This window comes from Oceanobacillus rekensis (assembly GCF_002153375.1).
GTDB classification, from domain to species: domain Bacteria; phylum Bacillota; class Bacilli; order Bacillales; family Amphibacillaceae; genus Oceanobacillus; species Oceanobacillus rekensis.
This window is the reverse complement of sequence record NZ_MTBQ01000001.1, coordinates 634,386-749,728: the sequence shown is the minus strand read 5'-3', so window position 1 is coordinate 749,728 and position 115,343 is coordinate 634,386. Positions and strand designations below refer to the sequence as shown.

General features: G+C 37.3%; 109 protein-coding genes, 2 pseudogenes and 1 riboswitch (1 of these 112 only partly in view). Of the genes and pseudogenes, 81 read left to right on the top strand and 30 right to left on the bottom strand.

All coding sequences use genetic code 11. From position 1 onward, the window contains the following. The first annotated feature begins 233 nt into the window (after positions 1 to 233). The 5 genes from BV906_RS03765 to BV906_RS03745 all read left to right on the top strand — a co-directional run bounded on the left by BV906_RS03765 (position 234) and on the right by BV906_RS03745 (position 6,235). Positions 234 to 1,562 carry a sigma 54-interacting transcriptional regulator gene (locus tag BV906_RS03765; protein ID WP_087972111.1) on the top strand — a complete coding sequence of 443 codons (1,329 nt, stop codon included), beginning with the start codon at positions 234 to 236 and terminating at the stop codon, positions 1,560 to 1,562. Between the two features lie 13 nt (positions 1,563 to 1,575). Next, positions 1,576 to 2,880, top strand: a complete 1,305-nt coding sequence (locus tag BV906_RS03760) for an aspartate aminotransferase family protein (RefSeq protein WP_087972110.1) — start codon at positions 1,576 to 1,578, stop codon at positions 2,878 to 2,880. 40 nt (positions 2,881 to 2,920) lie between these two features. Continuing rightward, positions 2,921 to 4,285 carry a YjiH family protein gene (locus BV906_RS03755; protein WP_087972175.1) on the top strand — a complete coding sequence of 455 codons (1,365 nt, stop codon included), beginning with the start codon at positions 2,921 to 2,923 and terminating at the stop codon, positions 4,283 to 4,285. Between the two features lie 25 nt (positions 4,286 to 4,310). Then, positions 4,311 to 5,672: an FAD-binding oxidoreductase gene (locus BV906_RS03750; protein ID WP_087972109.1), complete on the top strand. Its 1,362-nt coding sequence runs from the start codon at positions 4,311 to 4,313 to the stop codon at positions 5,670 to 5,672. A gap of 212 nt (positions 5,673 to 5,884) precedes the next feature. Next, positions 5,885 to 6,235, top strand: a complete 351-nt coding sequence (locus BV906_RS03745) for a DUF378 domain-containing protein (RefSeq protein WP_087972108.1) — start codon at positions 5,885 to 5,887, stop codon at positions 6,233 to 6,235. 152 nt (positions 6,236 to 6,387) lie between these two features. Here the strand turns inward: BV906_RS03745 and ltaS are convergent, their stop codons facing one another. Next, a complete protein-coding gene (ltaS, locus tag BV906_RS03740) occupies positions 6,388 to 8,334 on the bottom strand; it encodes a lipoteichoic acid synthase (protein WP_087972107.1) in 1,947 nt (648 codons plus the stop codon). 283 nt (positions 8,335 to 8,617) lie between these two features. Then, on the bottom strand, positions 8,618 to 10,213 hold the full coding sequence (locus BV906_RS03735; RefSeq protein ID WP_087972106.1) for a glucose PTS transporter subunit IIA: 1,596 nt from the start codon (positions 10,211 to 10,213) through the stop codon (positions 8,618 to 8,620). A 235-nt stretch (positions 10,214 to 10,448) separates the two neighbouring features. Between BV906_RS03735 and BV906_RS03725 the strand changes: the two genes are divergently transcribed. Both BV906_RS03725 and BV906_RS03720 read left to right on the top strand, forming a co-directional pair. Further along, complete coding sequence (locus tag BV906_RS03725; protein ID WP_087972104.1) at positions 10,449 to 11,657, top strand: helix-turn-helix domain-containing protein; 1,209 nt, start codon at positions 10,449 to 10,451, stop codon at positions 11,655 to 11,657. A 698-nt stretch (positions 11,658 to 12,355) separates the two neighbouring features. After that, positions 12,356 to 13,786 carry a carbon starvation CstA family protein gene (locus BV906_RS03720; RefSeq protein WP_087972103.1) on the top strand — a complete coding sequence of 477 codons (1,431 nt, stop codon included), beginning with the start codon at positions 12,356 to 12,358 and terminating at the stop codon, positions 13,784 to 13,786. An 86-nt stretch (positions 13,787 to 13,872) separates the two neighbouring features. Here the strand turns inward: BV906_RS03720 and BV906_RS03715 are convergent, their stop codons facing one another. After that, positions 13,873 to 15,324 carry an MDR family MFS transporter gene (locus BV906_RS03715; RefSeq protein ID WP_087972102.1) on the bottom strand — a complete coding sequence of 484 codons (1,452 nt, stop codon included), beginning with the start codon at positions 15,322 to 15,324 and terminating at the stop codon, positions 13,873 to 13,875. 225 nt (positions 15,325 to 15,549) lie between these two features. On the opposite strand from BV906_RS03715, the pseudogene BV906_RS19100 reads away from it, so the two are divergent. The 5 genes and pseudogenes from BV906_RS19100 to BV906_RS03695 all read left to right on the top strand — a co-directional run. Next, positions 15,550 to 15,677 (top strand): annotated as a pseudogene (locus BV906_RS19100) (aldo/keto reductase); the annotation flags it as partial. Positions 15,678 to 15,828: 151 nt separating this feature from the next. Beyond that, positions 15,829 to 16,305 carry a DinB family protein gene (locus tag BV906_RS03710; protein WP_087972101.1) on the top strand — a complete coding sequence of 159 codons (477 nt, stop codon included), beginning with the start codon at positions 15,829 to 15,831 and terminating at the stop codon, positions 16,303 to 16,305. 182 nt (positions 16,306 to 16,487) lie between these two features. Next, the gene (locus tag BV906_RS03705) at positions 16,488 to 18,869 is read left to right on the top strand and encodes a polyprenyl synthetase family protein (protein WP_087972100.1); all 2,382 of its coding nucleotides are present in this window, start codon (positions 16,488 to 16,490) and stop codon (positions 18,867 to 18,869) included. A gap of 247 nt (positions 18,870 to 19,116) precedes the next feature. Then, entirely contained in the window at positions 19,117 to 20,304 is a 1,188-nt protein-coding gene (locus BV906_RS03700; protein WP_087972099.1) for a DHH family phosphoesterase, read from the top strand. 195 nt (positions 20,305 to 20,499) lie between these two features. Further along, positions 20,500 to 21,429 carry a DUF4349 domain-containing protein gene (locus BV906_RS03695; RefSeq protein ID WP_087972098.1) on the top strand — a complete coding sequence of 310 codons (930 nt, stop codon included), beginning with the start codon at positions 20,500 to 20,502 and terminating at the stop codon, positions 21,427 to 21,429. A gap of 377 nt (positions 21,430 to 21,806) precedes the next feature. Here BV906_RS03695 and BV906_RS03690 read toward each other — a convergent pair whose 3' ends face one another. Then, entirely contained in the window at positions 21,807 to 22,253 is a 447-nt protein-coding gene (locus tag BV906_RS03690; RefSeq protein WP_087972097.1) for an SRPBCC family protein, read from the bottom strand. A 190-nt stretch (positions 22,254 to 22,443) separates the two neighbouring features. Between BV906_RS03690 and BV906_RS20005 the strand changes: the two genes are divergently transcribed. Further along, positions 22,444 to 22,578 (top strand): hypothetical protein, encoded by a 135-nt coding sequence (locus tag BV906_RS20005; protein ID WP_281254107.1) that lies wholly within the window; start codon positions 22,444 to 22,446, stop codon positions 22,576 to 22,578. 126 nt (positions 22,579 to 22,704) lie between these two features. Here the strand turns inward: BV906_RS20005 and BV906_RS03685 are convergent, their stop codons facing one another. From BV906_RS03685 to BV906_RS03665, 5 genes are all read right to left on the bottom strand, one after another. Further along, on the bottom strand, positions 22,705 to 23,064 hold the full coding sequence (locus tag BV906_RS03685; RefSeq protein WP_140321951.1) for a tetratricopeptide repeat protein: 360 nt from the start codon (positions 23,062 to 23,064) through the stop codon (positions 22,705 to 22,707). Between the two features lie 119 nt (positions 23,065 to 23,183). Continuing rightward, a complete protein-coding gene (locus tag BV906_RS03680) occupies positions 23,184 to 23,447 on the bottom strand; it encodes a hypothetical protein (protein WP_087972095.1) in 264 nt (87 codons plus the stop codon). A gap of 402 nt (positions 23,448 to 23,849) precedes the next feature. Further along, positions 23,850 to 24,404 carry a 6-phospho-3-hexuloisomerase gene (gene hxlB, locus BV906_RS03675; protein WP_087972094.1) on the bottom strand — a complete coding sequence of 185 codons (555 nt, stop codon included), beginning with the start codon at positions 24,402 to 24,404 and terminating at the stop codon, positions 23,850 to 23,852. 1 nt (position 24,405) lies between these two features. Continuing rightward, positions 24,406 to 25,047 carry a 3-hexulose-6-phosphate synthase gene (hxlA, locus tag BV906_RS03670; protein WP_087972093.1) on the bottom strand — a complete coding sequence of 214 codons (642 nt, stop codon included), beginning with the start codon at positions 25,045 to 25,047 and terminating at the stop codon, positions 24,406 to 24,408. A gap of 169 nt (positions 25,048 to 25,216) precedes the next feature. Next, positions 25,217 to 25,594: a winged helix-turn-helix transcriptional regulator gene (locus BV906_RS03665; protein WP_087972092.1), complete on the bottom strand. Its 378-nt coding sequence runs from the start codon at positions 25,592 to 25,594 to the stop codon at positions 25,217 to 25,219. 187 nt (positions 25,595 to 25,781) lie between these two features. Here BV906_RS03665 and BV906_RS03660 point away from each other — a divergent pair, with 187 nt between their 5' ends. The 7 genes from BV906_RS03660 (at position 25,782) to BV906_RS03640 (ending at position 30,679) form a co-directional block, all read left to right on the top strand. Beyond that, positions 25,782 to 26,459: an alpha/beta hydrolase gene (locus BV906_RS03660; protein ID WP_245843822.1), complete on the top strand. Its 678-nt coding sequence runs from the start codon at positions 25,782 to 25,784 to the stop codon at positions 26,457 to 26,459. Between the two features lie 142 nt (positions 26,460 to 26,601). Next, positions 26,602 to 27,246, top strand: coding sequence for a hypothetical protein (locus BV906_RS03655; RefSeq protein WP_087972091.1), 645 nt, complete (start codon positions 26,602 to 26,604; stop codon positions 27,244 to 27,246). Positions 27,247 to 27,346: 100 nt separating this feature from the next. Then, positions 27,347 to 27,469 carry a hypothetical protein gene (locus tag BV906_RS20000; protein ID WP_281254106.1) on the top strand — a complete coding sequence of 41 codons (123 nt, stop codon included), beginning with the start codon at positions 27,347 to 27,349 and terminating at the stop codon, positions 27,467 to 27,469. A gap of 116 nt (positions 27,470 to 27,585) precedes the next feature. Next, positions 27,586 to 27,735, top strand: a complete 150-nt coding sequence (locus tag BV906_RS19340; RefSeq protein ID WP_176330254.1) for a hypothetical protein — start codon at positions 27,586 to 27,588, stop codon at positions 27,733 to 27,735. Positions 27,736 to 28,132: 397 nt separating this feature from the next. Further along, a complete protein-coding gene (locus BV906_RS03650) occupies positions 28,133 to 28,918 on the top strand; it encodes an ABC transporter ATP-binding protein (RefSeq protein WP_087972090.1) in 786 nt (261 codons plus the stop codon). 35 nt (positions 28,919 to 28,953) lie between these two features. Continuing rightward, positions 28,954 to 29,907, top strand: a complete 954-nt coding sequence (locus tag BV906_RS03645; RefSeq protein WP_087972089.1) for an ABC transporter substrate-binding protein — start codon at positions 28,954 to 28,956, stop codon at positions 29,905 to 29,907. Between the two features lie 4 nt (positions 29,908 to 29,911). Next, positions 29,912 to 30,679, top strand: coding sequence for an ABC transporter permease (locus BV906_RS03640; RefSeq protein ID WP_087972088.1), 768 nt, complete (start codon positions 29,912 to 29,914; stop codon positions 30,677 to 30,679). Positions 30,680 to 30,925: 246 nt separating this feature from the next. On the opposite strand, the gene BV906_RS03635 is transcribed toward BV906_RS03640, so the two are convergent. Continuing rightward, entirely contained in the window at positions 30,926 to 31,354 is a 429-nt protein-coding gene (locus tag BV906_RS03635; protein ID WP_087972087.1) for a winged helix-turn-helix transcriptional regulator, read from the bottom strand. Between the two features lie 184 nt (positions 31,355 to 31,538). Here BV906_RS03635 and BV906_RS03630 point away from each other — a divergent pair, with 184 nt between their 5' ends. Together BV906_RS03630 and BV906_RS03625 are read left to right on the top strand one after the other, a co-directional pair. After that, positions 31,539 to 32,063: a DUF4242 domain-containing protein gene (locus BV906_RS03630; RefSeq protein ID WP_087972086.1), complete on the top strand. Its 525-nt coding sequence runs from the start codon at positions 31,539 to 31,541 to the stop codon at positions 32,061 to 32,063. A 206-nt stretch (positions 32,064 to 32,269) separates the two neighbouring features. Beyond that, on the top strand, positions 32,270 to 33,334 hold the full coding sequence (locus BV906_RS03625; RefSeq protein ID WP_087972085.1) for an acyl-CoA dehydrogenase family protein: 1,065 nt from the start codon (positions 32,270 to 32,272) through the stop codon (positions 33,332 to 33,334). Between the two features lie 380 nt (positions 33,335 to 33,714). On the opposite strand, the gene BV906_RS03620 is transcribed toward BV906_RS03625, so the two are convergent. Continuing rightward, positions 33,715 to 33,984 carry a DUF1292 domain-containing protein gene (locus tag BV906_RS03620; RefSeq protein WP_087972084.1) on the bottom strand — a complete coding sequence of 90 codons (270 nt, stop codon included), beginning with the start codon at positions 33,982 to 33,984 and terminating at the stop codon, positions 33,715 to 33,717. A gap of 570 nt (positions 33,985 to 34,554) precedes the next feature. Next, positions 34,555 to 34,656, top strand: a riboswitch (SAM riboswitch). A gap of 99 nt (positions 34,657 to 34,755) precedes the next feature. Between BV906_RS03620 and BV906_RS03615 the strand changes: the two genes are divergently transcribed. After that, positions 34,756 to 35,079 (top strand): hypothetical protein, encoded by a 324-nt coding sequence (locus tag BV906_RS03615; protein ID WP_087972083.1) that lies wholly within the window; start codon positions 34,756 to 34,758, stop codon positions 35,077 to 35,079. Positions 35,080 to 35,121: 42 nt separating this feature from the next. On the opposite strand, the gene BV906_RS03610 is transcribed toward BV906_RS03615, so the two are convergent. Beyond that, positions 35,122 to 35,418 (bottom strand): DNA-binding protein, encoded by a 297-nt coding sequence (locus BV906_RS03610; RefSeq protein ID WP_087972082.1) that lies wholly within the window; start codon positions 35,416 to 35,418, stop codon positions 35,122 to 35,124. A 520-nt stretch (positions 35,419 to 35,938) separates the two neighbouring features. Between BV906_RS03610 and BV906_RS03605 the strand changes: the two genes are divergently transcribed. Together BV906_RS03605 and BV906_RS03600 are read left to right on the top strand one after the other, a co-directional pair. After that, on the top strand, positions 35,939 to 36,151 hold the full coding sequence (locus tag BV906_RS03605; protein ID WP_087972081.1) for a gamma-type small acid-soluble spore protein: 213 nt from the start codon (positions 35,939 to 35,941) through the stop codon (positions 36,149 to 36,151). A 44-nt stretch (positions 36,152 to 36,195) separates the two neighbouring features. Further along, entirely contained in the window at positions 36,196 to 36,504 is a 309-nt protein-coding gene (locus tag BV906_RS03600) for a DUF3892 domain-containing protein (RefSeq protein WP_087972080.1), read from the top strand. Positions 36,505 to 36,659: 155 nt separating this feature from the next. On the opposite strand, the gene BV906_RS03595 is transcribed toward BV906_RS03600, so the two are convergent. Continuing rightward, positions 36,660 to 37,004, bottom strand: coding sequence for a hypothetical protein (locus BV906_RS03595; protein WP_087972079.1), 345 nt, complete (start codon positions 37,002 to 37,004; stop codon positions 36,660 to 36,662). A 364-nt stretch (positions 37,005 to 37,368) separates the two neighbouring features. Between BV906_RS03595 and BV906_RS03590 the strand changes: the two genes are divergently transcribed. Genes BV906_RS03590 through BV906_RS03550 form a run of 9 tightly spaced genes read left to right on the top strand, consistent with a single transcriptional unit; the run spans position 37,369 to position 45,492 of the window. Beyond that, complete coding sequence (locus BV906_RS03590) at positions 37,369 to 38,523, top strand: betaine/proline/choline family ABC transporter ATP-binding protein (RefSeq protein ID WP_087972078.1); 1,155 nt, start codon at positions 37,369 to 37,371, stop codon at positions 38,521 to 38,523. A gap of 13 nt (positions 38,524 to 38,536) precedes the next feature. Further along, positions 38,537 to 39,181 (top strand): ABC transporter permease, encoded by a 645-nt coding sequence (locus tag BV906_RS03585; RefSeq protein ID WP_087972077.1) that lies wholly within the window; start codon positions 38,537 to 38,539, stop codon positions 39,179 to 39,181. A 36-nt stretch (positions 39,182 to 39,217) separates the two neighbouring features. Then, a complete protein-coding gene (locus tag BV906_RS03580) occupies positions 39,218 to 40,117 on the top strand; it encodes an osmoprotectant ABC transporter substrate-binding protein (protein WP_087972174.1) in 900 nt (299 codons plus the stop codon). A 1-nt stretch (position 40,118) separates the two neighbouring features. Beyond that, entirely contained in the window at positions 40,119 to 40,781 is a 663-nt protein-coding gene (locus BV906_RS03575; RefSeq protein WP_087972076.1) for an ABC transporter permease, read from the top strand. A gap of 32 nt (positions 40,782 to 40,813) precedes the next feature. Further along, positions 40,814 to 42,511, top strand: coding sequence for a CocE/NonD family hydrolase (locus BV906_RS03570; protein ID WP_176330253.1), 1,698 nt, complete (start codon positions 40,814 to 40,816; stop codon positions 42,509 to 42,511). A 49-nt stretch (positions 42,512 to 42,560) separates the two neighbouring features. Next, positions 42,561 to 43,118 (top strand): GbsR/MarR family transcriptional regulator, encoded by a 558-nt coding sequence (locus BV906_RS03565; RefSeq protein WP_087972075.1) that lies wholly within the window; start codon positions 42,561 to 42,563, stop codon positions 43,116 to 43,118. Continuing rightward, a complete protein-coding gene (locus tag BV906_RS03560) occupies positions 43,111 to 44,004 on the top strand; it encodes a beta-keto acid cleavage family enzyme (RefSeq protein WP_087972074.1) in 894 nt (297 codons plus the stop codon). The genes BV906_RS03565 and BV906_RS03560 overlap by 8 nt, the downstream gene beginning before the upstream one ends. A gap of 1 nt (position 44,005) precedes the next feature. After that, entirely contained in the window at positions 44,006 to 44,974 is a 969-nt protein-coding gene (locus tag BV906_RS03555; protein WP_087972073.1) for a 3-hydroxyacyl-CoA dehydrogenase NAD-binding domain-containing protein, read from the top strand. A 41-nt stretch (positions 44,975 to 45,015) separates the two neighbouring features. After that, the gene (locus tag BV906_RS03550; protein WP_087972072.1) at positions 45,016 to 45,492 is read left to right on the top strand and encodes a thioesterase family protein; all 477 of its coding nucleotides are present in this window, start codon (positions 45,016 to 45,018) and stop codon (positions 45,490 to 45,492) included. Between the two features lie 794 nt (positions 45,493 to 46,286). Here the strand turns inward: BV906_RS03550 and BV906_RS03545 are convergent. Continuing rightward, positions 46,287 to 47,435, bottom strand: coding sequence for an ArgE/DapE family deacylase (locus tag BV906_RS03545; RefSeq protein WP_087972071.1), 1,149 nt, complete (start codon positions 47,433 to 47,435; stop codon positions 46,287 to 46,289). 265 nt (positions 47,436 to 47,700) lie between these two features. On the opposite strand from BV906_RS03545, the pseudogene BV906_RS20205 reads away from it, so the two are divergent. Beyond that, positions 47,701 to 47,781 (top strand): annotated as a pseudogene (locus BV906_RS20205) (alpha/beta hydrolase); the annotation flags it as partial. Positions 47,782 to 47,971: 190 nt separating this feature from the next. After that, positions 47,972 to 48,349: an SET domain-containing protein gene (locus tag BV906_RS03540; RefSeq protein WP_087972070.1), complete on the top strand. Its 378-nt coding sequence runs from the start codon at positions 47,972 to 47,974 to the stop codon at positions 48,347 to 48,349. A 102-nt stretch (positions 48,350 to 48,451) separates the two neighbouring features. Here BV906_RS03540 and BV906_RS03535 read toward each other — a convergent pair whose 3' ends face one another. Together BV906_RS03535 and BV906_RS03530 are read right to left on the bottom strand one after the other, a co-directional pair. Beyond that, complete coding sequence (locus BV906_RS03535) at positions 48,452 to 49,090, bottom strand: NAD(P)-dependent oxidoreductase (RefSeq protein ID WP_087972069.1); 639 nt, start codon at positions 49,088 to 49,090, stop codon at positions 48,452 to 48,454. A 425-nt stretch (positions 49,091 to 49,515) separates the two neighbouring features. Then, positions 49,516 to 51,678, bottom strand: coding sequence for an FUSC family protein (locus BV906_RS03530; protein WP_245843820.1), 2,163 nt, complete (start codon positions 51,676 to 51,678; stop codon positions 49,516 to 49,518). A 337-nt stretch (positions 51,679 to 52,015) separates the two neighbouring features. On the opposite strand from BV906_RS03530, the gene BV906_RS03525 reads away from it, so the two are divergent. From BV906_RS03525 to BV906_RS03515, 3 genes are all read left to right on the top strand, one after another. Beyond that, a complete protein-coding gene (locus BV906_RS03525) occupies positions 52,016 to 52,801 on the top strand; it encodes a hypothetical protein (protein ID WP_087972068.1) in 786 nt (261 codons plus the stop codon). Positions 52,802 to 52,931: 130 nt separating this feature from the next. Then, on the top strand, positions 52,932 to 53,282 hold the full coding sequence (locus BV906_RS03520; protein WP_087972067.1) for a PepSY domain-containing protein: 351 nt from the start codon (positions 52,932 to 52,934) through the stop codon (positions 53,280 to 53,282). Between the two features lie 283 nt (positions 53,283 to 53,565). Then, positions 53,566 to 54,024 (top strand): SRPBCC family protein, encoded by a 459-nt coding sequence (locus BV906_RS03515; protein ID WP_087972066.1) that lies wholly within the window; start codon positions 53,566 to 53,568, stop codon positions 54,022 to 54,024. Between the two features lie 116 nt (positions 54,025 to 54,140). On the opposite strand, the gene BV906_RS03510 is transcribed toward BV906_RS03515, so the two are convergent. The 5 genes from BV906_RS03510 to BV906_RS03490 form a co-directional block, all read right to left on the bottom strand. Next, positions 54,141 to 55,235, bottom strand: coding sequence for a plasmid pRiA4b ORF-3 family protein (locus tag BV906_RS03510; protein ID WP_087972065.1), 1,095 nt, complete (start codon positions 55,233 to 55,235; stop codon positions 54,141 to 54,143). Between the two features lie 311 nt (positions 55,236 to 55,546). Next, complete coding sequence (locus BV906_RS03505) at positions 55,547 to 56,752, bottom strand: aminotransferase (protein ID WP_087972064.1); 1,206 nt, start codon at positions 56,750 to 56,752, stop codon at positions 55,547 to 55,549. Then, positions 56,749 to 57,252, bottom strand: a complete 504-nt coding sequence (locus tag BV906_RS03500; RefSeq protein ID WP_087972063.1) for an Lrp/AsnC family transcriptional regulator — start codon at positions 57,250 to 57,252, stop codon at positions 56,749 to 56,751. Before BV906_RS03500 ends, BV906_RS03505 begins: the two co-directional genes overlap by 4 nt. A gap of 176 nt (positions 57,253 to 57,428) precedes the next feature. Beyond that, complete coding sequence (locus BV906_RS03495; protein WP_087972062.1) at positions 57,429 to 57,710, bottom strand: RNA polymerase alpha subunit C-terminal domain-containing protein; 282 nt, start codon at positions 57,708 to 57,710, stop codon at positions 57,429 to 57,431. A gap of 26 nt (positions 57,711 to 57,736) precedes the next feature. Continuing rightward, the gene (locus tag BV906_RS03490) at positions 57,737 to 58,741 is read right to left on the bottom strand and encodes a tetratricopeptide repeat protein (protein ID WP_087972061.1); all 1,005 of its coding nucleotides are present in this window, start codon (positions 58,739 to 58,741) and stop codon (positions 57,737 to 57,739) included. 225 nt (positions 58,742 to 58,966) lie between these two features. Between BV906_RS03490 and BV906_RS03485 the strand changes: the two genes are divergently transcribed. The 4 genes from BV906_RS03485 to BV906_RS03470 all read left to right on the top strand — a co-directional run bounded on the left by BV906_RS03485 (position 58,967) and on the right by BV906_RS03470 (position 64,290). After that, positions 58,967 to 59,521 (top strand): hypothetical protein, encoded by a 555-nt coding sequence (locus BV906_RS03485; RefSeq protein ID WP_176330252.1) that lies wholly within the window; start codon positions 58,967 to 58,969, stop codon positions 59,519 to 59,521. Positions 59,522 to 59,776: 255 nt separating this feature from the next. After that, positions 59,777 to 60,280 (top strand): hypothetical protein, encoded by a 504-nt coding sequence (locus BV906_RS03480; RefSeq protein ID WP_176330251.1) that lies wholly within the window; start codon positions 59,777 to 59,779, stop codon positions 60,278 to 60,280. Positions 60,281 to 60,899: 619 nt separating this feature from the next. Beyond that, complete coding sequence (locus BV906_RS03475) at positions 60,900 to 61,289, top strand: (deoxy)nucleoside triphosphate pyrophosphohydrolase (protein WP_087972058.1); 390 nt, start codon at positions 60,900 to 60,902, stop codon at positions 61,287 to 61,289. Positions 61,290 to 61,404: 115 nt separating this feature from the next. After that, the gene (locus BV906_RS03470; protein WP_087972057.1) at positions 61,405 to 64,290 is read left to right on the top strand and encodes a DEAD/DEAH box helicase; all 2,886 of its coding nucleotides are present in this window, start codon (positions 61,405 to 61,407) and stop codon (positions 64,288 to 64,290) included. Positions 64,291 to 64,976: 686 nt separating this feature from the next. On the opposite strand, the gene BV906_RS03465 is transcribed toward BV906_RS03470, so the two are convergent. After that, positions 64,977 to 65,663, bottom strand: a complete 687-nt coding sequence (locus BV906_RS03465; protein WP_087972056.1) for a response regulator transcription factor — start codon at positions 65,661 to 65,663, stop codon at positions 64,977 to 64,979. 133 nt (positions 65,664 to 65,796) lie between these two features. Between BV906_RS03465 and BV906_RS19740 the strand changes: the two genes are divergently transcribed. The 4 genes from BV906_RS19740 to BV906_RS03450 all read left to right on the top strand — a co-directional run bounded on the left by BV906_RS19740 (position 65,797) and on the right by BV906_RS03450 (position 70,384). Continuing rightward, positions 65,797 to 66,360 carry an alcohol dehydrogenase catalytic domain-containing protein gene (locus BV906_RS19740; RefSeq protein ID WP_245843819.1) on the top strand — a complete coding sequence of 188 codons (564 nt, stop codon included), beginning with the start codon at positions 65,797 to 65,799 and terminating at the stop codon, positions 66,358 to 66,360. Beyond that, positions 66,335 to 66,679, top strand: coding sequence for a zinc-binding dehydrogenase (locus BV906_RS19735; protein ID WP_245843817.1), 345 nt, complete (start codon positions 66,335 to 66,337; stop codon positions 66,677 to 66,679). The genes BV906_RS19740 and BV906_RS19735 overlap by 26 nt, the downstream gene beginning before the upstream one ends. Positions 66,680 to 67,545: 866 nt before the next feature. After that, positions 67,546 to 69,453: a DUF2339 domain-containing protein gene (locus tag BV906_RS03455; protein ID WP_087972055.1), complete on the top strand. Its 1,908-nt coding sequence runs from the start codon at positions 67,546 to 67,548 to the stop codon at positions 69,451 to 69,453. Between the two features lie 292 nt (positions 69,454 to 69,745). Further along, positions 69,746 to 70,384: a restriction endonuclease gene (locus BV906_RS03450; protein WP_176330250.1), complete on the top strand. Its 639-nt coding sequence runs from the start codon at positions 69,746 to 69,748 to the stop codon at positions 70,382 to 70,384. A 114-nt stretch (positions 70,385 to 70,498) separates the two neighbouring features. Here BV906_RS03450 and BV906_RS03445 read toward each other — a convergent pair whose 3' ends face one another. Continuing rightward, positions 70,499 to 70,825 (bottom strand): nucleoside triphosphate pyrophosphohydrolase, encoded by a 327-nt coding sequence (locus tag BV906_RS03445; RefSeq protein WP_087972053.1) that lies wholly within the window; start codon positions 70,823 to 70,825, stop codon positions 70,499 to 70,501. A gap of 365 nt (positions 70,826 to 71,190) precedes the next feature. Between BV906_RS03445 and BV906_RS03440 the strand changes: the two genes are divergently transcribed. Continuing rightward, on the top strand, positions 71,191 to 72,366 hold the full coding sequence (locus BV906_RS03440; RefSeq protein WP_087972052.1) for a glycosyltransferase family 4 protein: 1,176 nt from the start codon (positions 71,191 to 71,193) through the stop codon (positions 72,364 to 72,366). Between the two features lie 121 nt (positions 72,367 to 72,487). Here BV906_RS03440 and BV906_RS03435 read toward each other — a convergent pair whose 3' ends face one another. Then, positions 72,488 to 72,691, bottom strand: coding sequence for a hypothetical protein (locus BV906_RS03435; protein ID WP_087972051.1), 204 nt, complete (start codon positions 72,689 to 72,691; stop codon positions 72,488 to 72,490). A gap of 286 nt (positions 72,692 to 72,977) precedes the next feature. On the opposite strand from BV906_RS03435, the gene BV906_RS03430 reads away from it, so the two are divergent. The 17 genes from BV906_RS03430 (at position 72,978) to BV906_RS19090 (ending at position 93,483) form a co-directional block, all read left to right on the top strand. Further along, positions 72,978 to 73,406, top strand: coding sequence for a hypothetical protein (locus tag BV906_RS03430; protein ID WP_245843816.1), 429 nt, complete (start codon positions 72,978 to 72,980; stop codon positions 73,404 to 73,406). Positions 73,407 to 73,798: 392 nt separating this feature from the next. Then, positions 73,799 to 74,581 carry a DUF2935 domain-containing protein gene (locus BV906_RS03425; RefSeq protein ID WP_425435163.1) on the top strand — a complete coding sequence of 261 codons (783 nt, stop codon included), beginning with the start codon at positions 73,799 to 73,801 and terminating at the stop codon, positions 74,579 to 74,581. A gap of 393 nt (positions 74,582 to 74,974) precedes the next feature. Continuing rightward, positions 74,975 to 76,354, top strand: a complete 1,380-nt coding sequence (locus tag BV906_RS03420; RefSeq protein WP_087972050.1) for an FAD-dependent oxidoreductase — start codon at positions 74,975 to 74,977, stop codon at positions 76,352 to 76,354. A 474-nt stretch (positions 76,355 to 76,828) separates the two neighbouring features. Next, positions 76,829 to 77,944, top strand: coding sequence for a DUF4145 domain-containing protein (locus BV906_RS03415; RefSeq protein WP_087972049.1), 1,116 nt, complete (start codon positions 76,829 to 76,831; stop codon positions 77,942 to 77,944). Between the two features lie 1,104 nt (positions 77,945 to 79,048). Continuing rightward, positions 79,049 to 79,963, top strand: a complete 915-nt coding sequence (locus tag BV906_RS03410; protein ID WP_087972048.1) for an alpha/beta hydrolase — start codon at positions 79,049 to 79,051, stop codon at positions 79,961 to 79,963. A 171-nt stretch (positions 79,964 to 80,134) separates the two neighbouring features. Next, positions 80,135 to 81,763 carry a flavin-containing monooxygenase gene (locus tag BV906_RS03405; protein WP_087972047.1) on the top strand — a complete coding sequence of 543 codons (1,629 nt, stop codon included), beginning with the start codon at positions 80,135 to 80,137 and terminating at the stop codon, positions 81,761 to 81,763. Positions 81,764 to 81,890: 127 nt separating this feature from the next. After that, positions 81,891 to 83,315, top strand: a complete 1,425-nt coding sequence (locus tag BV906_RS03400) for an NAD-dependent succinate-semialdehyde dehydrogenase (RefSeq protein WP_087972046.1) — start codon at positions 81,891 to 81,893, stop codon at positions 83,313 to 83,315. Positions 83,316 to 83,504: 189 nt separating this feature from the next. Continuing rightward, positions 83,505 to 84,233, top strand: coding sequence for a CoA transferase subunit A (locus tag BV906_RS03395; RefSeq protein WP_087972045.1), 729 nt, complete (start codon positions 83,505 to 83,507; stop codon positions 84,231 to 84,233). Then, the gene (locus BV906_RS03390; protein ID WP_217896377.1) at positions 84,187 to 84,828 is read left to right on the top strand and encodes a 3-oxoacid CoA-transferase subunit B; all 642 of its coding nucleotides are present in this window, start codon (positions 84,187 to 84,189) and stop codon (positions 84,826 to 84,828) included. The genes BV906_RS03395 and BV906_RS03390 overlap by 47 nt, the downstream gene beginning before the upstream one ends. A 51-nt stretch (positions 84,829 to 84,879) precedes the next feature. Then, positions 84,880 to 85,638 carry an IclR family transcriptional regulator gene (locus BV906_RS03385; protein ID WP_140321949.1) on the top strand — a complete coding sequence of 253 codons (759 nt, stop codon included), beginning with the start codon at positions 84,880 to 84,882 and terminating at the stop codon, positions 85,636 to 85,638. A gap of 151 nt (positions 85,639 to 85,789) precedes the next feature. Beyond that, complete coding sequence (locus tag BV906_RS03380; protein ID WP_087972043.1) at positions 85,790 to 86,986, top strand: iron-containing alcohol dehydrogenase; 1,197 nt, start codon at positions 85,790 to 85,792, stop codon at positions 86,984 to 86,986. 150 nt (positions 86,987 to 87,136) lie between these two features. Further along, a complete protein-coding gene (locus BV906_RS03375; RefSeq protein ID WP_087972042.1) occupies positions 87,137 to 88,516 on the top strand; it encodes a solute carrier family 23 protein in 1,380 nt (459 codons plus the stop codon). A gap of 208 nt (positions 88,517 to 88,724) precedes the next feature. Beyond that, complete coding sequence (locus tag BV906_RS03370) at positions 88,725 to 89,570, top strand: 3-hydroxyacyl-CoA dehydrogenase family protein (RefSeq protein WP_087972041.1); 846 nt, start codon at positions 88,725 to 88,727, stop codon at positions 89,568 to 89,570. Next, entirely contained in the window at positions 89,563 to 90,360 is a 798-nt protein-coding gene (locus tag BV906_RS03365; RefSeq protein ID WP_281254105.1) for an enoyl-CoA hydratase/isomerase family protein, read from the top strand. The genes BV906_RS03370 and BV906_RS03365 overlap by 8 nt, the downstream gene beginning before the upstream one ends. Before the next feature lie 18 nt (positions 90,361 to 90,378). Continuing rightward, positions 90,379 to 91,533 (top strand): acyl-CoA dehydrogenase family protein, encoded by a 1,155-nt coding sequence (locus tag BV906_RS03360; protein ID WP_087972039.1) that lies wholly within the window; start codon positions 90,379 to 90,381, stop codon positions 91,531 to 91,533. Between the two features lie 23 nt (positions 91,534 to 91,556). Continuing rightward, positions 91,557 to 92,750: a thiolase family protein gene (locus BV906_RS03355; RefSeq protein ID WP_087972038.1), complete on the top strand. Its 1,194-nt coding sequence runs from the start codon at positions 91,557 to 91,559 to the stop codon at positions 92,748 to 92,750. A gap of 532 nt (positions 92,751 to 93,282) precedes the next feature. Then, complete coding sequence (locus tag BV906_RS19090; RefSeq protein WP_140321948.1) at positions 93,283 to 93,483, top strand: hypothetical protein; 201 nt, start codon at positions 93,283 to 93,285, stop codon at positions 93,481 to 93,483. A 172-nt stretch (positions 93,484 to 93,655) separates the two neighbouring features. Here the strand turns inward: BV906_RS19090 and BV906_RS03350 are convergent, their stop codons facing one another. Continuing rightward, positions 93,656 to 93,925 (bottom strand): hypothetical protein, encoded by a 270-nt coding sequence (locus BV906_RS03350; protein WP_087972037.1) that lies wholly within the window; start codon positions 93,923 to 93,925, stop codon positions 93,656 to 93,658. A gap of 295 nt (positions 93,926 to 94,220) precedes the next feature. On the opposite strand from BV906_RS03350, the gene BV906_RS03345 reads away from it, so the two are divergent. The 5 genes from BV906_RS03345 (at position 94,221) to BV906_RS03325 (ending at position 100,117) form a co-directional block, all read left to right on the top strand. Beyond that, entirely contained in the window at positions 94,221 to 95,555 is a 1,335-nt protein-coding gene (locus BV906_RS03345; protein WP_087972036.1) for an N-acetylmuramoyl-L-alanine amidase, read from the top strand. Positions 95,556 to 95,655: 100 nt separating this feature from the next. After that, the gene (locus BV906_RS03340) at positions 95,656 to 96,954 is read left to right on the top strand and encodes a S8 family peptidase (protein WP_087972035.1); all 1,299 of its coding nucleotides are present in this window, start codon (positions 95,656 to 95,658) and stop codon (positions 96,952 to 96,954) included. A 517-nt stretch (positions 96,955 to 97,471) separates the two neighbouring features. Beyond that, the gene (locus BV906_RS03335; protein ID WP_087972034.1) at positions 97,472 to 98,695 is read left to right on the top strand and encodes a dicarboxylate/amino acid:cation symporter; all 1,224 of its coding nucleotides are present in this window, start codon (positions 97,472 to 97,474) and stop codon (positions 98,693 to 98,695) included. Positions 98,696 to 99,005: 310 nt separating this feature from the next. Next, positions 99,006 to 99,203, top strand: a complete 198-nt coding sequence (locus BV906_RS19335; protein WP_087972033.1) for a hypothetical protein — start codon at positions 99,006 to 99,008, stop codon at positions 99,201 to 99,203. Between the two features lie 236 nt (positions 99,204 to 99,439). Next, a complete protein-coding gene (locus tag BV906_RS03325) occupies positions 99,440 to 100,117 on the top strand; it encodes a hypothetical protein (RefSeq protein ID WP_087972032.1) in 678 nt (225 codons plus the stop codon). A gap of 178 nt (positions 100,118 to 100,295) precedes the next feature. On the opposite strand, the gene BV906_RS03320 is transcribed toward BV906_RS03325, so the two are convergent. Further along, complete coding sequence (locus tag BV906_RS03320; protein ID WP_245843814.1) at positions 100,296 to 101,063, bottom strand: class I SAM-dependent methyltransferase; 768 nt, start codon at positions 101,061 to 101,063, stop codon at positions 100,296 to 100,298. Between the two features lie 147 nt (positions 101,064 to 101,210). On the opposite strand from BV906_RS03320, the gene BV906_RS19730 reads away from it, so the two are divergent. From BV906_RS19730 to BV906_RS03295, 7 genes are all read left to right on the top strand, one after another. Next, on the top strand, positions 101,211 to 101,330 hold the full coding sequence (locus BV906_RS19730) for a LysR family transcriptional regulator (protein ID WP_245843812.1): 120 nt from the start codon (positions 101,211 to 101,213) through the stop codon (positions 101,328 to 101,330). A gap of 91 nt (positions 101,331 to 101,421) precedes the next feature. After that, a complete protein-coding gene (locus BV906_RS19725; protein ID WP_342744342.1) occupies positions 101,422 to 101,871 on the top strand; it encodes a LysR substrate-binding domain-containing protein in 450 nt (149 codons plus the stop codon). 378 nt (positions 101,872 to 102,249) lie between these two features. After that, a complete protein-coding gene (locus tag BV906_RS03310; RefSeq protein ID WP_087972167.1) occupies positions 102,250 to 102,576 on the top strand; it encodes a YnfA family protein in 327 nt (108 codons plus the stop codon). A 45-nt stretch (positions 102,577 to 102,621) separates the two neighbouring features. Beyond that, on the top strand, positions 102,622 to 102,783 hold the full coding sequence (locus BV906_RS19330) for a hypothetical protein (RefSeq protein WP_176330249.1): 162 nt from the start codon (positions 102,622 to 102,624) through the stop codon (positions 102,781 to 102,783). 102 nt (positions 102,784 to 102,885) lie between these two features. Then, positions 102,886 to 103,758: an AraC family transcriptional regulator gene (locus BV906_RS03305; RefSeq protein ID WP_087972031.1), complete on the top strand. Its 873-nt coding sequence runs from the start codon at positions 102,886 to 102,888 to the stop codon at positions 103,756 to 103,758. Positions 103,759 to 104,273: 515 nt separating this feature from the next. Then, entirely contained in the window at positions 104,274 to 106,886 is a 2,613-nt protein-coding gene (gene ppsA, locus BV906_RS03300; protein ID WP_087972030.1) for a phosphoenolpyruvate synthase, read from the top strand. 421 nt (positions 106,887 to 107,307) lie between these two features. Further along, on the top strand, positions 107,308 to 107,691 hold the full coding sequence (locus BV906_RS03295; RefSeq protein ID WP_087972029.1) for a VOC family protein: 384 nt from the start codon (positions 107,308 to 107,310) through the stop codon (positions 107,689 to 107,691). Between the two features lie 288 nt (positions 107,692 to 107,979). On the opposite strand, the gene BV906_RS03290 is transcribed toward BV906_RS03295, so the two are convergent. Then, complete coding sequence (locus BV906_RS03290; RefSeq protein WP_245843810.1) at positions 107,980 to 108,162, bottom strand: hypothetical protein; 183 nt, start codon at positions 108,160 to 108,162, stop codon at positions 107,980 to 107,982. A gap of 428 nt (positions 108,163 to 108,590) precedes the next feature. Between BV906_RS03290 and BV906_RS19720 the strand changes: the two genes are divergently transcribed. Further along, positions 108,591 to 108,800 carry a hypothetical protein gene (locus tag BV906_RS19720; RefSeq protein ID WP_087972028.1) on the top strand — a complete coding sequence of 70 codons (210 nt, stop codon included), beginning with the start codon at positions 108,591 to 108,593 and terminating at the stop codon, positions 108,798 to 108,800. A gap of 199 nt (positions 108,801 to 108,999) precedes the next feature. Next, complete coding sequence (locus tag BV906_RS03280; RefSeq protein WP_087972027.1) at positions 109,000 to 109,986, top strand: acrylyl-CoA reductase family protein; 987 nt, start codon at positions 109,000 to 109,002, stop codon at positions 109,984 to 109,986. A 181-nt stretch (positions 109,987 to 110,167) separates the two neighbouring features. On the opposite strand, the gene BV906_RS03275 is transcribed toward BV906_RS03280, so the two are convergent. From BV906_RS03275 to BV906_RS03265, 3 genes are all read right to left on the bottom strand, one after another. Further along, positions 110,168 to 110,539: a VOC family protein gene (locus BV906_RS03275; protein WP_087972026.1), complete on the bottom strand. Its 372-nt coding sequence runs from the start codon at positions 110,537 to 110,539 to the stop codon at positions 110,168 to 110,170. Positions 110,540 to 110,763: 224 nt separating this feature from the next. Continuing rightward, complete coding sequence (locus tag BV906_RS03270) at positions 110,764 to 111,972, bottom strand: PLL family lectin (RefSeq protein ID WP_087972025.1); 1,209 nt, start codon at positions 111,970 to 111,972, stop codon at positions 110,764 to 110,766. Positions 111,973 to 112,470: 498 nt separating this feature from the next. Next, positions 112,471 to 113,199: a YczE/YyaS/YitT family protein gene (locus BV906_RS03265; RefSeq protein WP_087972024.1), complete on the bottom strand. Its 729-nt coding sequence runs from the start codon at positions 113,197 to 113,199 to the stop codon at positions 112,471 to 112,473. A 113-nt stretch (positions 113,200 to 113,312) separates the two neighbouring features. On the opposite strand from BV906_RS03265, the gene BV906_RS03260 reads away from it, so the two are divergent. After that, complete coding sequence (locus BV906_RS03260; protein ID WP_087972023.1) at positions 113,313 to 114,188, top strand: LysR family transcriptional regulator; 876 nt, start codon at positions 113,313 to 113,315, stop codon at positions 114,186 to 114,188. A 242-nt stretch (positions 114,189 to 114,430) separates the two neighbouring features. After that, positions 114,431 to 115,343: the 5' portion of a glycoside hydrolase family 32 protein gene (locus tag BV906_RS03255; RefSeq protein ID WP_087972022.1), read on the top strand. It continues 590 nt past the right edge of the window; 913 of the gene's 1,503 nt are visible here — the first part of the coding sequence; its start codon is at positions 114,431 to 114,433; its stop codon lies beyond the right edge, outside the window.

The following is a 115,343-nucleotide window of genomic DNA, read 5'->3' as shown; positions in this document are numbered from 1 at the left end:
CTTTAAATTTCATCCTTTTTCATTATAGGGGAAAATGGAGGATGTTGCTAGGGGTGAAATCGATTTGTGAGATGCATGACATTGTTTTCGATAAATAGCGACAAATCTCGGGGATCGACAGGCAGTGCTTTGTAAATTTCTGTTGCGTTATGGTATCCAAATATGTATAATTATTATTAATAAATGTATAATTATTCAAAAATGAATAATTCGGTTGGCAAAGGGGCGGTTGAATGGTTAATCTTTATCTTCTTCCAAATGCAAAGGAAGAGGTAATCGATTCGTATGATGAGGATATTATCGTTACGAATCGCGACGGAAAAATCATTAAGGCTACACATATAAGTGGGAAACAGTATGGGCTTTCCGCTGAAGACTTAATCGGTCAGTCTGTATATGAACTGGAGAAACAGGGTGTATTTTCTCCAGCAATTACCCCACTCGTACAGAAACAAAAGAAAAAGGTTGTCCTTATACAAAATAAACAGAATGGCAGGAAAGTACTGATCACTGGTATACCGTTGTTTAACGAAAATCATGACGTTGAATTCGTTGTCAGTTATTCATATGAAGTGTCCGAATTGTTAGTTCTCCAGGACTATTTGAATGAACTTGAAGGGGAGATATCCCGGGTAAAAGGTGAACTGGAAACTTACCGAGAAAAGAGCTTCAACTTTAAGGGATTCGTCGCCGAGAGTAAGTCTATGAAGCAAGTAATGAAGGCCATCAAAAAGGCAGCACCACTCAAAGTTCCTGTACATCTTCAAGGAGAGAATGGTGTTGGAAAATCCACGCTTGCCAAATTCATTCATAAAGAAAGCCCCTGGAAGGATGGACCTTTCATTGAAGTAAATTGTGCAGCCATCCCGGAAGCAATCCTGGAACAAGAGCTAACAGGCAGCCAAGATAAAGAATCTAATAAAACGGGATACTTACAATTGGCAGAATCGGGGACACTGTATTTGGAAGGGGTAGATGAATTATCACACACCTCCCAGAGCATTCTATTAAAAGCATTGCGAAAGCACAAAAATAAATATCGATTGATAAGCTCAACCGAAGCAGATATGTATCGTTTAGTCGAAAAAAACGAGTTCAGGGAAGACCTATTTTACCTGTTGCATGTGGTGCCGATTCAGATTAAGCCATTAAGGGAAAGACCGGAAGACTTGAGTGAAATTATTCTGAAATCTGTCGAACAATACCGTACAGAATATAAGTTGGAACGGACACTATCCAAGGATATTTTCCAGGAATTGCTGCATCTGGAGTGGAAAGGAAATCAGTTGGAAGTGAAAAATCTGATGGAGAGACTCGTTACAGAAAGTGAATCAGCGATTATTACAAAAGATAATCTTCCGATGAATTACCGATCGAGCGAAAAGAGTGAGCTTGACCCACTCGAAATTGAAGGACAAACATTATCACGTATTTTAGAAACTGTCGAAGAAAAAGTTTTAATAAATGCAAAAAAGCACTGCAAAACAACGACAGAAATGGCAAAAATGCTGGGAATCAGCCAGCCATCTGTTGTACGAAAACTGAAAAAATATTCGATATAAAGGAGCATTCTCAATGAATAATGAAAACCAAGATTGGCTTAAATTAGTAGATAATATTGGAAATTACTTAGCACCAAGCATGGCAAAAGATCATCCGAATTTACCGGTAGTAAAAGCGGAAGGCTGCTATTACTACGGGGCAGATGGTAAAAAGTACTTGGATTTTACTTCTGGAATTGCAGTCGAGAATGTTGGCCATCGTCATCCAAAAGTAGTGGAAGCAATTAAAAACAGTACAGATCATTTAATTCACGGGCCATCAGGTGTAATTATATATGAATCTATTTTAAAGCTTGCACAAGAACTTCAAGAAATTCTCCCACCGAAATTGGATAATTTCTTTTTTGGAAACAGTGGTACAGAAGCAATTGAAGGAGCTTTGAAACTAGCAAAATATGTATCAAAGCGTCCATATGTCATTTCATTTACAGGTGGATTCCATGGCCGGACAGTCGGTTCACTCAGTGTTTCCACATCAAAAAGTAAATATCGTAAACATCTTCAGCCATCATGGTTAACCTATCAGCTGCCATATGCCAATCCAGAAGAATGCCCGGCGGATCAGGATCCGGAAGTGTTTTTTGCGGAAAAATTGGAGAAGGAAGCAGCAAAGTTATTCCAACATCAGGTTGATCCCGAAGAAGTTGCCTGCATGATTGTGGAGCCAGTGCTTGGTGAAGGCGGATATATCATTCCACCAACATCATGGTTGAAAAAAATCCGTGAAATCTGTGATCGTCATGGTATTTTATTGATTTTTGATGAAGTACAAACAGGATTTGGTCGTACTGGTAACTGGTTCGCTGCTCAGACCTTTGATGTAACACCTGATATTATGGCTGTAGCTAAAGGTATTGCTGCTGGTATGCCGCTTGGAGTGACGATTGCATCGAAAGAATTAATGGCACAGTGGCCAATGGGGACACATGCAACAACATTTGGTGGAAATCCGATTGCCTGTGCTGCAGCACGAGCATCCATTGCGGTAATCAAAGAAGAAGAATTGCTCGAAAACTCCCGTGAGGTCGGTAAATATGCGCTTCATCGTCTTCATGATTTGAAAAATAAATTTCCAATTATCCAAGATGTACGTGGTGTTGGATTAATGATTGGCTTTGCTTTGCAAAATGTTGAGACAGGAGAGCCTGATGGTGAAGCGGTTATGAAAGTATTGGATGGTTGTCTGGAAAAAGGTGTCCTATTCTACTTATGTGGAAATGCAGGTGAAGTGATTCGCATGATTCCACCATTGACAGTAACGAAAGAACAAATTGATGACGGAATAGAGATACTGGAAGAGGTACTTGAATCGATGTAGAAAGTGACTGTTTACAAAAGAAATAAGGAGGTTAACAATGATGAATGAAGAAAAAGAAGCATATACAGCGGATGAAAAGCACAATAAAAAAGATTTAATGAAATTTTTGCTTCCCTCCTTATTTGGAGTTATTATTTTCCTATTCCCGATTATTGATGGGGGTTCTTTTAATATACCATTAGGAATTATTACCGAATTTTTAATTGAATTTTTATCGGGTTGGTTACCTGCGATTATTACTTATACGATGGTGCTATCAACCGTCCTGACAATTTTTGCAATGATTATGAAACCAAATTTTATTATAAAGTCCGAATTTCTTAAGAATACATTTCATGTTTCCATATTTTGGATGGTTGTTCGGATCCTAGGTGCCATTTTTGCAGTAATGACGTTCCATGAAATAGGTTTTACACTTATCAATTCTGAAATTACTGGACAAGTTATGTTCGGCTTATTAACAAGCCTGATTGTATGGTTCTTTGTGGCATCGTATCTGATGCCGTATTTAATTAATTTCGGTGCAATGGAATTTGTAGGAACCTTACTGCGTGGAACGATTAAGCCGTTGTTCACATTGCCGGGACGCTCGGCAATTGACCTGCTAGCATCATGGGTAGGAAATGTAAATGTCGGTGTTGTCATTACAAGGGAGCAATATCAAGATGGGTATTATACAGGCAGAGAGGCGGCAGCGATTGCGACGTGCTTTTCAACCGTTTCACTTCCGTTCTGTCTCGTAATTGCCAATATGCTTGATGTCGGGCATATGTTTCCGGTCTTTTATTTGACGATAGTTATTGCTGGGGTAGTTAGTGCTATTATCATCCCGAGAATCCCACCGATTTCCAAAATCCCGGATACGTATTATAAACGTAGTCAAATTCATGAAGAAATACCTGAAAATACGTCAGCGTTTAAGTGGGGGCTTCATCAGGCAGTGAAGCGTGCGAAAGGTGCAGGTTCATTTAAAGATCAGTTAAACCAAGGGACAGAAATATTCTTAGGAATTGTCTTTGTTTTACTGCCACAAGTAATGGCGATTGGTACGATTGCATTGATAATTGCCGAATTTACACCAGTTTTCCAATGGATTTCTCAGCCGATGATACCTATTCTAAACTTGTTGCAAATCCCTGAAGCGGCAGAAGCAGCTCCGGCAACAATTATCGGATTCATCGATATGTTCCTGCCAGCCGTTCTGGCATCAGGAATTGAATCAGAGATGACAAGATTTGTAGTAGGTGCACTTTCTTTAGTACAAATCATCTATTTAACAGAAATGGGTACTCTGTTGCTCATCTCAAAAATACCGGTTAAATTTAGCCATTTACTAATCATATTTATCGAACGTACGATAATATCCTTGCCGATCATTGCTTTGATTGCGCATATGATCTATTAATTTTTAATTGCAGGTGGTGCTATCAATGTATATGCAACAACTTATCGATAAACTGGGCAGGGAAAAGATTAGTCAAGATAAAAAGGTATTAATTCAACACAGCAAGGATGAATCTATTCACACTGCAGCCCTGCCTGATGTTGTTTGTTTTCCAGAATCTGCGGAAGATGTAGCTGAGATTCTTAAAATTGCTTCTGAAAGTCTGGTGCCAGTGACGCCATTTGGCGCTGGATCAGGGTTAGAAGGTCAAGCAATTCCAGTTCATAAGGGAATTGTAATGAATTTTGAACGAATGAATAAGGTCATTGATTTTTCTCCTGAGGATATGCGGGTTACCGTTCAAGCTGGAGTTACTCGTTTACAATTAAACGAACAAGTGAACGCAAGCGGACTAATGTTTTCAGTTGATCCTGGAGCAGATGCGATGATTGGCGGAATGGTTGCAACAAATGCAAGCGGAACGACGGCAGTGCGTTACGGAGCGATGCGGGATCAGTTGCTTAATCTCGAAGTGGTGCTTGCTGATGGAAGGATCATAAAGACAGGTACATTGGCAAAGAAATCGTCATCAGGTTACAATTTGACCGGACTGTTTACCGGTTCAGAGGGAACACTTGGCATCATAACTGAAATCACGTTGAAGCTTCATGGTATCCCGGAATACAATATGATGGCGAGATGTACATTTGATTCTTTGGAATGTTGTACGAGGGCAGCTCAAAATATGTTGCAGGCTGGAATTCCAGTATTGCGAATGGAGCTGATTGACGCTGTCAGCATTTCCATGATCAACCGTCATAGTGGTGAAAACTTCCCTGTCAAGCATTCATTATTTTTTGAATTTGCTGGATCGGAAAGAGCTGTTAAGGAAGAGGTCGAGCTTGCATCCGAGTTAATGCATAACCATGGGTGTGAAAATTGGATAGCAGCAAATGATACAGTAAAAATGAAACAGATTTGGAAAGCTAGAAAAGATTTAAACTATGCAATTGCCTGTCAGGAAGGAATTAAAGAAATTGGTGGAGACGTTTGTGTACCGATTTCACTTATTCCCGAACTTGTTTCTTTTGCTAGAACCAGGATGGATGCAAGTGGTCTTAACGGAGCAATCTGGGGGCATGTCGGGGATGGAAACTTTCATACGAGCATCATGTACAATTCGAGTGTGGAAGGTGAATTTGAGACTGCAGAACAAACCAATGATGCTATTGTGTTAAAAGCGATTGAAGCAGGTGGCACATGTACAGGTGAACACGGTGTCGGACTTGGTAAAATGAAGTTCCAGAAAGCAGAACATGGAGCGGCTCTGGAAATCATGAAACAAACAAAGCGAATGTATGATCCTAAAGGGATACTGAACCCAGGGAAAATTTTTATGGATGAATAAACCCAAATAGAGTAAAAACCGAACAGTGCCTGGCACTGTTCGGTTTTTGTTGTATCTGGGTGAATTAAAGTTAGCGTTTGCTCAAATTTTACGTTTGTACGATAACCGATACATCAAGCGGCACATATGTAAAACATATAATTTTTGTATTAAATTTGTATGAATGACAAAAGCTAACAATGAATTGTAAATCCCAAGGAGGTGAGATATACATGAGAATTTTGAAAACAATTGCTTTAACATTGATCATTATTGGTGCTCTTAATTGGGGACTAATAGCTTTTTTTCAATTTGATTTAGTAGCAGCAATTTTCGGTGGGCAAGATGCTTTCTTATCAAGACTCGTTTATGGTCTCGTAGGTTTGAGTGGTCTCTACTATTTAGTATCATTGTTTAACCCCACTGAAGCTGCATTGGACCCGGAAACGGATAAGGACAAACGACGTCCTGGTAAACTTAATTATGGAACAGAGTTCGGAGAAGATACAGAAATTACTAATCGTACTGCAGGCATCAAAGAAGACTCTGAAGTAACGATTGATCCTTCAAAGGACAGGGAATAACTTTACCGGTAATAAGTAAAAATACTTTCAAAAATAATCATCATATATCTTTCGACAAAGCTCTGGGAGTGCCAGACACCATTCGGACATCCATTTTGTACAGGCACACTCATATAAAAAAACCGAACAGTGCTAGGCACTGTTCGGTTTTTTTAGTTCTTCTCATTTAATTCTTCAACGTCGTAATTATAATCATAATTATTTGGATCTACTGGTTCCCAATCCTCATTAGGAGTATAGAAACGCAGGAGGTCACCGTTTAATACTTTATCGGAAAGTTCCAGCTCATGAAGAACGGTCTCTTTCATTGCAAGCATTTCCTCCGTTGGTTCTTCAATGACTTCTTTTGTTGTATTATCATAGAAGATTCCATTGATGGAACTATATTTTTCTGTAACAAAATCACCATTACGGAAAGGAATAAAGTCTTTATGCCCTTCAGAAAACATATCCGTACCGAAAACAATATAATCGCGTGCGTCAATTCCAAGGATGTGCAGCAATGTTGGCATTACATCAACCTGGCTGGAATAGGTATGATTTGTTCCCTGACCATCTACACCAGGAATACGAATCATAAACGGTACACGCTGTAGTTCTGAATTTTTCAATGGTGTAATTTCTTCGCCCATGATTTCTTCCATTGCACGATTATGATTTTGTGAAATACCGTAATGGTCTCCGTAAATCATAATGATAGAGTCCTCATACAATCCTGCGTCTTTCAAATCTGTAAAGAATTCTTCTAATGCCTCATCTAAATATCTTGCGGTCTGGAAGTAACGATCAACCGTACCATCTCCAGTCTCAGCAGGTGCAATACTTTCCTCGCCCTCATCAACAACAAATGGATGGTGGTGTGTTAATGTCATCATATGCGCATAAAATGGTTGGTCCATTTCTTCCAATAACGGGATTGATTCTTCAAAGAATGGTTTATCTTTTAAACCATAGTTAATCACATTCTCTTTGCTCATATCATAGAAAATATCATAATAATAATCGTTAATACCGAGTTGTTTATATACTTCATCACGGTTCCAGAACGATTTACCGTCCCCGTGGAATACGCCACTCGTATAATCTTGTTGTTGTTCAAGTATAGCTGGTAATGCCTGATACGTATTGTTACCCTTTGTCACGAAGGCTGACCCTTGTGGCAATCCGTATAACGACGTATCCATCGTCAATTCTGCATCAGCTGTTTTCCCTTGCTCCGTCGAATGGAAGAAGTTATCAAAATACGTGTAATCCTGTGTTTGATCATGTACCAATGAATTTAGGAATGGAGTAACTTCCTCCCCATGTAGTTCATAATCAATCAAGAAGGACTGGAATGATTCCAAATGGATCTTGATAATATTTTTCCCTTCGCCTGTTCCAAAAATTTCAGCATTTGGTTCAGCATACTTCGATTTTGTATAATTTTCTACTTCTGTAATGTCACTGCTGTCAGCTAAAACACGTTGTTTTGATGTTTCAAAGCTTTGAACCGCATCATAAATCATAAAATTATAGGTTCCAAGGTATTTCACCAAATAATTCCTATCGAAGGTACGTTCTAATAATTGTGGACGATCAATTTCAGCTAAGCTTAGGTTAACGCCAAAAGCAATAGCGCCAGCTGCTAATACGGTAAGTGGTTTGCGCCACTGAATACGTTCCGTTGACCAATTCGATTTAAATTTATTATACAAAACAATTAAAACAACTAAATCTAATACAAAAAGAATGTCATATGGTTTTAGCAACCCTAGAATACTACCACCTAAACTACCAAAATTATCTGTTTGCATCATGGTAGCAAGTGTTATAAAGTCACCATTAAAACGGTAAAACACCACGTTTGCGAACAGGATAAAGCCTAGAATGAATGAAATTCCAATGATACGACGTCCCGCTTTTTTGCCTGTAGCAAATAGTGCGAGTCCAAGGAAGATTAACCCGGAACTAAGTGGATTAAAGAATAATAGAAACTCCTGCATGGCCCCACTAACACCTAAATCAAATTCTGTTTTATAAATTATATATGTTTTTATCCAAAAAAGAACTACAGCAATGGCGAAGAAGCCCATCTTCGTAGATAATAATTTTTTCACATTATTCACCTCATATTTTATTAAGCATTATTAATTTACATAGATTGATATTGATTTGAACTACAAGGTGTAATTATATAGCAAGACCAGTTGTTAAGTCAAAGTAAATTATATGTAAATTTTGTGGTAGTACAAGACAGCAATAATAGTAAGGCTTGATGGATGTACTTTATTCAAGAAATGAACCAACAATAGTAAGTTTAAAATAAAAAAAAAGCCATAACTCATTACAGTTATGACTTGTCATATAAGTAATACACAAAGTCCAGGAAGTGACAGTCACCTATAAGCTTAATCTTAACAGGTCGTCATTCGGGTTTATTTCATTGTTTTCTGTAGCTTTGATATCCAAATATTCTTCTTTGTTTGTGACGACAACAGGTGTGATTGTTCGGTATCCGGCTTCTTGAATTTTATTGATATCGAATTCAATGAGCAAATCACCTTTTGATACTCGATCACCTTGTTTAACATGTGATGTGAAATGTTCTCCTGCCAGTTGAATGGTATTAACGCCAATAAAGATTAATACTTCGGCTCCATTGTCTGAAGTGATTCCTACTGCATGTCCTGTTGGGAACAGGGTAGTAACGACACCATCGACAGGGGCAACTGCTTTACCAATTTCCGGCTCAATCGCAACACCTTTACCAACTGTTTCAGTGGCGAATAATGGATCGTTAGTTTCGGATAAAGCTACAACTTTTCCTTGTAAAGGACTTCCAACTACTTCAGGTTTTACACCAACAACGAGGTGGCTATAGTTATCATCTACTTTTTTACTCTTACTTTCATATCCAAAAACGTAGGTTAAAATGAATCCTAAGACAAATGCAACTCCAATACCAATCATATACAAGCCAATTGGTGAGAAGGCAGGAATTGCTAATACACTTGGGAGTACAAAATCATTCATTACAATACCAAGGCTTCCATTGATTGCACCACCTATTGCCCCTGCAATGACGACATAAATCATCGTCCGCCTGTAACGTAATATAATACCATAGTTAATTGCTTCCGTTGTACCGGCCAAGGCTCCAGGTACAATTCCACTGGCTGCGAGAGCTTTCAAGTCTTTATCACGTGTTTTAAGAAATACTGCAATCCCTATACCAACTTGTGCAAATGGTGCAGCTGCAGCCATGGCAATAATTGGATCAGGTCCTGTTGCAAGGTTTGCGATAGCAAGCGGAATGATGGTCCAGTGTAAACCGGCGATGGTCAAGAACGTCCATGCGCTACCCATTACGGCACCTGCTAAAAGTCCACTAGTATCACTTAGAAAACCAATGAGAGAACCAAGCGCTTCCCCAATTATAGTTCCAAAAGGTCCAAAAAAGAGCATTGTCAATGGAACGAGAATTAATAAGGAAATCATTGGGTTAATAAACAACTGAAGATCTTTTAAAATCACTTTTTTCAATAATTTATCTAATGCTGCATAAACAAACATGGCTATAAAAATTGGAAATACGGTAGAAGAATAGTCTGCCAAAAGGACAGGTATTCCCAAAAACTCAATTGTCTCCACACCGTCTTCTACAAGGTGAACGATTTCTGGTGTTAAAAGAGATGCACCAACAACTCCACCCACATATCCATTCGCACCCAGTTTATTAGCGATTGAAATTCCCAGAAATACAGGAAGGAAATAAAAAACGGCACTCCCAGCAGCTGATAAAACAATATAGGTACCGCTTTCAGGGGAGAGCCAACCTAGCGTAGTTAGAACGGATAACAATGCTTTTAATAACCCAGCCCCCGCCAGTACTCCAATGATAGGTGCAAAGCTTCCGGACAGTACCCCGAGCGCTTTCGTAAGCAACGATTCTTTTTCTTTGTTCTGTTCGACTTTCTCTTGCTGTTGATTGCTCATAACTTTTCTCCTTTGATAAATAGTTGCATGTACAGAACTATGATATTGTAATCATTTAATTCCTCTATGGGTAAAAAGTAAACGTCTTCACAAACGAGCATAGTTCCCAAATTTAGTCTTTCAAACGTTATTATGATACCATGATAATTAATTTTGAAAAATTCTACTAGGACTTTTTTAACAATTAGCGGACAAAAGTGCATATTTTAATCTTTTTATAGATGGAGGTATCAGAATGAAACCATCAAAAATAATCTCTACAGCTATGAAAATAGAGCAGATTACTAATTTGAATACGATCGTATTGGATCAGAATAGAAATCTTATTTATCATCATGAAACGATTTCTATCCCTGATTTTATGCCTGGTTCAGGTTATAAGGATATTTTTAGTTTATATAAATCAATGGACAAAAATAATCATCTATATACATATGTTAATGAATGGGATTTGCACTATTATGGCTATTCTTTCGGTGTGCAGGATGAATCATATACGATTATTATCGGCCCCTATTTTCTTATTACTCCTAATTTGTATAGCTTGTCCAGGAACTATCATTTAAGCAGCATCCAAAGTGAGACATTGAGGGAGAGAAGTGAAAAAATTCATGTATTACCCGTAGAAAAAGCAAATAGTTTCGCCAGCGTACTCCAACAATTTCAAACAATAATGCTTAATGAAGCAACCCCAACAATTATTCAAGCCAAAAAAATCAATGATAACGATACTCAGAAAATAGATAACTCTACGGAAGACGAAGAATTAGAACTTGTAAAGTTACGTTATCAAATTGAAAAGGATTTTATGCATGCAGTTGAGCAAGGAGATAAAATAACAGCATTAACACTGATTAATTCCAAAAATATGCTATTTTCATTTTCTGAGCGTTTTCCAAATCAACCGATTCGCAGACTTAAAAACCTTGCTATCGTAATGAATACACTGCTGCGTACTGCCGCAAGAAACGGTAATGTACCAGCTATATTGATCCATCGTAAATCTGAGGAATATGCATTTGAAATAGAAAACGCCAGTAAATTAGCAATCCTGAATCCGTTGCAAGACCGAATGATAGAGGATTATTGTGATTTAGTTGCAGCGAATTCACTACGTCACTATTCGAAAATGACGCAAATAGTGATTGAACACCTGCAGAGTTTTTATGATAAGCCAATAGATAAAGATAAACTAGCGGAAACATGTAATACACATCCAAGTCATTTATCCCGGAAATTTAAGCAAGATACGAATCTGACAATTACTGCATACCAGAAAATGTTACGAATAAATAAAGCAAAACATCTATTAAGGACGGAGAACCTATCCATCGAAGAGATTGCTTGGATCACCGGATATGAAGATTCTTCCTACTTTGCAAGAATATTTAAGAAAGAAACAGGCTCCACACCATTACAATACCGAGAAGGGAATATGCTATAAATGGAAGCATGGGGACGGTTCTCTTGCTTCCATTCAAAAATTAACAATGGAATAATAAGGAAAGTAAAGAAAAAGAGCGTAAAACTAAGAAAAGAAGTGTTGGATTCGTTTTCATCTCGATTGTTCCCGTTTTCATGGTCATTGTTATCGATTACATTGACTTTGTAAAAATCTCCCTTATATACCATAATTAAAGTATCAAGAAAAGGGAGGAATAAAACATGAAAAAGATGAAGAAAATACTAAAAGATTCATATGAATTGTATGTAGATGCATATGAAAGAATGAACCGCTAATATATAAGTTAAGCATGAGGAAGAAGAAAAGACTGAATGAAACTGGTTTAGTCTCATGATGTAGTATTTTATAATCAAATCTTTGAACAAGATAATCCGGTGAAAAAGTGAGGATATTAACATGTCAATAAATAAATTATATAAAAGTGATCCAAGAACCGGTTCTTGATGGTGAATGAGAATCGGTTTTATTTTGTCTTTATACAAATGACTCAAACACCTCATTGATAATTCCTCAATCTACACTTCATATTGTCTGAACACCCCGCCAAATATTGACGAAATTCAGGGAATGACAGGCACCGCGAGATTCAGCGTAAATTACTTGATTTTTTTCGTTTAAGGATTATAATTAAATTGTAAACGGTTTCATTATCTTGCATAAAGGGGGGTAAAATAATTATGATTACATTCTTCGTATCTATTATTCTATTAGTAATCGGTTACTTTACGTACGGGAAATTTATAGAGAAAATATTCGAACCGACAGATAAACGACAAACACCGGCACTATCGGTAGCTGATGGGGTAGACTTTGTACCGATGCCAAAACAAAAAAATGCGATGATTCAATTGCTGAATATTGCTGGGACAGGCCCGATTTTCGGACCAATTATGGGGGCATTATTCGGTCCAGTAGCATTTTTATGGATCGTTCTCGGTTCCATCTTTGCAGGGGGAGTACATGATTACTTAACCGGAATGATATCCATTCGAAACAAAGGAGCACATATACCGGAACTAGCAGGGAAGTTTCTTGGAAATTTTTCAAGGCATATTGTGAACGCTTTTTCATTATTGCTATTAGTGCTGGTAGGTACTGTTTTTGTTACGACTCCAGCTTCACTTATTGATATCCTACTTGATGGAAAAGTTGCATTCGGCATTATTTTAGGATCTATTTTCGCTTATTACTTTCTATCTACTATTTTGCCCATTGATAAAATTATCGGTAGGGTTTATCCAATATTTGGGGCTATTCTATTATTCGGAACTGTCGCGATTGGAATATCTTTAGTTTTCTCTGATTATAAAATACCGGAATTAGCATTAGGAAACTTACATCCGGATAATATACCGATTTTCCCAATATTGTTCTTTACGATTACTTGTGGTGCATTATCTGGGTTTCATGCAACACAGTCACCAATCATTTCTAGAACTACACAAAAGGAGTCGCAGGGACGTTATATATTTTACGGTATGATGATTGCAGAAGGAATTATTGCAATGATTTGGGCAGCAGCTGCGATGAGTTTATTCGATGGACAAACATTAAGCGAAGTGATTGCGGCTGGTACAGCATCTGCTGCAGTTAATGAAATCGCGATTACATTACTCGGGGCGGTTGCTGGAACAGTTGCTGTGTTGGGTGTAATTGTACTCCCAATCACTTCTGGAGATACTGCATTTCGTGCGGCACGTTCGATTGTTGCAGATTATCTGAATGTCGGGCAGAAAAATGCCGTTAATCGACTGATGATAGCACTACCGCTATTTGTAGTTTCATTTGGATTGACATTTATAGATTTTAATATCTTGTGGAGATACTTCTCCTGGGCAAACCAAGCAACGGCTGTAATCGCTCTATGGATTGCTACTATGTATCTATTCATCAAAGGAAAGAACTATTTCGTTTCCTTAGTCCCTGCAATCTTTATGACTTACATGGTATTCGTATATATTTTAAATGCACAAATAGGGTTTAATTTAAACCTAAACATTTCTTTTGTAATTGGCTTAGTACTAACCATCCTAATGACATTCGTATTCTTCAGGAAAGCAATAAGAAACAAAGAAGATCAAATAGAAGTGGACATGAAAGCAGCATAGGAAAAAATAAAAGCCTTTCTTTTCTCTCATTATAATGAGGATGAAAAGAAAGGCTTTTTTTATTCGAAAAAACACCGTTAGCGGTCCTATAACTCTTGCGGTGTTGCTCGCTTCATGAAGAAGGCCAGCACCAGTGCCGCGACAATGATAATTGAGGAAATAAGGAAGGCATCGTTGATTCCACCAAGCATTGCTTCCATTGCGATTTGCTGTTCTACTTCTACTGTCGGTTGTCCGATTACCTGTGCCGAAAATTTGCTGACATAATTATTTTCACGAATCGACATAATCGTAATAATCACTGCTGTTCCAATAGCACCGGAAACCTGGTTTAACGTATTATTCATCGCAGTTCCATGTGGATAGTATTCAACTGGCAATTGATTTAAACCATTTGTTTGAACTGGCATCATAACCATAGACAACCCAAACATACGGACAGCATGGATAAACATTAAGTAATAATAATCTGTTTCAAATGTTAAATTGCTTAAGAAATAAGTGGTAACCATCATAATGGACAACCCGCTAATAGCTAATATTTTCCCGCCATGTCTGTCAAATAGTTTACCGGTAATCGGTGACATGATGGCATTGACAATGGCACCTGGAAGCAACAATAATCCAGCCTCCATAGGTGATACTCCAAGAATTGTCTGCAAATAAATAGGTAACAGCATAAAACCAGAGAACATTGCCATATTTAAAACCATCATTAGAATCGTTGCTAAAGAGAACATCGGATAGCGGAACACATTGAAATTAAGCATTGGCTGCGTTAAATTCGATTGACGCAGGATAAACCAAACCAGTGAACAAATCCCAGCCACCAATGGCAAATAAACCTGAGGACTGCTCCAACCAATCGATCCAGCCGAGCTAAATCCGTACAGCAATCCACCAAAACCGATACTGGATAATACTACAGAAAAACCATCTAAATGGATAATTACTTTTTCCTTCTTATCTTTTAATAGGAAGAAACCGAGCAATAAAATTAGAATGGCAATTGGTGTAATAAAATGAAACAGCATTCTCCAATCATAATGCTCGATAATCCAGCCTGATAATGTCGGACCAATGGCAGGTGCGAACATTAATATGAGTCCTAACACACCCATTGCCGTCCCTCTTTTTCTAACTGGAAAAGCGATTAGAATGACGTTCATTAATAATGGCATCATAATCGCAGAACCAGACGCCTGAACCATTCGTCCGGCGAGTAAAACTGGAAATGTTGTGGCAAACCCGGCAAGGATGGTTCCCATCAGGAATAATCCAATCGCTGCCAAAAATAAATGACGTACGGAATATTTTTGAATTAAAAAGGCTGACGTCGGAATTAAGATTCCATTTACTAGCATATAGCCTGTACTCAACCACTGAACTGTAGCTGTATCAACATTTAAATCTGCCATAATTGTGGGCAATGCAACATTTAATAATGTATTATTTAAAAAAGAAATAAAGGCGCCAATCAAAAGAATAGCGAGAATACCATACGGTGGACGATTTGTGCTTTCGATGGAATGACCCATTCTGCTTACCTCCTGCACCAATTAAAATATTTTCAATTAGCATAAGATATATCATATACCTCCATTTCAGAGAGTGCAATATTAATAGATGGAAACTTTTAGTAATTATTTTACAAACTAGGTATTCGGTAAATATCCTTCTTAAACTCTCTCTAACCGGAATAATGGTAGTGGTTCCATTAACATGCTAAACTAACAGTATTCCATCTAAGAGGTGATATCCGTGAAACCATTGTCGGTACAATGACACCAGAACGATTGACGAATATTGCCAAGGCAACGGATGTGGAACTGACAAGGGAAGAATGGAATGGTACGATATATATCGTGCAGCAGGAAATAAAGTGTTGTAATGACGCGCTCCGTTAAGTCGGTCACATGGATGTACCAATCGGTTAAAGAATGTGCAGAAGCAGGAGTCTCCGATTTTATATAAATAGTGAGAGAAGCAATAAAAGTTAACAATAAATAGGTATCAAATGAAAATATGAAGGAGTGATTAGCATGTATCGAACAGTAGATGACTTTTTAGAAGATTGGTCGCGTTCTGCAAATGGCACCAATCAGGTTTTGGAATCACTGACAGATGATAAATTGGATCAAGCTATTGCTGAGGATCATAGCACACTTGGTTGGCTAGGATGGCATATTGCGATGAGCACGGCGTTTTTTGCTGATATGGTAGGTTTGCAAGTTCAAGTACCAAAAGATAGTACCGTTCCTAATAAGGCTGCAGATATTGTACATGCCTATAAGGAGATTTCCGGAAGTCTTGTTCAAGAAGTAAAGCAGAATCTAACAGATGAAAAAATGATGGAAAAAGTAGATAAATTTGGTCAGCCAACACCAAGAGGAGCAATTTTAAGAGACGTTATCGACCATCAAACACATCATCGTGGGCAAATGACCGTTCTTCTGCGCCAGGCAGGCTTGGATGTTCCGGGAGTAATGGGACCAACGAAAGAACAAAGCAACAACTAATCAAAAAGTAACCGCCCGAATCAATGGGCATATCTGATGTTATTCACTAAAAGGTGCATTCCTGTAATTAGGAAAGCACCTTTCTATTTTCAGGAGGAAGCATGCTTCCATTCTATATAAATAGATGTTAATTTAAATTATAATGGCAGAAAATATATGAATAAGAGTAGAGGGAATGTGTTATGAGTGAGAAGTTACTAATAGATGCGGATAGATGTTATCTGCTGGCTGAACAGAAGGCAGCAGATTATTTTAAATTACTTTCTATCGAATTGAAAGGAAAGAGCTATGCCAAGAACCTGACAAGGGATATTCAAAAATGGAAACATCATCATATACATCAACCTTCTTTATTTTCCTTTTTATCTCGGCGAAGAGGAAAAGTGGATGCACTAGGATACCGTCCTTATATCCAATGGTTGAATTCTAGCGGGAAACTGGATAATTATTTGGATCGGAGCATTTCCTATATTTTCATGAGGGATCTAGGTAAAGCGTTGGACGATCCGAATACGCAAAATAGAATAGAGCAAGTCGTTGCAAGTTTAAAAAGCCACCTGACACAATCCACTGCTAACCAAGGTGACATGAATGAAACATTTAGCATGGCTGGCTTGTATCGGATTGCTCAGAAGGAAGGCATAGAGTCCGCGATGATCTGGGTGATGGATAAATTAAAAATAGTAGCTGCTCATATTCCAATAGGGATGGATGCGGATGAAGCTCAGCGAAAACTGATCAAAATTATTGCGGGTGTACTGATGCACGAGCTAGAAGAACTGAGCGATGAACAAAGCCTTGAGGTACGCTCTAAACAACTGGATAAGGCAATAAGGCTTGGCTATTCCTATGGATTGACATATCCCTTCATCGATGATCTTCTCGATTCAGGAGTCTTGTCCGTTGAAGAGAAGGAACGTTATTCCAATTTAATTCGTACTGCACTTACCACTGGAAATGTTCCTGAATTGGAAGGTTGGACCGGTGATAATGCGGAATTAATTCACTACATTCACGGAGAATTAAAGAGTGCCTTTATGTATATCAAGACGCATCAACTACCGGAAACACTACAATCATTTTTTGAGCAATCTTATATATTTTTCCATTCCCAGGAAAAGGACCGTGTTAAAGATTTATCAAATGCCAACTATACCAATGAAGAACTGTATATACCGATCATTTTAAAATCAGCTGCGTCCAGGTTGATCGTCCGTACGGTAATCCGTGCTCCTGAAGATAATGAATTTGAGGATCTGACCTTTTATTATGGTATCTATAACCAACTTGCAGATGATTTTGCAGATATGTTCGATGACATGAAGGCTGGGGCAGTTACCCCATATACTTATTATTTGACCTACCGGAAGAATCGTAAGGACCTGATTAACCCTTATGAATTGTATTGGACGGTCATCTCCCATTTGATTCACGAAGTTTATCGCTCTGATACGAAGACCTGTGAGGTGATCTTAAATCGTGCAATTAATGGCCTGAAGCGTTTTAAAGAGAAACAAGGAACCAACAAATATAATGAAGTGATGGACAAATTTGCCTCTTTTAATCCGAATTTTAATCGTTTGATTCAACAGATGGTTCGGAAAGCGGACGATGTGGATTTCTTCGATAAACTACTGCGTGATCATATCATTTCTAATTTAAAAAATAACCGGAAAGAACAAGAGGAATTTTTGGGTACTGTCGAATCGGTATACCATCAGATTAACAGCGTCTTACCTATTTATAATAGCAACCATGATACTTCGATAAAAGTCCCACTTAATGATGCTGCAAACTATAGTTTAGAAGGTGATGGAAAGCGGATCCGGCCAATTATGGCTTGGTTCATGAGCGTTCATGTATATGGATTGGACAAAACCAAGATTATACCATTGTTAAAATCATTGGAATATATGCATACAGCTTCCTTAATATTTGATGATCTGCCATCCCAGGATAATGCATCGATGCGCAGGGGCCGTCCAACTTTACACGAGGTCTATAATAGTGCCACTGCAGAATTGACCGGTCTCTTTCTGACCCAAAAAGCGTATGAAGAACAAGCTTCCCTTACATCATTCGATGCAAAAAGGGTGCTTCAGTTGATTCACTATTCTGCTCAGGCTGCAGCAGATATGTGTATGGGACAGACGATGGATTTGGATTCTAAGGGGAAGCAATTGACACTGGACCAACTAAATACAATGTGCTTTTATAAAACTGGATTGGCATTTGAAGCATCTCTCATGATGCCAGCAATCATCGCTGGTGCGGAGAAATCAGAAATGGAAGCTTTAAAAAAATTAGCCTATCATATGGGTATTGCTTTTCAGATAAAGGATGATTTATTGGACGTGGAGGGAGATCTCGAATCACTCGGAAAGATCCCCTTGAAAGATTTGGAAAACAACCGTGCAACATTTGTGTCCATACTTGGTGTTGAAGGTGCAAGAATTGAAATGTGGGAGCATTATTGCTTTGGGATGGAAGTATTGCAAGAGATGCCAACATCTATTTCTTTTTTAAAACATTTTATGAATTATATAGTGAACCGGGATAATTAAGGATTTGTATAGGTTGTTTAAATGAGGCAAAGTATTGCACAGCATCTGTAGTTGTGCAATTCAAGCTAGAAGTCGTGCGAAGGGTGAAAAAAGTTACGCGAACAAGGTGTGAAGTTATCCATCAGGTTCAGAATTGGCGCGATATTGCAAGTAGGTTTGCAACCTGTGACAGAAGTTTTATAACGAAATACAAATAATCAATTTATATTTTTTACTTTTCAAAGCATAATAAACTCGAGGTGAAAAAATGTATAGACTATTGTCACATAATGATTTAGATGGAGTTGGCTGCGGGATTTTGGCGAAGCTTGCTTTCGGTAAAGATGTGCATGTTCGGTATAACTCGATTGCAAGTTTAAATCGAGAAGTAGGGTTCTTCCTGGAAAACGGAAAAAAGGATACATTTCTATTTGTTACAGATTTGTCTGTAAATGAAGATAATGAACAAAAACTTGAAGCATTTTATCAAGCTGGAGGGAGAGTTCAATTACTGGATCATCATAAAACCGCACTGCATTTTAATGAATATGAGTGGGGCCATGTGGTGGTGGAAGATAGCCAAGGGAAATTAACTTCTGCTACATCCTTATTTTATGAATATCTTGTGGACCATCAATTTCTGGAGCGGGCAAATATATTAACAGAATTTGTAGAACTCGTCAGACAGTATGATACATGGGAATGGGAGAAGAACGATAATCAAACTGCCAGACAACTGAATGCACTCTTTTTTCTTATTTCCATAGATGAGTTTGAAGATCTTATGCTCGAACGATTACAAACAGGTGATGATTTCTACTTTGATGACTTTGAAAAGAAAATTCTCGGCATGGAGGATCATAAAATTGAACGCTATATCCGCCGGAAAAAGCGGCAAGTCGCCCAGAAGAAAATTGGTGACCATTATGCTGGAATCGTCCATGCGGAATCGTATCACTCGGAGCTCGGAAATGAACTTGGCAAAGAATACCCGCATCTTGATTACATTGTTATATTAAATATGGGTGGAAAACGAGCAGGATTCCGAACCATCCATGATCATGTAGATGTGTCGGAAGTTGCAGGCCGGTTCGATGGAGGTGGACATGCCAAAGCATCTGGCTGTACACTAACTGATGAAGCATATAAATTGTTTGTGGCAGATACCTTTCAATTGGAAACATTACGAGAAGATGCGAAGCGAAATCGCTACAATACGAAAGGTTCATTGTTTGGTTCGATGTATACGAATCGAGCGGAAGTCACTTTTCTAATTTACCCGGATGACAATGGAAATTGGGTAATTGAACGAAATCGAACCAAAATAGATCAAACCTTCACAAGCTTTGAAGAGGCGGAAAAATTTTTAAAACGAAATGATGAAGCATGGCTTGCTAAAGATGAATTGTTTGTTAGTTATTTGATGGAAAAGTTAGGTAGAATAGACGAAAAATAATGCGTAAAAAGACTTCCATTTATCTGGAAGTCTTTTTATTTGATCTAGAAAATATAAATTTCTCTAACAATCTAAGTACAACGAAGGACTTTCCAATCTTTATATGAAATAGTTGTAACATCTCTCAGTAAATTCCGTCTATAAATAATAATAGAAACACAATAAAAAAGGATAAAACTAAAAGGTGGGGTCCAGGTGAAAAAATGTTTGTTGATGGTGGTCGTTCTTTGTATAAGTATTTTTGCAGCAGCATGCAGCAATGATTCGGAAAAGAGTAAAACAATCAGTAATCAAGCAGATTTAAATACATTGGAAAGTACGGAAGGGGAGATTAATGATTCAGTTAGCAGTAGGAATGAAAATGCAGTCGTTCAAGAAGCTAGTGAATTACAGGAAGAGGACTCATCAGCAGCAGAAGTAGAAGCGGAATATACCGAGTCAGATCGAAAGATAATTTATACGGCCAATCTTTTTATTGAAGTTAAAGATTATCAACAAACGATCAATACGATTCAGTCACAGGTTGCAAATCGCGGCGGGTATATCGTCGACTCCAATATGACAGGGGATACAGAAAATAATACGACTAATGGACATGTAACAGTAAGAATTCCACAGGAGCAGTTTCGGGAATTTATTCAGATCATGGAAGAAGGAAGCAGTAAAGTTCTGGAAAGTTCTATTTCAGGTCAGGACGTAACGGAAGAGTTTATTGATCTCGATTCACGATTGAAATCAAAGCGTGTTGTGGAAGAACGGCTGCTTGCTTTTATGGAACAAGCGGAAAAAACGGAAGACTTATTGACGATATCCGCTGATTTGGCAGATGTTCAAGGGGAAATCGACGAAATTACAGGGCGTATAAAATATCTAGAAAATAAAACCGACTTGGCAACGGTTACGATTTCGATTCAGGAAAACAATGTAACGATTTCAGGAATGAATGACGGAGATTTAAATACATGGGAAAAAACGAAACAACAGTTTTTGAAGAGTATCAACTTTCTAATCGCTGCATTCTCTGGCATTTTTGTATTTATCATAGGCAATTTTCCTGTATTTATTGTACTCGGAGTAATTGCATTGATTATATTTATTGTTTATAGGAGAACAAAGAAGAAGTGATAATGATATTTATGGACGGAGTTTTTTGGAAAGATTCGTACTACAGTTATCGTCTCGCCAAAAAGATCCGAGACTACGTCTGCTCGTCCCAATCATGTTGATGTGACAAAATCTATAAACTGCGAAGTAACTGCTGGTTGATTTCTACCAATATGTAGGAACTTCGGCGACCGCTCTGGGAAATATAATGCGCGCACCTTAGGGCGGATGGAGTCTACGTATATTTCCCAGAGCTGGTTAGAAGGTTGCTGACAATTACTAAACCTGCAATAGAAAAAATAGCATCATACAGCTTCACCAGCCCGGAGTGATCACGGACGGCAGCAAAAGTACATTTCTTTGGTTAACAGCCAGCAGGTACGTTGCGTCATACTCTCTTATGAACAAGTCTTTTGAATTTCATTGGCAACGGCTACCGTTAAGTCGGTGGCTGTTTTTGGAATCACAGATTTCAGCACTGGATTAATGGCACGGCCACGCAGACCACCAGCTTTTATGTCGAGGTTTCCAGTGACCTTTGTGCTCGATTCAGTAATTTTTTCCGCCTCGAAATAACCCGTACCTGCGAATTTTTCATTTATTCCTTTTAAGTTAAAAGGAACTTTCGTTGGTTCCTGCCATTCTGTGATATCCACTTCCATATGAAGTGTTCGTTTTATGATTCCAATATCACTAACGAATTTCCAGGTTGATTGATTTTCATTGATAATTGTATGTTCTATATACCCGGGTACTAATGGTGCCCAGTTATTAATATCCTTTACAAACGCCCAAACCCCTTCAATCGGACAATCTACACGAACGGAATGACTACCACCTGGCATTGTATTACCTCCTATCAACATCATATTACTATATTACCGAAATCCAGTACACCCAAACAAGTTGCATGGGGACGGTTCTTTGCATTCGATTTTAAATATTAAATAAAGAAAATTTCATCAAGCATACATGAGACGAGGTAAATCGGAAAAAATAGCTTTGATAGCAATCCGGTTTGGAGGTGGATGAGATATGGTAGATAAAAGGGAAACAGGCAAAGCAAAGGAACTGAAGCAAAATATAAATAAAAGAAATAAGCATCATACAGCAGAAACGATTCAGTCAGAAAAAATGCGCTTTAAAAATGCAGATAAAATTTACGAATAATAAGTCGTCACTAAAACAGCACTCTTTAATCGAGTACTGTTTTAGTGACGGCGAAAGAAAAGGGGGGAGGTAGAGACTAAATCAAAAGTTACTTTCCCGTTCCTCAATTCTCCTTGGTCAACTACATTAGTGAATATGGGATTTTTCATTCGTCATCTTTACAAATTTATTTTCATATAACCGTTTTTTTTTTAGATTATCAGTGCTAGAGAAAAATGCAATCACATCTGCAAGAGCATTTTCCAACAACTCTTGGTCATTTGTTTTTTCCAGCTGTACAATAGCCTTTTCATAATAAGGGATTGCCTTATTAAGTTGGGATTGGTCAAAATAATTATATGCCATCTCAATATACGCCTCAGCATGTACCAGCTTGTTAGCAAGTGGGGAACCCTTAAACATCGGTATTGCTTCATTCAAATAAGTATAGGATTTCTCATATGTTTTTTCCAAGTAATCTATTGCTTCATATGTCTCATTTATCATAGAATGAAGTGCACCAAGTTTGTAATGCAGAAAGAGAATCATATATCTGTCTTGCTTTTCATCTTCCTTGAAGTATGTTAGGCCAAGTTTGTAATATTTTATTGCCCGAACGAACTTTTCTAATTCCCTTCAGCTTCCCCCAGTACTAAATAAGCATGGGCTGCTTTTTGCTGATCGTAAGCCTTCACATTTTCTATTTGTTTCACGGCATCAGACATGATCCTTCGAGCAAGCTTATAGTCACACATGAATGCTAGATCACCATATAAAATTAAGTCATCAATCGATTTTCCATTTGTTTCATGTTTTTCTCGGAATGCCTTTGTTTTCGATAAAACATTTGGAAAGTGACCGCGCTTAAGTTCCTCAACAATTACCTCCAAATCGTCTTTGTTCGTCTCATTTATAAATTTTTTATATTTTCATCTAAATTAAAAATATCCATTTGCGCCATACGTTTGCTCCAATCTTTTTCATTTAGTCTAAGTGTAACAGTTGATTGGCAATTATTGAAACAATTTGATAAGTAAAAAGGGAACGTTTGTAGTGCACACCGCAAGTTAGTAATACCCCAACTTTTAAGGTGTACTATAGTTCAACTTCCCATTTAATTCGTATATTTCTAGTGAAGAATAATAAAATCTAATCTGATAACAAAATGAAAACCATATTACCGATAATCGGTGTCTGATCTATAATTGAAGTGACGCCCCGATAGCTGTAGGTGCTTGTCACAAAAATGGTCGATATTCTCTTTTAAAGAATATCGACCATTTTCTTATAAACTATTCTAAATTCGCATGTCTTCCATACATTGTTTCGGAATTAAGCTTTTTTATCTCCATAAACCGTAAAATAACTGAGTCATAAAACAATAGAAGAGATTGTTCAAATAAAGATCCCATTGGTTGTATTGATTTATTGCTAGTACCTTCCGATTTTGCCTGGGCTGGAATTTCAATTTTGATATCTGCTAACATACCAATAGCAGAATTAGGATTTGTGGTCACAACTGCAATCGTTGCACCAATGTTTTTTGCCTTCTCTGTCATGGCGACAAGGCTTTTGGTTTCTCCAGATCCTGAGCCAACGATAAAAATATCGTCCGCTTCCAGATTGGGTGTTACCGTTTCTCCAACAACATACGGATCAAGCCCTACATGCATCATACGCATTACGAATGCTTTAGCCATGAAACCAGAGCGGCCACTTCCTGCAACGAACACCTTATTTGCATTCAAAATGCCTTCTACAAGTTTTTCCGCTTCGTGATCATTAATGCGTTCAACTGTATTTGTAAGCTCAGTAAGAATCTCTTTTGTAAAGCCGGTCGTTTGCATATTATGCTGTCACGCCTACTTTTATTAGCTGTTGTATTTGTGCAGCCGCTTCTTTTTTATCATCTTTGCTCGTAATACCTCCACCAACAATGATTAGATCGGGTTGTACTTTAATCACTTCAGGTAGGGTCTCAAGCTTAATTCCACCAGCAATTGCTGTCTTCGCATTTTTTACAACACTTTTTAAAGTACGTAAATCTTCTAAAGAATCTTTGCCCTCAGCTTGTAAATCATAGCCTGTATGTACACAGATGTAATCAGCGCCTAATTCATCAAGCTCTATTGCGCGAGTTTTAATGTCTTTTACAGCAATCATATCTACCAGGATTTGTTTTCCTAGTTTCTTCGCTTCTTCAACAGCGCCCTTGATCGATGCATCTTCTGCTTGACCAAGAATGGTAACAATGTCAGCGCCTGCATTAGATGCATTAGCCACTTCATAACCCGCAGCGTCCATAATCTTAATGTCTGCTAGAACTTCTAACTTAGGGAATGCAGATTTAATTGCCTCCACTGCTTTATGTCCTTCTATATTGATTATTGGAGTTCCTATTTCAACTATATCAATATATTGTTCTACTTCTTTAACCAATTCAATGGCTTCCGGAATGTTGACAAGATCTAAAGCTAACTGTAATTTCATGTGTCATTTCCCCTTTATCTTTAATTTTGTAACAAACCAAGTATAAATCTTTAACAAAGATCTGAGAAGTACGCACTTTGAAATCATATAGTGCCTAAAAGTATACTGTAATTAATATAAAAAATTTAAAAAAGCAATGAGAAAGTAGTATTCTCATTGCTTTATGCTGCTATTTAGTTACCGTTTCATTTATGCTTATTGAATTAGGTACGGCTTCATCTAAAAATTTTTTATATGATATTCCCCATTTTGTCATTTGTTCTAGTACGGGTCGGAGCGATTTACCTTGAGTTGTTAATGAGTATTCTACTTTTGGCGGCACAACAGGATAGACTTCTCTATGAACAAGGAAATCTGACTCTAATTCGCGAAGCTGTGTGATAAGCATTCGTTGCGTAATTCCTGGAATAAGTCGTTTTAGTTCATTAAATCGTTTCGTTCCTTCGTTACCTAAGTTCCATAGAATTAGCATTTTCCATTTGCCACCAATTACAGAAAGTGTAAGTTCTTTTTCGCAATTAAATTCTCTTACATGATCCTGATCCATTTACATTACTCCCTCTTTATCCAATACATAATAACAGTATACTTTTTCATACTACTTATGTAAAATATACTGGTTTGCATAATAGATAGTGATTAGAACATTTCTTAGTTCCCTTCGTGGTATATTTCCAGTTAATTATGATAAAATATAATCAGAATTTTCATTTAATTGCGGAAGGGGAATAAGAATGAATGAACAAGTGCTGAAAGAAGCGGAGGAATTTTACTTTGCTGGAAACAATATAGGCCTGTTAGTCATTCATGGATTTACAGGTTCGGCACAAAGCATGAGGTTACTTGGAGAAAAAATTGCAGAAGAGGGCTATACGGTATATGGATCACGATTCACAGGACATGGAACTACGCCAGAGGATATGGAAGAAGCGAACTATCAAGATTGGATCAAAGGTGTAGAAGATGGCTTCAAAAAATTAAAAGAAACATGTGCCACAGTTTTTGTGTGCGGTTTATCAATGGGTGGTACACTAACACTATATTTAGCGGAAAATCATCCGGATATAAAAGGAATCATGCCCATTAATGCTGCAATAAATATGCCTGAAATGATCAAAAACTATGAAATCCCGTCCAATGGGGAAGCTAGGTTTGTAGATGGGATTAGGTCCGATATTAAAAAAGAGGGTGTTATAGAACTAGCATATGCGAAGACCCCTGTAAAATCAATGTTAGATATCATTACCCTTACTGAAAATGTACGGAGAAATTTAGAGAAAATAACAGCTTCAGCTCTAATCATTAAATCACGGGAAGATCATGTTGTTCCACCAGACAATTCTGATGAAATAGTTAAACGTACTAAATCAGAAGATGAGAAGCTATTAGAGTTAGAAACAGTTACCATGTAGCGCCACTGGATAATTATAAAGAAGTCATTGCAAAAGAATGTATAGCATTTATCCGTTCAAGGGTAGAGGTGGAAAGTGCTCTAAAGCAGACATCTTAAAGAAGCGAAAAAAATGAACTAGAAAGAATGATTGGAGTTAAAAAATGGTCGATTTTATGGTGACAAATCAATGGGAAGTCTTTATTACTTTCGAAATTATATCTTTTGTATCTCTTCTATTATTCGGTGTGGTTCGTTATATCTTAAACCGTAAGAGCGCTAGTATTCTGTTTCTTCTATTGTTCGTCTTTTTACTCATTTTCGAAGCAATCCTTGCGTTGCTCATATATCGGGAAACAGGGGAGATCTCTACATTTCAAATTGTCATTACTGTCTTTGTGGTCTATGCATGTACGTTTGGGATTTTTGATTTTATGAAGCTAGATCGCTGGATGCGAGGAAAAATTGGAAAATGGCGTGGTGTAGAATTACTTACGAGTAAAGATAGGACACTAATGGCCAAGCAGAAAGATCCGAAATATGTTGCTAGAAAGAACCACAACTCAGCCATAATCCACCTGATTATCTTTGCTCTATTTCAAGTAGCATTTTGGTTCCATGGTACGGGTGGAGATATTGCATTAATGCTAGATTATTTGAAAGATTTATCATGGATTGGAACAGAGAACTATATGGAAACACCATATGCGAATGAAACCATTTTTGGCATTGCAATGGTTTGGGGAATTGTATTTATTGTAGATTTCCTCTATTCTTTGTCATATACATTTTTCCCGTCAAAGTCTTAGGAAGAAACTAAAGGGAGGGAATCTTTTCCACAATCTCTTTTATAGTGAACATTTTTTATAATAAATCTAAATATTTACAATATACAAACTAAACTGAATAATGTATAATGACATTATCATTAATTTACTTGGAGACGACTTATTAAAAGCAGCATTTGTTTGCAAAACCATCAATGCTGCAGAAGTTGGTGATAATCAGAAATTCAAAATCATGATGTGTTGATTAGACATGTACTTGAAGGCTTTAGATGATTGGGTATTAATTTTAACAAGTAATTCCATTTGAAACATTAGCAAAAAAACGAAAATAGTTTTCAGTTTTTGAAAGGGAGATGCCCAGTGAAAACAGTAAAAAAAGGTTTTTTTAAGTTTATCGTAGCTAATGTGGCGGTAATTTTAACTATTGTACTCTTGCCGGCTTTTCTTGTTTCAGAGAATGTAGCTTTTTATGGGGGAATCATGGATTACTTGTTTGGCAATGAAAGTTGATTATCATCAAAATCGTAAGAAGGACAAAGGGGGAGGGATAAAATCTATCCCTTTGTTCCGCTTTAATCTATTTTGCTCCCGTATTTCTTTTCTTAAGACCTTCGACGTACGCCTTAGTGAATTATGGAGTGTTGCCCGTTCTTGCTACTCCTCATCTGCTTCGACTTAACTATGGCCTCGTTATACAATTCACTAGAAAACTCTCCTTGGTCCACAATTTACAACAATCTAAAAATCAGAAAACGAAACTTTCGCCCCCAGACATGTCCCAATGTCTTACAAAATATTATTCTAATATGGGTTGTTTTTTTTAACCAAGTATAATAAAATAACTTACAACAATAAAACCAACTAAACTAATTGGTTTTATAATAAATCTTGTAAAGGGGGAAATGATTTGAGTGATACACCGCTCATCCAGATAAACAATCTGGATAAGAGTTATACGAATAATAACAAGACGGTACAGGTATTAAATAATATCAACTTTGATATAAAAAAAGGCGAGACAATCGCTATTTTAGGTCAGAGTGGTTGTGGAAAAAGTACCCTGCTCAATATAATTGGTGGGTTTATTACAGCAAATTATGGCAACGTCTATTTTGATGGGGAAGAAGTTATTCGTCCAGGCAGGAAAAGTGTCATGTTGTTCCAAAATTATGGTCTCTTACCATGGCGTTCTGTCATGAAGAATGTAGAGTTGGGATTAGAAGGTATAAATCTGACATCAAAGCAACGACGGGAACGGGCATTACGTTATTTAAATATGGTTGGATTAGAAGATAAAACCGATCTCTTTCCAAGACAACTATCGGGAGGGATGCAGCAGCGTGTTGCGATTGCTCGTGCACTTGCGATTGAACCGAAATTGCTTTTGATGGATGAGCCGTTTGGTGCATTGGATACATTTAATCGCTACAACCTGCAAGATGAGTTATTGAAAATCCAAGAAAAAGCTGAAACAACGATTGTACTGGTAACCCATGATATTGATGAGGCTATTTATTTATCTGATCGTGTAATGGTGATGAGTAAAGAGCCAGGGGAAATTCAACGAGCGGTAAAAATTGAAATAGGTAAACCTAGAGATCGCAGTGGAGATGACTTTCAATATTATCGAAAACTCATTTTAAATGAATTCCATTTGAGCGGAACTAAACCACCAATTGAATACAATATTTGACCTGAAGATTATCCATTCGGAAGGGGGACACAGATATGAAGGCGAAGTTCTTACTGCTAGTTTCATTATTAGTGATGGTGATACTAAGTGCATGTGGACAAAGTTCAAATGTCAGTAGCGAAGGGAAACCAACAATTAAAATAGGGTATTTACCTATCACCCATGCTATACCGTTATACATACAAAAGGAAATGAATGAAGAGAAGGAAGCAAGTTTTCATCTGGAACTTGTCAAATTCTCTTCATGGCCTGATTTAATGGATGCTTTAAATACAGGACGAATTGATGGCGCATCGACTTTAATGCCGGTTGCACTCAAAGCAAATGAAATGGGAATCGACTTAAAGGCTGTTGCTCTCGGACATAGAGATGGGAATGCACTTGTAGCCTCCAAAGACATTAATGATGTAAACGATTTAAAAGGAAAAACCTTTGCTATTCCTCATAAACTTTCGACTCATAATATATTACTCTATGAGATGTTGAAACAAGAGGGACTAGAATACGAGGACATAAACGTAGTTGAAATGACACCAGCAGAAATGCCTGGGGCGCTTTCTCGGGGGCAAGTTTCTGGATATGTTGTTGCAGAACCAATGGGGGCTCAGTCAGTGGTGCTCGGTAATGCCAACGTACTGTTTCAATCAGAAGAACTTTGGCAAGACGCGATAGATTGTGCATTGGTATTTCATGGTGATTTTCTCAAGGATCATCAAGAAGCAGCACAAGAGTTTATGAATGGTTATGTAAAAGCAGCTAAACAGGCAGAAACAAAGAGTGAACATGTGCAAGATATTTCCTCCGAGTACATGAAAGTAGACGCTGAGGTGATGGATTTATCTTTGAAATGGATTTCTTATGATCATTTAAAAATAAACAAAGATGCCTATGAAACATTAAGTGCAAACCTTATTGAAATGGGATTATCAGAGAATCCACCTGCATATGAAGAATTTGTCAATAATACATTAATTAACGAAGTGAAGTGATCCTATGAAAGTCTTGAAGAAAACAATGAATATATTTATCGGAATCATAATCGTCTTAAGTCTTTGGCAGTTTGCCATCTTAGTGACAGATATTGAGGAGGCTCTTTTCCCACCTCCAATCAATGTTGCCAAAGCAATCGTTTCACTAATTACAGATGGTACTTTATTCATCCATTTAAATGTCAGTCTAATGAGATTCTTAATTGGTTATCTATCTGCAGCAATTTCAGCTGTGATTCTTGGCCTGATCTTAGGGCGTTTGCAAAGGTTATGGGATATTCTTGATCCAATTGTACAGGTGTTAAGACCAGTATCGCCAATTGCATGGTCCCCATTCATTGTGCTTTGGTTTGGAATTGGGAATGCACCAGCAATAGTTATTATTTTTATCGCTGCGTTTTTCCCTATCCTGCTAACAACTGTAGCGGGTGTTAAAAAAGTTGATACTACCTACTTAAAGTTGGCGCAAAACTTAGAAATCAAACAACCACATTTGATGACAAAAATTATTTTTCCTGCCGCATTTCCGGCCATTGCTAGTGGTCTGCATATTGGAATTGGTACAGCATGGATATTCCTTGTATCAGGTGAAATGATTGGTTCACAGTCGGGGTTAGGATATTTGATTATTGACTCCAGGAATTTATTGCGTTTGGATCTAGTTGTAGCGGGAATTATTTTTATCGGAATTTGTGGGCTATTGCTTGATAAGGGAATACGTTTATTGGAGCGATGGATTGAAAAGCAGTGGGGAGTATCACCAAATGATTGATGGACCTTTTCGGCTTTTAGGTGTAGCGGAGTTGAGATAAACTGAGAACTAAGGTAAGTAGCTTCGGCGACCGCTCTGGTTCGGTAGGACTAGTTGTGTAAGCCCGAATATTCTAGAAAAAGAACAAAAAAAAGACTGAGAAATATTCTCTCAGTCTTTTTCCGCTGCAAATACATGTGCCAAAACCGTGAAGCTTTATAGTTACTTACTTATGTATGCATTTCCGACCAGTCAGCTTTGCTTTTTCTAACTATCCACATCTACTACGGATAAGTCGTTCACATTTTCATTGCAATGGGAACAGTGGTAGGTAATATCCACTTCATGATTACATGTTTGGTGAATCAGTTTTTTATGACATTTTTCTAAATGTTCGGTCCCCCAGATAATAATGGCGTTGAAAACATTTTCCAAGTCTTTGCCACTCTTTGTTAATGTGTATTGATAACGTGGTGGATGACTTGAATATAAGGTCGATGTAATCAAACCGCTATCTTCTAAATGCTTCAATCGATCAGACAACAGATTAGAAGAAATCCCATCTAGAGATTTTTTTATATTATTGAATGTCGTATTTTCTAATAAAATCTCATGGATGATAAGCAATGTCCAGCGATCTCCAATGATATTTAAAGATTGTGCGATATTGCAAGGTAACTCATAGGTTGCCTTCATTCCAATTCTCCCTTCAACTTATCTCAATTTTTATGTAATTTGATAATAACATAAATAATTTTATTGGGAAGGGTTGATTTTTTGAACTTAGTATAATAAACTAACTTAAACAGATAAAGTTGATTATTTTAGTAGGATTAGTAAACTTAACTTATCTAAATTATTCAAAAGGAGAGGAATTAACATGTCACTTTATTTAGTAGAAACAGAATTGAATGGGGAAATTAACAACAAAGAGGATTTCAAGAAAAAGATTTCTGAGATTCAAGGAAATTTACAAAATGTAAACTTGATCGAGGTACAGGTTTCGAAAGACTTCTCAAACGTATTTTTCATTTTCGAAGCTGAAGAAAGTCAAGGCCTTCAAGAAAAGTTAAGTGAATCAGGTGTTACTACCCAATTAATTAAAGAAGTAAGACTGGTTGGGAAAGAATTGGATGAAGTGAAAAAACAAGCAGACAATGTAAATTATCTTGTGCAATGGAATATTCCAGAAGATATTACGATGGATAAATATTTGGCTCGTAAGAAAAAGAATTCTGTACATTATGCAGAGGTTCCAGAAGTTTCTTTCTCAAGAACCTATGTATGTGAAGATATGACGAAATGCCTATGTTTCTATGATGCACCAGATGAGGACGCAGTGAAACGAGCAAGAGAAGCAGTGGATACGCCAATCGATTCTATTACGGAAATTAATGCTGACTGATTTCCACAAACTCTGAAAATCCCATGTGAAACTGGGGATTTTCAGAGAATTATATTTACTTGGCAGTTAAGAAAGTATAAATACTTTTACTGCATAAGTGTGGGCTTTGGTTGTCTCTTAAAAGCTTGGTGACAGCCAAGTTTTCTAAATATGGACTACGATTTATAAAAGTATGAGAGATATAGATAAAGGAGGATGTCGATCAAATGGAAGTAGCAGTGGAAGAAACCGAGACTAATAAGCTTATAAATCCAATTATCAAAGGAAAATTGAAACCGTATGTCAGAAAAATTGATACAGAAGCCTATTATGCCGAAGAATTCTTGAAGGACCTTGGGAAATCTGGACTTCTTGAATCAAATGATTTTAACAATAGTGAAGTGCTGGAACGTGAAATGCTGATCGCTGAGGAAACTTCGAAGACCTGTATGACAACAGGGTTCAATTTATGGTGTCATCTTGCTTCTCTAACCTATCTTCGGAACTGTGATAACGATTACTTGAAAAGAGAGTTGCTCCCATCTCTTGAAAAAGGTGACTTTCTCGGAGGTACGGGGTTATCCAACCCAATGAAATATTTTGCAAACCTTGAGCCCCTTCACTTAAAAGCTGAACGTACGAAAGGTGGCTACACGATTTCCGGGAATTTACCATCTGTTTCTAATTTAAAGCATGATCATTGGTTCGGTGTAATTGCATTGAATCAAGACAAAGAAATCATGGCCTTTGTACCTTGTGATGCTAATGGGTTAACCTTAAAGGAAAAGGCAAATTATATAGGTGTGAATGGTAGTGCAACCTATGCTTGTAAATTTGATAACGTGTTTATTCCTGATGATTGGATTATTTCTTTCGAAGCGAAAACATTTGTAGAAAACGTCCGATCGACTTTCGTACTTTATCAAATACCATTAGGACTTGGCGTTATAGCTGCATCTGTCCAGTCGATGAAGAAGGCACCTAATAAACAAGATGGAGTGAATAAATTTTTATCAATCCAACCAGAGGAAATAGAACAAGAATATCTTCAGCTCAAGCAAAGAGTAACGTCGATATTAGAACGTAATGAGTTAAAAGCCGACTGGGAAGAAATACTACAGCTTCGCCTGGACGTGGATAAATTAACGATAAAAGCTGTACATGGAGATATGTTGCATTATGGTGGAGCAGCATACTTGCAAAAAAGCAACCCATCCAGAAGATTGCGGGAAGCCTACTTCTTGCTCAACCTGACACCAACAGAAAAACATCTGGAAAAGCTCTTATCATAAGGGACAGGGGGACAGGGTCCTTGTCCCAGAGTTACCTTGCATTCTTGATTAAGCGACTTTTTATATAATAGAAAATGTTATTCTGACATGCACTAAGTTCCAATAATTCATCTGTATGGATATCTAAGAACATTTCAGTAAACCATCTCGTCGAATCCCTAAACTCTAAACCTAAGCATATCATCTCAGCGTTTTATTTCATCGCAACAGTATATTTCATCCCTTATAAAAAAGCAGTTTAACCCTACCATAAACCCACATTTTAATCTCAAGCAATCTCTTCATTTATGCAATTTACACATTTGTCAATTTCCTAATCTACTCTGATATAAGAAAGTAAAAAGCGATGATTCTAATCATGAAATCATCGCTTTTTCCTATTATTCTTCTTCTAGAATTTCATCAAATGCTTCAGATACGATATCAAATTCTTCATCTGTTTCAATAGCCGTTAATTCACCATCAACGTCGATTTTGAGGAAAAAGAGATCAATGTCCTCTTCATTATCTGCTTGCAGATCCTCTAAAAAGCTGACAGCTACATAGTCCGTATCTTCTAATGTAACCTTTGCCAATACTTCAACCTCTTGTTCCTCATTCGATTCATCACTAATTGTAAAAACTTCGCCAACTTCGATTTTGTTATCCATATTATTAGCCTCCGCTTCCTCATATAGAAAGTATTTGAAATTGCTTTCTTTAGTTGTACTTTAAAAAGGAGAATAATGCAAATTTAATTTACCTTTATTTTGGAGTGGTCATATCTGGATAAGTAATCATGTTTTGAAAAAACAGAGGATACTGGCCTTTACCCAATATATAGTCTAACAAAAAATGATGTGAACTATACATGTTATCTACTCCGTAGTCGAGATATACTACGATCTAAAATAAGTAACTTTGGCGACCGCTCTGGGAAATATGCAGACAACTACAACTTCACCAGTCCGGGTGAGCGGAGGGCGGTGACTCCTTGAAAATACAAACCAATTTTCTTACGAAGATGTAAAAGCTGCCGAAGCCTTCCTTGTCCTGCGGGAAATGCACTTACTTATAGCAGTAGTTACTTCGCACTTTATAGAAACTATAAAGGTTAAAAAAGCAATAATTCTTTTCGATGGGACGAGTAAACCGCACCTAAAAGTTTATGAAAAAAGCCATATATAAAAATTATACTTTACAATCCCACGAAATAATGTAAAATTAAGATACAACTATATAGGTTATCTAGAGTGAACGAGAGATCTGGCTCAACGACTTCACAGCAACCGCCAAGTGGCAAGGTGCTCCCTCCAGCAAAGCATTGCTTTGAATGATAACAAACGGCGCCCGGCTCTTTGTTGCACATTGCAATAAAGAGTTTTTTTGTTATCTATTCGAATTTGGATAATAATTTAAAACAGACAAAGGAGAATGGAAAGATGAATATTAATGGATTTGCAAGAGGTTACATGTCCAAAAACATGAAAGGGCAGGAATTTTTTACTCATGTGTATGGCTGCATTGAACACCAGTTGAAGGAGTGGGATAATGACTATTATGTGAATTTAGTCAGAATTGCTGACTATAATTTGGTTGTCAATAAAGGATCCCAGACCTTCCATGTTATGTTGACTGAAGAGGAGATTGAATCATTAATGAAACGCGGCTCCTATGCGCTTGATCGTGAGATTTGGAGGCAGCTGAGAGCACAGGGCCTGCCAATTAAAAAGGACAACGGGAATTACTTAGAGACAGTATTATAATTTGCTAAGGATGCGGGGAGAAGGATAGACCTTTGCCCCGTGTTAGTCACCGACTTCCATAAGCCACTGCCGCAATTTTGCTTTGGGATAATATATCTTGCCGTTTATCAGGATATGGGGGATGTCCGGATATTCCTTGACCAAAAATTTTGCATCTTCTTTTGTAATTCCCATAAACCAATGAATTTCATTTTCTTTTATCAGTTCATACTGATCATCATCTTCAAGCGAATCCATCATGCTTTTTGCCTCGGGGTTTTTAAAATTTTTCAGTCCATCACCGATGAAATATCCAGCGGCTGCCAAACCGATGGCAAGCCAGAAAAAATCCAATTCCATTGTACCTCACTCCTCCATTGTGTTAATTTAATTCAATCGTAAAGCTGGTCAGTCTTTTAATGTAGCTATAAAGATATTCATATAATAGAGGATGTTCAAAAAATCCCGTAAAAATGACACATCGAATTTCTCACGAATGATTTCTTTTCCTGCGTGCAAGATCGTTTGCTCACTTATTAAAAGCATACGTTCCGCTACCGGGAGCTACGATGCCTCGAACTTCTTGGTCCTTTTTATCCTCCTTTTTGAAAACGCACTAATAGTATATCATTTCATTGCGAAAATTAAATCTATTCGTAAAAATACCATTAGAAGATTACTGTCTTTATATTCGTTAGCCAGGGCCGAGTTTAATTTACAAACCAAGGATGCAAATGAAGATAATTAACAAAAGTAAAAAAAGCTCTTTGTTGCAATTTGCGACGAAGAGTTTATTTGCATTAGCATTCCATTTAAATGGACGGGTGTAATATTGCTTCTACCGCACAAACTAAAGTAAAAGGTAAATGAGGTGCTATAGATGAATAATACCAACCAATCGAATCAAGTTACACATACCGTGGCAGGAACAGATATCGAAGCAGTCAAAAGGGAGAATGAGCAATCAGGTATGTCATATAATGAAGCAAAGGAATTCCTTGCCAGAACGTCAGGCGGACATGGTACATCCGTATACAGTGATACAAATATCGAAGCGGTTAAAAAGAAAAATCAGACAAAGCAGAAAGAATAAAGCTTACCCGAATAGAAAATTTCCACGAGAAGGAGTTGTTGACGATGGATCAGAAAAACTTTGAAGAAATTTATAATCAATACCGTATTCAAAGCGGTCAACCAGAATTAACCGATCAAGAGAATTCGAGCCAACAGGAAGAAATCATAGCAGTGCGAAAGAATGAAGATAGAGATATTATTGCATTTAAAACAAATACAGGAAGAGAACTGGATTATATAATGGCATTGGATGAGGCGAAATCCGGCAGTTTAGCACATATTGATGTATTCCATAAATATGGCAGGGATATAATCCGTAGTGAGCCCGATGGGATTGAAGAGAATAACTTGAGTAATCTACCGGAGTTTTAGTTGTTAATCATAAAAAAATACCTGTCCCAATTACTTCATTCTATAACTGGGTAGGGACAGGTAATTTTTCTGGAAACGGTTATATTGTTTATTATAGCTGTACTATTTAATAGGTAAATAGACCCATATACCATATATCCAACCAACCCCGAAATTCAACTACGTATTATATTCTCTAAAAAGGCAATATCCTCACTCGAAAGCGACTCATTATTAATGCGAAATTTTTTGTTTTTAATTCTTTCAAGTTCCACTTTTCCATTAACTAATTCTTTTTCAGGCAAAATACATGGAATGTCATTTACGATAGGCTTCCCCTCCTGGTCGTAGAATAAATAGCCTTCTTTTTCGTCATAGATAAAGGAGTTGATTTTCATATTTGGCGTAATAAACAATGTAATCTTTTCATTGTCATTCCAGATTACTTTAATAAGTGTCTTTTTCTTTATCTTCTTTTCCACAAAAGATTTCAACGTACTTACTGAGATTGTCTCTTCCATTATTTTTCCTCCAATCATTTGTTCTCACACTTTACTTTTATCTTTAACATATTTTGCTCTGAGTAATCTACTTAAACGTCTTCGATGAACCTCAAACGTCTTGATTGAACTCCTGTTAGGGACGAGATAGCTTTCAATCAAACCTGATATTAGTATTTTTAAAATAGATTAAAAACTCAGACACACCTCTAATCAAGAGGAAAATTGAGGAATTGTACGATAGCCCCTTCGTAAACTTTGTGCAATAAAAACTGTACAGATTTTTAAAACTTTATGGACTATTATGCGCGTTTATTAAAAATTGGCTGTTGGTTATACTAGGAAAGTTGAATCAGCACGAAAGTAACTATGGAGGTGTTAAGCGTTGTTAGAGTTTAAGAATGTAACAAAGCGATACAATAATGAAAAAGCCGCTGTTAATAAGTTGAATTTAAAAATCGAAAAGGGCGAATTCATATGTTTTATTGGTCCAAGTGGATGTGGTAAAACAACAACAATGAAAATGGTGAACCGTCTAATTGATGTTACAGACGGGAGTATTTTATTTGAGGGTAAAGATATTAACCAACAGAATCCGGTAGAATTGCGCCGGTCCATTGGGTATGTTATCCAGCAAATTGGATTGATGCCACATATGACGATTAAAGAAAATATTGTTCTTGTTGGGACATTATTAAAATGGTCGAACGAAAGAAAAGATGAGCGTGCTCGTGAACTATTAAAGTTAGTAAATATGCCTGAAGAATTTCTTGATAAATATCCACATGAATTAAGTGGGGGACAACAGCAGCGTATTGGTGTATTACGTGCCCTTGCTTCGAATCCACCATTAATCTTAATGGACGAACCATTCGGTGCGCTTGATCCGATTACGAGAGATTCGCTTCAAGAAGAATTTAAAAAGTTGCAGAAGGAATTAAATAAAACGATTGTCTTTGTAACACATGACATGGATGAAGCACTGAAGCTTGCCGATCGCGTTGTGATTATGCGTGATGGTGAAATTGTCCAGGCAGATACACCGGACGAGATTCTTAGAAATCCGGCAAATGAATTTGTGGAAGAATTCCTTGGCAAAGAACGTTTGATTCAAGGGCGTCCAGATGTTACTACTGTTGGACAAATCACAGGAGGTTCTCCGGTTACCGTTCAACCTAGAACGACATTGAAAGTTGCAATTGCGACAATGCGAGACAAGAAAGTTGATTCATTGCTTGTGGTTGATACTGGCAACGTATTACAAGGCTTTATTGATATTGAAGCAATCAACCTAAATTATAAAAAAGCAAGTTATGTAGATGAAGTGATGGAAACAGAAATCTTTTCTGTTACAGAAGACAGTTTATTACGTGACACGGTTCACAAAATTCTTCGCCGTGGAGCAAAATATGTACCGGTTGTAGATGATCAGCATCGATTGACAGGGATTATCACAAGAGCAGCACTTGCAAATATTGTTTATGACACGATTTGGGGCGACGGTATGGAATTCGAAAATACTGCAGCCGAAGTAGAATAGGAGGTGGATGATAATGATGGAATTTTTTGCATCACATGGCAATGAACTGTTGATAAAAACATGGGAGCATCTCTATATTTCACTGGCAGCTATCTTACTTGGCATCATTGTAGCTGTACCACTGGGAATTTTTCTCTCGAGGGTTCCAAAATTCGCGGATCGATTTATTAGCCTGATAGGTGTGTTACAAACAATCCCAAGCTTGGCGATTCTTGCATTTTTTATTCCGATTTTAGGTGTAGGAAAGATACCTGCGATTGCTGCATTATTCTTTTACTCACTACTTCCGATTTTACGTAATACATATATTGGCGTTCGTGATGTTGATAATGGTGTTGTTGAAGCGGGAAAAGGAATGGGTATGAATAATTGGCAATCGATTATGAAGATGGAGCTTCCATTGTCACTGCCAGTTATCATGGCAGGTATTCGCCTATCGACCGTATATCTTATTGGTTGGGCGACACTGGCAGCATTTATCGGTGGCGGTGGCCTTGGTGATTTCATTTTTGATGGATTGAACTTGTATCAACCCTCATTAATTTTAGCAGGTACGATACCAGCGACCATTCTCGCATTAATTGCTGATCGGTCATTGGCTATTTTGGAAAACAAATTGACTCCTGAAGGTCTAAAGGATTCTTATAAAACGGTATAATTTTGGAGGTGAAAATCAGTGAAAAAAGCGATACTTATGCTTATTTTGCTTGTCATGCTTACGGGTTGTTCGTTGCCGGGGCTTTCAAGCACAACAAAAGATACAATTAAGATCGGTGCACTTGGAACATCTGAGTCATATATACTGGCTGAAATGCTGGCTATTATGATTGAACGGGAAACAGATGCAGGAACCGAACTTGTCACACATCTAGGTTCATCGATCGTTCAGCACCAAGGGATGATGCGAGGGGATTTGGATATAACAAGTACACGATATACGGGAACAGATTTATCCGGTGCACTTGGGATGGATCCAGTTACAGATCCGGATGAAGCACTGTCCATCGTTACACGCGAATTTCAGGATCGTTTTAATCAAACATGGGGACCCACCTATGGTTTTGAAAACAGTTATTCCGTAGCAGTGACAGAAGAATTTGCCCAAGAAAATAATATTGAAACGATTTCTGATTTAGAGCCATTTGCGGATGACCTCCGTTTTGGTGTCGATAATGCCTGGGTGAACCGAAAAGGTGACGGATATGATGGATTTCAAGAGACGTATTATTCCTTTGGAGAAATTTTCCCAATGAATATCGGGCTCGTGTATCAGGCAGCAGCCGCCGGCAGTATGGATGTTGTACTAGCGTATTCCTCAGATGGAAGAATTAAGGAATTTGATTTGGTAGTTCTTGAAGATGATAGACGTTTCTTTCCGCCATATGATGCATCACCCGTTATTGCTAATGAAACATTAGAAAAGCATCCGGAGATTTTGGATATTTTGGAAAAACTTCATAATAAAATCTCAACAGAAAAAATGCAGGAATTGAATTACAATGCAGATGTTGAATTGATGAATCCGAGAAAAGTGGCAGAAGATTTTCTGGAAAGCAATAACTACTTTATGAATGAAGGTAAGGGGGGACAATGATATGGAAACATTAGAACAGTTTATATCTTATGTTAGTAATAATGGCGGTTATATTTGGGTCCAATTTTACAGACATTTTCTAATGGCAGCGTATGGTGTTTTATTTGCAGCGATTATCTCGATCCCTTTAGGAATTCTTATATCGAAATACGGAAAGTTAAGCAGTTGGGTACTCGCATTCGGAAGTATTATCCAGACCATCCCAGCATTAGGGGCGATGGCTGTAATTATGATTGTTTTGGGACTTGGAGCGAATACGGCAATTTTTACATTAATGCTTTATTCGATTTTACCAATCACACAAAATACATACGTTGGGATGAAAAATGTTGATAAAAACATTATTGAAGCAGGGTATGCTTCAGGGATGACTAAGTTCCAACTCCTACGTATGGTTGAACTTCCGCTGGCAATCAGTGTTATTATGGCTGGCTTACGGACAGCAATCGTCATTGGAATAGGGGTAGCCGCAATTGGGGCATTTGTTGGTGCCGGTGGACTCGGTGCAATTATCTTGACTGGAACAAATGCAACTGATGGAACGGCGATTATTTTAGCAGGTGCAATCCCGACAGCATTGATGGCAATTGCTGCAGATGTGATAATGGGCTGGATTGAACGAAAACTACAACCAGTTAAATCATCTAAGACGCGAACGACATGATGTATTAGAACCTTAGTCAGTTATTTGATTGCATGGAAAGGGCTGATGAATTGGAAGAAAGTAAAATAAAGGTAGAAAAAAATATCCCCTGCCAATTAAGTGATGGGACAATTCTTCATTCGGATGTTTACCGTCCGAATGATGAAGGAATGTATCCTGTATTGATGCTGCGGTTGCCATATGATAAGGAAACACCGCGCTATTATAATGAATACCTTGATGTCCCTCGTATGGTGGAGGCAGGTTATGCCATCATTCTCCAGGATGTTCGCGGCAGATTTGCATCTGAAGGTGAGTTTTATCCGTTTATTCATGAAGGGAAAGATGGCTATGAGGCAGTAGAGTGGGCAGCTAAACTTCCTTTTTCTGATGGAAACGTTGGTTTGTTTGGTATGTCGTATCATGGTTATACACAGCTCGCTGCGGCAGCAGAAAAACCACCTTCATTAAAAGCAATTGCACCGGTGATGACAATGGGGGATCCGTTTGGGGATATTCCAAATATAGAAGGAGCACCCAATGCAATCGGTAAGTTTCAGACATGGGTATTAGGATCCATCATAGAGGATCAGCTAAAGCGAAGCAACCAACTGGATGAAACGAAATTTCAAGGGTACTTAGAAAACATGGTGGAAAGGCTTTTCGATAAACCTGCAGATGAATGGCCGCCAATGAAAGACCTTGACCCGAATTCATTTTTCTTTGAAGTGATGCAAGGCAAGCTATCACCTGAATTGAAGGAAAATGCAAAGCTTGATGATAAATTTAAAAATACCGAAATTCCTGCACTGTTTATGGGTGGCTGGTTTGACGCATTATTAACGCCAACATTAGATATGTATAACGCTTATGATGGAACAAAAATGTTGTGGATTGGACCATGGACACATGAAGATATGACTGGTCGTGCTGGTGATAGATTCTTCCAGCATGCGCTTGAAAATATTGGCGTCGACAAAATGAAAGACCCGACAGAAATTCATATTAAATGGTTTGATAAATGGTTGAAAGATAAGCCATTGTCAATCGAAAAACCTGTCCACTTGTATTTAATGGAACAGAATAAATGGGAAGCCTTTGATGAGTGGCCGCTTACGAATGGAGTTAGCGAATTATATCTTCATAGTAATGGTAATTCTCAAACACGCCACGGAGATGGAAAACTAGACACTAATCCATCAACCGCAAAAACTAAAACTGCTCTGAAACTCGATCCATTTGACACCGTACCAATTCGTGGTGGGAATGTACTCATTGCAGGACATGAATCGGGGATATTTGAGATTAGTGACATCCAAGATCGCGGGGATGTACTTGTCTACACAAGTAGTCCACTTGAAAAGGATGTACAACTGCTTGGTACGGTGAAGGCAGTTATCTGGGGTTCTTCTCCTACACAACTGTTTGATATCTCTTTAAGAATCTCGGACGTGGATGAATCGGGACATGTATATAACATTATCGATACATTCCATCGAGAAAAGACGGATGCTATTAATGAGCCATTCCAATTGGAGCTTGTAATAGGCACAACAGCATACATGCTCAAAAAGGGACATTGCTTACGTTTAGATATGACAGCAAGCAAAGCACCATTGTACGATATAAACTTAAATAACGGGACAACAACAAAAACAAATGTTACCGGAAAAGCTGCAATAGAACATATTTACCAAGGTGGAGAAACAGGGTCAAAGATTATATTGCCGCTTGCTGATAACTTAAGTTAATTTTACGATATGGTAAGGTTCAATGAACATTGGGCAAAGGGGAGTTACAATGGATAATCATATGGAAAGTATTGATGATGTCAAAACACAATTTATAGAAAAAATATCAGATAATATGCATGCTTTCGGTGTTTCTACAAGTGTTGGGCGTATTCTTGGAATCATTTATATGAATAGGGAACCAATGACATTGGATGACTTATCAGCAGAAACGGGAATGAGTAAAACGCGGATGAGTCAGGTAGTTCGTGAAATGATTGATATGAATATTGCGGAGCGTGTATTTAAAAAAGGTGTTCGGAAAGATTTGTTTCAGGTCGAGGAAGATTATTACCAAACATTTATCTCCCTTTTCACCTCAACTTGGCAAAAGGCGATTAATCGAAGCCGCGGTTTCGAACTACGTCTTATGAAAAAACTAAATCAGTTACAGCAAGAAGAAGGACTTAGCACGGAAGATGAACAGGCGATCAATGAACTTCTCGTGGAAGTTAGAGAATGGATGGATTATTACGATTGGATTCGCCGGGTAACTGACTTCTTTGAGAGTGGCGAAATATTTAATCATGTACCTAAAAAACATAAAGGAGCTGATCACGATGAATAAAAAAGTGATTTTATCATGTGCTTTAACAGGAGCAGGTGACACAACAGCAAAGAGTCCACATGTACCAGTGACACCAAAAGAGATTGCAGATTCGGCCATCAAAGCAGCCAAGGCAGGAGCGACCATTGCACATCTTCACGTTCGTGATCCGAAAACAGGAAAGATGAGCCATGATATGAACCTTTACGAGGAAGTTGTGGAACGTATTCGTGAGTCAGAAACAGATGTGATTATCAATATCACTTCAGGTGGCGGCGGTGATTGGATACCAAGTGATGCTGACCCGACAAGAGGCGGCGAAGGCACAGATATCCAGACTCCCGAAGAACGCCATGAACCGATAGGGAAACTGCTTCCGGAAATGTGCACCCTTGACTGTGGAAGTCTTAACTTCGGGGATATGCTGTATGTAAGTCCGACAGACTGGTTAAGAAAGCAGGCCAAACTTGTCCAAGCAAGCGGTGTGAAGCCTGAATTGGAATGTTTTGATACAGGTCATATTCACTTTGCTAATCAACTCGTTAAAGAAGGATTGATTGATGGGGACCCATTATTTCAGTTCTGCCTTGGTATTCCATGGGGAGCTGCAGCAGATGCAGAGACACTTTCCTATATGAAGAGTCGGATTCCGGAAAACGCTAAATGGGCGGCATTTGGAACTGGACGTATGCAAATGCCAGTTGTTGCTGAATCATTACTACAGGGTGGAAGTGTCCGTGTCGGCCTGGAAGATAATCTATACTTGAAAAAAGGCCAACTTGCAACGAATGAGCAACTTGTCGATAAAGCACTTGGTATTGTGCAAAGCCTAGGGTCTGATATTATGACACCAGCAGAAGCACGTGAACATTTAAACTTATTTAACCCACACGGAAAGGAAGTTTAACATGACAAAAGAAACAACAATCAAACATATTACCGTTGTTGGGACAGGTGTAATCGGTAATGGATGGATTACACGATTTTTGGCAAATGGTTTCCATGTAACAGCATCAGATCCAGACCCAAATGCGGAAGCACGTACTCGTGAAGCAGTTAATCATGCATGGCCATATATAGAAAAAATGGGACTTGCTGAAGGTGCCTCACAGAACAATCTCTTCTTTGAAAAAGATTTGGAAAAGGCTTTAGCTCAAGCAGACTTCATTCAAGAAAATGTTCCAGAACGTGAAGAATTAAAACGCAGTGTCATTGCAACGATTGATAAATTTGCACCGAAAGAAGCAATCATTGCCTCAAGTACATCTGGTATATTACCAAGTACGTTACAAGCGGACTGTCAAAATTCTCCTGAGCGTGTAATTGTCGCACATCCGTTTAATCCGGTATATCTAATGCCACTTGTTGAACTTGTTGGTGGTGACAAAACCGATAAAGCTTACATCGAAAAGGCAAGGGATTTTTATGATAAATTGAAGATGAAACCACTTGTAGTTCGTCAGGAAATTGAAGGCCATATCGCTGACCGTCTTATGGAAGCAATCTGGCGTGAATCGCTGCATATTGTCAATGATGGTGTAGCAACAACAGAAGAAGTGGATGCATCCATCATCTATGGTCCAGGTCTACGCTGGGCATTGATGGGACCATTCATGACATTGCATATGGGTGGCGGCAAACAAGGCATGCGCCACTTACTGGAACAATTCGGTCCTGCGTTGAAATTGCCATGGACAAAATTGGTGGCACCAGAATTAACTGATGAACTTGCTGAAAAGGTGATTACTGGCACTGAAGAACAGACAGCAGGTGTGGAAATGGAAAAATTAGAAGAACGCCGTGATGAATTCTTAATCGAACTCCAGCAATTATTGGAAAAATATTGGCCGGGCGCGAATCTCACAGGTAGACTATAATTTATTATCAAATAAGATAATAAGACGAAGGAGGACTTGATGTGGGTAATCCAAAAGTCATTATTCAGCATGAAGTGCCTAAAGACTGGATCGATTACAACGGCCACATGAATGATGCGGAATATGTCCGTGCATTCAGTTGGGGTGTTGACCGTTTGATGAAGTTAATTGGCATAACCGAAGAATTTCGTGAGAAGAACAATTATACGATTTATACGATGGAAAGCCATGTTAGTTATCTGGATGAAATGAAATTAGGTGAAGCCTTTGAAATTCATTTGCAGATAATTGATCATGACATGAAACGTCTCCATGTGTTTTTCGAACTGTTCGGTGAAAATGGTAAACGCGCTGCAACAAGTGAACAAATGCTCATGGGAATTGATCAGTCAAAAGGGACAGCCGGAGCCTTCCCTGAAGCGATTTATCCCAAAGTTGAAGAACTTGCTAAGAACCATACACCAGATGATAAACCGAAAGAAGTCGGCCGGGTAATTGGGATTAGACGGAAAAAGTAGTTAGTGTCTCCATATGAGGGACAGAGCGAATGATTATTTGCTGTTAAATCTCTAGGATAAAAACTTGTAGTTGTCTTTTAAGGGAACTACCCTGAGGAATATTAAATACAACCTAATGACATTAAAAATAAAAGCCGTCTATTTTAGACGGCTTTTATTTTTATAATGACAAGGGTACCGTTGATTTTTTTTATGAGTGCCAAACAAATCAAAAATACAAGAGAAAGGTAGCCCATAGAGCAGATGAGTGACCGAACAAGGTAAAAACACAAGACAAAAGTAACTCATAGAGCACTTGAGTGACCAAACAAAGCAAAAATACAAGAGAAAGATAATTCATAGAGCTTATGAGTGACCGAACAAAGCAAAAATTCAAGAGAAGGGTAATTCATAGAGCTTATGAGTGACCGAACTAGGTAAAAATACAAGACAAAAGTAACTCATAGAGCATATGAGTGACCAAACAAAGCAAAAATACAAGAGAAAGGTAGCCCATAGAGCAGATGAGTGACCGAACAAGGTAAAAACACAAGACAAAAGTAATTCATAGAGCACATGAGAGACCGAATAAGATTAAAATACACTCATAAAGCACTTGAGTGACCGAACAAGGCGAAAATACAAGAGAAAGTTTCTCCGTAAAGGATTTTTTCAATTAACCTATTTAGTTGTCTTACTTTAACAGTAAGCATAAAATACCCCCACTATATCCTCTGGGTTAAATAAAAACCAAAACAAAAAGAGATAACCACCAAAAGTGGTAGTCACCTCTTTATTGTTTAAAAAATCTCTTTTTATTTCGATAATGCTAAAATTAATTCTTTATAGATATCGAAGAATGCAAAGTAGTAATCTTTGTATACATATTCATCTGTTTTGTGTGCCATTTTTGTTTCACCTGGACCAAACATCATGAATGGGAAGTTTTCATCTTTACCTCGTAATAAGTTTGATGCATCCGTCACCCCTGGTGAACCTTTAACAGAAATTTCTAAGTCCAAATATTTTTTACCGAGTTCTTTCGTAAGATCAACCATTTCAGACTGTCCTGAAGTGAAAACACTTGGTAATGACATGGTCACTTCAACATCAATATCAGAGCCTTGTTTATTATAAATGCTCGCTGTTGTGTTGAATAAGTCAATGACTTCATCGTTATCAAATTCTGGAATAGTCCGCACGTTTATCTCAGCTACTGCTTTTTCTGGAACGGAGTTTACTTGGTTCCCTGCATTAAAAATAGTTGTACTCATAACTAATTTATCTAGAACTTTATTTTTACGATCATCGCCATTCAATTTTAGGTCTACTTCTAATAGATATTCCATTAATGGATTAATCGCGTTAAAACCTTGGTCAGGTATAGAACTGTGTGCCGCTTCACCAATAGACGTTACACGCAAGTTTAGTGATCCTTTGTGAGAGTAAATAATCGTGTCATGAGAAGGTTCAGCTACCCATAGATAATCAACATCATCCATATAGCCTTCTTCGTATAGTTTTTTAGAACCTGCGCCACCGACTTCTTCACCAGTCGTTGCCATAAAACGGACAGTACCATTTTTAAGTTCATTATTTTCTTTGAGTTCAATCATTACTAAAGCAAGGTTTACTAAACCTGCTTTCATGTCATTTGTTCCGCGTCCGTATAATTTTCCGTCTCTTTCTGTCAATGTGAACGGATCTGTAGTCCACTCGCTTTCATCACCAGGAGAAACGACATCCATATGACCAGATACGCCAATGACGGGACTCCCGCTTCCAATTTCAGCCACTAAGTTAACACGAGTGTCTGTAACCCGGATAATTTTAGATTCAATGCCGTATTCTGCAAATAAATCCTTCAAGTAATTTGCCACTTCAATTTCGTTTTCATTAATAGATTTAATCGCTATAATGTCAGATAAAATCGTTATCTTTTCTTCTTTTGTAAAATGTTTCATACTAAAGCCCTCCAGTGTATTTAACCGAAAAGTACATTATATGTTAGCCATCTCCGGGAATATTATACTCCTTTATACATAGAAAAGACTAGTGGTGTGGCCTTTCTGTATTTGTCAAGTGAAAATGTATGAAATTAAATTTTATATTGTATATTGTATGCCAGTTGCCAGCGCCGATTATACATGTAATAATGACTCTTTGTAACGTAAACGTCAAATAAACCCCACAAAAATTATCGGAGGGGTTTATTTAACGCTTGCGATATTTGATCAATCCGCACACTATCCACAATTTGAAGAAAAGGAAAAATTTTATAAATGGATGTCTGATACATTTATAAAATAGTCTTAAGTTGAGTTCATGCTACCGAGACCCGCTTAGTTATGGGCTATCGATTAACTTCTGGAACATATTAATTATTAATTGTATAATAAAAGGCGTTAATCCAGAAAGGGATTAACGCCTTTTTAGAGCATAATGTTAAAATTCATGTTACAGTTAGGTACAATAATTAAAAAGTGAGTAGGCGAACAACATGATTGAGATAAAAACATCTTCATTAAGTGATGGAGAATTCAATAGAGGGGTATTTGCTACATGTGATATCAAAAAAGGAGAAATTTTACATGTTGCACCTGTGATTTCTTATCCAAACGACCAGCATCCACATATTGAAAAAACACTACTAGCTGATTATGCTTTTGAGTATGGCATCAATCATTCTGCAATCCTCCTTGGTTATGGAATGCTGTTTAACCATTCCTATGAGCCAAATGCAACATATGAGATTAGTTTTAGTAATCATACATTTAACTTTTATGCTTTCACAGATATAAATGCAGGAGATGAAATCCTAATCAATTATAATGGCGATGTTGATAATAAAGATCCCCTATGGTTTAACGAGGACTAAAATAGTATGATCCTGGTAGAACAGGGCTGAGCCACAGAGCTTTTAGTAGTAAAAAACTGACATTCGTTAACGAATGTCAGTTTTATTATGTTCAGGAAACCGTTATTCAGCTTCACCAACGACTGTGAACCGTTCATTTTTATGTTTCGGATTTTCAATCTCATCCAGTACTGCAATAGCATAGTCGGCGTAGCTGATATAACTTTCACCTTTTGTATTAACAAGCAGATGATCTTTTCCAGACTGATAAGTCCCAGTACGTTTTCCGTCTGCATCAAAGACGGCAGAAGGGCTGATGAATGTCCATGATAAATCAGTTGTTGCTTGAAGTTCTTCTAGATTACGTCCCTGACCTTTGCCTGTTGGTTTAACGAAATCTGGAAACTCCGGTGTATCGATCAATCGAGTTGTTTTTGCTTCATCAACGTAAAGGCTGCCTGCACCACCGACAACGATCACTCTTGTATCTGTTCCTTTTGCAGCTTCAATTAAAGCATGCCCAGCATCGACATGTGCCTGTTCTTCTCCAAGTGGCGCACCAAAAGCATTTACAATGATCTCAAATTGTTTTACATCCTCTGTAGTCAGATTAAGGATATTTTTTTCGATAACTGTAACGTCTTTGTCGGTAATTTTTGCTGCGTCTCTTACGATAGCCGTTACATTATGTCCACGATTAACCGCTTCTTTTAAAATAAGATGACCTGCTTTTCCACTTGCTCCAATGATTGCTATATTCATGAATAATTCCTCCAATTTTTTATTTGTTTAAAAGTTCTTTAAACTAAATAGCTAAGATAATACGATTTCCCGAAGGATCCTTTGTTTTCCATCTGTTGTCAGAATGGCTGTTGTTTGCGTTTGTTCCAAAATTTGAAAACCAATGACCTCTTGATAGTTTCAACTTTAATGCGGACATGGCCTATTCTGTATAACTTATAGTATTTGGTTATCATAACCATATTATTTTAAAGTTACTTTATGTAAGTAAGTATATTTGTGTAATAGAAATTAGTCAAGCAGTAGGTTCATCTTAGTAAACTTGGCGAATGCCTTCTTGCACTTATGCAAGTAAGAAAGTTTTTATACTTTCTTACTTGTAAAAAATCGATACCCATCCCACTTGCCTTTAAGATAAAGGCTGGGACGGGTACCGATTAAAATTACTATGCTTCCTTAACGCCGATTTCCAGTGCCAATTCAACGATCGATTGATTAACCCGCCATACATAATATAAATGATGGATCAAATCATGTTTGGACTCATGTCTACTTGGAGAATGCTGCTCAATTTGTTTACGTTCCTCTTCCAGACGGTAAATGATTGCGCTGGGATCCTTTTTACCTTCAAAAAGGGTGATAAGTGTTTTCATATTGTTTTCCAGTTTTTCTTCCATTTGAATGAATACGTCTTCCAGTTCCTCTGGATAATCAAAACCCTTACGATAGCTGGAAGCGACCAATTGTCTCGCATAATAGTTGATAGCAGAAATTACAGTTATCCATTGGTTTGTATCTGATAGAGCAGGATACTCGCCGCGTTGGACAAGAGGACTAGCCTCATCGCTGATTGTCTGCAGCTTTTCATCGAGTTGAAAAGCATTTTCGGAAAGTTCTTTGATATCCACATTTCCCCTAAATCCTTTTACATAAGTGATTAGATAAGGTTGAAGCACCTTTAAATAGTCATTGATTGATTCAGCGACCTTGTCCTTTGTTTTCGTTGGAAAAATAATGCTAGAAACTGCAAGTGCAATCACGGCTCCGGCGATTGTATCAATAACTCTGGCACCAATCAGCGAAAGGGTGATGCCACCCATCAATATGTCGTACAGAAATGCCAGCATCATGGTAATGAACACACTCATTACCGTGTACGAAACCGTAATCAAATAATAAGCTAAAAACAGGACCAAAAAGATTGCCAGGATTTCCAGTGTCGAATAGCCGGATACCAGTTTTGCCAATGCAAAACCAAGTATCGCACCGATAATGGTACCAAAAGAACGTTGGAAGCCCTTCGCGTAAATCCGCCCGGTGGATTGGGTTCCAAGCAGGACAACAAACGTCGAAAGCAGAATCCAATACGGTTGGGCAGGGGAGATGAACTGGCCGACAATAATGGCCAACGTTCCGGCAACCAATGCTTGATAGGCTTTTTTCGTCGAGGCTCTCATACCCTTTTTATCTTCTTTAGCAGTATCTTTTTCTGCTTCTTCAGCATGCTCTTCTTTCGTGGTTTCCGACTGCAGTGACTGCTGAATGGTAATCGCGCCTTTAATAACATGATTGGTAATTGATTCAATACGTCGGATTAAAAAAAGCCATCCTTCTGGTTGTTGCTTTTGCGTGAATAGATCCGCAATAAGCAGTCGGAGTGCTTGCACGGCAATTTCAGCTTCTTCCAGATTCTGTTCTTCATAATTGGGGGCAAGGATCTCTGTATCACGAAGCGACTTTGTCACCCATACCATTATTTTCCTCAACTCATCAATCTCTAGGGCATCTGCTTCTTTTAAACTCTGGAACGAATTGGTCAGCGTTTCGATCAGCATCCCTGAATCAAAAACATACAACCGAAGCTGGGCGGGTGTTAACCCGGGCCACAATTCTTTAACATCCGCTGGGTTAATGTATCCTGAAACGATTAATGCATATTCTCGAACCTTCGCAACCTGCTTATGAAGGTGCTTGTGCTCCTCCTGGCTAATATTCCTTTCCTGCATTGCTTCCAGTAATAAGTCAAACGTTAAATTGCTCTGTATATGAAAAGAATGGATACTTCTTTTCAAGCTCTTAGCTGTGCTTTGGAACAGAATGAAATTAAATATAAAGGCATAAGCTACACCGATAGCGATTCCCAGGTAAAAGAAAGCAAGTTGATTGTTTTCTAAATTTAAAATAGCTGAAATATAAACCGTCATGAACCCAACCATACAGAGCGAAAAATAACGAACTCCAAATCGGGTCAAATAAAAACTGCCAAAAACAAGCAGAATCATGATGCTATCTATTAAAAAGATACTACCAGTAAGTGAGGAACCAATTGTAACCCCGAATATTGCAGAAACTCCGAGTAATATCGTGGTGAGTTGCTTCTTTTTCCGCGTATCATCCAAAACGACCAAGATTCCCATCATACCGATAGCTGCAGAGACAACCGCAGGCATCAGGGCTTCATTGCCGGTTGCAATTATAATAAAAAAGGTGGTAAAGAGAGACAGTATGACACTGATTGTTGTCTTTCCAGCTTTATACAAACGTATTTGACCTGGGTCGGAAGCTAACAGCCGACGAAGCCAAGTGTGTTCCTTATACCAATGTGCCATTTTTTAACCTACCGTTTCCCTTTTTTTTGAATGTAGGCTTAAGTTTACCATGGGCTTATTTGATTATCCAAGCTAAGGTCATTGTCAGATTTATTCACCATTGCTTAAACTCAATCCAAGCGTTGTCTTCCGGAATAACCGATTTCAATGCCGGTTTAATTGTAATTATGGGATAAAAGTCTTGTAGTTATTCTAAAGAGTTTGAGTTAGGTTGGGCAAACTTAAATGAAGAATAAAATATTAATTATAAATTTTTTGTTAATATTTCAAAAAAACTATTGATCTTCTATTTCAAAAGTAGTTATCTTAATTCAGAGATACGGAGGGGATATAAATCATGAACTTTTTAAAAGAGATACACCGGCGCAGTCCTGTTTTGAGTATAACGGCATGGATTCATTTTGCGCTGATGATTATTTTTCTTTTATTGATGGCCATCGATCATCGAGAACTATTAGGGGTTAATGTCTGGAACAAGCCATTTAAATTTGCAGCATCTATTTTTTTATACTTGCTGACATTTGCCTATCTAGTAGGGTATGTAAAACATCTTCGTATCAAAAGTTTGATAGCAGTAGGCACTTCTATAACGATGATAATGGAAATCGTATTAATTAGTATACAAGCGGCTCGAGGGGTTCGTTCCCATTTTAACATTGACTCTATTTTTGATAGCGTTATTTTTAGTTTAATGGGAGTTTCCATCGCGTTTGCAACCGTTTTTGCTTGTGTTTTAGCCGGGTACTTCACATTCTTTCCACCAAAAGAGCTCCCGAATTACATGAACAGAGCAATTCAATTTGGATTATGGATTTCTATCCTAGGTTCTTCTATTGGGGGATACATGTCGGCACAATTACAACATACAGTAGGTGCCCCTGATGGTGGTCCAGGGTTGCCATTATTAAATTGGAGCATGGAGTATGGTGACATGCGAATTCCACATTTTGTCGGTTTACATGCATTGCAAATCATCCCATTGTTAGCTCTTGGGATAGGAAATAGGCTTAAAAAGCCAAAAGTAAGGATGGGACTAACTTGGCTTATTATTGTATGCTATTTATTTTTTCTGATTATAGCCTTTAGTATTGCATATACAGGCAACCCTTTTTTGAGATTGTGAGTCAGTGCTGTAAAGGTTAGTAAATATTACAGAAATGAAACATCGTTTAATAGGATTATCACCTCTAGTTTACAATACCTTCATAAAAAGAGGGTATGGTGAAAGTGTAACAAAAACTAGGAGGGATTAAATGAATAAGGAATGGAGTAAGTATGTTATTCCTTCAATCGCTGTAACTATGATTGGAGTCGGATCGACAACTGCAAGTGTATCTGCAGATTCGGATGACCACAAACCAAAGCAACAGCAAGAAAATAATGTCACGAAGCAAGTAAGTAAAGAAATTGCACTAGATAGAATACCTGGAACAATAGAAGAAGTAGAATTGGACAATGAAGACGGATATATAGTATATGAAGTAGAATTACAGTCAGAAGACGATGATGAATATGAAGTGATTATAAATGCACAAACAGGTGATATCCTGGAAATTGAGTCAGATGATAATGATAACGATGATGACGACGATAATGATGACTAGTTTTAGCAATAAGTAAAAGCCGAATAACCTGGGAATGAGGGCTACTTTCCAAACTAAGTAAAATGTAAACTAAACTGCGTAAGTGAGGTGTAACCTACTCGCAGTTTAGTTTTTATATGGAAATTAGCTTGAGATCAATTCTCGCACCCAAGTCGATGATATTTTGTTCAGACGTTTATTTTTAACAGGAGGGAAAGTCATTTACTATAGCATGTATCCCTATATAATGGTACATTCACTATAGGAAAAACAATTCTTGAAACAAAACTGATGGAGGAATAATATGAAAGAGTGGACAAGGGATATAGAAATAAATGCTCCAATTGAACAGGTGTGGAGTTATTTTAACGGATCACTGGAAGAGATGCAAAAAATCATGCCACAGGTTGTCGATCAACAGCCGGTTAAGATAACAGACGAAATTGTTGGAAGTGTATACCGCCAAAAATATAAAGAAGGTAAACGAGTTGAAGAATATGATGTGGAAACATTGGAATATTTGAATGAACCAGACTATAAAAAGATGAAAGTCGGTTTTACCCTTGCCAATATATTTGAAATTACTGCCTTCTATGAGTTAAAAAAGATAAATGAAAACAAAACGTATTTAAACTATACAACTACCAATCGCCCATTAAAATGGTTTATGAAAATCTTTTTAATCTTTGCATCTGATAAGGTGGTAGTTCAATTTCTAGAACGTGTTAAACATGTGGCTGAAGCGGAAACAAGCAAATCATAATCATATTTAAATAGCGGAAAAATAAACGACTCAGGTCTCATCTGAGTCGTGATTTTGACTTGATATGCTAAAAATCAGCTGAAGCTATAAAAGTAATCTACGCCAAAAATGTACCTCTAATAAAACTTAGACTTCAAAAATCTATTCATCTTTTCAAGATTAAACTCCCGTTCACTTTGTCCTTTACCCCATTCCAGCATATGCTGATGATCGGGATGAGTAGGATCATTCAGGATGTTTAAATACATTTCATAGCCATGTGTTCCACCTACATCTTCTGGTGGTGTGTTTCCTTCACCTTCCATACATATCGGATAATTTTTGTCATAATCATTCATGATTGATTCGACTTCTATACTATGGGTCCAATCATCACCAAAATCATAGACATAATTCATATGTTTATATGTTGGAAGGTAGTCGGATAATTTAATCCCTGCTTCAAGCTTCACCGGGATATCATCTTTATAATTTAAAGTCTCTTCATCGCCAACAATGTTTAAAATGAGTTTTGTACCCTTTGCATTATCTCCATAAATATAGAATTCGTGTAAATGGTAATCTTCCCAGTCAAAAGCAATTTGCAAGGCTTTATGTAATTGATAAAAAGTGAAATGAAGAGGAACTACCAGTTTGCGTAAAGCATGCCCGTTTTCTAAATTTAATTTCACGTTAAGCAATACAGCTTGCGTTTGTATGGATACTTGACCGGCGAACGCTGTAAGATTGTCAAATAGTTCCCGATTAGGGTTAATATAATTATTCTTTCCATTTGTAATTAAATAACGACTTGCTCTTTTGTTAAACGTTGTTTGTACAATATTCTCCCTATCTAATAAATCATCAAATATATAGATCGTTTCACATGATTTATTCATTCTGGCAACGGATGTATTATCTTTTGTTTTGCTAAAGGTGAAATCAGGAGAAGCTTTAATATATTGCTCGACAATTTCTTCTTTTATACCCTCTTCCAGAAATGTTTTTCGAATGCTTTCTATAATAAGTTCATCAAGTTTCTTTAAATGCTTCGCAACGATTCCATATAAAACAATGATATAGCGATTTTTGTCATTTACTAATACAATCGCTTTTTTGCGGTCCACTATCATTAGATTGGCATGCCATGCGTAAAGGGAATTTTCCTCTTGATGGGACACAGGATTTATTTTTAAATAATCCAATAGTTTTTTAGTACCTTGTATGTGCATACTGAATAACTCCTTGTATTAATTATGGACTCATACTTTAGTTCGTTTAACTGCATTATAGCATTTTGCTATGTTGTTTAATAACCGAAACATGGAGATGCTGGGTTGAGCTGATACTAGGGGTGAGGTACTACTATTAGTACGAGTGAGTTGGCAAAATAGATAACTTAATTATATGATTTCTTCTTTTATAATGACGGAGTGGATGAACTCACTCTTAAATAATTTGATCAATATATTTGAGATAAGGTTGATATTAAAGTAGAAAGAGGAAGCAGGAACCGTCCCCATGCTTCTTCCTTATTGTTTGTTTATTTTACTTTTTCCATTGCGGTATTTTTCGATCTCACGAGAGATTCCATATACCGACCAATTCGATTCATCGCGATTTCAATTTGTTCGATGGAAGTAGCATAGGAGCAGCGGATATAGCCCTCACCGGAAGCTCCGAATGCATTGCCTGGAACAACGGCGACTTTTTCCTCTTCAAGCAAACCTTGTGCAAATTCCTCTGATGTTAATCCGGATTTTTTAATCGATGGGAAAACATAAAACGCCCCACCTGGTGTATGGCACTCTAGTCCAATCTCGTTAAGTGATTGAACGATAAAATTCCGTCTTCTCCAGTAGTGCTGCCGCATTTTCTCGACTTGTTCTGAGCTGTTGCGTAATGCTTCAATTGCTCCCATTTGCAGCATGGTTGGTGCACACATCGTGGTAAATTGATAAATTTTTATCATGATACTGATTAATTCCTGTGGTGCAGCAATGAAACCTAAACGCCAGCCTGTCATGGCAAACCCTTTGGAAAATCCATTAATTAATATAGTCCGTTCGTACATACCTGGAATAGACGCAAAACTGGTAAATTCCTGATCATATGTCAGTTCCGCATAAATTTCATCAGAAACAACGAGCAGGTCATGTTTTTCAACGACGGCTGCAATTGCTGTCAGTTCGTCTTTATTCAAGCTCGTGCCTGTCGGGTTATTTGGTGAACATAGAAGAATAGCCTTTGTCTTGTCCGTAATCACTTCCTCAAGCTGTTCAGGTGTCACCTTAAAGCCATTTTCTGCGCTTGTTTCAACTCTAATTGGAACCCCACCGGCCATTGTCACAAGTGCGGTATAGGAAACAAAGGCAGGTTCGATGATCAGCACTTCATCCCCAGGATTCAAGATGGTTCGGAATGCGAGATCAAGGGACTGACTGGCTCCAACTGTCACAATTACCTGATCTTCCGGCTGATATTCAACCTGAAATCTTCTTTGTAAATACTTAGAGATTTCCTCACGAAGTTCCAGTAATCCAGCATTGGCTGTATAGGAAGTATGACCATCCCGAAGTGCATCGATTGCAAACTCCCGAATATTCCATGGGGTAGTAAAATCCGGTTCGCCAACCCCAAGCGAAATAACGTCTTCCATACTTGCTGCGAGGTCAAAGAACTTGCGGATTCCCGATGGTTCAAGTCCCATTGCTGTTGTGGAAAGATACTGCTGATAATCGATACTCATGGAGAAACCACCATTCTCCGGTCTTTGTCTTCATTTCCTTCCATAATAACACCATCATGTTTATATTTCTTTAGCATGAAATGGCTAGTCGTAGAAACAACATTTTCAATGGTCGCTAATTTATTAGATACAAATAAGGCGATATCTTTCATGCTCTTACCTTCAATTGTAACTGATAAATCATATGTACCTGACATCAGATAAAGCGAACTGACTTCCGGATAGCGGTAAATTTGCTCTGCTACCTCATTAAAACCAACGCCGCGCTGTGGTGTCACTTTGACATCAATCATCGCAACAATCGTTTCTTTTCCCTCGATTTTATTCCAATTAATCAGAGTAGGGTAGCTTACGATAATTTTTTCTTCTTCCAATTTCTTGATCAGTTTATTTACATTCTCTTCCGTCGTTTCTAGCTGCATTGCGATGGATTTGGGAGAAACACTGTGATTCTCATCCAATATCGCTAGAATATTCAACTCTTGATTTGTCAGCTTCAAATAATACGCCTCCGATTACACTCAATTTATTAACTTACATTATTATATCTTTCACATGTCAATGCAATGGAAAAATTATAACATCATTTGGAATGAAACTAAAATATATTAAGTGGAAAAAATTATATACGGAAGCAGGAGAAGGCTTATTAACCTGACCCCATATTCTTCTCCATTTATTTTTTAAATGATAATCCTTCTGTTTCTAATGCTGTTCGAAGTTTAGGTAAAGAAGCTGGACCCATACCATGAAATTTTACGATTTCTTTTTCACTATAGGTTGCTAGCTGCTCTAGTGTCGTGATGCCATTATGCTCCAATGCCCGTCTGGCGGGAGAAGAGAGCAGGGAAAGAAAGCCATGTTTCGGTTTCCGCCCTTTCTCACAAGTAGGGCAGGTCGGACAATCACTGCTTTTGTAGTAATGATGTCCCTTATCACATGTTCGTAAATTTGCCATTTTATTACCTCTTTCTTAATTACTTATTATAACTCCTTCAACTTCGCTTTTGCTTCTTTATCACCTAGTAGTGCAGCTTGCTGGTACCAGTACTTTGCTTTTTTTATGTTCATGGGAGTGCCTGTTCCGGATTCGTAGCAATAGCCAAGATTGAATTTACCAAGGGCGTCCTGCCTGTCTGCTGCCATCTGGAACCAATATAAGGCTTCCTCACCATTGTCCTGTTCAAAGGCTTCCTGACCGAGGTGATTAGCTGCGTAGTTGTCACCAGAAAGGGCGGACTTGGTACACCAATGCGTTGCTTTTTCTAAATCCTTTTCAATGCCGATCCCATTTTGATACATATAGCCAACTGTATACATGGATTCGGCAACACCAAGATTCGCAGCAATGGAAAACAATTCATATGCACGGTGAACGTCCTTTTCCACATACTCTCCCCGAAAATACATATCTGCATAATTGTTCATTGCGTCAGCATGGCCCTTCAATGCAGCCTCTTTATAGCGCGTAAACGCCTTTTTAAAATTTTTCTCAACAACAATCCCGTCAAAATAATAATTGCCAACCCAGTAGATGGCATCGAGATTGCCTGCATTCGCAGCTGTCATGTACCATACAAATGCCCAATCATCTCGCCTGATTGCCTTGTAAAATTTACCCAATGCAAGCTGTTCGGTTGGAACACCCTGCATTGCTAGTTGATAGGTCGTGATTGCTTCCTGCAGTTCAGCCTCTTCCATGAATATGCTGTTAGTGTCACTTGCCGGGGTGGACACTTCTTGTAGGATGGATTGCAAATCACGTAGCAAAATGGCGTGAAAGGATTTTTCAAATGTTGATAGCCCACGCAATTGTCTGTACAGAATATTGATATCGTCCGAAAAGTCGATCGTATCCGCCTGACAGACTTCGAAAATTTGGTTAATCGGATCAAGTGTATCAACATCTTGCTTAACTTTAGGCAATAGCTCTGCTGCTTTTTGATGGCCGTGTTTGTTAAGCTCTTTTTGTAATTGCCCTATATCCATAAAGTCACAGTTCCTTTCGTACATATCTCTCTAGTTACCATACTATTTTTATGGATGAAATTCAGCAAAATGGTATTGGATGTGCAATTATGTAATATGAAAGACAGAATTACTAAGCTATCTAAATAAGGTCTATTAACAAAATGGAATGAAACCTTCCTTGCTTGTTATCCGTATGAAGGGGTAAGTAAAAATAATAAGCGTGGTGATTTGATGGATTTTTTTATGTGGATATTCATTGCAATCGTATTTTATTATGCCTATCGGTTTATTCAGCTTCTAATCAAGATGAAGCAGGATATTGTGCTGCCGGTTACTACTGATGAGTTGGCTTCAATCCGGAAAGAACCTCGAAAAACAGTAAAATCTCCGACCTATACCAGTCAGAAAGCTGGCATCATCCTCTATGCTTTGGTATTAACATCGATAATAGGGATGTTCATTTTGATCCTACAATTTCAGCATGATTTTGTATTAATGTTATATTTCCTATTTATGATTCCGGTTATTGACATGTCAAATTTTCTAAATTTATTTGCTGTCACGAAGGATGGAATATTGTGTGGTGCCCGCTTTGCATCATGGAAAAGTATAAAATCATTTGAATTTGTACGAATTGATGTGAAGCATAATTATTATGGAGTTTCAAGAGAAATCAATGATCAATATGAGTTGAGAATAAAGACGAGGTTTAATACGTTGACCTGTATTGTGACTACGGAAGAGATGAAAGGGAAGTTGGGTGATTTAATGGGGGAAGAGAATGTAAAAGCCGAGTAGTAATCTGAGATGCTTAACAGAAAGTCATCCGCGGGTACAAAATAATACTATTTTCTACCGAGATTGTGTTTTTTGCTATTTTATTAGGCGACCAGTTAATTAAAAATTATATACATATTGTTGAACTGGGGGCTGTTGATCTACGAAGGATTAACGCCCCTTTTATCTAACGAAAGGGCAACTGCAGATAAAATCTATATATAAGATGTAAGATTAAAATTGAAGTGGGTGATTTTGATAAACAGAGAAAATTTATTGATTGATAAATTGAGCAAAACGACAGTAACCGTTATTTTTGGATTAGCGTTTTTACTTTCCCAATCCGTCATCCTAAGTATTCTTATAAAATTGAACCTGAAAGATGTTTTTGTATTGCAAACTACTTTTGATTCTTCCGTTTTTTCGACTATCGTAAACCAGTGGGAATCTGACGGTGTTAATCATCATTATTTTAATCATTATTATCTTGATTTTTTACATCCGATTTTCTATTCTGTTTTCTTGGCTTCGTTATTAAGCAAACCGTTGAATAGAGGTTTAGTGTCTGATAAATTTTCCTTTGTGATTGTTTTCCCTTTCATTGCAGGTCTGTTTGATTTGGTTGAAAATGTGCTGCACCTCCATATGATTCTAAATGGATCTTATATGAGTGGTATCGTAGTTTTTAGTGCTACTTTATCTCATTTAAAATGGTTTCTTTGCTTGATTTGTCTTTTAATTTGGTTGGTTTGGATTACAAATGGCTATAAAAAAAGATAAATGATAGGAAGCTGTTAGCCTGCAAGGAAAAACAAGGATGTAATCTTTAGCCAATTAAAATACGCTGCACTTTTCTTAGAGTTCGATGATGAACGTTCAGGCGGACTGGATGTATTAAAACATGTAAAGGATCCTATTCTTTTGGTTGTTCTAGGATTCATCACAAGTAAAAATCAACATTGGAAGATTCGGAAATAATTAAATCCCGAATCAGAGAAGCAAGTAATTATCTGGCACTGAAGCAATTGGCTAAGTTGAAGCATGTATCTGAAATTGCTGAGCAGGTTTGGAAATAGCTAGGAATATCTTTAGATTGTTGTGAACTGACTGTTAAGGTTGGATTTAAAATATGGAGAAGCCCTAAGTGAGAGTTTATAAATCTATATTTGTATAATAATGTGACGAAATCCTATCATCTTTACTAAATTATGATAGGGTAATTTTTTGTCCGATTTATCTACTTATAAACAGACAGTACAGTGTCTGGAAAATATACAGCAAGTCTAGATTTGAACTAAAACACTTATTACTGTCTTAGTTATTTCTTGCCAGTTATAGTATAATTTATGAACAATAGATTATATAATCTCAAATAAAGCTTGTAACAAAGGAGAAACCCATGAAAAAAGATATTCACGTTGTAGGTGCAGTAATTATAAAAGAAAATAAAATTCTATGTGCCCAGAGAGGTCCAGATAAGTCACTGCCATTTATGTGGGAGTTTCCGGGTGGAAAGATAGAAACTGGAGAAACTCCTCAAGATGCGCTAAAGAGGGAAATTGATGAAGAAATGCATTGTGATATTGAAATAGGGGAACAAGTTGAACATACCGTATATGAATATGATTTTGGAATTGTGCATTTGACTACATATAAATGTAAACTGTTGGAAGGAACGCCTGTATTAACGGAACACGCTGAGATCAAGTGGTTATCTCCAAAAGAACTAGAAACATTAGAATGGGCCCCGGCGGATATACCTGCGATTGAGAAACTAGCGACAGTATAATTAATTAAAAACCTACTCCAATTTTGAGTAGGTTTTTGAAATATTTAAAAAATTTGTAGTTTAATAGATCGAGTAGTAAAATTAACCTACAAATTGGAAATGATTGGTGGTAATTATGGAAGACTTTATCCAAGATTTACAGGATTCCTTACATAAGGGATTCATTGACCAAAAATACAATAAGTCTAGCAGATATGTTCCTGAATTATTAATAAATAATACAAACCAGAATAAAAACGTATTAACCACACTTTTGGGGGAGCTAGATAGCTGCGATTCATTTCTATTTTCGGTTGCTTTTATCACGGAAAGTGGACTAGCAACCCTTAAATCGCATTTACTTGATCTGAATAAAAAAGGGATTAAAGGAAGAATCTTAACATCGACCTTTCTTAACTTTAATCAACCAAAGGTTTTTAAGGAATTAATGAAGATTACAAATGTTGAAGTGAGAATGACGGATATACCTGGATTTCATTCTAAAGGGTACATATTTGAACATAGTCACCATTATTCGCTAATTGTCGGAAGCTCTAATTTAACTGCCCATGCACTACAAGTCAATCATGAGTGGAATGTTAAGCTTTCATCTCATGAAAATGGGGAAGTAATCAACCACTTCAAGTCACAATTTGAAGATGTTTGGGATGAGGCACATCCTTTAACAGATCAATGGGTAAAAAATTACGAGGAAGTATATACGCCAGTGGACTTCAAAAAGGCAGAAAAAGTTATAGAATTACCTCCAAATTACAGTGTGAATCCTTTAGAAGAAGCTCTAGAAATTAAACCAAATAAAATGCAGATTGCTGCTTTGGAACAAATCGAGTCGGTTCGTAATGCAGGAAATAATAAAGGATTGGTAATTTCTGCAACTGGGACAGGTAAAACTTACCTTTCTGCATTTGATGTAAGAAGGTTAGCACCCAAAAAAATGCTTTTTATCGTACATAGAGAACAAATACTTCATAAGGCTAAATCTGAATTTCAACTCATTACAGGTGGTATAGACAAGGAATTTGGAATTTTATCAGGGTCTACCAAGGAGACAGAAGCAAAATACTTATTTGCAACCATACAAACAATTTCAAAGCAGCATATGCTAGATCAATTTGATCCAGAAGAATTTGATTATATCCTTATCGATGAAGTTCATAAAGCCGGTGCTAATTCGTATTTGAGAGTAATCGATTACTTTAAACCAAAATTTTTAATGGGTATGACAGCAACTCCGGAACGTACAGACGATTTTAATATTTTTGAGCTATTTGATTACAACATAGCCTATGAAATTAGGTTGCAGGAAGCACTAGAGGAGGATATGCTCTGTCCTTTTCATTACTTTGGGGTAACTGATTTAGAATACAATGGCGAGCTCATTGATAATGCAACCATTCTTTCTCATCTTGTTACGGAAGAACGTGTTAATCATATCATGGATAAAGTGAACTATTATAGCTATTCAGGTGAACAGGTAAAAGGATTAATGTTTTGTAGCCGAAAAGAAGAAGCTATAAAGTTATCAGAAGCTTTGAATAATAGGGGATTAAGGACAGTAGCTTTAACCGGTGATCATTCACAGGAAGATAGAATGTATCAAGTAAATTGTCTTGAAAATGGAAGTCTGGATTACATTATTACTGTAGATATTTTTAATGAGGGTATCGATATACGGAGTATTAATCAAGTGGTTATGCTCCGTCAAACTCAGTCCAGTATTATATTTATTCAACAGCTTGGAAGAGGACTTAGAAAGCACGACTCAAAAGATTTTGTTACCATCATTGATTTTATAGGAAACTATAAAAATAACTATTTAATTCCAGTAGCGCTCTCAGGAGATAAGACACAGAACAAAGATAATATTCGCAAGGCTACGACAGAAACCAGTTATATTAAAGGTGTTTCAACAATTAATTTTGAAGAAATAGCTAAGAAGCAGATCTTTAAATCGATTAATAATAGTAATCTAACTGCAATGAAAGTCCTTAAAGAAGCCTATACAGAATTAAAAAATAGAATAGGTAAAGTACCATATTTCTACGATTTTGTAGAAAATCATTCGATTGATCCAGTAGTAATAGCAGAAAAATATAAGAACTATTATCAGTTTTTGCTTAAGGTAAAGGAAGAAGTGCCAAGTCTAAATACTTATGAAAATAGTGTTCTGACAATGCTTTCTATTGAAATTCTTCCAGGTAAAAGAAAACACGAATTAATTCTACTTGATCAATTAATACGTCATACGAAAATTACGAAAAGGGATTATCTACACCTACTCGAGGATTCTAACTGTATTGTCGATCAAGTAACTCTACAATCAGTACATCGTATACTTAGTTTATCTTTCTTTTCTCAAAATGATCAAAAGAAGTACGGTGCTGAACCAATTGTAGAGTTCGAAGGTGGAAACTATTCATTTAACAGTAAGATTAAAGAAAGTCTTGAAAATAATAGGAACTTTAAGCATTTAGTTGAAGATGTGATTCGCACTGGAATGGAAAAAAGTAAAAAGTATAATACTGACAAGACTTTAACGCTATATGAGAAATACTCTCGAAAAGATTCTTGTAAGTTATTAAACTGGGACAATGATGAAAGTTCCACCATGTACGGCTATAAACCAAAACATCAAACATGTCCTGTATTTGTTACATATCATAAAAATAATGAAGTGGAAGCAAGTGTCGATTATGGAGATGAATTCATAAGTCCTGAATTATTTAAATGGTATACTAGAAGCAATAGAACCTTACAATCAAGCGAAGTCCAGAAAATTATTCATGCAGAGGAAAATAATCTAGATATTCATTTATTCGTAAAGAAAGATGATGATGAGGGAACCGGTTTTTATTACATGGGTGAAGTAAAGCCAGATAAAGCTACCGCTCAGCAGGACAAAATGTCAGATAATAAGCCTGTCGTACACATGAATATGATTATGGAACAACCGGTTGAAAGTAAGCTTTATAAGTATATAGTTAATGGTCTGGAAATGTAAGTAAAACACTTTTAAAATGCTCAATTCTTTTAAATAGAATTGAGCATTTTAAACTTAATTTATCTTTCTTATTAACTTTGGTTTAATTTTCTTTTAAAATAAATCTGCAATTTATACTCGTAAATTTTAGTCAACTTATGAAAATATTTTAATCATCTTTATCTACCTTGAAGTTAACCTCAAACTGATTAGCCGAAATACTCTCAACCTCTACAAGACAGGCTTTATCTTCATAGCTGCCACGATTCTCAGCCTTGGCAGATTGAATTTATTTTATTCTCCCATGAAGGAGCCGTGAACTTCATTAAATAGCGTATTTATGGGCTATGGACCCTATTCCACCCACTACTTTAATACTCTAAAGCGGGGGGGGGGGGGACAGGAACCAATTTACGTTTGGTGGAACGTATTGTGGAAGATATTCATTTAGGTTAATTAAGTAGAAAACTTCTTTCAATTGTTAGTTTACTGGTTCACATTTGCCTTTAAGATAAACATTGACAGAGAAATAGATTTTCCCTCCTTACTTTTACATGATTACCAAAAGGGTAGTTATCTGGTAGGAGAATAGGAAGTGCTATAAAATAGTGGAAATTTTGGAAGTAAGGGGCCAATGTGTCAGTTTCCTACTGCTTAAAAGTGGTAAAGCAGTGGAGAACTGACAGCTCTATCCTCTTCACTACATATTATAAAATTCCTAATCGATACATATTAGCCACTGCATGTGCTCGATTGGATGCATTAAGTTTATTTCTTGCAAGTTTTACATACTGTTTGACCGTTAATTCGCTAATCGATAGAGATACAGCGATTTCTTTTGTTGAAAAGCCATTCGCAATTTCCTTCATTACCTCAAACTCACGTTTACTGAGAAGATGTTGCTCAGCATATGTTTCATGGATTAACTCCCCAACTCTTTTACTGAACAGGGTAATGGAATCGAGTAAATCATCATCAATTCTCTCTTCATCTTTGAAACAATTGCTATAAATAAATGCGATGACATTTCCTCTTTTCAAAATTGGAGTTACTAAAAAGGCAGTAATCTCATTACTTAGAATATGATTACTTGAAGTAATTTTAAATAATTCCTTTCCACTCAGGAAGGAAGCCCTTTTTTCTTGAATGCTAGTCATAATGGCTGGTACCGTTCGGACATCATAACGCTGCTCATGAATATAATGTATTCTATTATATTCAATAGCAATAACTCCTTCTCCTAAAACTCCTATTGAAGAAAATCTGAAAAGATAAGCATTGTCTACTGGAAAATAGTCCAAAAAAGTCTCCAGCACAACGATTAGTTTTCCTTCATGTGTTTCTTGTTCTTTTACCTTTGTAAATTGTTCCGAAAAGGTAGGTATTTCTATCATAATATCCACTCCTTTTGTAGTAGTTTTGTTATACAAAGTTGGTAATATATAAATTATTAAAAATATTATAACATATATAGTGAAAGCATTTTAATTAGAAATTACTTAATTAACTATAAAAGGGGAGTTTATTATGAAGGCATTAGTAATTGAAGATGTGAAAAAAGCAGTTGTAAAAGATCTTCCGGTACCAGAAATTGATCAAGATGGAATTTTAATAAAAGCAATGGCGAATGGAGTTTGTCGAAGTGACTGGCATGTATGGATTGGCGATCATGGGATTATTCAACCCATCATTGGTCATGAATTTGCTGGTGTTGTGGAAGAGGTAGGCAGCAATATTACAAACTTTAAACGAGGCGACCGTGTTATAGTTCCATTCTCTGGAAGTGATGGGACATGTCCGCATTGTATCGCTGGTGATACTCATCTTTGTGATTCCTTCCTTGTTCCTGGGACAGCCTATCAGGGTGGTTATGGAGAGTATGTGGCTATTCCAAAAGGGGACCGTAATGCAATACATCTTCCTGATAGCTTAAATTTTGCTGATGCAGCAGCACTTGGTTGCCGATTCATGTCTGCGTATCATGGTGTTGTTGATCGTGTAAATGTGTTACCTGGAGAATGGTTGTGGTGGTATTGGTCTTTCAACAATTCAAATTGCTTCTTCCATGGGTGCATTTGTAATTGGTGTTGATATTAATGAAGCAAACCTAGAGCTTGCCAAAAAACTTGGTGCAGACTATGTAATTAATAGTAATACTCAAAATCCAGTTGAAGCTGTAAAAGAGATCACAAAAGGTGGAGCGGATGTTTCGGTAGATGCTCTTGGAATTACAGAGACATGCTTAAATGGAATTAACAGCTTAAAGAAAGGTGGGCGTCACCTTCAAGTTGGAGTTACAACGAAAAAAGAAGGAGGTTTTATTCCTATTCCGATTGATGAAATGGTCATAGGTGAAAAATCTTTTATCACAACCCTTGGTATTCCTGCCTACCGTTTCCCATCTCTGTAGGAGCAAGTTGCACAAGATAAATTAAATCCAAGTAAAATGGTATCTGGCCATATTAAATTATCAGAAGTAGAGAATATATTTGAAGATATGAGTAACTTTAAAGTAACCGGAACATATGTCGTAACAGATTACAGCTGATATCCTAGTGGGAAGCGAAGGGATGGTTTCTAAGCTTCCCACTAGGATATCAATGCCAGTTCCCCACTTCTTTCATACTGTATAAGGGTGGGGGCTGGCATTATCTTTCGTCCCACTGGGGAAAGGGATCACTCTGGTTGAACGCAGAAAAGGAACCCGTTAATCTTTTCCAGTTCATATGAATAATTATGTGTTAGCCTCCAATACCATTGTGGTTTCTGGATGCTAATATTTTTTTATGTTGATTGGGTATATATCTTTTTAGGATTTCAGTGTAAGTGAAACGTAGGCTTGGCGGTATTATGCCAGGTTTTTTGGATGTCAGCCGTTTCTATGGCTGCAGAATTTTTTAATTTCCAAACCCTCTCAATGGGTTGTTTTACTAGAACAGTATGCTTGCCACTAGGTATCTGATAAACTTCTATTCGGTTTAAAGTTGAATTAAACGTTAAAAATACTATACTACAATTACAAAAAATTACCCTTCAAAACGAGTAAGCAGGTTTCACATAGATTATGTTGCTGTTTTAAGAATCTTTTTAGCACTAGATTATAGATCTCTTTTATGTTTCTTTGCTGTACTATAAATGTGTATGATAAGGTGGTAAAATATAACTGATCAGTAAATTTGAAAAATACAGTTAAAAGCATGTATCACAATTATCATTATCAGTCGACATATTACACCGATATTCGGGTGGTGACAGGAACTGTCAGGGGGGTAACCGATGGAAGATGAAAAAGTTATTAAGCTAGAGCAGAGAGTCAGGCAACTTGAGATGGATGTTCAGTTACTAAAAGAGCAACGTTTGGCTGAGAAAGAACCAATCAAGCCGAAGCAAGAGCCAAGATCAGAGGATACGCTCAATACAACTGATTATAAGCAACAAATCGTAAAGCCAAGAACCACCGAACCGCCCAATCCTTTTGAAACACCGAAGAAAACTGCAATGGATACTAGAAAGGAGCCGGTTGATTGGGAAAATCTGATTGGTAGGGTCTGGCTGCCAAGAATTTTTATTTTCATTCTATTATTAGGAGTTATTTGGGGATTCAAAGTAGCGGTCGATGCAGGAATATTAAATGAGACGAATCGAGTTATTACTGGTTTTCTTGCTGCAATTTTACTTTTATACATCGGCGAGAAACAAATCAAGCGCGATCATCATGCATTAGGAAAGGTGCTTGTATCCGGTTCTGTTGCGATTCTTCTATTGTCAACGTTTGCGATGCATATTTTATATGGTATGATTCCAGCCGGGTTTGCCTTTTTCCTGAATGTTCTCTGGGTTGCCATGGGAATTTATTTAGCCCACCGCCATAAATCAGAGGCAATGGGGATCATGATGACGGCATTTGGCTATTTAATCCCATTTCTCGTCCAGGGAGAGACAGATACTAATGAGATTTTTCTTGTGATTGGCTATGAACTGCTCTTCTATATTGCATTATTAATTTTCGCCGTTCGCATGCAATATAAGAAGCTTTTCTATATTGCTGCAGTACTGCTTCATCTTGTCTTTCTAACATTGTCCATGTCTGCTTTCCAATATGATTCGATTGTTTTCGTCTGGATGGCAGTGGGTATGATCCTGCAGCATGAATTGATCTTTGGCACCCTCTATTTTAAAAAGATGAATAATAGAGGGACATTTCCTGTTCTGTTTACCAGTTTTATAGCGACATTGCTTTGGACAAAAGGTGGTTTTGATGCCATCGATCAGGATCTGTATTATCTGCTCTATGTGGTCATTGCCACCATTCGATATGGCACCGTTGCCTATTATTCCCATCTGCGGAAAAGGGAAGAATTATTTCCGCTGTCCATTGTCCTTTCAACAATTGGTCTGTCTTGTATCATTTTTGAGGGCTTGAATAATTCGGATATGATTTTTTCCATGTATTTGATTGTAGGTTTATTCGCCACGTATATCGGATACTATTTCCATGTTTTCGCACAAAGGTTTATCGGACTGATCATTTATTTTTTAACCGCATTAATGGTTGTTGCTGATCCGCTGTATGATCTATGGAGTTGGGATTTATTCAACATGCTTTTATTGATTGGAACGCTTTATGCCATGCATATTCTCTTAAAACCGTTTGTAGAAAATCATGTGCAGCAAATACTGACAGGTGTCCTGCTTGCTGCACATGTCCTGTTTTTGATGAAAATACCAAACCTCTATCAGGCTATCAGTTTGGAAACCTTATTATGGATTGGGGTGATTATTTCTTTATATATTTTGTATCAATTGGTACGGACAGAAATCAATCGCTACTTTCATATGGTAGTGGTAGCAGTAAACGTAACGATTCATTTGACCTTTATTACAAAACTTATTACAGCACTGACTGTCAATCAATCAGTGAGTATTGAAGTGATGTCCATATCGATTGGCTGGGCTCTCTATGCAACAGGCTGTTTGATTGCAGGATTTGTTTATCAGAAGAAATCTGTCCGCCTTTTGGGGATTGGGCTACTTTTCCTGACACTTGTTAAGCTTGTATTTGTCGACCTAGCCTTCCTCGACCTCATTGTCCGTGCTGGATTATTTATGGGTATTGGTGTGTTGGGTATCGTTTTATCCCGCTTGTTTTATATCAAAGATAACAGAACAGAGAAAGAGGATTAATTTAGGTCACTTAGCCTACTGTAGGGGTGAACTGCTTGAGACTTACGAAAGTATGTGAGAATTGCCCAGTCCGAACAGTAGAAAATTAAACTTTCGTGGATGTTTCTATGGTCAAATACTTGGGTTACTGTTTAATTATTAGATAATAATTGAGAAGGAAATAGAGTGCGCCATTTCTGATAATGATGGTTGGGAAAGGACATTTTATAATTCCCCATATATGAGAAAGTAAGTTGTAAATTGATTCCACGTTTTGGGCATACTAGCTAAAAAGATGAGGCAGGTAATTCATTTGGCTAGACGTGGAAGAATTAAAAAAAGTAATTTACTGTTATATTTGATGCTCTTTACAGGCTTTTTATTAATTGCTGCTTTCTATCAGATTGTACTCTTGTTATCAAGCTTATCTATTGTAGGTTGGTTAATTATCGGCATCGTTATAACAGGTATAATCTTGATAAGAAGAAATTTAAAGCAGAAAAGGGAACGAAAAGAAAAAGAAGAACGTTGCAAGGTGCTGGAAAGACAGGGGAATTTGAATCAATTAAGAAAGATGCCCTTTAGACAATTTGAAATTTACGTTTGCGATTTGTTTAGACAGATGGGATATGATGCCCATGTAACTCCGCCAACTGGTGACGGCGGGAAAGACATAATGATCTATAGAGATGATTATTTTGCAATCGCCGAATGCAAACGTTTTGGTGAAGGAACGAAAGTAACCCGGCCACAAATACAAAAGTTTCATAGCGCTATTATTGATTGTAAAGCAGAAAAGGGATATTTTGTAACGACTGGAGAATTTACCAAACATGCAATATCCTATGTTTTGGATAAACCTATTATCTTAGTAAACGGCAGCAGGTTAGTTGAAATTATAGAAGAAGCAACCAAAAAACTTGATAATGAGAGTGAAGTTTTTTTACTGTAAATCTAGTCATCGCTTTAATACTTTGCGATGGGAAATAGGCACCAACTTATTTAAAAATGTTTTTAAAAAGAGGTTCCACTAATTACAGTGGAATCTCTTTTACCAAATAATCACCTAATCTTCAACCTCAATAAGAAAGACTTTCTCTTCATAGCTGCCACGCTGCTCAGCATTATCCAATCGGATCTTTTCTAATTCTTCCATGGAGGAGCCATGAACATCTTTCACCAGCGTATTAATTAATTCTAGTAGATCAGCCAGTTCTTCCAATGCATCTTCTTTAGTTGCTGCCCGCTGGTATTCTTCCACTTCTTCAAGTACTTTTTTCTTCAGCTCCAAAATATAACGGTCCTGATTTAGAGTGTCAGTCTTACAATCTTTACCGGAGTTTTCGATGATTTCCGGGATACGGTCACGTACGAGTTTATTATATGTTGGCATATGAACACTCCTTTTAATTGTTAGTTTACTGTTTCACTTTTGCCTACGAGATAAACATCGACAGAGAGGGATTTTGCCTCCTATATCTTTTACATGAAAGATTATCAAAAGGATAGTTGTCTGGATAGAAAATAAGAAGTGCTATATTAATCGGATAATTATGAAGGAAGGGGATCTTCATTGCTGTTAAGAATAAGATAAATATGAGTCGACCACTGTACCCTCGAACAAAAAGCGGAAAATAAATTTAGACATATAAAGTTTTGCTTATTGTAAACTTATTTTAACCTTATCTTAAGGGGAATTTAATTAACTTTTAGTATAATAAATTAAAAGTTAATTTTTCCGTATAAGGGAGGAACAGAATGAAAATTTTAATTACAACGGAGTGCTATACTCCAGTAATTAATGGGGTAGTAACTTCTGTTGTGAATTTACATCAAGAATTAATTAATCTTGGACATGAGGTACGAATACTAACATTATCAGGAAAGTTGCGCTCGTTTGAGAAGGATGATGTAACATATATAGGATCTTTAGGAATTGGTAAAATCTATCCGGGTGCAAGAGTAGCATTAGGTACTGAAAATTTATACCTCAAGGCTATAATTGAATGGGAGCCGGACATTATCCATTCCCAAAGTGAATTTAGTACCTTTCAAATGGCTAGGCATATAGCGAAAAAGCTTCATATCCCAATTGTACATACCTACCACACCATATACGAGGATTATACGCATTATTTCTCACCTAATAAAAAATGGGGAAAGGCCATGGCTGCACGGTTTACTAAATCTATTCTAAAGCATACCGAGGGTGTGATTGCCCCTACGGACAAAGTACGATGTTTGTTAGAAGGTTACGGTGTAAATCAAAAGATTCATGTTGTACCTACAGGAATAAATTTGGGGTTATATGTAAAAAAGGTAGAAAATATTAACAAACAAAAACAGAAAGATACAATTGGTATCCCTAGTAATCACAAAGTGCTTATATCTGTTGGACGATTAGCAAAGGAAAAAAACCTGGAAGAGATAATACTTTTTCTATCAACAATACAAAAACGTAATTTCACCTTGTTGATTGTCGGAGATGGCCCACATCGCAGTTTTCTAGAAAAGTATGTATGTGAATTAGGACTTTCGGAAAAAGTGATTTTCATAGGAATGGTTCTTCCTGAAGAAATATCTGCATTTTACCAATTAGGAGATGTCTTTGTTAGTGCTTCCAATAGTGAAACCCAAGGATTAACGTATTTAGAAGCAATGGCAAATGGGATTCCTCCACTTTGCCGAAAGGACCCAAGTTTGGAAAAATTGATTGTGGATGGGGTTAATGGATGGCAGTTTTCATCATACGAAGAGTTTGTTACAGGATTGGATTTGTTATTAAAGAACAGGGACTTTATAAGTCAAAATGCAAGATTAGACGTAATTTCTGACTATTCTTCTGCTGTGTGCGTAAAAAAGGTCGAGAAGATTTATCGAACTGCACTTCAACAGTATAAACTGAAAGAGAAAGAACTACTTGCTACTCTGTAAAGAATTAAACAAATGAAGAGGTAAGCCCATGTAACCGCAAAATTCTAGGTGCCAGTCTCCAACTACTTTAATACTGTAAAGCGGTGGGGAGTGACACCATTTTGGTAGAATTGCATTTTGATTACCTAAATAACTTCTTAAACAATTTAAATATATCAAATGATGTTTTGTTGTAAACCTTATTGTAGGCATATTTCTTGGGATTACGAACCCATCCTTTGCCTTTTGGCATCTTTAACCCTGCTCGATGGACGACTTGGCGTTTAATACTCGTTTTTGCAGATATTCTTTTCTTCAAGCTTGGTTTTCGCAAACCGAATTTCATGAGATTCCTCCTATAAATTCTTTTACCAAATATGGGTGTTAAATTTGTGGGTTTCTATTTATATTCTACTACAAGGATATGTAATTAAAAGGATTGTATGGCATTTTCATAATGAATTTAGATTGAATTCAAGTGCCAGTCCCCATTGCTTTAATACGTAAAGCAGTGGGGAACGGAATGATGTGACCCCCTTGTTTGTATTCAGTCCGTAAAAAAGTAATGAGGAAATTGTGGATAGGAGAATACAAGCATTAAACACTAAATGGACTAAAAACAGGAGAACAAAATGAACAAAAATAGAAAGTTCAAAATGAACATTGACTACAAACCACTTCCTGTGAATGAAAGAGACGAAATTTTTCGAAATGGAATTTTCCTATTCAATATCTCCAGAATTATGGAGCATATTAATAAGGGCGATTTAGACGTTGAAGAAGAGCAAATTGATATTAACGAATGGTTTAAAACGCATTGGCATACTTCGGTCAATGAAGATCATTTGCCAACGGTTGATATTACGCAACCTACACTGCAAGCGGAAATCAGTCCGAATATACATGTAATTATTGATGGAAATCATCGAATCGAGAAAGCGTTTCGTGATGGAGTTTCTTGTATACATTCCTATAAAATGAGCGGGGAACAGCTTGTGGCATATTTAAAAGATGTAAGAGGGTATGAAGCATATATTAAATATTGGAATTCAAAGTTGTAATTTAAATAGGGTACGAATATAATTACCCTAATTGATAATAATTTAAATTTGTTTAATAATCATGATTTTTGTTTCAAGAATATAAATTAGAGAGAGCTTGGGAAAATAAAATTTGAATAAGTAAGGGGGAGAGGCTGCACAGAGTTTTGTGCAGTTTTTCTAATTGAAAAAAATGACCTTTTAATGGGTCTATCGGGATATGATAAAGAGCAGCAAGACTGAATGGCGATAATCAATCTTCGCCTGTCTGCATGCTTCCTTAACTAAGGAAAAGAAGCAGTAGAACATCCAGCACTTTAAATTACAATTTCTTGCAAGCAAGAAAAAACAGTACGTACGTAATAATATCATACGATGTTGAATAAAATGGAGCGAAGTGCAAAATAAAGGGGATGTATACACTGGGTAATTATTTAGAAAGTGTTGTTTTTGAACATCGGTTTTGGCTCCAGGTTCTTGGGGATCATTCTCGCTTTATCCATGATTCGCTTTATCCTTCCGAAAAAGAAGACATTGCAAAAGCTGCTTATTTTATCGAACACTTCGATCACCTTCTTGCCCAAGCAAGTTCTCTCACCGAATCTAATGCCACTTCTTTTTCGATTACTGTTGAGGAGATTGTTGAGCAATTAAAAGAGTTTAAACTTTCCATCATCAAACGACATTTATGTAATGGAATTGGCATTCACCTTTCACCTACTTTTCTAAATCATATGGTTAACGAATTAGAAGAATACCAACTTGTATTAAGCTACCTCAAAAAAGGGAACATACCACCAATATTCCACGAATTACATCATCATTTAATTTGGCTGCTTGATGCTTCTGGCCATGCAGGAGCAATTAATGATCGAATGGATGGAGTAGAAAAAAGACTAAAGGAAAAAAGCAAGAACTTTACCAAACACTTTGATCAATTTTATTTGAAAGCTGTTGAATTAACGGGTTATTTACGTGCAAATGTTAAGACATTTCCAGCATTAAATAGATTTAATGATAATGTTGATGTAGAAATAGAATTATTTAAAACTTTTTTGAATGAACTGGAGGAAATGGAATTAAGTGCGGAAGTGTTAGGAACATTTACGGCTTCGATGGCAGACCATATGGCAAGGGAGGAACATTATTACTTAATGAAGTTGGCAGAATCCAGAACGCAACAGCGGGGTAGTTAAGTAATTAATACAAATATAAAAAGGAAAACCTTTAGATTCTAGGTGCCAGTCCCCAACTACTTTAACACTGTAAAGCGGTAGGGGACTGACACCACTGTATCAAATACCTCACTGGTCGTAGCATCTTCCATGGTGAACTCTGAAAATGATAGCTTGTCTTTAACATCCTGAATAGAGAGATTTCTGATTTCACATCTTCCTTCATCACTTAATGCTTGGACTTGGAGAGTAAATATTACCAAATAAATATAATCTATGAAATTTATGTAAATCAATTATTTTCACTTGTGAAGTTATGCACATGATGGTATATTAAGTTTATAAATCTTTTATGTGAATAACTTCACGTAAAGTTGTGAAGCAATGAACATAAATGCTGGAGGATGATGATTGATGAAGGTAGCAGTTATTGGATGTACGCACGCTGGAACAGCAGCGATTAATAATATATTGAACCTTTACCCTGACGCACAAATTAATGTTTTTGAAAAAAATGATAATGTTTCATTCCTTTCTTGTGGTATTGCCCTATATGTAGGTGGCGTGGTTAAAGATGCGAATGGACTGTTTTACGCTTCTGTAGAGCAATTCGAGAGTCTTGGTGTACACATGCATATGAATCATGAAGTGATGGCCTGTGATGTGGACGGGAAGCAAATACAAGCAAGAGATATGAAAACAGATGAAACGAAAAACTATAGCTATGATAAGCTGATTATTACTTCAGGTTCTTGGCCTGTAACACCACCAATTCCCGGTTCTGATCTGGAAAACGTTTTGTTATGTAAGAACTTTGACCATGCAAAAGAGATTATCAAACGTTCAGAATCCGCTCGAAATGTTGTCGTTGTTGGAGCAGGATATATTGGTGTTGAGCTAGTTGAAGCGTTTGAAGAAAACGGCAAAAATGTCACATTAATTGATAGTGAAGAAAGAATTCTAAACAGATATTTAGATGATTCATTCACTGCACCTGTTGAAACAACTTTCAAACAACGTGGCATTGATTTGGCACTTGGTCGAACTGTTTCCGAATTTGAAGGTACTCATGCTGTGAAAAAGGTGATTACGGATAAAGGAGAATACAACGCAGACTTAGTCGTGATGTGTATTGGATTTAGACCGAATACAGGACTATTTAAAGGTCAATTAGATATGTTGGGCAATGGTGCAATTATTGTTGATGAATATATGCAAACAAGTGTGAAAGATGTGTATGCTGCGGGGGATTGCTGTGCTGTAACTAATAATGCAACAAAAAAACCGGCATATATTCCATTAGCAACCAATGCGGTTAGAATGGGTACACTTGTGGCTCATAATCTAGTGCGTCCAGTCTTGGAGCACCCTGGAACACAAGGCACTTCAGGATTGAAAATATACAATCATAATATTGCATCAACAGGATTAACAGAAAGTGCTGCAAAATTAGCTGGATTATCTGTAGATAGTGCCTCAATTGTAGATAACTATCGTCCAGAATTCATGCCAGAAAATGCGGTAATTCAATTAAAGCTAGTCTATGAAACTGAGACCCATCGGATTGTTGGTGCTCAAGTCATTTCGGATGCTGACTTTACGCAGGCAATTAACACAATAAGCGTGGGTATTGCAAACAATATGACGATTGAACAATTGGCATTAACTGATTTCTTTTTCCAACCACATTACAATAAACCAATAAATTTCATAAATCAAGTAGCAATGGAAGCAATGGAAGCAATGGCAAAGGAAACTGGGAAAATTAAAAAACAGGAAGCCGTACTTGTTTAATTAAAGAAAAACGGTTTTGGTGAATGGCCTTAAGTATAGTGAATACTAAAGCGGAAAAGCAGCATTAGAGAATTTTCTCTAATGCTGCTTTTTAATGTTTTCTTAAAGTGAATTCTGATAAGGGACGAACAAGGTATGTTCCAAATGCTTGCAATACCAAACATACTCACCTAACTACAACCCAACTTTGCAGAAGAGGATATTGCTACGGAGTTTGGTTTCAAAAGAATTAATGAGTAAAGAAACAGGAGGTACAGCTATCCACTAAATGCTATAAAGCGATGGGAGGTGTCACGACTTTGTAAATGAAAAAGAAACAATCGTCGTTAAATACATCGCACGTTATGATATTATAAAATTAAAGAACATATGATATCAATTTAGTTAAAAAGTAAGGACAGAATCAGAGAGAGAGAAAATCAATAGATGCTTATATCAATCAATTTTCCTCTTATTAGACTTGAACAGGAGGAAATGAAAGTGAGCGCACAAAACTATTACTATCAATTTCTAGAGCCATTCAATAAAGAATTAGCATTGGTTGCCAGAGAACTAGAAAACAGCATATTCTCAAGTCCACGAACAATGCTTACACATGCTAGAGTATTTGTTGAAAACATTTTGCAGCTAGTTATGAAAGAAGAAAAGTTACCTGAAGGCGGTTGGACTTCATTAATAGAACGAATTGACGTACTAAGTGATAATGGGTACATTACGACTGAAGTACGTGATTCATTGCATTTTGTAAGGAAAATGGGCAATCAGGCTGCACATGATACTCGGAAATTTCGCTACTCGGAGGCTTTATTATCCTGGGAGGAAGTTTATGTAATTGTAAGATGGTTTACGGAAACATACGGATCTTTGGATTTTGAAGTACCAGTTTATCAGGATCCTGCTCCACAGGAAGAATCCTATGATATTTCAGAAATTGAAATCAGGTTAGAAGCTTTGGAAGAGCTTCTAGTAGCTTCTGTTAGTAAGCAAGAGAATTCAGACGTGACCGAACCTCAAACGGGCACAACAATGGAAACGGTCGGCGAACCGATACCACCTGGTTTTACCACGGTTCGGACCATTAATTACAAGAATCAAAAAGTAGAAATTCCTTATTTCCTCCGTGATGCATTCCTTCTACCTCAACGTTTTGAAAGGTCCGAGACATTTCTGATTCGGTTGGGTGCGGAACAGCAAGGGCGAATTATTAGTGAATTGCCAAATAATTTAGAAGGTATTTCAAAACATGTGAAACGATATAAGGAGAAAAATGAAGAAATATTATTTGAGGAATTGAAAGTTTACATAGAGGAAGAGAAAAAGAGAAGAGAAATTTTCTTACAACGACCTGGCGAATTACTTTTCTTCTATAAGACGGATTACCTTATCGTAACGGAAGAAATTGCATCCACGCCATTAAATGCTGAATTATTTACAGGTTTTCCAAGCCTGTTGAGACAATTGAAAGAAGATCAGATAGAAACAGTTGGTCAATTACCACGAGAATTAATGATACTTGCGAAGTATGAAAATGTTGGTGTAGGAACTGTGAAAAGTTTGTTTGACCAGATTAAGCAAATTCAAAATGGATAAAGTTCTCATGTTTTGACGGGGATTCAAGTGCCTGTTTCTCGTAGCCTTAATACCGTAAAGCTATGGGGGACAGAAAAAGGTAGCCTACAAATCTTCCGAATACTATATTCTTACTCTGATAGATCTTAAAGACCAATCCCAGCGAGAATTGGTCTTTTTTTGGTCCTCGCCTTTTCTTATACAAGCTCTCGTAACTTCTAATCCATATTTTGCTCGTTCAGATAATGTCATGCTCAAACTATGCTAATCCACTAAATATCATAAAAACTATTTCCCCATCGCTGTTGTAGTATCAATTTTTTCTCATTAATAGAGAAAAAGTTAATGCCTTTATCCTGAAAGTCATTAATATAACGAAGATAGTAAGTAGAAGTCGATGGAATCGATAAGGGGGAAAACGACTGTTTTTTTAAGAAGACTTTTACAAAATAAATTAACTGTATTTATTTAATAAACAGAAAAAATAATTAAATGATACTTGACTTGTCGAATTGTTCAGTCTATTATGAGAGATAAGGAAATGGACTAGCAATTCCATTATACGGAATAAGGGTTGCGATAGATATCGACTTGCAATTGAAATTACTGCTTTTGACAAATATTTTCTCTTTATCCTGATTTCCGTAGGATTATAAATAGCAGGGGGTGCCGGATGTCGAAAGATTATAAGATTTAAGGAAGCGAATCAGGTAGGGATGGATTCATTATGAAAAGTATGGGATATTACTAGAATTTTTAGAACCTAATTTAAAGAATGTAAGCGATATCAATATAGCCCAGCGCTAGTGGGCATCTTGAAGGCATTCACAAAAAGGTTGGGTATCTATCAGGACGTAATTACCTTAACATCGACTTTATGTTGGAAGTGATAGATCAACTTGCAGATGATGTGATAAACGATGTCGGTAGATTTCCATAACCCAAGGTAAGCTGTAAAAAGAGGCTTTATAGCGAAATGATGTCCTAGAGCCCTTAAAGTCATTGGCTGTAAAATGGATAGATAAACCATTAAAGAAGTTGTGAAAGATTAATATCTAGTAATACTAGCTTCCAGCAAACCCAGAAAACTCTCTGAAAGCAAAATATAAATGGAGGAGATTTAAAATGAAATCGATTACAAAAGAAGCAAGATACTTGAAAGATCTTTACAAGGATTGGAGCGACCGTATGTTGGAAAATCCCGACATGAGACTTTCGGATCAACGCAGTCTTTTCGACGAGTGGGGAAAACCAACATATGAACCTGAGAATGTTACTTATAAGACAGAACAAGTAGGAGGAGTTAATGCCGTTTGGACATTTCCAGTTGGCTGTGACAAATCCAAAGTGCTTATTTATACCCATGGTGGCGGGTTTGCGGTAGGCTCTGCAGACAGCCATCGTAAACTGGCTGGTCATGTTGCAAAAGCGCTTAATATATCTTCATTGGTAGTGGATTACGAGCGTGCTCCTGAGAATCCTTTTCCATCCCAGCTGGAAGAACTTGTGAATGTTTATAAGACATTGTTGGATTCCGGTATTAAACCTGAAAATGTGACAACAATCGGGGATTCAGCAGGTGGAAACCTTGCTATATCTTCTGTACTAAAGTTTCGTGAAGAGGGACTTGAACTACCGGGAAGTGTCATCGCTTTTTCACCATGGCTTGATATGGAATTGTCTGGTGAGACGCTTGATACAAATGATTCAACGGATGCTCTTATATCACGCCCACTACTCGAAGGGATGCGTGCAGGCTATATAGGAGACGATGAAGCAAAGGCAACAAACCCGCTGGTAAATCCCTTACATGCTGATTTCAGTGACTTTCCTTCGTTATACATTAATGCAGGAGGAGACGAGTCACTATTGGATGATGCAAGACGTTTGCACGAGCTTGCCAAAGAAGCAGGGGTTAATTCAACATTGTCCGTTGTGGAAGGTATGCAACATGTATTCCCTAGCTTAGCAGGACGTGCTCCAGAAGCTGACCAAGAGATTAAGAGAATTGCAGACTGGTATAAAGCTTTGGAAAAGTAATGTAAAGCGAAATAAACACTATTGAAATGAGAAAGTTTGATTGATAGACAATCCTTCTTGGTGCATAACCCGCTCACCATGAGTCTGCAGAACAGCCAAGGTGGATTTAATAACAGGAATTGGAAGAAGACAAGGTTACTAAAAATATTTTAAATCATAAGGAGGCAAATTATGAGTGAAAATAATCGGGTTAATGTTGGGTTAGACTTTGATGCAGTGGTTATTGGTGCGGGGTTCGGCGGTCTTTATGCAGTTCACAAGTTGCAAAATGAACTTGGGCTAAGCGTGTGTGGCTATGAAAAAGGCGGCGATGTGGGAGGTACCTGGTATTGGAATCGATATCCTGGTGCCCTGTCTGATAGTGAAAGCTTTGTTTATCGTTATTCATTTGATAAGGAATTGCTGCAAGAGTGGACATGGGAGAGTAATTATTTAACACAGAAAGAAGTGCTGAATTATTTGACTCATGTTGCTGAGCGTTATGATTTGTATCGCAGCTATCAATTCAACAGAGAAATCAAGGCAGCCCAATACAATGAGGAGGGTGACTATTGGGAAGTTACTACAGACAAAGGTGATACGGTTACTGCAAAATATTTGGTGACTGGTCTTGGTCTATTGTCGTCAACCAATAAACCAATGTTCAAAGGAAACGAAATCTTTCAAGGAGAACAATATCATACTGGTGCTTGGCCAGATGGAGTCAGCCTGGAGGGGAAACGTGTCGGGGTGATTGGTACCGGGTCAACAGGAATCCAATTGATAACTGCTATTGCGCCTCAGTGTGGTCATCTTACAGTATTTCAGCGTACGCCACAATATAGTGTTCCACTTGGAAAAAGACCCCAGTCAGAAGAAGAAATTAACGAGATTAAAGCCAATTATGACAAAATCTGGGACCAGGTAAAAAATTCAGCTACAGCTTTTGGGTATGAGGAAAGCGACGTACCTGCATTTTCAGTATCTGAAGAGGAACGGGAACGTATTTTTGAAGAATATTGGAATAAAGGAAATGGTTTCCGCTTTATGTTTGGTACTTTTGGTGATATTGCGACAGACACAGAGGCTAATGAGGCTGCGGCAAGTTTCATCCGAAAGAAAATTAACCAAATTGTTAAAGACAAAGAGACTGCTGAAAAATTGACACCACAGGAATTGTATGCAAGACGCCCAGCGGCAGATAATGGGTACTATGAAACCTTTAATAGGGGCAATGTTTCACTCGTTGATGTGAAGCAAAATCCTATTCAAGAACTTACACCAAAAGGCGTCAAAACAACGGATGGCGAATATGATCTGGACGTATTAATCTATGCAACCGGGTTCGATGCAGTCGAAGGAAACTATGTCAAAATGGATCTCCGTGGCCGAAATGGTGTGGCGATTCAGGACAAATGGGAAGACGGTCCAACAGGTTATCTTGGTATCATGAACACGGACTTTCCTAATATGTTCATGATTCTTGGGCCAAATGGTCCATTCACAAACCTGGTGCCTACGATTGGAACCCAGGTCGAGTGGATTTCAGACATGGTTAAACAGATGGTTGAAAACAATTTGAACACCGTTGAACCAACTGCTGATGCTGAAAGCGAATGGCTTGAAACGTGCAGAACAATTGCAGATGCGACGGTATTTTCATCAGCGCAATCATGGATTTTCGGAGCTAATGTTCCTGGTAAGAAAAGCGCAGTAAGGTTCTATATGGGAGGACTCGGTAATTTTAGAAAGTTCCTTGAAGAAAGTAGTATAGAAGGACTTGTTTTTAATAAAGAACGAAATAAGGTAACTCAGGAATAGATAGAAGGTATTTTCTCAGCCCCTATAAGAGATGATTTCAGGAGGCTGTTATCACTTAATATAACGTTTTTTTAAATGAGTAGAGTCAGTTAGGCGAAACAGCACCTACTCAAAGAGGAGGAAAATAATGTATATCAATGGAAAGTGGTTAGAGACAGAGAAGCAGCTAGAAGTGATCAATCCGGCAAATGGTGAATTAGTTCAGACCGTATCGATGGTTGGAAAAGAGGAGACACAGGATGCCATTCAAGCAGCCAAGACAGCTTTCCCAAAATGGGCGGCTTTAACCGGTGATGAGCGTAGTGCTTATTTATCTAAAGTGGTTGATAAATTGGAGGAGAAAAAAGAGGTTTTTGCCCGGACCATTACTAAAGAAATGGGAAAAAGCATTCACAATGCACGTTATGAGGTTAGTAGTTCAATTAACTTTTTTAAATGGTATGCAGAAGAAGCACGGCGCGTATACGGGGATGTCATTCCTCCATCGGCACCACATAAAAGGGTCTCTGCGATTAAACAACCAATCGGAGTTGTGGGTGCGATTACACCATGGAATTTCCCATTACAAATGGGTGCAAGAAAACTTGGGGCGGCTTTGGCTGTTGGATGTACAGTTGTTTTCCGCCCCTCCCGTGAGGCGCCGTTAACATCACTTGAGTTATTTAAAGTTTTTGATGAAGTGGGGATTCCGGATGGTGTGGTTAACCTAGTAATTGGTAATTCTTCTGATATCGTCGGTGAATTAATGGCAAGTGATGATGTTCGTAAGATTTCCTTTACAGGGTCTACGGAGGTCGGTAAAAAACTAATTCGACTATCCGCTGACACGGTAAAACGTGTTTCCATGGAACTCGGTGGGCATGCTCCCTTTATAGTGTTCGAAGATGCTGATATTGATCTTGCTGTAGAAGGTGTCATCGCAAGCAAATTCGCTTCAACCGGTCAGCAGTGTGTATGTGCCAACCGTATCTATGTACATGATTCGATATATGATTCATTTGCTTCCCGATTTGCTGATAAGGTCTCCACGATGGCAGTTGGTGACGGATTGGATGAAGATAATAAGATAGGTGCAATGGTGAATCAGGATGCAGTTGATAAGTCACATGACCATGTGACCGATGCAGAGAGTAAAGGAGCCAACGTTCTTTATGGTGGCAAAGCTTTAAATGAAGGAAAGTATGCAAAAGGCTATTTTTACGCGCCAACGGTGTTAACAGAAGTTAATGAAGAAATGAAGATTACACATGAAGAAACATTCGGGCCAGTCGCTCCATTAATTCGCTTCAACACGGAAGAGGAAGTCATCGAAAAAGCAAACAACACAGAGTATGGCCTCGCTTCCTATTTTTATACTAATGATCTTTCACGGGCTCACAGAGTCTCGGAAAAACTGGAATATGGAATGGTTGGCGTGAACGATCATGCTCCATTCTCTGTTCAAGCTCCGTTTGGTGGGGTCAAAGAGAGTGGATCGGGAAGAGAAGGTGGTAAATACGGATTGGAAGATTACCTGGAGACAAAGTTAATCTCGATGGCTATTCGTACTTAGTGCCAATAGGCGTAGAAGAAAACGATGCAAGAGAAATATTCTCTACTTTAAATAGTCTGTATCGTTTCGGATAAAGCGGGATCATATGGAGGTCTATCATTTGGTAATGATCATCTTTTACCCTTTAGAAAGGGATCGTTAAAGAGATTATTTACCATTTGATAAACCGTCAGGAACGGAGGAACTCATATGGAAAAACTAGTGCAACAAGCCAATCAGGCACTGTCTTGTGTGGAATCTGGGCAAACGATACTTGTTGGCGGCTTTGGTTTGATTGGTGCACCATTAACATTGATTGATGGACTAATAAAGAAGGACGTAAAAGATTTGACCATTGTAAGCAACAACATCGGAGAACCAGGAAGAGGGCTGGGACTCGTGCTGAACCAGAATAAGATCAAGAAAGCTATTGGCTCTTATTTCACCAGCAACAGGGATGTTGGGGATAAATACCAAAAGGGTGAGATTGAACTGGAGCTCCTGCCACAGGGGACGCTCTCGGAGTCCATCCGGGCTGGCGGGGCTGGCTTGGGAGGATACTATACAACCACAGGAGTCGGAACGGATCTAGCTATAGGGAAGGAAGAACGTGTGATTGATGGAACGACCTATATTTTGGAGAAATCAATTCACGCAGATATAGCTCTTATTCGTGCCCATAAAGCGGACACGCTCGGCAATTTGGTTTATTACAAAACAGCACGTAATTTCAATCCGTTAATGGCGACAGCCGCAAAGACGGTTATTGTGGAAGTGGATGAGATTGTGGAACCTGGTGAACTGAACCCTGAGGAAATAATTACCCCACATCTTTATGTCGATACGATCCTTGTAGCAGAACATATTCTTACAACAGAGGGGGTAGTGGTACATGACCGTGAGTCTATCGAAAATAGAGTTACAGCAAACAATCGCTAAGCGGGTTGCCAAAGAACTGAAAGGATCAATAACCGTGAATCTCGGTGTAGGGATACCAACGCTGGTGCCTAAATTCATTGAAGATCCCAAGGTCCATCTGCACACAGAAAATGGTCTGCTCGGTGTGACAGATGTCAAGGAAGAGGATCCAAACCTAGTAAATGCGAGTAAATTGCCTGTCGGCGAGGCTGTTGGCGCATCTTATTTTGACAGTGCGGGTTCATTTGGGATGATACGTGGAGGTCATGTGGACATGGCGATATTAGGAGCATTGCAGGCAGATGAAACAGGCCAGATAGCGAACTGGGCGGTACCCGGTAAGAATATTATCGGTGTAGGTGGTGCGATGGATCTTTTGGTTGGTGCCAAGAAAGTAATTGTAGCGATGAGCCATGCTTCCAAAGATGGAGAGAGCAAGATTATGGAGAAGTTAACCTACCCGAAAACATCAAACAGAAGCGTCGACATGATTATTACCGATCTCGCAGTCTTCGAGGTAAGAGAAAGACAGTTGTATCTTCTTGAACTGGCACCGGGTATATCCGTTGAAGAGGTACAGGAAAAAACGGAGGCAAACTTCATTGTGGATTTATAAAACATATAATTCACTGAAAAAGGAATTAAACATTCGGATGGAGTGTTACTTTTGAGTCAAAGTTTATTAAAATCGATTAAGTTACTGGATTGCTTTAAAGGAAGAGGTGAGTTGACACTGCAAGAATTGGTGAAGCTGTCCAACCTTCCTAAAACGACCGTTTTCAGATTGGTCTCCTCGTTGGAAAAAGGGGGATTATTAGTAAGTAGAAGAGAGTTTAACCGAGCCGTAAAATATAAATTAGGACTTAAATTACTAGAGCTGGGAAACAGTGTACTACAACAACTTGAGTATAGAAAAGTAGCATTTCCTTATATGGAACAACTGAACAAAGAGTTAAATGAATTTGTTCATTTGACAGTTATAGAAGGAAATGAAGCTGTCTATGTGGAGAAGATAGCCAGCAATAAATCTGTAAGACTTGTTATTGAAACGGGAAAAAGGGCTCCGCTATACGCAGGTTCTGCCTCTAAACTCCTGTTAGCATATATGGATTCGGACTCACTTGAAGCGTACTTAAAAAACCTGACCATTATAAAGGTTGGGGACAATACGATTGAGGACAAAGAAACCTTAAGGGAAGAGTTAGAAAAGATTCGAAAAAATGGATATTCCAGAAGCCACGCGGAGCACTTTAAGGACACAATGGGATTTTCCTGTCCTATCCGTGATAATACTGGACAGGTGATTGCAGCACTTGGGGTTAACATACCCATTACGGATTACTCTGAAGACCGAGAGCCCATTATCTTGGAAAAGGTTCGAGAAATGTCAGTGAAAATATCCGCTGAACTGGGTTATAAAGGTTAGAGCAATCAAGAGGAAATAATCTCCTAAGAAAAAGTTAATTTATAGAGGAAGACAACTAATTCTATATATCGAAAAACCAGACTTCTGTGTAAAATAGACAGTCTTTTAACGAGAAATCTCAGAATACTTAAAATGACATGGAGGTATCTAAATGGGGATCTATGGAAAAAAGTTTCACACCGTCTTTAATACAAATGTGACTTTTGGAGTTGACAGTGTAAAAGAAAATTTAGTTACAACAATTAAGGACTATAATAAGTCCCAAGTTTTCCTGGTAACTGATCCAGGGTTGGTGAAAGCTGGTGTAGTAGATAAAATCACCTCATTACTAGGTGAAAATTCAGTAAATTATACTGTTTTTTCAGAGGTGGAAGCAAACCCGAGGGCCGAAACAGTGATGGAAGGTGCCAAAAAATTTAAAAAGGAAGAATCCGATTTAATTCTCGCTGTCGGGGGAGGAAGTGCCATAGACTTTGGAAAGGCTGTCGGTGTAATGATCAGCCACGAAGGCCATATTCTCGATTATAGAAGAGGTGAAAAAGAATTAACGAATGAAACACCTACCTTATTTGCAATCCCGACAACAGTAGGTACAGGTACTGAGGTTACTGCGATATCAGTAGTAACAGATGATGTGAGGGGTAGAAAGTATGTTATATCCTCTCCACTTCTAACACCTGATATAGCTTTTGTGGATCCGATGCTTACAAGTTCTCTTCCACGTCACATTGTCTCAACTACTGCAATTGATGCTTTAGTTCATGCTATAGAAGCTTATGTGTCTATGAAATCAAATCCTTTCTCTGATGGGCTAGCCTTGCAAGCAATAAGGATGATAGAAAAAAGCTTGCCTGCAAGTTATGCGCAACCGGAAGATATGGAAGCTAGATCACAACTCCATTTAGCTAGTACTATAGCAGGATTAGCCTTTGGAACTGGCGGATTAGGAATGGTACATTCTTGTTCACATCCTATGTCTGCTGTTCACGATGTGCCACATGGATTAGCTAACGCTGTTATTCTTCCGCATGTAGTAGAGCATAATTTGATATCCAATCATCAGAAATACGCTGACATAGCGCGAATTTTTGATGATTCCCTGTACGCTATTAGCGATAAAAAAGCGGCCGAAATGTTGGTTAATATTCTAAAAGAATTTATTGCTGATTTAGATATAGCAACAGACTTCTCGTATTTAAAATTAGAGTTTACAGAAGAAATGGTAGATCGCCTGTCAGAGGACGCAATGAATGATATCGGAACTATACCTAATAACCCAAGAAAAGCAGTAAAAGAAGATATTAAAGAGATTTATAAAAAAGTATTACCACTAAGTAATGAGGAGTAGATGATTGATGTGTATAAACGGTGGTGAATAATAACACACTCTTTCAATCTTCTGCATCAATAGGATGTCATTGAATTTGCATCCACTTTTTATCATAAATGAAAAATATCTGTAATAAAGTTATTTGTTAATTAGAGGGGATGGGGTTAATTGGCAATTTATAATAGAAAATATGGGGAAGAACAACCTTATTTTCCTTTAGGGCCTTTTAAAATAAGACTCCCATTTATACATTACAAATGGGAAATGGCAGAAACAATTCAATCACTCGCCTTAGTAGTAGTTGCTATTAGTATGATTCCTATTTTAGAGCAGAATTTAGGTCTTCCATATGAAGTAGCACTTGCATATACCATTATTCACGGAATTGTAAATATGTTCCCAGCTTTACTTGGAGTAGCATTTGTACCAGGCTGGATTACTGCTGCTTTACCATTAGTCCTTATTTACTTAGGAGATTTTGAACCAGGTCCTCAAGCTATTCAGGCAATGGTTGCCTTACAAATAATTTTATTTCTCATATTTTTCCTGCTTGGTATAACAAAACTGGGAGGAAAACTAGTGAAAGCTGTTCCTAATTCCTTAAAAGGAGGGATATTGATAGGTGCAGGAATTGCTGCAGTTTTAGGTGAGATAGAGCAGGGTGGTAGAGTAATGGATACTCCAATTTCACTTATCATTGCTGGTTTAGTAACATTCTATACCATGTTTTCACTCTCATTTAGGAGATTAAGGGAAAAATCTAAATTTGCTACGATGCTATCAAATTATGGTATGGTCCCAGGGCTAATTGTAGGAATTATTGTTGCATGGATCGTTAAAGAATATCCCCTCCCAAACCTTGAGTGGGGTATTGTAAGTCCTGCATTTGCTGAAATGTGGCAATATACACCATTCGTAATTGGATTTCCAAGTTTTGATGTTTTCATGTTAGCCATACCGACAGCGCTAATAGCTTATATCATTGCTTATGGCGATATTGTTGTTGGAGACACGCTTCTTGAGAGATCAAATGAATTAAGAAAAGATGAAGATATTGATAATAATATTGACCGTGTACATTTAGTTACTGCGTTGAGAAACGGCATTCACGCTTTAGTAGCTCCATATCCTGGCTTAGCTGGTCCAATTTGGACAGCAGTTACAGCAACCGTATCCGAAAGATACACATTTGGTAGAAAAGCTATGGATTCGATTTTTGGTGGTATTGGTACGTTCCATATTGTTAACTTTATAGCATTATTCTTACTACCACTTGTAACATTTTTCCAACCTGTTCTTCCTATAGCATTATCAGTTTCTCTCCTTGTAACTGGTTATATTTGTATTCAGATCGGTTTAGAACAGGTGAATACACCCGCTGAACAAGGAGTAGCTGGCATCACAGCTGTAGTTCTAGCTATACATGGTGCTGCTTATGGGTTAATCACAGGTTTAGTGTTATACGTTCTTATAGTTAAGAATAAGAAAAAGGAAAATATAAGTAAATCGGACGATACAATAGTAGAAAATCAGCAGAAGCATGGATAATTAGTAATTACAGTATAAAATCCGTGTTCATTAAACATTTTTATTTATTTTTATTTAATATAAGAAGGTTAATATATTGAAATTAATGAGACTGAAAATAGGAGGACGATCGGTTGGTAGATTACAAGAGGCAAATAGTAAATTTGGGAGAATATGAATTTTAAAATCAGTAGAAAGTGAATATCTATGAGACGAGGAGTGTAAATTTATGAAAGAAATTGCAGTAATCGGTGCTGGTACGATGGGGAGAGGGATTGCTTATTCCTTAGCACTAAATGAATTTCATGTGAATGTTAATGATGTGAGTCCAGATGCATTAGAAAACGCCAAAGAAAAAATTGAAGACGAATTGAATGTAAGCGCTAGTAAGGGATATATTTCAAAAGAAGATGTGGAAAGAAGTATGGAAAATTTATCCTTTCATACAAATCTCAAAGAATCTGTTGAAAATGCTGATTTTGTAATTGAAGCAGTACTAGAAAAAATGGATTTAAAAATAGATATCTTTAAAAAACTAGATGATTACTGTAAACCCGATACAATATTAGCCACGAATACATCAACGATGAGTCCTACTGAAATCGGTGCTCAAACATCACGACCTGATAAAGTAGTAGCTATGCATTTCTTTAATCCCGTTCATAAAATGAAGCTGATTGAAGTTATAAGAGGATTGGATACATCGGATGAGACAGTGGAAATAGTTAATGGAATCGCAGCTAAATTGGGAAAAGAAACAGCTGAAGTGAACGAGCACCCTGGTTTCGTTACTTCCAGAATGAATTGTCTAATTGGAAATGAAGCAATGAATTTATTAATGGAAGGGGTTGCTTCACCTGAGGATATCGATAAAGCAATGAAACTTGGATTGAATCATCCAATGGGGCCATTGGAATTAGCAGATCTTGTAGGATTAGATACGCGATTAAGGAATATGGAATATCTGCATAAGACATTGGGCGAAAAATACCGTCCATGTCCATTGCTCATCAAATATGTTAAAGCAGGTAGATTAGGAAAGAAAAGCAAATCAGGCTTTTATAATTATGAATAAATTATCGGAGGAATATATGTTTAATAATATCTTAACAACTGTTAAAGATCGTGTAGGAATTATCGAGATAAATCGGCCTGAAAGTCGAAATTCACTAAACGCAAATACGCTTAAAGAAATTGAAGAGGCTTTAGATTTGATGGAGAAAGATGAAGATGTAGGCGTAATAATCTTCACGGGATCTGGATCAAAGTCTTTTGCATCAGGAGCTGATATTAAGCAACTTAGACAAAGGGAAATGTTAGAGGCTCTAGTTCCTGGAATCCAAGCAACATATAAAAAGATAGAAGATTGCAGCAAGGCAACCATTGCAGCAATTAATGGTTATGCTTTAGGCGGAGGATTTGAATTGTGTTTGGCATGTGACATAAGAATAGCTTCTGAAAATATAAAACTTGGGTTACCAGAATTGAATTTAGCTATTATACCTGGTGGGGGAGGTACCCAAAGATTAGCTAGAATCGTTGGAAAAGGAAAAGCGATGGAGATGATATTGACAGGGAAAATTATTGATGAAGTGGAAGCTCAACAATTTGGAATTGTTTCAAATATAGTATCTAAAGATTTACTGATTTCTGAAACGATGAATGTTGCAAAAACAATTTTATCAAAAGGTCCTGTAGCAGTAAGATTGGCAAAAATCGCTATTAATAAAGGATTTGATTCTGATTTAGAAACAGGACTCATGATTGAGAAGCTAGCACAAACAATAGCTTTTGGAACAGAGGATAAAAATGAAGGAACAAGTGCTTTTCTAGAAAAAAGATCACCTGAATTTACTAACAAATAATAAAGGGAGAGATAAATAGTGGACTTTAATTTTAGCCAAGAAATTGAAACATTCAGAAAAAAGGTACGCAGGTTCGTTCAAGAAGATGTTGAAAGTGTAGCAATGCAAATTGAAGAAGAGAATAAAATATCTGAAGACATTTATAAAAAATCCCAGGAATTAGGGTTATTTGGTCTTAATATTCCAAAAGAATATGGTGGACATGGACTGAATATGGTTGATAAGTGCGCTATCTATGAGGAACTTGGACAGACTCATAATGGGTTTACCACTCTCATCTGCGCACATACAGGAATTGGAACTTCAGGAATTGTACAATTGGGAAATGAAGAGCAGAAGAAGAAATATCTGCCTAAAATGGCCAGCGGAGAATGGATTGGCGCATTTTGTCTGACCGAACCAGAGGCAGGATCCAATGCTACAAATTTGAGTACCACTGCTGTGAAGGAAGGCAGCAAATATATCCTTAATGGGATGAAACATTATATTACGAATGGTCCGATTGCAAGTGTATATACGGTAATGGCAGTTACAGATCCTGAAAAAGGAGCAAAAGGAATTACGTCTTTCATTGTAGAAAAAGATACTCCCGGATTTAGAGTTGGGGAAATAGATGACAAGATGGGAATGCGTGGTACCTATACTTCAGAGCTGATTTTCGAAAATGTAGAAGTTCCGGAAGAAAACGTTTTGGGAGAAGAAAATCAAGGGTATGTTAATGCTTTGAAAATTTTATCTACTGGCCGTGCTGGATTAGCTGCAAGAAACCTCGGATCTTCTGAAAAGTTACTGGAGCATTGCTTGGATTACGTATTTGAAAGAGAACAATTTGGAAAGCCTTTATTTGATCAACAAATCATCCAGCATAAACTTGCAGACATGACAATCGAAATTGAAGCACTGCGAGCGCTGACATATCGGACTGCGTGGCAGGCTGATCAGGGCGACAAAGTTATTAAAGATGCAGCGATTGCGAAAGTATATGGTTCAGAAGTATACGGCCGTGTAGCAGATGCTGCTGTTCAGATCTTTGGTGGAAAAGGGTATATGAAACGGTATCCAATCGAGCGTTATTATAGAGATGCGCGCATAGCCAGAATTTACGAGGGAACTTCTGAAATACAGCGCAATATTATTGCGTCACAGTTAAAAAAAGAGAGAACAAAAGCTTAAATTTATAGAGGAGGGGAAACGACTTGAAAAATATAGTAATTGTGGATTCCGTACGGACCGCAATTGGTAAACTCGGTGGTACTATCGGTAATGAAACAGTAGATAAACTCGGTGAACATGTGATTCGGGCACTAATTGACCGGACAGGTATTGAAAGAGATGCCATTGATGAAATAATACTTGGCCAGGCAAAGCAAAGCTCAGACGTTTCCAACCTTGCACGTGTTGCATCACTTCGTGCAGAACTTCCGATTCAGATTCCAAGTTATACGGTACATCGGCAGTGCGGATCAGGAATTCAGGCAGTTAATTCCGCTGCCCAACAAATCCAGTCTAATTTAGGCGATATTATTATCGCGGGTGGTGCGGAATCCATGAGTACTGCTCCATATTATGTAAGTGGTGTACGATTCGGTCTTCAATCAGGAAATGTAGCGTTAAAAGATCCCAATACAGCAAGTCAGCCAGGATCCCAACCTGTCGAAAAATACGGAGATTTAAATATGGGTCTTACAGCGGAAAATGTTGCTGAGAAATACGGAATTACACGCGAGGAACAAGATGAGTTTGCACTCAGGAGTCAAGAAAAAACAAAGAATGCGATTGATAAAGGGTATTTTGAAAATGAGATTGCTCCATACACGGTGAAAACAAGAAAGTCTTCGATTGACTTTAAAGTGGATGAACATCCAAGAGAGACAACCATTGAGAAGTTAGGGAAATTAAAACCTGTTTTTAAAGAAGGTGGTACGGTTACAGCGGGAAATGCAAGTGGTCGTAATGACGGCGCTGCAGCACTACTTGTTATGACAGAAGAAGCGGCAAAAGTGCGTAACCTCAAGCCAAAGGTAAGAATTATAGCTCAGGCAGCTGCAGGTGTTTCCCCGGAAACAATGGGAATGGGGCCAGTAAATGCTACGCTGAAAGCTTTAAAACAGACGAATTTATCCATCCAGGATATTGGGATTATAGAACTTAATGAAGCATTTGCCTCCCAGTCCATTGCTTGTATTAAGGAACTGGGATTGGATATAAACAAGGTGAATCCAAATGGTGGAGCAATAGCGATGGGTCATCCAATTGGAGCAACTGGAGCTATTTTACTTACAAAGCTGATCCATGAATTAGAACGAACAGGTGAAAGGTACGGTCTTGTAACATTATGCATTGCAGGTGGAATGGGAATTGCCACCGTTGTGGAAAACCTCCGGGCATAGAAAAGGCAAGAGATTCTTAGGATTTTTCAAAATTTCTGAGCAATCATCTTGCATGACCACTGGCCTAGTTTCTTTGGGATTTATACTTATTTGAGGAAAAGTAGATAGTAATGTGCATGAGATTTTCAAAATTGTTAATATAAATAGAGCAAAAACGTCTTCAAAAGTTAGAATTAGCTATAAGTTTATCAAATAATTAGTTTCTTACGGTAATCCAGAGATCGGATATTTAAGTGCCAGTTCCTCATCACTCTAAAGTGTTAAAGTGGTGGGGAACTGGCACTGTATTTTTGGTGTAGGGGCTGTAAAAAGTTTGTTTGACCAGATTAAGCAAATTCAAAATGGATAAAGTTTTTTGTTTTAAAACAATAAGGTGCGAAAGAAGTTATCCATCGCAATGAAATAATCGATATAGATCCTAAGCCTGCACGCGAGAAAAAATGGGATGTAGCTGTTGACCCTGTCGGTGGAAAAACACTACAATATATCCTAACTATATTAAAGTACGACGGATCTCCTGGTGGGGGTAGAAGTGGCAACAACTGTGATTCCATTTATCTCACGTAATATCAATTGGCTTGGTATTGATTCTGTGGTGTACCCGATGGATAAACGTGTAAAAGCACGGAATCGTCTCAGTGATGATCTGAAACCAACTGCATTAATGATCCCCCCTACTTGTCAGTGTCCCATTCATCAATACCCAAAGACATGGCTATCTATCACTTTATAATAAATAGCCCTGTCTTCTTGGGAGATTTTGGATTGGTCTTAGTCTATTATCTTTTTTGAACTCTAAATACTGTTTTTGTAATGCCTTTTCCAATATTTTATAGTTTTTTAAAGTCAGCTTTTCTACTTTTCCAGAAGAGTAGTTACATTTCGGTCATAGATGATACGTTCTACTACTTCATGATCTTTGACCTGTTTAATAATCCTTTCAAACCATTTATACTGCGCAATTCATTTTCTAGTTTATTACGAGAATTCAAATTGCAGGTTTTAAGGAGGTCGTCTTTTGCATCCTTTTCACAGTTTTTCTTCAAAAGAACGATCACGGGTATTTCATTTTGACTTGTTTCATTGGGGTTGTCTTTTCCGTTGATCCTAAATTGTTCTACTAATTTTGGATCCATTTTTTTACCAGCATCTTCAAACCAAATTCTGTTACTCATTATTCACCTCCATTTATGGAATACGTATCAATATTCCTTCTAGGATAACCTTTCAGGGGCAAATGGGTCTACATGCTATCATTGAAAAAAGATTGTCCTACAATTAAAAATTGTTGTTCGTATATTATTTTCACTAAACTTGGCTTCCTTCTATAATCTACACCTAAATACTAGTATATCTTTTAACGTCTCCATCATTTCCACCAATTTGTTAGATAATGAACAAATTATCCAATTATTTTTCCTTATTCTACATACTATAGAATTATAAATTTAGAAAGAGAGGTTATTTTGAATGAAGTTATATTTAGACCCAGGTCATGGTGGTTCAGATCCAGGAGCAAGAGGTAATGGAATAAATGAAAAGGATATTGTTTTAGATATTGCTCTTCGAATTCGAAACACTCTATTAAATGATTATAAGAACGTTGACGTACAAATGAGCCGTACAAGTGATAGTAGTAAAAGCCTAGATCAGCGAACAAATGAGGCGAATTCTTGGGGAGCAGATTATTACTTGTCTATTCATTGCAATGCCTATAACACCTCTGCCCAGGGCTATGAAGATTATATTCACAATAGCTTATCCAACTCTTCACAGACTGCTGCATATCGAGATATTTTGCATGCTGAGATAAATAAAGTAAACGAACTAACGAATCGTGGAAAGAAAAAAGCAAATTTCCATGTTTTACGCGAAACATCCATGCCAGCAATCCTAACAGAAAATGGTTTTATCGATAACACACATGATGCAAATCTAATGAAAAAATCTTCATGGCGCGAGAAAGTTGCACAAGGTCATGTCAATGGCTTAGAAAGAGCATTTAATCTTCAGAGTAAAGAAAATGATTCAGGAACGATTTATAAAGTAATAGCTGGTTCTTTCCGATCAAGAGAAAATGCAGATGAAAGAGTAGCTTACTTGGATTCACATGGTATCGAATCATTTGTTACTACCATTACAACTTCTGGTGAGCAATGGTACCGTGTTCAAGCTGGCGCCTTTTCAAACCGTGAAAATGCGGAGAGACGATTGAATGAGGTTAAAAATGCAGGGATTGAAGATGCTTTCATCATTACTGAAAACGGAAACGAAGATACTTCTGGATATTCTATATTAGGCCAAACCTTTCTATCACCAGAACTAATGAATCAGTATGTTAAAGAGATACATGTGGATGCCATTGAGTTAGGAAACTATTATTTAACCTTTGGAAACTATTATGGTATTAGAGGAGATATCGCTTTTGCCCAGGCAATGCATGAAACAGACTTTTTACGATTTACTGGAGTTGTACAACTTGAACAAAACAACTTTTGCGGATTAGGTGCTACCGGACCAGATAATTCCGGCGCAAGTTTCGATACACCTAGAGAAGGTGTACTCGCTCATATGCAACATTTATTTGCCTATGCATCTACGGATTCATTACCAGATGAATATCCGCTAGTTGACCCTCGTTTTGACATGGTAACCAGAGGATCTGGTGAAAGCTGGATCGCGTTAAACGGAAAATGGGCGGTACCCGGAGATAATTACGGGCAAAATATTTTAAGTATATATGAGAGAATGATTCAATCTACAATCCAAAAACTAGAAGAAGTATTTCAAGATATACAAGAATAATATAGTTATCTACCTCTTTTTATATTTTCTATACTATTTAACTACTCTCCTTTCTGACAACTTACGTACAATAACGTAAATCTAAGAGAGGAGAAACTTTATGTTAAATTTCTCAATGATTGAATTGGTCCGACGTAATGGAAAGAAATTTGACAAACAAATGAGGCAAGAAATGGTTAACTTTTATCGACCATTTCGTAATATCCCTTGCTTTCTACAAAGTCCAATCGAGCGAGTTAGGAAGAAGACGAAGAAGTTACCTGTTGTAATAAAGTTTGAGCCAGATTCGTTTGCAAATGGTTTAAATGATGTAAAGAAAACAAAATGCAGATCTCTTCGCGAATTTCCTTCAATTTCATGTTGTACAGCTAAATTATCTGTAGAAAATATTGAGCATTTAGTCAAAAACTGCAGCCACATCAAAAAAGTCTATTATGACAGAAAGGTGACAACTCTACTTGATACTGCATCTCCAGCAATAAAATCAGATGTATTCAAAGATAATGGATTAACAGGAGAAGGTGTCACTATCGCAGTTATCGATACAGGTATACACCCACACGAGGATTTACAAGGTCGCATCATTGGTTTTGCGGATTTCGTTAACGGTAATAGTGATCCATATGATGATAATGGCCATGGTACCCATTGTGCCGGAGATGCAGCGGGAAATGGTTCATTATCTGGCGGACAATACCAAGGTCCAGCACCTAACGCTAATTTAGTTGGTGTTAAGGTTCTAGATAAAATGGGGTCCGGTTCATTATCAACTGTTATTGAAGGTATCGATTGGTGTATCCAAAATCGGTCCGAATATAATATTAATATCCTTTCCCTGTCACTTGGTTCCGATGCTGCGGAGCCTGCAGAAGATGATCCTGTAGTAAATGCTGTTGAAATGGCGTGGGATAACGGAATGGTTGTTTGTGTAGCTGCCGGTAACTCAGGGCCTGCAGAACAAACCATCGCAAGTCCTGGTATAAGTCCAAAAGTCATTACAGTTGGTGCAGCTGACGATATTAATACTGTCGACCGATCTGATGATTCAGTAGCTGATTTTTCAAGCAGAGGTCCGACCATTGATGGCCTAACGAAGCCAGATTTGTTAACGCCAGGCGTAGCTATTATTTCTTTGCGGGCACCCAACTCTTTTATCGATAAAACAAATAAAGCAGCACGCGTAGACGAAAACTATATGTCCTTATCCGGAACTTCAATGGCTACACCGATATGTGCGGGAGTAGCTGCACAGTTACTTCAAAGTTCTTCTAATCTTACTCCAGACCAAGTAAAAGAGCATCTTCTAAACGCATGCGAAGATTTGGGACAATCCCCCAATGTCCAAGGGGAAGGCTATTTAAATGCCGCTAATTTAATTACGAGTGAAGAAACAAAATAAGCGTCAAATAATCCCCATCTGTTTACAGATGGGGATTCTGTATATGCCTTATTTAAATTTATGATGGACTGTCTTCCATTCTGATTTAGGTTCTCAGTATACGAATCATTTCATGCAATTCTTAAAAAAGAAGAAGTTAATCTCGTTACTTAATGCAAATGTAGAACTATTTAAACGTGCTTTATTACATGAACGGAGTGATAGCTGACAAATCGAGTTGAAGATTCATTTAAATGTTCTATTTACGATAGTTTAGCAATATGATGATTATAAAAATAAATGTAAACGCTATCATTCTCTGTTCGTCTGCAATAATTGAAATCATGAAAGGGTGCCTGCGCTTAGAGGAAATGGATCTTTAAAAAGGAGGGGATTTATGCGGAAGTAGTTGGGCAAAGATTTTCGGTTGAGACGAGTTGGGAATTCATTTTGGGCTAGAAAGTAATTCGGAGCTTTGCCGGTTGCTGTCAAATGAATAAAGCTATTTTCATCATTTCATAGAAAAGGTGGTAGCTAAATGAGTTTAACCAAAAAGATATTAATTGCCCTTGGTCTTGGTGTGGTCGTTGGTTTAGCGTTAACCTTTGTACCGGAAAATATTTTTTCTCCTATTGATAATTATGTACTGTATCCAATCGGACAAATATTCATTAATTTGATTATGATGGTTGTTGTTCCAATCGTATTTGTATCTATTGTTCTTGGATCTGCTGGTTTGGGTGATCCAGCAAAACTTGGTAAAATCGGGATTCAGACTATATCTTTTTTTCTTATCACAACAGCAATCGCCCTCTGTATCAGTCTTGCATTAGCTTACGCGATAAAACCGGGAGCGGAGGGAGTATTTGATGTAAATACCGCTAATTATGAAGCGAGTGAAGCTCCTCCAATTATGGAGACAATTGTTAATATTATTCCAACAAATCCTCTATCTTCCATGGCTACAGGATCCATGCTGCAGATTATTGCATTTGCTATTTTTATCGGGATTGCACTCGCCTTCTTAAGGGAGAAGACGAGAGGGATTCATCGTTTATTTGAGCAAGCAAATGAAATCCTTATGTTAGTCGTAACATTTATAATGAAAACAGCCCCATATGGCGCATTTGCTTTGATTGCATCTGCAATTGGAGGAGCAGGATTGGATGCAGTCGGATCGATGGGTGCATATATGGGAACCGTTATCTTAGGGTTATTTGTTCATGCAGGGATTACGTATAGTCTGGCAATCTGGCTACTTGGAAGAGAAAATCCGTTTCATTTCTATAAAGGATTTTTCCCAGCAATATCCGTTGCATTCAGTACAGCCAGTTCGAGTGCAACTTTGCCAATTTCAATGAAAACAGCACAGGAAAACCTAGGTGTTAATAAAAATATTAGCAGTTTCGTGCAACCATTGGGTGCTACCATTAATATGGACGGAACAGCGATTATGCAAGCAACAGCTGCGGTATTCATTTCCCAAGTGTATGCAATACCTTTGGAATTCAGTGATATCATTATGATTATTATAACTGCTACATTGGCCAGTATCGGTACCGCCGGTGTTCCTGGTGTTGGATTGATTATGCTTGCTATGGTTCTGACTCAAATTGGCCTGCCAGTTGAAGGGATTGCATTAATCATTGGTATTGATCGTTTATTGGATATGCTGCGAACGTCCCTGAATATTACAGGAGATGCAACTTGTGCGTATATCATTTCTGAAAATGAAAAACGAAAGAATATAAAGACTAGCTGATGATATAAGCTGGACTTTGGGACGTAATATTTCCGTTTTGAGGTGCAAAATACTAATTAAATAGCTTGCAAATTATATTAGAATAGCTCTGCTTTTAGCAGGGCTTTTCTTTGTAGATTTAAAATCATGAACTCATGATTTTATTAAAATTTCTGACATATTGTGTTAAACTTATTTTTGAGATTGTGAAAAAATTTACTTAGGTAAAATAGCTGCCTGAGTTAAAGAAAGAATATAGGGAGGGATTTCTATTCAAACAATAATAAATAGAATTTTAATTGCAGTGCTTACACTGGTTGTAGTTTTATTTATGATAGTCAAACCGCTTTTAGGAGCTATTCCTTTATTTAGTTTAGCGCTAGTAAATAACTACATTAGTAAATTAGAAAAGAAGGCTGAAGTTGATATTAAAGTAATGAGAATAGGCATGGTCTGTTTTTTTGCGACTGGAATTATAGGTTTATTGTTAATCCTTTCGTTTCCAGATATTTTCCAAACGGTGCGTTAGTTCAACATCGCAGCTTAGATTAATAAGAATAAGGCATTAGCCAAGAAAGAGACACTTATTTCGTAACAGATAATGACTATTTAAGATATGTTAAAGTAGTTTTATAGATGAACGAAGATTGCGAAAATTAAAGTTATAAATTACTGGCAGGCAATAGGTAGGTTAATTTTATACGATTATAAATATTACTCGGAAATTTTTTTTGATTTAAAGTAATGAAAGGAATGGTTTGGCGAATGAAAATACTAACAAAGTTTATTTATTTTAATGTTGCCTTCTTTATGCTAGTAGGATGTGCTGGCAATTCAAACGAAGAATCAACAACTGATTCTTCAGAAAAAAGTTCTGTTTTAGAATCAACAGAAGAATTGACAACCCAAACAGATGGAAGTACCTCTAAAAGTGAGTTAGAGGAATCAGAAACTGATGATGAAAATGACATCACTGCAGAGGAATCAGTTAATAATGATTCGGAAAGTACCTCATCTAAAAGTGGTGATTTAAATGTAGACGATAAGGAAGACAAAGAAAAACTAGACCAGTATTCTAGTGAACAAATTGAATATGCTAGAATTTGGTCGCAACTTGGACCGAATCAAGAGTTAGATGAATTGTATGTTAGACATATTCCAGATGGCACACTACTTAATCCTGATGATGAGACGAGTGCTAGTTATCCGGAAGATGTTATCCAGCTAGCAGGATCTCGCTTAGTAGATGGGTCAATAACTTATAGTAGTAATGGGGATGGCACGATTAATGTATACAATGTGCCATTACGTTGGGATGGCCGTTACCCTGCTAGTGATAAATTTTACATAGATATTATTGAAAATACAGAGTTAGTGTACATTGATCCGGGTAGCGATGAAGAAATCATAGAATTAATCAAATTGCTAAATGTTGATTATTAAGCTAAATGGTCCTTTAGTTGAGGAATTGGCTGTCTTTCCATGGCAGCTTTTTCTTATTAAATTAAAGGTACTGGGATCAGAAAATTTCTAGAAACCGACGTTTTTTTATACAAGTGAAATTTGTTTCAAAAATAGATATAAATAAAGAAAGGGACCTAGTAAAAATTCCCTTCCTTTATTATTCTTTTATCCCGATTAAACGGATCCTTTTATAATCAGCTATCCACTTACCTTCTTTATATAAAATTTCTTTTAAATTATTCTCAACTTTTGTTATTACGAAGTCTTTTTTATCTTCAAGAATACCTTCAAACATATAACTACCGAACATCTCAATCCAATTCTTTAATCCGTTATCTCCGTCCAATGGGGTTGGTCTATCAAAGTGTTGAGCAAAGGCGACTCTAAATCCCGCTTCTTCCATTAATGACGAATATTCACCAATACTTGGATAATACCAAGGAAATTTCTCCATATTATAATCAATCCCTACTTCTTTAAATTGATTAATGATTGCATCTGTTATAGTTTGAACGTTTCCTTTGCCACCAAACTCTGCAATAAACCTTCCTCCTTGTTTTAAACTTTCATAAATGCAATTGAGTGCTTGCTTTGACGGCTTTACCCAATGAAGTGTAGCGTTAGAGAACACCGCATCAAATTCATTATTGTATTCCAGGTCTGTTGCATCTCGAACCATAAATTTGATATTTGGGTATTTACTCATTGCTTGCATAACCATATTTTTAGATTTATCTACTCCTACAACATCTACATTTTTATCATACAATCTTTTTGCCAAATCTCCTGTACCACAGCCAAGGTCAAGAATTTTCTCGTCTGCTTTTGGAGCTAATAATTCAATTAGATTACCTCCATAATTTGAAACAAATGAATGTTTTATATCATATAAACTTGCATTCCAAGTGTCCTGCATTTTTTTCATATTTAACTTCTCCCTTACTCTTTAAATTTCACATCTGAAATATGCTGTATATTTCTATTAATTAGATTATAATTGAAATGGGAAATAATAGATATTAACTATTTAGAGGGAATCGATAACGAACTGTTATTATGACGGAGGATATGCATGGAGATTAAATGGATAAAAACATTTGTTGTTGCAGCTAAGTATGAAAACTTTCGCAAAACCTCAGAAGAACTTTTTCTAACTCAGCCTGCTATAACGAAACATATAAGAAGACTTTAAGAACACCTCAGCATTCAATTGTTTAAAAAGGGTCGGAAAAAGAGTCTATCTTACACCGGCAGGACATAACTTTCTTCCCTTTGCAAGGGAGATTATAGCGAAATATGAACAAGGATTAGACGGTTTTGAATCGTGGAAGCAAGGTTATGTTCGTAAGCTAACTATTGCAGTAGCACCGCAAATTGCATCATCCGTCCTTCCCTTAATATTGCGAAGTTTCATGAATGAAAATCTCAAAATAGAGATTATAATAAACGTCCTCAAATCTTATGAAATAGGTGAGGAAATCAATGTAGGGAGAGCAGACCTAGGTTTAACAAGAATAAAACCAATCCATTCAAATATAAATTGCCATGTCATACACGAAGAGCCTGTCATTTTAGTGGGACCCAATGTTGATAAAAAAGAGTATGAGTATGATGAAAAGATGTTATTACAGAAATATAGGTTGATCACTCATAACCATCCTACCTATTGGGATAATCTTTTGAACGACATTAAAAGATACTATCCAACTGTTCGAACGATGAAGGTTAATTAAATTGAAATTACAAAGCGATTTATAGAGCAAGGGCTTGGTATTTCATATTTGCCATATACTATGGTTAGGGACGAAATAGAGATGAATAAACTTTTAGAAATAAGGCCAGATAAAATCCTTCCTCCTGTATCAACAACTTATATTTTAACAAAAGTAGAAACAAGTGAAGCAAGTAATTTTTTGAATTTTTCAAAGAGGAGATTGCAAAGTTTTAGTCTGGTTTCTGAAATATTACATTCATTCTTATTCAATTTACTGATACTTTACTATAGTAAGGGGATCGTCAATATGGATAACTTCTTTCAGCCTAACGGGCAGGTTAATACAGTAAGAATTAGATATAATTAGTTATAAAAGATGTTATAGGAAGTGGTCTATATTTTTTATGCAATCGCATTATTTATTGTTGCAGGAATTGCCGAAATTGGTGGGGGTTATCTAATTTGGTTATGGTTAAGAGAAGGAAAACCATTTTATTGGGGATTAGGTGGTGGAATAGCATTAGCTCTATATGGTGTGATTGCTACGTTTCAAACCTTTCCATCGTTCGGTAGAGTTTATGCTGCATACGGTGGAGTCTTTATAGTTCTTTCTATTATATGGGGATGGGGAATTGATAAAAAAAACCCTGATTTATATGATTGGGTAGGTGCAGGCATTTGCTTAGTTGGTGTATCCGTAATATTGTTTGCACCGCGCCAATAATATTATAAAATTTATGGTGAGGTGTATATAGGGAGGGTCTTAAAAATGAAAAGATTTATAATCGCTTCTATCGCTTATATGACGACAGGAACAGGTGTTTATCATATATTTTTTGGTGATTCCGTCCCATATGGTTTGCTTATTTTAATGATTGGTTTATTAGGTATTCTCTCTGATGTTTTTTATAAAAAGTTAAACACAGAATAGTTTTAAATAAATTAGAGGGTAGTGATACCCTACAAAATGGTGCACAAATGATCGGGTAGAGACTTTCAATTCCTGCTAATCTATTGATGAAGGAGGGATATAGTGGATTTGCTTAAGAATATGAATGATGCAATGGAGTATATCGAAGAAAACCTTACTAATGAAATAGACTTCAAAGTGGTGGCAAGGATAGCTCATTGTTCTGAATATCATTTTAGAAGGATGTTTTCTTTCCTAGCAGGTATTACCTTATCTGAATACATCCGCCGTAGACGACTTAGTTTAGCAGCATTTGAGCTTATTAATAGTAATATAAAAATAATTGATGTTGCGATTAAATATGGATACAGTTCACCGGACTCTTTTACTAGAGCATTTCAAAATTTACATGGTGTTACACCGTCGGAGGCAAGAAATAATGGTCAGCAATTAAAATCCTATCCACTAATGTCCTTTCAATTATCAATTAGAGGAGGAAATGAAATGAACTATCGAATTGAACAAAAAGATGCATTTAACATAGTTGGTATCATGAAACGAGTTCCAATTATTTTTGAAGGAGAAAACCCGGAAATTACAAAGATGTGGAAATCCTTGACCATGGAGAAAATAGATCAATTAAAAAAACTCTCTGATGTTGAACCTAAAGGGATGGTTCAAGCATCTACAAAATTTTCAGAAGGACGTATGGAAGAAAAAGGAGAACTTGATCAGTATATAGGAGTGGCAACAACACAAGAATGTCCTGGAAATTTTTCGGAACTAGCAATTCCTGCATTAACATGGGCGGTATTCGAAACAATAGGACCTTTTCCTAGTACGCTACAGGAAACCTGGGGAAGGATTTATTCGGAGTGGTTTCCATCTTCAAACTATCAATTAACAGAAGGCCCCGAGATCTTATCGATTAAGAGTAAAGATTTAACTTCACCATCGGTAAAAAGCGAAATTTGGATTCCAATTTTGAAAAACTAATTTAAATATAAAATATATACATGGAGCTGTTTTGGCAGCTCTTTTTTTTATTCTATTTTTAGCAGTCAAGTTTTGTAGTGAATTAAAATGATGTTCAATAGGAATAATCTACTGAAACTTGCTGTTGATTTTCTTTAATGGAGTAACAAAAAAAGCCCAATTTCTTAATATTAGTACTAAGAAATCGGGCTTTTTATCGTTGAATATCCTTAACGTGGTCAATCCGTATTTTCCTGACGCTACCACTAAATGATTGTATATTTTAATAACTGAAGTCATAAAAATTCATTGATAAATAAGAAAAACTGTGGTAAGTTTATATAGTTATACACTAATTAAGGACTTAAATGTATATTATCCCTATTTTTATTATACATCATAAAATTCTTTTCAGTCAACCATTATTTTTATTTTCTTTAGGGAGTGTGATATGAACCCTAGAACTTTGCCAAATCAGGAACTTAGTAGATAGCGTAATTGGATCAGATGTTGAGCGATAAATAGGAGGGAAAGAAATGAAGCAATATGTGCGAGAACTTCAGGAAATCGATAAAACACAACTTTTACTCGTTGGAGGAAAAGGGTCAAATTTAGGGGAACTAGCCAAGATTGAGGGAATACAGGTGCCAGAAGGATTTTGTGTTACGACAGAAGCATATCAAAAATCTCTTGAACAAAACGAAACACTCCACGCCATGTTGGATCAACTAACACTGCTAAAGGTAAACGATCAGGATCGAATTGGTAAAATAAGCAAGAAGATTCGAGAAATAATTATGGAAGTAGAAGTTCATTCCGATGTTGTGGACGCAGTTACTCACTATCTCTCTGGTGAAGAACATGCATATGCAGTACGTTCCAGTGCGACTGCTGAAGATTTACCACAAGCCTCTTTTGCTGGTCAACATGACACCTATTTAAATATCATCGGAAAAGAAGCGATTTTACAGCATATACGTAAATGCTGGGCCTCCCTGTTTACCGATCGGGCGGTAATCTACCGTATGCAAAATGGATTTGGCCAAGACCAAGTTTATTTATCCGTTATCGTTCAAAGGATGGTTTTCCCACAAGCTTCAGGGATTTTATTTACCGCTGATCCGATTACATCTAACCGAAAGCTACTTTCCATCGATGCCAGTTTTGGACTTGGAGAAGCACTGGTTTCTGGCTTGGTATCTGCGGATTGTTATAAGGTACAGGAAGAGGTCATCACAGAGAAAATGATAGCAACCAAAAAATTGGCTATCTATGGACTAAAAGAAGGTGGAACAGAGACAAAGCAAATCAATCCAGATCAGCAAACCACTCAAACACTTACTGACAGGCAGATTTTACAACTGGCAAGGATTGGAAGACAAATCGAAGCTTATTTTGGCCAGCCGCAAGATATCGAATGGTGTTTAGTTGATGATACTTTTTATATTGTCCAGAGTCGTCCAATCACTACTCTTTTCCCTATCCCTGAAGTGGGCGAGACCGAAGAAAATCACGTCTATGTATCTGTTGGGCATCAACAAATGATGACCGACCCGATGAAACCATTGGGATTGTCTTTTTTCCTGTTAACGACTCCTGCACCGATGCGTATGGCTGGTGGAAGGTTGTTTGTTGATATCACACAAAGTATTTCTTCCCCCGTTGGTAGAAAAACTTTATTAGATACCCTGGGACAATCCGATCCTCTCATAAAAGACGCACTTACGACCATCATAGAGCGAGAAGATTTTATAAAATCGCTGCCCAATGACAAAATAGAACAGAGTCCCGCTAAAAGGAACAAAGATATGCGGTATGTGGGTTCTCAAGCCCAAATCGAAAACGATCCGACAATCGTTGCTGATTTGATTAGGAGTAGTCAAACATCGATAGAAGAGTTAAAGCATAGCATCCAAACGAAATCAGGATCAGATTTATTCGATTTTATTCTAGAGGATATTCAAGCATTAAAGAAGATTTTATTTGACCCACAAAGTTTAGGAGTGATTACGGCGGCACAAGATGCTTCATCATGGATCAATGAAAAAATGAACAAGTGGTTAGATGAAAAAAACGTAGCAGATACGTTTTCACAATCTGTACCAAACAATATTACTTCAGAAATGGGTCTGGCCCTACTGGATGTCGCAGATGTAATTCGTCCTTATCCAGAAGTAATTGATTATTTACGCCATGTAAAAGATGATAACTTTTTGGAGGAAATCATTAAGTTTGATGGTGGACAGGAAGCCCAAAACGCAATAATGGCTTATCTCAACAAATACGGAATGCGATGCGCTGGAGAAATCGATATTACTAAAACCCGTTGGAGTGAAAAACCAATTACACTTGTCCCCATGATTCTTAGTAATATCAAAAATCTAGAGCCTAATGCTAGCCACCAGAAATTTGAGCAAGGTCGGCGTGTTGCTTTGAAGAAAGAACAAGAGTTATTAGTTCGACTGAAGCAATTACCGGATGGTGAACAAAAAGCCAAAGAAACAAAACGAATGATTGACCTAATTCGGAATTTCATCGGGTATCGTGAATATCCAAAATACGGTATGGTTAATCGTTATTTTGTTTATAAGAAGGCTTTACTGAAAGAAACCTACAAATTAGTACAAGCAGGCATTATTAACGAAAAAGAAGATATATACTATCTCACTTTTGAAGAACTTCACGATGTCGTACGCAATCAAAAATTAGATTACCAAATCATCAGCAAACGGAAAGAAGCACACAAACTATATGAAAAACTAACGCCACCACGTGTAATCACGTCAGATGGTGAAATCATTGTAGGTAAGTACAAACGAGAAAATCTCCCAGCCGAAGCGATTGCAGGTCTACCTGTTTCTTCCGGAGTTATAGAGGGACGAGCACGTGTCATCTTAAACATGGAAGATGCTAATCTAGAAGATGGAGATATATTAGTCACTTCCTTTACTGACCCTAGCTGGACACCATTGTTTGTATCCATAAAAGGCCTGGTCACCGAAGTTGGTGGATTGATGACTCATGGAGCGGTTATTGCACGTGAATATGGCTTACCAGCAGTTGTCGGAGTGGAAAATGCTACTAAATTAATAAGAGACGGCGAACGAATTCGCGTGCATGGAACAGAAGGGTATATCGAAATATTGTAATTGCTTAATACCTTACAACATGAAAGATGTTATATTGTATTCAAAGCACTCGGCGGCTAATATTAGGGTACTTATACGAACACAACGGGCTGACGTTTTATCAATTAACGGTACGTCTCCATTATGAAGCACACCCTTACCATTTCGCGACAGGGGATAGCTAAACATCTTTTGTATTGGAAAATGCAGGGCTTGTAAAATAAAACGGATAGAGTAATTTTGTAAAAAACAAGTTACTAAATATGCCGCAGACGTAAGTAAGGGAACAAAAAGTGGATGAAGTCACGGAGTGTGTTGAATGGTTCAGTAAAAATGGGCATTATAGGAACAGGATTTCTGACGAAGATGAGGTTGTTTTGCTTAAAGCCAGATTGTTAGTAGATCACCATACAACGCAAATATCAAAGGAGGCAAAAACAGTATGAAAATCATTGTTACCAGTTTATTCGTAGAAGACCAAGACAAGGCACTGGAGTTTTATTCAGAAACGCTGGGCTTTGTAAAAAAGCACGACGTTCCCCAAGGAGAATTTAGGTGGATAACGCTTGTTTCTCCCGATGATCAAGACGGTACCGAGATTGTACTCGAACCTAATGACAATTCGATAGCCAAAGAGTATCAGCAGAAGTTATTTGCTCAAGGCATCCCAGCAACAATGTTTGGCGTTATAGATGTTCGTAAAGAGTACGAAAGATTATTGAAACACGGCGTGAAGTTTACTATGGAACCGACAAAAATCGTCGAAATCACAATAGCTGTTTTCGACGATACATGCGGAAATCTAATTCAGATAATACAGCAGTAACTTAGTGGGACATAGGGGACAGGTGTACTGTCCCCTATGTCCTTTAACTAAAATCTCCCTACATATATTAATTAAGCCACAATCCGAGTCTGGGGCAATGAACCTGACCCTCCGACCCTTCTGCAAACCAAAGAACCGAACATTGCCCTGACATTGTTCGGCATGATTATGGTACTGTATTGGATTTTAGAATATGTTTGAGGAATACTATTGGTGTTGTTGCATAGAAAGTTGGCGGAGCTTTTTCTCATGCTGTGCAGTTTTACTTAACATGAAATCGGTCGTTTCCTAGGTTTCAGTTAATTCCACTCGAATTCCATCGACCTTTTTTTCTAACCGATCAAATCTTTGATCGAACTTATTTTCCAACTGTTCGAATCTGCTATCCATTTGTTCGAATCTATTATTCATTTGTTCTCCATGTAATTTTAATACATTTAATATTTCTTTTAGAATGGTTTCTTGTTCCACGTAATTCATCTCCTTGTACAACAGTATAAATGATTTTGTGGTCGTTGGGAAGAGTGTGTAGATAGTGTGAAAGTTGAATTTTTATTGGTGAAAAACCTTGTATTTTAGTGAAATAGACATTGAGATATGAAGAAAATTTGATCTACAAGCAATAGAGAGAAATAAAAATCTTTTTCTTAAATACAATTTTATTTTTTGAAATTGTATGTTCATAATTCAAGTGCAATCTCAATCTCTTTTAAGTATTGAGTGGTGGAAGACTGGAATCCAATAAGAAACAACTTAGTATGCGTTCATGAATTGCGATTAGTTTTGTTGTACACCGGCTCATGGTATAATAAAGCACTCAGGATAATTAAGAATTTCGCATAATTGAACGGATGCTAAGAGAAGCCTCCGCCTAGAATAAAATATGGAGGTGTAAGTGAATGAGTAAGCGTTGGACTATTGGTGAAATAAGTGAATTTGTTGAGAAAAATTCGGAAAGTAAGTTGCTGTCGACGGAATATCATGGTTTTTCTCAAAAGTTACTATTTACATGTTCGTGTGGTAACAATTTCGAAAAAACTTTTACGAAATTTAAAAATAAAAACCAACGTAAATGTGACGTGTGCCAGCCGCCAAAACCGTCAAGATAAATGTCAGGTAAATAGATGAAGTGCTGATTTCTATGAATAGAAATTGGTGCTTTTTTATTTATGCAATGGCTTTAAGTGTATGCCAAGTTTTTAAATCGACGTGTACACATTACTTTTTTAAGAAGTTAGTCCTTAAGTATTTTTCAAGGTGTATGTGTTACGATATTCTTAAATCTTTTGTAGAGGGGATGAGGTAAATATGGATTCTTTTCAAGCGTTAGTATTGAATAAAGTTGATGATCAATCGAATTTGGATGTGAAGCAATTAACGATGGATGAACTGCCAGAGGGGGAAGTAACCATTCGAGTTGCTTATTCTAGTGTGAATTATAAAGATGGATTGGTAGGCATTCAGAATCAGATGGTAAGTTCCTATCCATTAATACCTGGAATCGATTTGTCTGGGACAGTCATGGAATCAACGGATGAACGTTTTCAAAAGGGTGATGAAGTAATTGTCACTAGTTATAAGCTAGGTACTGGACATTCAGGGGGCTTTAGTGAAGTCGCGCGTGTGCCGCTTGAGTGGGTCGTTCCTCTTCCTAAAGGATTATCTTTAAAAGAGGCAATGATTCTTGGAACGGCAGGATTAACGGCAGCATTATCCGTCAGCAAGCTTGAGGATGCAGGATTAAAACCGGAGGATGGACCTGTTTTGGTAGCGGGTGCTACGGGTGGTGTAGGCAGTATTGCAGTCAATATATTGGCTGGTAGAGGCTATGAGGTTGTAGCAAGTACAGGGAAAGCAAATCAGGAAACTTATTTAAAACAATTAGGAGCAAAAGAAGTTATCCATCGCAATGAAATAATCGATACAGATCCTAAGCCTGCACGCGAGAAAAAATGGGCTGCCGCTGTTGATCCAGTCGGTGGAAAGACACTGCAATATATCCTTACCACATTAAAATACGGCGGATCTGTTGCAACATGCGGATTAGCAGGCGGGGTAGAAGTCGCAACAACTGTGATTCCGTTTATCTCACGTAGTATCAATTGGCTTGGTATTGATTCGGTGATGTACCCGATGGATAAACGATTAGAAGCATGGAATCGTCTCAGTGATGATCTGAAACCAGCTGCATTAAATGATGAAATGGTAAATGAAGTTTCATTAGCAGATCTTCCAGAAGTTCTTCGTGATATTTTAGAAGGAAAAGTTCGAGGGAGGACAGTGGTTAAACTGTGAATTTGATCATCTTACATACATCAACCTAGTCATCGGAAAAACCACTTTGAGCGAGCATAAACTTCAAAAATACTTTTTTCCAATTTAGACTTTAACTATATTGGGAAAAAGTATTTTTATAAGGAATAAATTACATCAATCTTGTTAAAATCTATATGTAGATGTTTTTAATTTCTTGCTCTCATCGATGTTGATCTACAAGAATTTGATTCCCGTCTGGATCTTCAAATGTGAAATGTGCTGGTCCTTCACTTGCTTCATCCGCTTCATTGTTCACTTTTATTCCTTTTTCTTTCAGCTGCTTCTGAAGCTCTCGAATGTCTGTAAATGAATCGAGATTTTGAGCATTTTGATCCCACCCAGGATTAAAGTTTAAAATGTTCTTATCAAACATACCCTGGAAAAGCCCAATTACGCATTCTCCGTTCTTCATAATAAGCCAATTTTGTTCAATATCTCCACCTATAATTTGAAATCCGAGGTCTTCATAAAAGGATTTTGATACATTAATGTCTTTAACATTAAAACTTACAGAAAATGCGCCTAGTTTCATAATTTATTCTCCTTGTTGATAATTTTAGCTTCTTATCTATAAGGCAAAACCTTTAGATAATTTTAGTATATGTGAGTGCTTTAAAACATACAAGATTTTCCATCAATCGGAGGAGGATAATTCGGCAGCCACACTGAAGCTCCTCTTTAAATCTATAAAGAAGATTTAAGCTATATATATAAGAAAAACAGGTGATATAACTCGCATCACCTGTCATAACTTAATTATTGTCCCCGCCACAAATGAATAAGGTCTTGATTTTGTCCTCTGGAAAAGACATCGGTACGGTTTGACCCCCAGGAGACAGCAGCAGGTGCTGAAGTTAAGTTGCCACCAAGGTTTTGCCATTCTCCCCAACGCGTGCCATTCCAAACTCTTCGGTAAAGGCGGTTCCCTGTACCTCTGGCAAAGACTTCTAAACGATTTGATCGTCTGGAAGAGACTGTAGGAGCGCTTGTTAACGTTCCGCCTAGGTTTTCCCAATTACTCCACGTGCTTCCATTCCACCATTTATGAATTAAGTTGTTATTTTGCCCTCTGGCAAAAACATCAATTCGATTTGCCCCCCAAGAAACTGCAGCTGGTTCTGAGGTTAATGTACCACCAAGGTCTTCCCAATCTTCCCAGCGTGATCCGTTCCATGTTTTCTTATAAAGCCGATTTCCAGTTCCCCTAACAAAGACATCGAGCTGGTTGGTTCTACGGGAAGAAACAGCTGGACCACTTGTCAGAGTGCCGCCAAGGCTTTCCCAGTCATTCCATCTACTGCCATCCCACCATTTATGATAAAGGGCATTGTCAGTTCCACGACCAAAAACATCGATCCGATTTGGCCCCCAAGAAACTGCACCTGGAGCAGATGTTAAAACACCGCCAAGGCTTTCCCAGTTGCTCCATCTGCTGCCATCCCACCAAATATGATAGAGAGCATTGTCTGTTCCACGTGCAAAAACATCCAGGCGGTTAGTTTGCCATGAGGAAACAGCAGGAGCAGATGTTAATGTACCACCTAAACTTTCCCATCCTGACCATCCTTGGCCAGGTGCAGGCTCATCTTCGCGGATGATTTCCAATACAATTCCAATTACTCGAGTTAATACGCGGTCCATGACATTGCGCGGTATATTCAATTGCGTAAATAATAAGGAGAACCATGGAACCTGTCTTTGGAATTGCTGATAAATCTGTGTAGCCGACTGGTTCGTGTTTCCCTGGTTAAGTGTATAATTAACAATAAAGGAAAAAACATAATCTACAATCTGCCTATTCATTCCTGCTTGCTGTAGCTGTGAATATAAATCACCATGCTCGGAACGCAGTTGTTGCATAATCTCCTCTGCACTTACTTGTTGGCGCATATCTAAATATGGATGACCATAATCATAAAAAGGCATTGGGGTCGGTATCAAATAATAATATGGGTAGCTATACATATTCATTCCTCCGCTTTTTCATTAGCATATGCACGGAAAAGGAAATTGACAATGGAGAAAAACATATTATTTAACTGTAGGAAAATTGTACAGAAACAAAGTTTTATCGGGAGGGATTTGCTTAACAAGCGAAACGTTTCATGTTTTAAAAATGTCGATTATTAGGAGGTTTTTTTGATAGCCAAGAACGTGTTTTTAAGTATTTTTATTGTCTTTTTATTTATCTTGACCGCTTGAATAATGAAAATTAACCTACAAAAGCTTCAAACTAGTTTTAACGGTGGATGACAATGTAGTGTTGATCGGAAAAGAATTACAAAGCAGTTTTGAACAAACTGTTAACGGCCCATCACAAACTATACAAATGACGGATAGGGTTGAAATATTAGAATATAACAGGGCAGATTTGGAAATTGAATTTCATCTTTGAAGTTGGGGAAGGGGCGACCATATACTCTTTCTTTCTAGTTTATCGACACTTGGACACGAATCTTCATGTTAAGATGAAAGACTCGTGTTTTCTTTTGGAAGTGTTGCATTTTCTTTAGATTCTTCTTTATATAACTCTTCTTTATTTTTATTAATCCATTGCACTAAATATTTTTGATAATGTTTCATTAACAAGCCGACGATTTTACCGATGAAGTATGCAGCAATTAGTGTACCAATACCAATTGCTCCTAATGATTGAATAAAAATGATACAAACTAAACCTGCAACACCAACATTTAACAAATCACTGGAGATTTTAGCCTTACTAAATTGCATGTTAAATCTTTCGCTTACCACATGTGTTAACTCGTCATATGGCATTAAAGGGAATTTAGCACTAAAATATCCAAGTAAGCCAACTGCAACAACAAATAAACTAATAACTAAAAACCCCCATCGCATCAATAATGATTCAGGTGTAGGGAATAGTCGTAAAAGAAATAGTGTTGCATCCATGAAAAAGCCAAATAAAAAAACAATCATTAATTGCACGATAGCTTCCTTTATATCGAATCGTTTACTTAAAATCACTTGTATGATAATAAATAAAATATTCGCGACTACTGTCATCATCCCGACTGATAAACCGGAAGATAATGAAAATGCATAGGCTAACGATGAGACTGGCGATACACCTAGATCTGCCTGTATGGAAAAGCTGACTCCAAGTGAAAGAAAAAACAAGCCAACAATGTACAAACAAAGTCGCTTGATGGTCACATTAATATGCTTCATAAAATCCCTCTCTTAAAACAATCTAACTTTCATATTATCATGGAAGTTGGTATATTAATAATATATATATTTAATGAATATCATATATAAAATCATATAATGGAGTGGAGAATATGGATATTCGTCAGTTACAGTATTATAAAGAAATCGTTAAACAAGAAAATATTTCGAAAGCAGCTGAAATATTGAACATTGCACAACCGCCATTAAGTCAACTATTAAAAAAATTAGAAATAGAGTTAGATACAACTTTAATTCACCGTTATCGCCAAAAATGGGAATTGACTGAATCCGGCAAGCTTCTATATAACTATGCAGAACAAGTATTAAGTCAAATGGACGAAGTGAAAAAACGTATTCATGAAATAGAAGAAGGCACCGCGGGGACAGTACGTATAGGTGTCTCATCTGCATGTTCTAATATGTTAATTGATTACCTTGCAGATTTTAGAGAACAGTTTGCCGGGATTAAAATTAACATTTTTTCTGGGGACTCGGAAGGTTTGTTGAAAAAGTTAAACCAGAAAGAAATTGATATTGCTTTACTTCTAAGACCAAGTAATACAGAGCAATATGAAACGAAAACGTTGAAAGAAGAACCAACCATCCTCATTGTTCCTAGTAGTTGGTCAACCACCCTTACCAAACAACCCACGTTAAAGGAAATTGCTCATCTTCCTTTTATAATGCTAGGTGCTATGGAAGGTTACTCTTTTAATAGGAATTTATTAAAAGCCTTTGAAGAGCATGAGGCAAAACCCAATATTATGATCGAATGCAAAGATATTCCAATGCTTGTTGCACTTGTCAATCGAGGTTTAGGGATTTCCATTATTCCTAGAATGAACTATAAATCCCTGTTTTATGAGCATTTAAAGATATACGAATTCAGGCAGTTCGATTCTAGTATAGTACCTGTGATGATGAAATTAAAAGATGCACCGATTTCAAAAGCAGCAACACAATTTTGGCAAATGGTGAAGAAATAATTCATCCATAATAAATGATGTATTGATACAAATTGCAGTGTCGCACATATAGAGGGACTAGGCCATTATTTCTAAATCTATTTTAAAAATCTTTACAAATAATCTTGCCTGTTTTACAATAACCATTTGGGTTGGCAATAAAACGACCAGAATTTTACATCTCAAACAATATAATGAACGAACTTAAATGACGATAAACATACACGAACGAGTTGTCAGCCTTATATAAGGAGGTTAACATCATGACTCAAACAATTTTTGAAATAGAAGAGATTATAAACAACCGAATAATGGAAATACAAAATACGTTAGCGGAAGATCCTTATCGACTACATTATCATCTGATGCCGCATATTGGTCTTTTGAATGATCCCAATGGTTTTGCTTATTTCAATGGACAATATCATATTTTTTATCAGTGGAATCCATTTGAAACGAAGCATGGTATCAAATATTGGGGCCATTATATATCAGAGGATCTTGTTCATTGGAAAGAGGCACCGATAGCTTTGGCTCCAGATCAATGGTATGACATCAATGGCTGTTATTCCGGTAGTGCCGTGGTACATGATGATAAATTATATTTATTCTATACCGGTAACGTGATGGATGGCGATGATGAAGAAACGCGGAAAGCATATCAATGTATGGCTGTTTCTGAGGATGGTATAAACTTCGAGAAAAAAGGACCAATCATCTATGTTCCAGAAGGATATACTGCACATTTCCGTGATCCTAAAGTATTTTGCAAAAATAACCAATGGTATATGGTAATTGGTGCGCAAACAATGGAAGGGAAGGGAGAGGCTGTATTATATACATCACCTGACCTGGAAAATTGGAGTTTTCGCGGTGCACTTGCTGGTAGTGGGCACAATGGGCTTTTCGACTTCGGTTATATGTGGGAATGTCCGGATTTGTTTACATTAGAGGATCAGGATATTTTGATTGTTTGCCCTCAGGGACTACAACCAAAAGGATATGAATTTAACAATATTTTTCACGCGGGATACTTGGCTGGAAAGGTAGACTATGAGCATGTGTCATTCGATCATGGTAAATTCACAGAACTGGACAGAGGATTCGATTTCTATGCACCCCAAACAATGATTGATTCAAAGGGAAGAAGATTAATGATTGGTTGGATGGGAAATG

Coding starts and splice junctions, on each gene's coding strand:
- BV906_RS03705 (WP_087972100.1), top strand. CDS start 16,488: ATGAGTGAGAAGTTACTAATAGATGCGGATAGATGTTATCTGCTGGCT.
- BV906_RS03505 (WP_087972064.1), bottom strand. CDS start 56,752: ATGAGTATCGATTATCAGCAGTATCTTTCCACAACAGCAATGGGACTT.
- BV906_RS03655 (WP_087972091.1), top strand. CDS start 26,602: ATGGTCGATTTTATGGTGACAAATCAATGGGAAGTCTTTATTACTTTC.
- BV906_RS19730 (WP_245843812.1), top strand. CDS start 101,211: ATGGAGATTAAATGGATAAAAACATTTGTTGTTGCAGCTAAGTATGAA.
- BV906_RS03345 (WP_087972036.1), top strand. CDS start 94,221: ATGAAGTTATATTTAGACCCAGGTCATGGTGGTTCAGATCCAGGAGCA.
- BV906_RS03710 (WP_087972101.1), top strand. CDS start 15,829: ATGTATCGAACAGTAGATGACTTTTTAGAAGATTGGTCGCGTTCTGCA.
- BV906_RS03410 (WP_087972048.1), top strand. CDS start 79,049: ATGAAATCGATTACAAAAGAAGCAAGATACTTGAAAGATCTTTACAAG.
- BV906_RS03625 (WP_087972085.1), top strand. CDS start 32,270: ATGGAAGTAGCAGTGGAAGAAACCGAGACTAATAAGCTTATAAATCCA.
- BV906_RS19335 (WP_087972033.1), top strand. CDS start 99,006: ATGATAGTCAAACCGCTTTTAGGAGCTATTCCTTTATTTAGTTTAGCG.
- BV906_RS03415 (WP_087972049.1), top strand. CDS start 76,829: ATGAAAGTGAGCGCACAAAACTATTACTATCAATTTCTAGAGCCATTC.
- BV906_RS03320 (WP_245843814.1), bottom strand. CDS start 101,063: ATGAAAAAAATGCAGGACACTTGGAATGCAAGTTTATATGATATAAAA.
- BV906_RS03335 (WP_087972034.1), top strand. CDS start 97,472: ATGAGTTTAACCAAAAAGATATTAATTGCCCTTGGTCTTGGTGTGGTC.
- BV906_RS03615 (WP_087972083.1), top strand. CDS start 34,756: ATGAATATTAATGGATTTGCAAGAGGTTACATGTCCAAAAACATGAAA.
- BV906_RS03660 (WP_245843822.1), top strand. CDS start 25,782: ATGAATGAACAAGTGCTGAAAGAAGCGGAGGAATTTTACTTTGCTGGA.
- BV906_RS03535 (WP_087972069.1), bottom strand. CDS start 49,090: ATGAATATAGCAATCATTGGAGCAAGTGGAAAAGCAGGTCATCTTATT.
- BV906_RS03640 (WP_087972088.1), top strand. CDS start 29,912: ATGAAAGTCTTGAAGAAAACAATGAATATATTTATCGGAATCATAATC.
- BV906_RS03570 (WP_176330253.1), top strand. CDS start 40,814: ATGGAAAGGGCTGATGAATTGGAAGAAAGTAAAATAAAGGTAGAAAAA.
- BV906_RS03340 (WP_087972035.1), top strand. CDS start 95,656: ATGTTAAATTTCTCAATGATTGAATTGGTCCGACGTAATGGAAAGAAA.
- BV906_RS03580 (WP_087972174.1), top strand. CDS start 39,218: ATGCTTATTTTGCTTGTCATGCTTACGGGTTGTTCGTTGCCGGGGCTT.
- BV906_RS03725 (WP_087972104.1), top strand. CDS start 10,449: ATGAAACCATCAAAAATAATCTCTACAGCTATGAAAATAGAGCAGATT.
- BV906_RS03690 (WP_087972097.1), bottom strand. CDS start 22,253: ATGCCAGGTGGTAGTCATTCCGTTCGTGTAGATTGTCCGATTGAAGGG.
- BV906_RS03445 (WP_087972053.1), bottom strand. CDS start 70,825: ATGCCAACATATAATAAACTCGTACGTGACCGTATCCCGGAAATCATC.
- BV906_RS03265 (WP_087972024.1), bottom strand. CDS start 113,199: ATGAAGCATATTAATGTGACCATCAAGCGACTTTGTTTGTACATTGTT.
- BV906_RS03665 (WP_087972092.1), bottom strand. CDS start 25,594: ATGGATCAGGATCATGTAAGAGAATTTAATTGCGAAAAAGAACTTACA.
- BV906_RS03545 (WP_087972071.1), bottom strand. CDS start 47,435: ATGAAACATTTTACAAAAGAAGAAAAGATAACGATTTTATCTGACATT.
- BV906_RS20005 (WP_281254107.1), top strand. CDS start 22,444: ATGGTAGATAAAAGGGAAACAGGCAAAGCAAAGGAACTGAAGCAAAAT.
- BV906_RS03495 (WP_087972062.1), bottom strand. CDS start 57,710: ATGGCAAATTTACGAACATGTGATAAGGGACATCATTACTACAAAAGC.
- BV906_RS03275 (WP_087972026.1), bottom strand. CDS start 110,539: ATGAAACTAGGCGCATTTTCTGTAAGTTTTAATGTTAAAGACATTAAT.
- BV906_RS03470 (WP_087972057.1), top strand. CDS start 61,405: ATGGAAGACTTTATCCAAGATTTACAGGATTCCTTACATAAGGGATTC.
- BV906_RS03760 (WP_087972110.1), top strand. CDS start 1,576: ATGAATAATGAAAACCAAGATTGGCTTAAATTAGTAGATAATATTGGA.
- BV906_RS03350 (WP_087972037.1), bottom strand. CDS start 93,925: ATGAGTAACAGAATTTGGTTTGAAGATGCTGGTAAAAAAATGGATCCA.
- BV906_RS03630 (WP_087972086.1), top strand. CDS start 31,539: ATGTCACTTTATTTAGTAGAAACAGAATTGAATGGGGAAATTAACAAC.
- BV906_RS03530 (WP_245843820.1), bottom strand. CDS start 51,678: ATGGCACATTGGTATAAGGAACACACTTGGCTTCGTCGGCTGTTAGCT.
- BV906_RS03365 (WP_281254105.1), top strand. CDS start 89,563: ATGAATAAATTATCGGAGGAATATATGTTTAATAATATCTTAACAACT.
- BV906_RS03755 (WP_087972175.1), top strand. CDS start 2,921: ATGAATGAAGAAAAAGAAGCATATACAGCGGATGAAAAGCACAATAAA.
- BV906_RS03260 (WP_087972023.1), top strand. CDS start 113,313: ATGGATATTCGTCAGTTACAGTATTATAAAGAAATCGTTAAACAAGAA.
- BV906_RS03620 (WP_087972084.1), bottom strand. CDS start 33,984: ATGGATAACAAAATCGAAGTTGGCGAAGTTTTTACAATTAGTGATGAA.
- BV906_RS03600 (WP_087972080.1), top strand. CDS start 36,196: ATGGATCAGAAAAACTTTGAAGAAATTTATAATCAATACCGTATTCAA.
- BV906_RS03295 (WP_087972029.1), top strand. CDS start 107,308: ATGAAAATCATTGTTACCAGTTTATTCGTAGAAGACCAAGACAAGGCA.
- BV906_RS03540 (WP_087972070.1), top strand. CDS start 47,972: ATGATTGAGATAAAAACATCTTCATTAAGTGATGGAGAATTCAATAGA.
- BV906_RS03440 (WP_087972052.1), top strand. CDS start 71,191: ATGAAAATTTTAATTACAACGGAGTGCTATACTCCAGTAATTAATGGG.
- BV906_RS03520 (WP_087972067.1), top strand. CDS start 52,932: ATGAATAAGGAATGGAGTAAGTATGTTATTCCTTCAATCGCTGTAACT.
- BV906_RS03685 (WP_140321951.1), bottom strand. CDS start 23,064: ATGATAAATGAGACATATGAAGCAATAGATTACTTGGAAAAAACATAT.
- BV906_RS03605 (WP_087972081.1), top strand. CDS start 35,939: ATGAATAATACCAACCAATCGAATCAAGTTACACATACCGTGGCAGGA.
- BV906_RS03745 (WP_087972108.1), top strand. CDS start 5,885: ATGAGAATTTTGAAAACAATTGCTTTAACATTGATCATTATTGGTGCT.
- BV906_RS03435 (WP_087972051.1), bottom strand. CDS start 72,691: ATGAAATTCGGTTTGCGAAAACCAAGCTTGAAGAAAAGAATATCTGCA.
- BV906_RS19720 (WP_087972028.1), top strand. CDS start 108,591: ATGAGTAAGCGTTGGACTATTGGTGAAATAAGTGAATTTGTTGAGAAA.
- BV906_RS03525 (WP_087972068.1), top strand. CDS start 52,016: ATGAACTTTTTAAAAGAGATACACCGGCGCAGTCCTGTTTTGAGTATA.
- BV906_RS03585 (WP_087972077.1), top strand. CDS start 38,537: ATGATGGAATTTTTTGCATCACATGGCAATGAACTGTTGATAAAAACA.
- BV906_RS03465 (WP_087972056.1), bottom strand. CDS start 65,663: ATGATAGAAATACCTACCTTTTCGGAACAATTTACAAAGGTAAAAGAA.
- BV906_RS03490 (WP_087972061.1), bottom strand. CDS start 58,741: ATGGATATAGGGCAATTACAAAAAGAGCTTAACAAACACGGCCATCAA.
- BV906_RS03510 (WP_087972065.1), bottom strand. CDS start 55,235: ATGCACATACAAGGTACTAAAAAACTATTGGATTATTTAAAAATAAAT.
- BV906_RS03700 (WP_087972099.1), top strand. CDS start 19,117: ATGTATAGACTATTGTCACATAATGATTTAGATGGAGTTGGCTGCGGG.
- BV906_RS03565 (WP_087972075.1), top strand. CDS start 42,561: ATGGATAATCATATGGAAAGTATTGATGATGTCAAAACACAATTTATA.
- BV906_RS03750 (WP_087972109.1), top strand. CDS start 4,311: ATGTATATGCAACAACTTATCGATAAACTGGGCAGGGAAAAGATTAGT.
- BV906_RS19740 (WP_245843819.1), top strand. CDS start 65,797: ATGAAGGCATTAGTAATTGAAGATGTGAAAAAAGCAGTTGTAAAAGAT.
- BV906_RS03560 (WP_087972074.1), top strand. CDS start 43,111: ATGAATAAAAAAGTGATTTTATCATGTGCTTTAACAGGAGCAGGTGAC.
- BV906_RS20000 (WP_281254106.1), top strand. CDS start 27,347: ATGTATAATGACATTATCATTAATTTACTTGGAGACGACTTATTAAAA.
- BV906_RS03575 (WP_087972076.1), top strand. CDS start 40,119: ATGGAAACATTAGAACAGTTTATATCTTATGTTAGTAATAATGGCGGT.
- BV906_RS03400 (WP_087972046.1), top strand. CDS start 81,891: ATGTATATCAATGGAAAGTGGTTAGAGACAGAGAAGCAGCTAGAAGTG.
- BV906_RS03515 (WP_087972066.1), top strand. CDS start 53,566: ATGAAAGAGTGGACAAGGGATATAGAAATAAATGCTCCAATTGAACAG.
- BV906_RS03715 (WP_087972102.1), bottom strand. CDS start 15,324: ATGGGTCATTCCATCGAAAGCACAAATCGTCCACCGTATGGTATTCTC.
- BV906_RS03420 (WP_087972050.1), top strand. CDS start 74,975: ATGAAGGTAGCAGTTATTGGATGTACGCACGCTGGAACAGCAGCGATT.
- BV906_RS03325 (WP_087972032.1), top strand. CDS start 99,440: ATGAAAATACTAACAAAGTTTATTTATTTTAATGTTGCCTTCTTTATG.
- ppsA (WP_087972030.1), top strand. CDS start 104,274: ATGAAGCAATATGTGCGAGAACTTCAGGAAATCGATAAAACACAACTT.
- BV906_RS03765 (WP_087972111.1), top strand. CDS start 234: ATGGTTAATCTTTATCTTCTTCCAAATGCAAAGGAAGAGGTAATCGAT.
- BV906_RS03595 (WP_087972079.1), bottom strand. CDS start 37,004: ATGGAAGAGACAATCTCAGTAAGTACGTTGAAATCTTTTGTGGAAAAG.
- BV906_RS03635 (WP_087972087.1), bottom strand. CDS start 31,354: ATGAAGGCAACCTATGAGTTACCTTGCAATATCGCACAATCTTTAAAT.
- BV906_RS03280 (WP_087972027.1), top strand. CDS start 109,000: ATGGATTCTTTTCAAGCGTTAGTATTGAATAAAGTTGATGATCAATCG.
- BV906_RS03610 (WP_087972082.1), bottom strand. CDS start 35,418: ATGGAATTGGATTTTTTCTGGCTTGCCATCGGTTTGGCAGCCGCTGGA.
- BV906_RS03455 (WP_087972055.1), top strand. CDS start 67,546: ATGGAAGATGAAAAAGTTATTAAGCTAGAGCAGAGAGTCAGGCAACTT.
- BV906_RS03485 (WP_176330252.1), top strand. CDS start 58,967: ATGTGGATATTCATTGCAATCGTATTTTATTATGCCTATCGGTTTATT.
- BV906_RS03380 (WP_087972043.1), top strand. CDS start 85,790: ATGGGGATCTATGGAAAAAAGTTTCACACCGTCTTTAATACAAATGTG.
- BV906_RS03370 (WP_087972041.1), top strand. CDS start 88,725: ATGAAAGAAATTGCAGTAATCGGTGCTGGTACGATGGGGAGAGGGATT.
- BV906_RS03720 (WP_087972103.1), top strand. CDS start 12,356: ATGATTACATTCTTCGTATCTATTATTCTATTAGTAATCGGTTACTTT.
- BV906_RS03405 (WP_087972047.1), top strand. CDS start 80,135: ATGAGTGAAAATAATCGGGTTAATGTTGGGTTAGACTTTGATGCAGTG.
- BV906_RS03555 (WP_087972073.1), top strand. CDS start 44,006: ATGACAAAAGAAACAACAATCAAACATATTACCGTTGTTGGGACAGGT.
- BV906_RS03390 (WP_217896377.1), top strand. CDS start 84,187: ATGACCGTGAGTCTATCGAAAATAGAGTTACAGCAAACAATCGCTAAG.
- BV906_RS03475 (WP_087972058.1), top strand. CDS start 60,900: ATGAAAAAAGATATTCACGTTGTAGGTGCAGTAATTATAAAAGAAAAT.
- BV906_RS03425 (WP_425435163.1), top strand. CDS start 73,799: ATGTATACACTGGGTAATTATTTAGAAAGTGTTGTTTTTGAACATCGG.
- BV906_RS03430 (WP_245843816.1), top strand. CDS start 72,978: ATGAACAAAAATAGAAAGTTCAAAATGAACATTGACTACAAACCACTT.
- BV906_RS19735 (WP_245843817.1), top strand. CDS start 66,335: ATGGGTGCATTTGTAATTGGTGTTGATATTAATGAAGCAAACCTAGAG.
- BV906_RS03645 (WP_087972089.1), top strand. CDS start 28,954: ATGAAGGCGAAGTTCTTACTGCTAGTTTCATTATTAGTGATGGTGATA.
- BV906_RS03270 (WP_087972025.1), bottom strand. CDS start 111,972: ATGTATAGCTACCCATATTATTATTTGATACCGACCCCAATGCCTTTT.
- BV906_RS03395 (WP_087972045.1), top strand. CDS start 83,505: ATGGAAAAACTAGTGCAACAAGCCAATCAGGCACTGTCTTGTGTGGAA.
- BV906_RS19330 (WP_176330249.1), top strand. CDS start 102,622: ATGAAAAGATTTATAATCGCTTCTATCGCTTATATGACGACAGGAACA.
- BV906_RS03735 (WP_087972106.1), bottom strand. CDS start 10,213: ATGAGCAATCAACAGCAAGAGAAAGTCGAACAGAACAAAGAAAAAGAA.
- hxlA (WP_087972093.1), bottom strand. CDS start 25,047: ATGAAATTACAGTTAGCTTTAGATCTTGTCAACATTCCGGAAGCCATT.
- hxlB (WP_087972094.1), bottom strand. CDS start 24,404: ATGCAAACGACCGGCTTTACAAAAGAGATTCTTACTGAGCTTACAAAT.